Annotated in this window: 110 protein-coding genes and 1 riboswitch (2 of these 111 cut by a window edge); of the genes, 56 read left to right on the forward strand and 54 right to left on the reverse strand. The window is 69.0% G+C overall.

The features are described from left to right. On the forward strand, nt 1–345 hold the 3' portion of the coding sequence (locus D4739_RS09385; RefSeq protein WP_220699261.1) for a GAF domain-containing sensor histidine kinase. Its footprint begins 894 nt before the window's first position; only the last 345 of its 1,239 coding nucleotides appear in the window; its start codon lies beyond the left edge, outside the window; it ends in the stop codon at nt 343–345. Nucleotides 346–436: 91 nt separating this feature from the next. Here the strand turns inward: D4739_RS09385 and D4739_RS09390 are convergent, their stop codons facing one another. Together D4739_RS09390 and D4739_RS09395 are read right to left on the reverse strand one after the other, a co-directional pair. Further along, nucleotides 437–1,429, reverse strand: coding sequence for a class I fructose-bisphosphate aldolase (locus D4739_RS09390; protein ID WP_120060375.1), 993 nt, complete (start codon nt 1,427–1,429; stop codon nt 437–439). A gap of 35 nt (nt 1,430–1,464) precedes the next feature. Further along, nucleotides 1,465–2,376 (reverse strand): LysR family transcriptional regulator, encoded by a 912-nt coding sequence (locus tag D4739_RS09395; RefSeq protein ID WP_120060376.1) that lies wholly within the window; start codon nt 2,374–2,376, stop codon nt 1,465–1,467. Between the two features lie 120 nt (nt 2,377–2,496). Between D4739_RS09395 and D4739_RS09400 the strand changes: the two genes are divergently transcribed. Genes D4739_RS09400 through D4739_RS09410 form a run of 3 tightly spaced genes read left to right on the forward strand, consistent with a single transcriptional unit; the run spans nt 2,497 to nt 5,426 of the window. After that, the gene (locus D4739_RS09400) at nt 2,497–3,957 is read left to right on the forward strand and encodes a form I ribulose bisphosphate carboxylase large subunit (protein ID WP_120060377.1); all 1,461 of its coding nucleotides are present in this window, start codon (nt 2,497–2,499) and stop codon (nt 3,955–3,957) included. Nucleotides 3,958–3,983: 26 nt separating this feature from the next. Further along, the gene (locus tag D4739_RS09405) at nt 3,984–4,409 is read left to right on the forward strand and encodes a ribulose bisphosphate carboxylase small subunit (RefSeq protein ID WP_120060378.1); all 426 of its coding nucleotides are present in this window, start codon (nt 3,984–3,986) and stop codon (nt 4,407–4,409) included. A gap of 6 nt (nt 4,410–4,415) precedes the next feature. After that, on the forward strand, nt 4,416–5,426 hold the full coding sequence (locus tag D4739_RS09410; protein ID WP_120060379.1) for an AAA family ATPase: 1,011 nt from the start codon (nt 4,416–4,418) through the stop codon (nt 5,424–5,426). Between the two features lie 59 nt (nt 5,427–5,485). Here D4739_RS09410 and D4739_RS09415 read toward each other — a convergent pair whose 3' ends face one another. The 3 genes from D4739_RS09415 to moaA are packed head-to-tail and all read right to left on the reverse strand — an operon-like array spanning nt 5,486 to nt 7,301. Next, a complete protein-coding gene (locus tag D4739_RS09415; RefSeq protein ID WP_120060380.1) occupies nt 5,486–5,926 on the reverse strand; it encodes a molybdenum cofactor biosynthesis protein MoaE in 441 nt (146 codons plus the stop codon). A 39-nt stretch (nt 5,927–5,965) separates the two neighbouring features. Further along, nucleotides 5,966–6,283, reverse strand: coding sequence for a MoaD/ThiS family protein (locus tag D4739_RS09420; protein WP_120060381.1), 318 nt, complete (start codon nt 6,281–6,283; stop codon nt 5,966–5,968). A gap of 1 nt (nt 6,284) precedes the next feature. Then, nucleotides 6,285–7,301, reverse strand: a complete 1,017-nt coding sequence (gene moaA, locus D4739_RS09425; protein WP_238473594.1) for a GTP 3',8-cyclase MoaA — start codon at nt 7,299–7,301, stop codon at nt 6,285–6,287. A gap of 344 nt (nt 7,302–7,645) precedes the next feature. Between moaA and D4739_RS09430 the strand changes: the two genes are divergently transcribed. From D4739_RS09430 to fdhD, 3 genes are read left to right on the forward strand one after another with little or no spacing between them, the layout of a single operon-like run. Beyond that, a complete protein-coding gene (locus tag D4739_RS09430) occupies nt 7,646–9,952 on the forward strand; it encodes an FdhF/YdeP family oxidoreductase (RefSeq protein ID WP_120060383.1) in 2,307 nt (768 codons plus the stop codon). A gap of 1 nt (nt 9,953) precedes the next feature. Then, complete coding sequence (locus D4739_RS09435; protein ID WP_120060384.1) at nt 9,954–11,222, forward strand: MFS transporter; 1,269 nt, start codon at nt 9,954–9,956, stop codon at nt 11,220–11,222. Beyond that, nucleotides 11,210–12,037: a formate dehydrogenase accessory sulfurtransferase FdhD gene (fdhD, locus tag D4739_RS09440; RefSeq protein ID WP_120060385.1), complete on the forward strand. Its 828-nt coding sequence runs from the start codon at nt 11,210–11,212 to the stop codon at nt 12,035–12,037. The genes D4739_RS09435 and fdhD overlap by 13 nt, the downstream gene beginning before the upstream one ends. Nucleotides 12,038–12,105: 68 nt before the next feature. Here the strand turns inward: fdhD and D4739_RS09445 are convergent, their stop codons facing one another. From D4739_RS09445 to D4739_RS09470, 7 genes are all read right to left on the reverse strand, one after another. Continuing rightward, nucleotides 12,106–12,318 carry a formate dehydrogenase subunit delta gene (locus D4739_RS09445; RefSeq protein ID WP_120060386.1) on the reverse strand — a complete coding sequence of 71 codons (213 nt, stop codon included), beginning with the start codon at nt 12,316–12,318 and terminating at the stop codon, nt 12,106–12,108. Further along, nucleotides 12,315–15,143 carry a formate dehydrogenase subunit alpha gene (gene fdhF, locus D4739_RS09450; protein ID WP_120060387.1) on the reverse strand — a complete coding sequence of 943 codons (2,829 nt, stop codon included), beginning with the start codon at nt 15,141–15,143 and terminating at the stop codon, nt 12,315–12,317. The genes D4739_RS09445 and fdhF overlap by 4 nt, the downstream gene beginning before the upstream one ends. Beyond that, nucleotides 15,140–16,756: a formate dehydrogenase beta subunit gene (locus D4739_RS09455; RefSeq protein ID WP_120060388.1), complete on the reverse strand. Its 1,617-nt coding sequence runs from the start codon at nt 16,754–16,756 to the stop codon at nt 15,140–15,142. The genes fdhF and D4739_RS09455 overlap by 4 nt, the downstream gene beginning before the upstream one ends. After that, a complete protein-coding gene (locus D4739_RS09460) occupies nt 16,753–17,244 on the reverse strand; it encodes a formate dehydrogenase subunit gamma (protein WP_120060389.1) in 492 nt (163 codons plus the stop codon). The genes D4739_RS09455 and D4739_RS09460 overlap by 4 nt, the downstream gene beginning before the upstream one ends. A gap of 84 nt (nt 17,245–17,328) precedes the next feature. Beyond that, the gene (locus D4739_RS17350) at nt 17,329–17,457 is read right to left on the reverse strand and encodes an MFS transporter small subunit (RefSeq protein ID WP_274380484.1); all 129 of its coding nucleotides are present in this window, start codon (nt 17,455–17,457) and stop codon (nt 17,329–17,331) included. A gap of 52 nt (nt 17,458–17,509) precedes the next feature. Next, the gene (locus D4739_RS09465) at nt 17,510–18,883 is read right to left on the reverse strand and encodes an OFA family MFS transporter (protein WP_120060390.1); all 1,374 of its coding nucleotides are present in this window, start codon (nt 18,881–18,883) and stop codon (nt 17,510–17,512) included. Between the two features lie 244 nt (nt 18,884–19,127). Then, nucleotides 19,128–20,075 carry a LysR family transcriptional regulator gene (locus tag D4739_RS09470; protein WP_120060391.1) on the reverse strand — a complete coding sequence of 316 codons (948 nt, stop codon included), beginning with the start codon at nt 20,073–20,075 and terminating at the stop codon, nt 19,128–19,130. A gap of 84 nt (nt 20,076–20,159) precedes the next feature. On the opposite strand from D4739_RS09470, the gene D4739_RS09475 reads away from it, so the two are divergent. After that, nucleotides 20,160–20,675 (forward strand): hypothetical protein, encoded by a 516-nt coding sequence (locus D4739_RS09475; RefSeq protein WP_147384859.1) that lies wholly within the window; start codon nt 20,160–20,162, stop codon nt 20,673–20,675. A gap of 20 nt (nt 20,676–20,695) precedes the next feature. Here D4739_RS09475 and D4739_RS09480 read toward each other — a convergent pair whose 3' ends face one another. Next, nucleotides 20,696–21,415 carry a hypothetical protein gene (locus D4739_RS09480; RefSeq protein WP_120060393.1) on the reverse strand — a complete coding sequence of 240 codons (720 nt, stop codon included), beginning with the start codon at nt 21,413–21,415 and terminating at the stop codon, nt 20,696–20,698. 18 nt (nt 21,416–21,433) lie between these two features. Beyond that, entirely contained in the window at nt 21,434–23,116 is a 1,683-nt protein-coding gene (locus D4739_RS09485; protein ID WP_238473595.1) for a dolichyl-phosphate-mannose--protein mannosyltransferase, read from the reverse strand. A 78-nt stretch (nt 23,117–23,194) separates the two neighbouring features. Here D4739_RS09485 and rsmI point away from each other — a divergent pair, with 78 nt between their 5' ends. The 3 genes from rsmI to D4739_RS17355 all read left to right on the forward strand — a co-directional run bounded on the left by rsmI (nt 23,195) and on the right by D4739_RS17355 (nt 26,442). After that, a complete protein-coding gene (gene rsmI, locus D4739_RS09490; protein WP_120060394.1) occupies nt 23,195–24,037 on the forward strand; it encodes a 16S rRNA (cytidine(1402)-2'-O)-methyltransferase in 843 nt (280 codons plus the stop codon). Nucleotides 24,038–24,184: 147 nt separating this feature from the next. After that, complete coding sequence (locus D4739_RS09495; protein ID WP_120060395.1) at nt 24,185–25,081, forward strand: TatD family hydrolase; 897 nt, start codon at nt 24,185–24,187, stop codon at nt 25,079–25,081. 233 nt (nt 25,082–25,314) lie between these two features. Next, nucleotides 25,315–26,442: a resuscitation-promoting factor gene (locus tag D4739_RS17355; RefSeq protein WP_120060396.1), complete on the forward strand. Its 1,128-nt coding sequence runs from the start codon at nt 25,315–25,317 to the stop codon at nt 26,440–26,442. A gap of 48 nt (nt 26,443–26,490) precedes the next feature. On the opposite strand, the gene D4739_RS09505 is transcribed toward D4739_RS17355, so the two are convergent. Then, complete coding sequence (locus tag D4739_RS09505; protein ID WP_120060397.1) at nt 26,491–27,564, reverse strand: fatty acid desaturase family protein; 1,074 nt, start codon at nt 27,562–27,564, stop codon at nt 26,491–26,493. Between the two features lie 151 nt (nt 27,565–27,715). Between D4739_RS09505 and rsmA the strand changes: the two genes are divergently transcribed. The 3 genes from rsmA to D4739_RS09520 are packed head-to-tail and all read left to right on the forward strand — an operon-like array spanning nt 27,716 to nt 31,384. Continuing rightward, a complete protein-coding gene (rsmA, locus tag D4739_RS09510; RefSeq protein ID WP_220699262.1) occupies nt 27,716–28,624 on the forward strand; it encodes a 16S rRNA (adenine(1518)-N(6)/adenine(1519)-N(6))-dimethyltransferase RsmA in 909 nt (302 codons plus the stop codon). After that, nucleotides 28,617–29,555, forward strand: coding sequence for a 4-(cytidine 5'-diphospho)-2-C-methyl-D-erythritol kinase (locus tag D4739_RS09515; RefSeq protein ID WP_120060398.1), 939 nt, complete (start codon nt 28,617–28,619; stop codon nt 29,553–29,555). The genes rsmA and D4739_RS09515 overlap by 8 nt, the downstream gene beginning before the upstream one ends. A gap of 11 nt (nt 29,556–29,566) precedes the next feature. Continuing rightward, complete coding sequence (locus tag D4739_RS09520) at nt 29,567–31,384, forward strand: ABC-F family ATP-binding cassette domain-containing protein (protein ID WP_120060399.1); 1,818 nt, start codon at nt 29,567–29,569, stop codon at nt 31,382–31,384. Nucleotides 31,385–31,417: 33 nt separating this feature from the next. On the opposite strand, the gene D4739_RS09525 is transcribed toward D4739_RS09520, so the two are convergent. Together D4739_RS09525 and D4739_RS09530 are read right to left on the reverse strand one after the other, a co-directional pair. Continuing rightward, a complete protein-coding gene (locus D4739_RS09525) occupies nt 31,418–31,903 on the reverse strand; it encodes a MarR family winged helix-turn-helix transcriptional regulator (RefSeq protein WP_120060400.1) in 486 nt (161 codons plus the stop codon). Between the two features lie 58 nt (nt 31,904–31,961). After that, nucleotides 31,962–32,921: an acyl-CoA desaturase gene (locus tag D4739_RS09530; protein ID WP_238473596.1), complete on the reverse strand. Its 960-nt coding sequence runs from the start codon at nt 32,919–32,921 to the stop codon at nt 31,962–31,964. A gap of 117 nt (nt 32,922–33,038) precedes the next feature. Between D4739_RS09530 and D4739_RS09535 the strand changes: the two genes are divergently transcribed. After that, nucleotides 33,039–33,509, forward strand: coding sequence for a hotdog fold domain-containing protein (locus tag D4739_RS09535; protein WP_120060402.1), 471 nt, complete (start codon nt 33,039–33,041; stop codon nt 33,507–33,509). A 122-nt stretch (nt 33,510–33,631) separates the two neighbouring features. After that, nucleotides 33,632–33,856, forward strand: coding sequence for a hypothetical protein (locus D4739_RS09540; RefSeq protein ID WP_120060403.1), 225 nt, complete (start codon nt 33,632–33,634; stop codon nt 33,854–33,856). 81 nt (nt 33,857–33,937) lie between these two features. On the opposite strand, the gene D4739_RS09545 is transcribed toward D4739_RS09540, so the two are convergent. From D4739_RS09545 to D4739_RS09560, 4 genes are all read right to left on the reverse strand, one after another. Then, the gene (locus tag D4739_RS09545; protein ID WP_120060404.1) at nt 33,938–34,849 is read right to left on the reverse strand and encodes an amino acid ABC transporter permease; all 912 of its coding nucleotides are present in this window, start codon (nt 34,847–34,849) and stop codon (nt 33,938–33,940) included. Then, a complete protein-coding gene (locus D4739_RS09550) occupies nt 34,846–35,496 on the reverse strand; it encodes an amino acid ABC transporter permease (protein ID WP_120060405.1) in 651 nt (216 codons plus the stop codon). The genes D4739_RS09545 and D4739_RS09550 overlap by 4 nt, the downstream gene beginning before the upstream one ends. Before the next feature lie 96 nt (nt 35,497–35,592). Then, the gene (locus D4739_RS09555) at nt 35,593–36,471 is read right to left on the reverse strand and encodes a glutamate ABC transporter substrate-binding protein (RefSeq protein WP_120060406.1); all 879 of its coding nucleotides are present in this window, start codon (nt 36,469–36,471) and stop codon (nt 35,593–35,595) included. A 32-nt stretch (nt 36,472–36,503) separates the two neighbouring features. Beyond that, on the reverse strand, nt 36,504–37,280 hold the full coding sequence (locus D4739_RS09560) for an amino acid ABC transporter ATP-binding protein (protein WP_120060407.1): 777 nt from the start codon (nt 37,278–37,280) through the stop codon (nt 36,504–36,506). Nucleotides 37,281–37,441: 161 nt separating this feature from the next. On the opposite strand from D4739_RS09560, the gene miaB reads away from it, so the two are divergent. Next, complete coding sequence (gene miaB / locus D4739_RS09565) at nt 37,442–38,947, forward strand: tRNA (N6-isopentenyl adenosine(37)-C2)-methylthiotransferase MiaB (protein WP_120060408.1); 1,506 nt, start codon at nt 37,442–37,444, stop codon at nt 38,945–38,947. Nucleotides 38,948–38,962: 15 nt separating this feature from the next. Here miaB and D4739_RS09570 read toward each other — a convergent pair whose 3' ends face one another. The 5 genes from D4739_RS09570 to D4739_RS09585 all read right to left on the reverse strand — a co-directional run bounded on the left by D4739_RS09570 (nt 38,963) and on the right by D4739_RS09585 (nt 41,794). Next, nucleotides 38,963–40,015: a hypothetical protein gene (locus D4739_RS09570; RefSeq protein ID WP_182920361.1), complete on the reverse strand. Its 1,053-nt coding sequence runs from the start codon at nt 40,013–40,015 to the stop codon at nt 38,963–38,965. 140 nt (nt 40,016–40,155) lie between these two features. Then, a complete protein-coding gene (locus D4739_RS17360) occupies nt 40,156–40,281 on the reverse strand; it encodes a hypothetical protein (RefSeq protein WP_274380485.1) in 126 nt (41 codons plus the stop codon). Nucleotides 40,282–40,346: 65 nt separating this feature from the next. Continuing rightward, nucleotides 40,347–40,799: an NUDIX domain-containing protein gene (locus D4739_RS09575; RefSeq protein WP_120060409.1), complete on the reverse strand. Its 453-nt coding sequence runs from the start codon at nt 40,797–40,799 to the stop codon at nt 40,347–40,349. Between the two features lie 30 nt (nt 40,800–40,829). Continuing rightward, nucleotides 40,830–41,420, reverse strand: a complete 591-nt coding sequence (locus D4739_RS09580) for an antitoxin (protein ID WP_182920362.1) — start codon at nt 41,418–41,420, stop codon at nt 40,830–40,832. A 185-nt stretch (nt 41,421–41,605) separates the two neighbouring features. Next, nucleotides 41,606–41,794 (reverse strand): antitoxin, encoded by a 189-nt coding sequence (locus tag D4739_RS09585; protein ID WP_120060411.1) that lies wholly within the window; start codon nt 41,792–41,794, stop codon nt 41,606–41,608. A gap of 73 nt (nt 41,795–41,867) precedes the next feature. Here D4739_RS09585 and miaA point away from each other — a divergent pair, with 73 nt between their 5' ends. From miaA to D4739_RS09640, 11 genes are all read left to right on the forward strand, one after another. Further along, nucleotides 41,868–42,800 carry a tRNA (adenosine(37)-N6)-dimethylallyltransferase MiaA gene (gene miaA / locus D4739_RS09590; RefSeq protein ID WP_120060412.1) on the forward strand — a complete coding sequence of 311 codons (933 nt, stop codon included), beginning with the start codon at nt 41,868–41,870 and terminating at the stop codon, nt 42,798–42,800. Nucleotides 42,801–42,907: 107 nt separating this feature from the next. After that, on the forward strand, nt 42,908–43,438 hold the full coding sequence (locus D4739_RS09595) for a dihydrofolate reductase family protein (RefSeq protein ID WP_120060413.1): 531 nt from the start codon (nt 42,908–42,910) through the stop codon (nt 43,436–43,438). A gap of 41 nt (nt 43,439–43,479) precedes the next feature. Then, the gene (gene dapF, locus D4739_RS09600) at nt 43,480–44,346 is read left to right on the forward strand and encodes a diaminopimelate epimerase (RefSeq protein ID WP_120060414.1); all 867 of its coding nucleotides are present in this window, start codon (nt 43,480–43,482) and stop codon (nt 44,344–44,346) included. Between the two features lie 198 nt (nt 44,347–44,544). Next, nucleotides 44,545–46,107, forward strand: a complete 1,563-nt coding sequence (locus tag D4739_RS09605; protein WP_120060415.1) for an alkaline phosphatase D family protein — start codon at nt 44,545–44,547, stop codon at nt 46,105–46,107. A gap of 77 nt (nt 46,108–46,184) precedes the next feature. Beyond that, complete coding sequence (ppk2, locus tag D4739_RS09610) at nt 46,185–47,042, forward strand: polyphosphate kinase 2 (protein ID WP_120061833.1); 858 nt, start codon at nt 46,185–46,187, stop codon at nt 47,040–47,042. Between the two features lie 138 nt (nt 47,043–47,180). Continuing rightward, nucleotides 47,181–47,368, forward strand: a riboswitch (cyclic di-AMP (ydaO/yuaA leader). A gap of 2 nt (nt 47,369–47,370) precedes the next feature. Next, a complete protein-coding gene (locus D4739_RS09615; protein WP_120060416.1) occupies nt 47,371–47,715 on the forward strand; it encodes a transglycosylase family protein in 345 nt (114 codons plus the stop codon). 45 nt (nt 47,716–47,760) lie between these two features. Next, nucleotides 47,761–49,254, forward strand: coding sequence for a GTPase HflX (gene hflX / locus D4739_RS09620; protein ID WP_120060417.1), 1,494 nt, complete (start codon nt 47,761–47,763; stop codon nt 49,252–49,254). A gap of 85 nt (nt 49,255–49,339) precedes the next feature. Further along, a complete protein-coding gene (locus tag D4739_RS09625; RefSeq protein WP_182920363.1) occupies nt 49,340–50,041 on the forward strand; it encodes an SGNH/GDSL hydrolase family protein in 702 nt (233 codons plus the stop codon). A 46-nt stretch (nt 50,042–50,087) separates the two neighbouring features. Next, a complete protein-coding gene (locus tag D4739_RS09630) occupies nt 50,088–51,878 on the forward strand; it encodes a DUF2207 domain-containing protein (RefSeq protein WP_120060419.1) in 1,791 nt (596 codons plus the stop codon). Nucleotides 51,879–51,918: 40 nt separating this feature from the next. Beyond that, complete coding sequence (locus D4739_RS09635) at nt 51,919–52,482, forward strand: LemA family protein (protein ID WP_120060420.1); 564 nt, start codon at nt 51,919–51,921, stop codon at nt 52,480–52,482. A gap of 180 nt (nt 52,483–52,662) precedes the next feature. Beyond that, complete coding sequence (locus D4739_RS09640; protein WP_238473597.1) at nt 52,663–54,645, forward strand: ATP-dependent DNA helicase; 1,983 nt, start codon at nt 52,663–52,665, stop codon at nt 54,643–54,645. 133 nt (nt 54,646–54,778) lie between these two features. Here D4739_RS09640 and D4739_RS09645 read toward each other — a convergent pair whose 3' ends face one another. The 9 genes from D4739_RS09645 to D4739_RS09685 all read right to left on the reverse strand — a co-directional run bounded on the left by D4739_RS09645 (nt 54,779) and on the right by D4739_RS09685 (nt 63,024). Continuing rightward, entirely contained in the window at nt 54,779–56,074 is a 1,296-nt protein-coding gene (locus tag D4739_RS09645; RefSeq protein ID WP_238473598.1) for an alkaline phosphatase family protein, read from the reverse strand. Further along, a complete protein-coding gene (locus tag D4739_RS09650) occupies nt 56,074–57,789 on the reverse strand; it encodes an alkaline phosphatase D family protein (protein ID WP_182920364.1) in 1,716 nt (571 codons plus the stop codon). The genes D4739_RS09645 and D4739_RS09650 overlap by 1 nt, the downstream gene beginning before the upstream one ends. Before the next feature lie 139 nt (nt 57,790–57,928). Beyond that, the gene (locus D4739_RS09655) at nt 57,929–58,861 is read right to left on the reverse strand and encodes a M15 family metallopeptidase (RefSeq protein WP_220699263.1); all 933 of its coding nucleotides are present in this window, start codon (nt 58,859–58,861) and stop codon (nt 57,929–57,931) included. A gap of 53 nt (nt 58,862–58,914) precedes the next feature. Next, complete coding sequence (gene lexA / locus D4739_RS09660) at nt 58,915–59,634, reverse strand: transcriptional repressor LexA (protein ID WP_120060421.1); 720 nt, start codon at nt 59,632–59,634, stop codon at nt 58,915–58,917. A 458-nt stretch (nt 59,635–60,092) separates the two neighbouring features. Further along, the gene (locus D4739_RS09665; RefSeq protein WP_120060422.1) at nt 60,093–60,455 is read right to left on the reverse strand and encodes a LysM peptidoglycan-binding domain-containing protein; all 363 of its coding nucleotides are present in this window, start codon (nt 60,453–60,455) and stop codon (nt 60,093–60,095) included. A gap of 235 nt (nt 60,456–60,690) precedes the next feature. Beyond that, the gene (locus tag D4739_RS09670; protein WP_120060423.1) at nt 60,691–61,362 is read right to left on the reverse strand and encodes a lysoplasmalogenase; all 672 of its coding nucleotides are present in this window, start codon (nt 61,360–61,362) and stop codon (nt 60,691–60,693) included. A 29-nt stretch (nt 61,363–61,391) separates the two neighbouring features. Further along, nucleotides 61,392–62,000 (reverse strand): hypothetical protein, encoded by a 609-nt coding sequence (locus tag D4739_RS09675; protein WP_120060424.1) that lies wholly within the window; start codon nt 61,998–62,000, stop codon nt 61,392–61,394. Nucleotides 62,001–62,134: 134 nt separating this feature from the next. Beyond that, entirely contained in the window at nt 62,135–62,566 is a 432-nt protein-coding gene (locus tag D4739_RS09680) for a DoxX family protein (protein WP_120060425.1), read from the reverse strand. A 92-nt stretch (nt 62,567–62,658) separates the two neighbouring features. Beyond that, nucleotides 62,659–63,024, reverse strand: a complete 366-nt coding sequence (locus D4739_RS09685) for a hypothetical protein (protein WP_147384861.1) — start codon at nt 63,022–63,024, stop codon at nt 62,659–62,661. Between the two features lie 447 nt (nt 63,025–63,471). Here D4739_RS09685 and nrdR point away from each other — a divergent pair, with 447 nt between their 5' ends. The 3 genes from nrdR (at nt 63,472) to D4739_RS09700 (ending at nt 67,599) form a co-directional block, all read left to right on the forward strand. Next, entirely contained in the window at nt 63,472–63,984 is a 513-nt protein-coding gene (nrdR, locus tag D4739_RS09690; protein ID WP_120060427.1) for a transcriptional regulator NrdR, read from the forward strand. A 153-nt stretch (nt 63,985–64,137) separates the two neighbouring features. After that, nucleotides 64,138–67,026 (forward strand): vitamin B12-dependent ribonucleotide reductase, encoded by a 2,889-nt coding sequence (locus D4739_RS09695; protein WP_120060428.1) that lies wholly within the window; start codon nt 64,138–64,140, stop codon nt 67,024–67,026. Between the two features lie 141 nt (nt 67,027–67,167). Then, a complete protein-coding gene (locus D4739_RS09700) occupies nt 67,168–67,599 on the forward strand; it encodes an ATP-binding domain-containing protein (protein WP_120060429.1) in 432 nt (143 codons plus the stop codon). 57 nt (nt 67,600–67,656) lie between these two features. On the opposite strand, the gene ung is transcribed toward D4739_RS09700, so the two are convergent. Genes ung through D4739_RS09715 form a run of 3 tightly spaced genes read right to left on the reverse strand, consistent with a single transcriptional unit; the run spans nt 67,657 to nt 69,055 of the window. After that, complete coding sequence (gene ung / locus D4739_RS09705; protein WP_120060430.1) at nt 67,657–68,346, reverse strand: uracil-DNA glycosylase; 690 nt, start codon at nt 68,344–68,346, stop codon at nt 67,657–67,659. Continuing rightward, complete coding sequence (locus tag D4739_RS09710) at nt 68,347–68,652, reverse strand: hypothetical protein (protein WP_120060431.1); 306 nt, start codon at nt 68,650–68,652, stop codon at nt 68,347–68,349. Between the two features lie 34 nt (nt 68,653–68,686). After that, nucleotides 68,687–69,055, reverse strand: coding sequence for a PH domain-containing protein (locus D4739_RS09715; protein ID WP_120060432.1), 369 nt, complete (start codon nt 69,053–69,055; stop codon nt 68,687–68,689). A gap of 237 nt (nt 69,056–69,292) precedes the next feature. On the opposite strand from D4739_RS09715, the gene D4739_RS09720 reads away from it, so the two are divergent. Then, entirely contained in the window at nt 69,293–70,543 is a 1,251-nt protein-coding gene (locus D4739_RS09720) for an exonuclease domain-containing protein (protein WP_220699264.1), read from the forward strand. A 15-nt stretch (nt 70,544–70,558) separates the two neighbouring features. After that, on the forward strand, nt 70,559–71,140 hold the full coding sequence (locus D4739_RS09725) for a DUF7255 family protein (protein ID WP_120060433.1): 582 nt from the start codon (nt 70,559–70,561) through the stop codon (nt 71,138–71,140). Nucleotides 71,141–71,190: 50 nt separating this feature from the next. Here D4739_RS09725 and D4739_RS09730 read toward each other — a convergent pair whose 3' ends face one another. The 8 genes from D4739_RS09730 to D4739_RS09765 form a co-directional block, all read right to left on the reverse strand. Beyond that, nucleotides 71,191–72,174: a WYL domain-containing protein gene (locus D4739_RS09730; RefSeq protein WP_120060434.1), complete on the reverse strand. Its 984-nt coding sequence runs from the start codon at nt 72,172–72,174 to the stop codon at nt 71,191–71,193. Then, complete coding sequence (locus tag D4739_RS09735; protein WP_120060435.1) at nt 72,174–73,082, reverse strand: WYL domain-containing protein; 909 nt, start codon at nt 73,080–73,082, stop codon at nt 72,174–72,176. Before D4739_RS09735 ends, D4739_RS09730 begins: the two co-directional genes overlap by 1 nt. A 145-nt stretch (nt 73,083–73,227) precedes the next feature. Beyond that, nucleotides 73,228–73,896, reverse strand: a complete 669-nt coding sequence (locus D4739_RS09740; RefSeq protein WP_120060436.1) for a DUF4190 domain-containing protein — start codon at nt 73,894–73,896, stop codon at nt 73,228–73,230. 213 nt (nt 73,897–74,109) lie between these two features. Then, entirely contained in the window at nt 74,110–74,961 is an 852-nt protein-coding gene (locus D4739_RS16680; protein WP_147384862.1) for a hypothetical protein, read from the reverse strand. A gap of 2 nt (nt 74,962–74,963) precedes the next feature. Further along, on the reverse strand, nt 74,964–75,518 hold the full coding sequence (locus tag D4739_RS09750) for a DUF6318 family protein (protein ID WP_147384864.1): 555 nt from the start codon (nt 75,516–75,518) through the stop codon (nt 74,964–74,966). A gap of 135 nt (nt 75,519–75,653) precedes the next feature. After that, on the reverse strand, nt 75,654–76,112 hold the full coding sequence (locus D4739_RS09755) for a ScoMcrA-related endonuclease (RefSeq protein WP_120060439.1): 459 nt from the start codon (nt 76,110–76,112) through the stop codon (nt 75,654–75,656). Nucleotides 76,113–76,201: 89 nt separating this feature from the next. Further along, the gene (locus D4739_RS09760) at nt 76,202–77,050 is read right to left on the reverse strand and encodes a hypothetical protein (RefSeq protein ID WP_120060440.1); all 849 of its coding nucleotides are present in this window, start codon (nt 77,048–77,050) and stop codon (nt 76,202–76,204) included. A gap of 51 nt (nt 77,051–77,101) precedes the next feature. Then, on the reverse strand, nt 77,102–77,863 hold the full coding sequence (locus D4739_RS09765) for a hypothetical protein (RefSeq protein WP_120060441.1): 762 nt from the start codon (nt 77,861–77,863) through the stop codon (nt 77,102–77,104). A gap of 113 nt (nt 77,864–77,976) precedes the next feature. On the opposite strand from D4739_RS09765, the gene D4739_RS09770 reads away from it, so the two are divergent. The 7 genes from D4739_RS09770 to D4739_RS09800 all read left to right on the forward strand — a co-directional run bounded on the left by D4739_RS09770 (nt 77,977) and on the right by D4739_RS09800 (nt 83,294). Then, complete coding sequence (locus D4739_RS09770; protein WP_182920365.1) at nt 77,977–78,432, forward strand: MarR family winged helix-turn-helix transcriptional regulator; 456 nt, start codon at nt 77,977–77,979, stop codon at nt 78,430–78,432. Continuing rightward, nucleotides 78,429–78,971 carry a DUF2306 domain-containing protein gene (locus D4739_RS09775; RefSeq protein ID WP_120060443.1) on the forward strand — a complete coding sequence of 181 codons (543 nt, stop codon included), beginning with the start codon at nt 78,429–78,431 and terminating at the stop codon, nt 78,969–78,971. Before D4739_RS09770 ends, D4739_RS09775 begins: the two co-directional genes overlap by 4 nt. Nucleotides 78,972–78,992: 21 nt before the next feature. Then, nucleotides 78,993–80,492, forward strand: a complete 1,500-nt coding sequence (locus D4739_RS09780; protein WP_220699265.1) for an adenylate/guanylate cyclase domain-containing protein — start codon at nt 78,993–78,995, stop codon at nt 80,490–80,492. Between the two features lie 126 nt (nt 80,493–80,618). Beyond that, nucleotides 80,619–81,353 carry a hypothetical protein gene (locus D4739_RS09785; RefSeq protein WP_120060444.1) on the forward strand — a complete coding sequence of 245 codons (735 nt, stop codon included), beginning with the start codon at nt 80,619–80,621 and terminating at the stop codon, nt 81,351–81,353. A 116-nt stretch (nt 81,354–81,469) separates the two neighbouring features. Further along, nucleotides 81,470–82,159, forward strand: coding sequence for a nuclease-related domain-containing protein (locus D4739_RS09790; RefSeq protein WP_120060445.1), 690 nt, complete (start codon nt 81,470–81,472; stop codon nt 82,157–82,159). 146 nt (nt 82,160–82,305) lie between these two features. Beyond that, entirely contained in the window at nt 82,306–82,947 is a 642-nt protein-coding gene (locus D4739_RS09795) for a nuclease-related domain-containing protein (protein WP_120060446.1), read from the forward strand. Nucleotides 82,948–83,087: 140 nt separating this feature from the next. Then, nucleotides 83,088–83,294, forward strand: coding sequence for a hypothetical protein (locus D4739_RS09800; RefSeq protein WP_120060447.1), 207 nt, complete (start codon nt 83,088–83,090; stop codon nt 83,292–83,294). On the opposite strand, the gene D4739_RS09805 is transcribed toward D4739_RS09800, so the two are convergent. The 6 genes from D4739_RS09805 to D4739_RS09830 all read right to left on the reverse strand — a co-directional run bounded on the left by D4739_RS09805 (nt 83,287) and on the right by D4739_RS09830 (nt 91,598). Further along, complete coding sequence (locus tag D4739_RS09805; RefSeq protein ID WP_120060448.1) at nt 83,287–84,480, reverse strand: alpha-hydroxy-acid oxidizing protein; 1,194 nt, start codon at nt 84,478–84,480, stop codon at nt 83,287–83,289. The two genes, D4739_RS09800 and D4739_RS09805, sit on opposite strands and share 8 nt — an antisense overlap. Before the next feature lie 125 nt (nt 84,481–84,605). Further along, entirely contained in the window at nt 84,606–85,085 is a 480-nt protein-coding gene (locus D4739_RS09810; protein WP_120060449.1) for an SRPBCC family protein, read from the reverse strand. Nucleotides 85,086–85,157: 72 nt separating this feature from the next. Continuing rightward, entirely contained in the window at nt 85,158–86,177 is a 1,020-nt protein-coding gene (locus D4739_RS09815) for a GTP pyrophosphokinase (protein WP_120060450.1), read from the reverse strand. An 87-nt stretch (nt 86,178–86,264) separates the two neighbouring features. Beyond that, nucleotides 86,265–87,995, reverse strand: coding sequence for an acyl-CoA dehydrogenase family protein (locus D4739_RS09820; RefSeq protein ID WP_120060451.1), 1,731 nt, complete (start codon nt 87,993–87,995; stop codon nt 86,265–86,267). Nucleotides 87,996–88,265: 270 nt separating this feature from the next. Further along, nucleotides 88,266–90,581, reverse strand: a complete 2,316-nt coding sequence (locus D4739_RS09825) for a DEAD/DEAH box helicase (RefSeq protein WP_120060452.1) — start codon at nt 90,579–90,581, stop codon at nt 88,266–88,268. A gap of 315 nt (nt 90,582–90,896) precedes the next feature. Then, nucleotides 90,897–91,598, reverse strand: a complete 702-nt coding sequence (locus D4739_RS09830; protein ID WP_120060453.1) for a FadR/GntR family transcriptional regulator — start codon at nt 91,596–91,598, stop codon at nt 90,897–90,899. Between the two features lie 161 nt (nt 91,599–91,759). On the opposite strand from D4739_RS09830, the gene D4739_RS09835 reads away from it, so the two are divergent. Both D4739_RS09835 and D4739_RS09840 read left to right on the forward strand, forming a co-directional pair. After that, on the forward strand, nt 91,760–92,308 hold the full coding sequence (locus D4739_RS09835; protein WP_120060454.1) for a gluconokinase: 549 nt from the start codon (nt 91,760–91,762) through the stop codon (nt 92,306–92,308). Next, on the forward strand, nt 92,308–93,711 hold the full coding sequence (locus D4739_RS09840; RefSeq protein ID WP_120060455.1) for a GntP family permease: 1,404 nt from the start codon (nt 92,308–92,310) through the stop codon (nt 93,709–93,711). The genes D4739_RS09835 and D4739_RS09840 overlap by 1 nt, the downstream gene beginning before the upstream one ends. A 92-nt stretch (nt 93,712–93,803) precedes the next feature. On the opposite strand, the gene D4739_RS09845 is transcribed toward D4739_RS09840, so the two are convergent. After that, nucleotides 93,804–94,781, reverse strand: coding sequence for a TolB family protein (locus D4739_RS09845; protein ID WP_147384866.1), 978 nt, complete (start codon nt 94,779–94,781; stop codon nt 93,804–93,806). A 101-nt stretch (nt 94,782–94,882) separates the two neighbouring features. Between D4739_RS09845 and D4739_RS17040 the strand changes: the two genes are divergently transcribed. The 6 genes from D4739_RS17040 to groL all read left to right on the forward strand — a co-directional run bounded on the left by D4739_RS17040 (nt 94,883) and on the right by groL (nt 99,954). Further along, entirely contained in the window at nt 94,883–95,284 is a 402-nt protein-coding gene (locus tag D4739_RS17040; RefSeq protein WP_220699266.1) for a homing endonuclease associated repeat-containing protein, read from the forward strand. Then, nucleotides 95,274–96,479 carry a 23S rRNA (uracil(747)-C(5))-methyltransferase RlmC gene (rlmC, locus tag D4739_RS09850; protein WP_238473599.1) on the forward strand — a complete coding sequence of 402 codons (1,206 nt, stop codon included), beginning with the start codon at nt 95,274–95,276 and terminating at the stop codon, nt 96,477–96,479. The genes D4739_RS17040 and rlmC overlap by 11 nt, the downstream gene beginning before the upstream one ends. Nucleotides 96,480–96,570: 91 nt before the next feature. Further along, the gene (locus D4739_RS16870; protein ID WP_182920366.1) at nt 96,571–97,068 is read left to right on the forward strand and encodes a hypothetical protein; all 498 of its coding nucleotides are present in this window, start codon (nt 96,571–96,573) and stop codon (nt 97,066–97,068) included. A 29-nt stretch (nt 97,069–97,097) separates the two neighbouring features. Beyond that, nucleotides 97,098–97,688, forward strand: a complete 591-nt coding sequence (locus tag D4739_RS09860) for a thermonuclease family protein (RefSeq protein WP_147384868.1) — start codon at nt 97,098–97,100, stop codon at nt 97,686–97,688. Between the two features lie 241 nt (nt 97,689–97,929). Further along, nucleotides 97,930–98,223, forward strand: a complete 294-nt coding sequence (groES, locus tag D4739_RS09865) for a co-chaperone GroES (RefSeq protein ID WP_120060458.1) — start codon at nt 97,930–97,932, stop codon at nt 98,221–98,223. Between the two features lie 105 nt (nt 98,224–98,328). Then, nucleotides 98,329–99,954: a chaperonin GroEL gene (gene groL / locus D4739_RS09870; RefSeq protein ID WP_120060459.1), complete on the forward strand. Its 1,626-nt coding sequence runs from the start codon at nt 98,329–98,331 to the stop codon at nt 99,952–99,954. A gap of 242 nt (nt 99,955–100,196) precedes the next feature. Here the strand turns inward: groL and D4739_RS09875 are convergent, their stop codons facing one another. Beyond that, nucleotides 100,197–100,820: a TetR/AcrR family transcriptional regulator gene (locus tag D4739_RS09875; protein ID WP_120060460.1), complete on the reverse strand. Its 624-nt coding sequence runs from the start codon at nt 100,818–100,820 to the stop codon at nt 100,197–100,199. A 71-nt stretch (nt 100,821–100,891) separates the two neighbouring features. Here D4739_RS09875 and D4739_RS09880 point away from each other — a divergent pair, with 71 nt between their 5' ends. The 8 genes from D4739_RS09880 to guaA all read left to right on the forward strand — a co-directional run. Then, nucleotides 100,892–101,845, forward strand: a complete 954-nt coding sequence (locus D4739_RS09880) for a sterol desaturase family protein (protein WP_120060461.1) — start codon at nt 100,892–100,894, stop codon at nt 101,843–101,845. 86 nt (nt 101,846–101,931) lie between these two features. Then, complete coding sequence (locus D4739_RS09885; protein WP_120060462.1) at nt 101,932–102,837, forward strand: GNAT family N-acetyltransferase; 906 nt, start codon at nt 101,932–101,934, stop codon at nt 102,835–102,837. A gap of 78 nt (nt 102,838–102,915) precedes the next feature. Beyond that, nucleotides 102,916–104,418 carry an IMP dehydrogenase gene (gene guaB, locus D4739_RS09890; RefSeq protein WP_120060463.1) on the forward strand — a complete coding sequence of 501 codons (1,503 nt, stop codon included), beginning with the start codon at nt 102,916–102,918 and terminating at the stop codon, nt 104,416–104,418. A gap of 75 nt (nt 104,419–104,493) precedes the next feature. After that, complete coding sequence (locus D4739_RS09895; RefSeq protein WP_120060464.1) at nt 104,494–105,600, forward strand: GuaB3 family IMP dehydrogenase-related protein; 1,107 nt, start codon at nt 104,494–104,496, stop codon at nt 105,598–105,600. Between the two features lie 46 nt (nt 105,601–105,646). Further along, on the forward strand, nt 105,647–107,383 hold the full coding sequence (locus D4739_RS09900; RefSeq protein WP_120060465.1) for a glycerol-3-phosphate dehydrogenase/oxidase: 1,737 nt from the start codon (nt 105,647–105,649) through the stop codon (nt 107,381–107,383). A 171-nt stretch (nt 107,384–107,554) separates the two neighbouring features. Then, on the forward strand, nt 107,555–109,168 hold the full coding sequence (locus D4739_RS09905) for a succinic semialdehyde dehydrogenase (protein WP_120060466.1): 1,614 nt from the start codon (nt 107,555–107,557) through the stop codon (nt 109,166–109,168). Further along, a complete protein-coding gene (locus D4739_RS09910; protein WP_120060467.1) occupies nt 109,165–110,874 on the forward strand; it encodes a GMC oxidoreductase in 1,710 nt (569 codons plus the stop codon). Before D4739_RS09905 ends, D4739_RS09910 begins: the two co-directional genes overlap by 4 nt. Nucleotides 110,875–111,134: 260 nt before the next feature. Then, nucleotides 111,135–112,668, forward strand: the 5' portion of a protein-coding gene (gene guaA, locus D4739_RS09915; protein WP_120060468.1) for a glutamine-hydrolyzing GMP synthase. Its footprint extends 41 nt past the window's final position; the window shows 1,534 of its 1,575 coding nt (coding positions 1–1,534); its start codon is at nt 111,135–111,137; its stop codon lies beyond the right edge, outside the window.

The raw sequence follows: 112,668 nt of genomic DNA on the forward strand, positions 1-112,668 counted from the left end.
GTCGTCGATCCCGCGGTCGAGAGCGACGACGTGCCCGACCATGCGGCCGCGGCGTTCTACCGGATCGCGCAGGAGACGCTGGCCAATGCGGTCAAGCACGCCGATGCCACCCGGATCCGGCTCTCGCTCCGCCGCGACGGTGACTCGATCGTGCTCAACTGCAGCGACGACGGCCAGGGGTTCGACCTCGAGGCACAGCGGAGTGCGCGTGCAGCCGATGACGAGGGCGAGCAGCACTTCGGGCTCAGCTCCGTCGCCGAGCGCTGCGCCATGATCGAGGCGTCGCTGCGGGTCGAGTCACGCCCTGGTGGCGGCACGATCGTCATGGTCGAGCTGCCGCTCTAAGTCGGTCCGAAATGCGGAGAGCCAGCCTGGCCTCACCAAACGATTGGTGAGGCCAGGCTGGCATCCCCCATGGTCCGGAGGCCGCCGGAGCTCAGCTGGCGGCGTCGGAGGAGACCTTGCAGTTCGCCTTGAGCACGTCCTGCGCGGCCGTCACGTTGGCGGCGTCGCCGGCCCAGGTGTGCAGTGCGTCGCTGACCAGCGCGCGACCGAACGAGAACGTGACGTTCCACGGGCGGTCCGGCACGGCGCTCAGTGCGGAGAGGAAGGCACACACGTCGGCCGTCGGGTGACCGCCGGACAGGAACGCGATGCCGGGCACCGTCGAGGGGACCGTGTCGAGCAGCACCTCGTACGTCGCCGCCGCGACGTCGTGCGCTCCGACCGACGCCGCGTCGAGGCCGGGGGTCACGAAGTTCGGCTTCAGCACGATGCCGGTCATGTCGACACCGGCCCGCCCGAGCTCCTCGAAGAGTGCCGCGAGCGCCAGCCCGGTGGCCTGCGCGCAGGTCTCCAGGTCGTGGGCGCCGCTGCACAGCACCTCGGGCTCGACGATCGGGACGATGCCGTGCTCCTGGCAGAGTGCGGCATAGCGGGCGAGCGCGGCGGCGTTGGCGCGGGCGGCGTACTCGCTGACGTTGGTCACGTCGATGACCGCGCGCCACTTGGCGAAGGCGGCACCCCGCTCGGCGTACGACGCGAGGCGCGCGCCGAGGCCGTCGAGGCCCTCGGTGATGAACGCGCCGTCCTGGCCGGGGAGGACGGACGTGCCGGTGTCGACCTTGATGCCCGCGAGGATGCCGAGGTCACGGCAGGCCTCGGGGAAGGTGCGGCCGTCGCTCAGCGTCTGGCCGAAGGTCTCGTCGGCGAGGATGATGCCGCTGACCCACTCCGACAGCCCGGGGGCGGTCAGCAGCAGCTCGCGGTAGTCGCGACGCGCGGTCTCGCTGGCGGGGATGCCCTCGGCCTCGAGACGGGCGGACATGGTCTTGATGGACTCGTCGGCGGCGAGGATGCCACGACCGTTGCCGGTCATGGTCCGTGCGTTCTCCGCGAGCGTGGCAGTGGCGGTTGCAGTCGTGGTCATGACCCGACGATGCTCCGGGTGCGCACTGCGTGGCCTCACCCCTGCGGGCGAGACCGGGTGTGAAACGCCGCCGGCCCGACGAGCTCCGGGTCGCAGACATGTCCGAGGAAGAGCCGCGTGGCGGCGGTCGGCTGGTCCGCCGTCGTCAGGTGCCACGGCCGGTCGAGCGGCGTCCCCGTGACGGCGTACGTCGTGAGGTCGCCCGAGGCGAGCGCCTCGGCGGCGGAGGCCTCGTGCACGAGGGTGACACCCAGGCCTTCGCGGGCCGCCGCCACCGCGGCGCCGGCGGTGCCCATCGTCAGCAGCGGGGGTGCGGCCTGCAGACGCGTGAGGAGTGAGCGGGCTGTGTCGCGAGTGCCCGAGCCGACCGCGGTGAGCAGCCACGGCACGGTCAACGGCGAGGCGTCGATGCCGGGGCGGCCGACGACGACGAGGTGGTTGGCGTGGGTGGCCCGGGTGACCAGGCCCGACCCGCGCGGTGGACGCCCGGCGAGCACGACGTCGACGGCGTGGTCGGCGGCGAGGGAGAAGAGCTCGTCGCGGGGGAGCACCGAGACCGACAGCTCCACCTGGGGGTGGGCCTCGGCGAAGGATGCGATCAGGTGCGGGAGCACGTACTCCGCGGCGGTCGCCACCGCGCCGATCCGCACCCGGCCGCGGTCGGGGTCGTGGACCGCGCCGGCTGCCTCCTCGAGCAACCCGAGCAATCGGCGGGCGTAGCCGGCGAAGGTCTCCCCGGCATCCGTCGGCACGATGCCGCGGCCGGCCTTGCTGAACAGGGTGGTGCCGAGGGCGGTCTCCAGCGAGGAGATCGCGGCCGAGATGGCCGGCGGTGTGACGTGCAGGGACTCGGCTGCGGCGCGGACGCTCCCTGTCTCGTGGACGGCGAGGAAGGTCTGCAGCCGGCCCCAGGTGGCGGCTGCGGGCAGGTTCACGGCTCCGGTCATGGTTAAAGGATACCTAAACAATCAGCGGAAAAGAATCAATTGTGGTTGATCAGTCCCTCGGCCAGTGTTGTGACCGCTGCCACACCTCAACGGCATCACCCGTCAGAGAAAGGGAAAGCCATGACGATCATCGAAGACGGCCCGAAGACCAAGGAACGCTGGGATCCGGGCGTCCAGAGCTACGCGGGCATGGGCTACTGGGCCCCCGACTACGAGCCCAAGGAGACCGACATTCTTGCGGTCTTCCGCATGGCCCCGCAGGACGGCGTCGACGCGATCGAGGCCGCTGCCGCTGTCGCGGGCGAGTCCTCGACGGCCACCTGGACCGTCGTCTGGACCGACCGCCTCACCGCCAACTCCCACTACCAGGCCAAGGCCTACAAGGTGGAGGACGTCCCGGGCCGTCCCGGCGAGTACTTCGCCTACATCGCCTACGACATCGACCTCTTCGAAGAGGGCTCGATCGCCAACCTCACCTCCTCGATCATCGGCAACGTCTTCGGCTTCAAGCCGCTCAAGGCGCTGCGCCTCGAGGACATGCGGATCCCCGTCGCCTACAAGAAGACGTTCCAGGGTCCGGCGCACGGCATCGTCATGGAGCGCGAGTTCCTGAACAAGTACGGCCGCCCGCTGCTCGGCGCGACGATCAAGCCCAAGCTCGGCCTGTCCGCGCGCAACTACGGCCGCGTCGTCTACGAAGCCTGCAAGGGCGGGCTGGACTTCACCAAGGACGACGAGAACATCAACTCGCAGCCGTTCATGCGCTGGAGGGACCGCTTCCTCTTCGGCATGGAGGGCGTCAACAAGGCGATGGCCGAGACCGGCGAGGTCAAGGGTCACTACTTCAACGTCACCGCCGGCACCATGGAGGAGATGTACGAGCGGGCCCAGTTCGCCAAGGAGCTCGGCAGCGTCATCGTGATGATCGACCTGACGATCGGCTACACCGCGATCCAGTCGATGGCCAACTGGTGCCGTGCCAACGGCATGCTGCTCCACCTGCACCGCGCCGGCCACTCGACGTACACGCGCCAGAAGACGCACGGCGTCAGCTTCCGCGTGATCTCGCAGTGGTGCCGCCTCATGGGTGTCGACCACTTGCACGCCGGCACCGTCGTCGGAAAGCTCGAGGGCGACCCGGCCACGACGCGCGGCTTCTACGACACGCTGCGTGAGGACAAGGTCAGCCGCAACCTGGAGAACGGCATCTTCTTCGACCAGGAGTGGGCCTCGATGCCCGGCGTCATGCCGGTCGCCTCGGGCGGCATCCACGCCGGCCAGATGCACCAGCTGCTCGACCTCTTCCAGGACGACGTGATCCTCCAGTTCGGTGGCGGCACCATCGGCCACCCGCTGGGCATCTCGGCCGGTGCCGAGTCCAACCGTGTCGCGCTCGAGGCCATGGTCAAGGCGCGCAACGAGGGCAAGGACCTGCTGCGTGAGGGCCCGGGTGTCCTCCGCGACGCCGCGAAGGCCTGCAAGCCGCTCGAGGTGGCCCTGGCCACGTGGGGTGACGTCACCTTCGACTACACCAGCACCGACGCGCCCGACTTCGTCCCGACCGCCTCGCCGTCGGCCTGACCACCACCCTCGAAAGGAGCACTGTCATGAAGCTTCGCTACGGCACCTTCTCGTACCTGCCGGACCTGACCGACGACGAGATCGCGGCGCAGATCAAGTACGCCCTCATCAACGGCTGGCCGGTCTCGGTCGAGTACACCGACGACCCGCACCCCCGCAACATCTACTGGGAGATGTGGGGCCTGCCGCTCTTCGACCTCGAAGAGCCCGACGGCGTCCTCGCCCAGATCAACGAGTGCCGCCAGGCCTTCCCGCAGCACTACGTGCGCGTCCTCGCGTACGACGCGCGGCTGGGCAAGCAGACCACCGCCATGTCCTTCCTGGTGCAGAGCCCGGACAACGAGCCGGGCTTCATCCTCGAGCGCATCGAGGGTCCGGACCGGACCCAGCACTACTCGGTGCGGTCCTACGCGACGGCGAAGCCTGCCGGGGCGCGGTACACGGGCGAGTGACCTGACATGACCACGTCCCAGGGATTCGGGTTCCACCGGCCGGGTGCCGGTGCAGCTGCGGCCGTCACCGAGGAGGCGCCGGCTGAGCCGGTGATCCTCGGCGACGACGCTGAGCTCGACCTCTCGGCGGACGAGTCGGCGGCCAGGGTCGAGGAGACCCTGGCCGCTCTCGACGCCGAGCTGGTTGGCCTGGCGTCCGTCAAGCGGCGGGTGCGGGAGATCGCCTCGCTGCTCCAGGTCGACCGCGCCCGTGAACAGTTCGGGCTGCTGTCGTCGAAGCCGACCCTCCACATGAGCTTCACCGGAGGACCCGGCACCGGCAAGACCACCGTTGCGATGCGGATGGCGAGCATCCTCCACGCGCTCGGGTACATCCGGGCGCCGCGGGTGCACGTCGTCACACGCGACGACCTCGTCGGCCAGTTCATCGGCCACACCGCACCGAAGACCAAGGAGGCCATCGCGCGCGCAGCTGGTGGCGTGCTCTTCATCGATGAGGCCTACTACCTGTTCCGCCCCGAGAACGAGCGGGACTACGGCCAGGAGGTCATCGAGATCCTGCTGACCGAGATGGAGAACGAGCGTGGCGACCTGGTCGTCATCTTCGCCGGCTATCCCGACCGGATGGCCACGTTCTTCTCGGCCAACCCGGGGCTGAGCTCGCGGGTCCCGCACCACGTGGAGTTCGAGAACTACGACCACGGTGAGCTCGTGCAGATCGCAGACCTCATGGTCGAGGCGGAGAACTTCCGCTTCGACGACGAGGCCCGCGAGGCCTTCTCGGAGTACCTCACGCTGCGGTTGGAGCGGCCGAACTTCTCCAACGCGCGCAGTGTCCGCAACGCGATCGAGCGGTGTCGCCTGCGGCAGGCGCGCCGGCTGGTCGGTCTCAACCGTCCGCTCCGCAGGGAGGACCTCGTCACCCTCACGGCTGACGACATCCGCGGCAGCAGCATCTTCGCGGACGCTGACCTGGATGAGGAGCTGGTCGAGGACCCGGTGCCTGCGGCGGACTGAGTCCTCGCCCGGGGCGAGGCAGTGAGCGAGGCAGTGAGGAGGAGTGGGTGGGTGGCCTGTCAGCAGGCGCCGACCCACTCCTCCTCGCCGTCGGTGAAGATCTGGTGCTTCCAGATCGGCACCTCGTGCTTGAGGTCGTCGATCAGCTTGCGGCAAGCCTCGAAGGCCGGGCCGCGGTGCGCGCACGCGACTGCCACGATCACCGCGACGTCGCCGACCTCGAGGCCGCCGGTGCGGTGCACGGCTGCCAGCGCCAGCACCGGGTACGCCGCGATGACGCGCTCGGCGACCTTGCGCATCTCCTCCACGGCGCCGGGGTGGGCGCTGTAGTCGAGGGTGGTGACGCTCCTGCCGTGGTCGTGATCGCGGACCGTCCCGACGAAGAGTGCCGTGCCGCCCGCCGCGCGGCCGCTCACCGCGGCGTACACCTCGTCGAGGGAGAGGGGAGCGTCGCGCACCGCGAGCAGGCGTACGACGTCGGTGGCGGTCGCGGCGGTCATGGGCTTCTCCTGTGGCGAGGTGATCGTGCGGGGAGGGGCTCAGCCGCCAGCGAACGGCGGCAGGACCTCGACCGTCGAGCCGTTGGTCAGCGCGATGGCCGTGCGGTCGCGGCTTCCGACCTGGTGGCCGTCGACGAGGAGCGAGCAGACCCCGAGCACCCGTGCGTAACGCGGGTCCTGGCTGTGCCGGGCGTGGGCCTGTGCGAGTGCCTCGGCCAGTGAGCCCGCGACGTAGAGCTCCTCGTGCGTGCCGGCAGCCTCCTTCGCCGCGGCCCAGTAGCGGATGACCACCACGGGCTCGTCGTCGACGTGGTGCGGGGCCGCGCCGTCCGCCGCGACAGGCGAGCTGATCGTCATCTCAACCGCCGATCGCCGACATGGGCCGGTCGGGCTGCTGGAAGTCGGGGCTGTTGATCGCGTGGCCAGCACCCTTGCGGGCAACGGCTCCACGCCACGCTGCCTCGATGTCGGCATCGCCCGAGCCGCCGCGCAGCAGCGAGCGCAGGTCGGACTCGCGGGTGGCGAACAGGCAGGTGCGGAGCTGGCCGTCGGCGGTCAGCCGGACCCGGTCACAGGTGCCGCAGAACGCACGGGTGACGCTGGCGATCACGCCGATCAGGTGGTCGGTGCCGACGACGCGCCACTCCTCGGCGGGCGCGTTGTCCTCACGCTCGACCGGCTCGAGCGTGAAGCGCTTGCTGAGCCGCTCCACGATCTCGTCGGCCGTGATCATCTTGTCGCGCTCCCAGGCCGCCTGGGCGTCGAGCGGCATCGACTCGATGAAGCGCATGCGGTAGCCGTACTCCACCGCGAACTCGGCCAGGTCGACGATCTCGTCGTCGTTGACGCCGCGCACGGGGACCGCATTGATCTTGACCGGGCTCAGGCCGGCGTCCTGAGCGGCGCGCAGTCCGGCGAAGACGTCGTCGATGCGGTTGCGCCGGGTGATCTCCTGATAGCGGTCTCGGCGGAGGGTGTCGAGGCTGACGTTGACCCGGTGCAGCCCGGCGTCGGCGAGGGCGGGCGCCATGCGCTTGAGGCCGATGCCGTTGGTCGTCAGCGAGACCTTGAGTGCCGGGTCGATATCGACGATGCGGGACACCAGGCCGGGGAGCCCGTGACGCAGCAGCGGCTCGCCGCCGGTCAGGCGCACGGTGCGGATGCCGAGGCGATCGACACCGATCCCGATCAGCCGGACGATCTCGTCGTCGGAGAGCACCTCGGCGCGGGTCAGCCAGGAGAGGCCTTCCTCCGGCATGCAGTACGTGCAGCGCAGGTTGCACCGGTCGGTCACTGAGACCCGGAGGTCGGTGTGCACGCGGCCGAAGCCGTCAGCAAGCGGTTCGATGCGCGCATCGGCGTACGTCGTTGGCACCAGGACTCCGCTTCTCCCCACGTTTCGTGACTCTGCTCTGACCTGCACCATCCGCGATCCGCGGGGCGCGGTCAACGCGGAAGATTCGATGGGCCGATAACGTCCGGTGATGGGCGCGCGGGGGAGCGGTGTGCCGTGTGATCCGGGCCATGTGCACGGGGCTGCCGGGGACATGGGGACGCTGGCATAGGTGTCGGTTATCGGGTCATCGAACACCGTTCATTGACTTGCTCCAGGCAAGGGAAGAGGGTGGCAATCGGGCGCGCGCGACAAGCGCGGAGGGGCCCGGACACGGCGAGATCACCGGCTACAGCTCGGGGGTCAGATCATGAGGAGAAGCGCGGATGAAGAAGACCCCGATCGAGGATCCTGCCGATCATCTCGTCGTCACTCCGCCGAAGAAGTGGGCCGCCGGCGTGCCTGCCGTCCGTCACGCGATGGAGTACTCCTTCGAGCAGACCACCGTGAAGCGCACGATGCTCACCCTGCTGAACCTCAACCAGGTCAAGGGATTCGACTGCCCCGGTTGCGCGTGGCCGGAGCCTGACCACCGCCACAAGAACGAGTACTGCGAGAACGGCGCCAAGCACATCAACGACGAGGCGACCTCGCGGCGGGTGACGCGGGAGTTCTTCGCGAAGCACTCGATCGAGGAGCTCGACGGAATGTCGGACCTCTGGCTCAACCAGCAGGGCCGTCTCACGGAGCCCATGGTCAAGCGCCCCGGTGCCACGCACTACCAGCCGATCGCCTGGCAGGACGCGTTCTCGCTGATGGCCAGCGAGCTCAACGGGCTGGACTCTCCGGACGAGGCGATGTTCTACGTCTCCGGCCGGCTCAACAACGAGGCCGCCTTCCTGCTCCAGCTCTTCTCCCGGGCCTACGGCACCAACAACCTGCCGGACTGCTCGAACATGTGCCACGAGTCCAGCGGCTCGGCGCTCGCGGAGACGCTCGGCATCGGCAAGGGCAGCGTCCAGCTCGAGGACATCTACAACGCCGACCTGATCTTCGTCGTCGGCCAGAACCCCGGCACGAACCACCCGCGCATGCTCTCTGCCCTCGAGCACACCAAGAAGAACGGTGGCCAGGTGGTCGCGGTCAACACGTTGCCCGAGGCCGGCCTGTTCCGGTTCAAGAACCCGCAGAAGGCCAGCGGCGTCGTCGGCAAGGGCACCTTCATCGCCGACCAGTTCGTGCACATTCGCCCGGGTGGCGACCTGGCCCTCTTCAAGATGCTGAACCGCCTGATCCTCGAGTCCGACGCCGGCAGCCTCCAGGGCGGCGGCACGGGCGAGATCGACCGCGACTACATCGCGCAGCACACCGCCGGGTTCGAGGAGTTCGAGGCACAGGCCCGGGACATCACCTGGGAGCAGACGCTCGAGGCGACGGGCCTGACCCGCAACGACATCGAGGCCATCCACGAGAAGGTGCTGGCCAGCAAGTCCGTCATCGTCTGCTGGGCGATGGGCCTGACGCAGCAGAAGCACGGTGTCCCCACCATCCGTGAGGTCGTCAACTTCCTGATGCTGCGCGGCAACATCGGCAAGCCCAATGCCGGCGTCTGCCCGGTGCGCGGCCACTCCAACGTGCAGGGCGACCGCACGATGGGTGTCTGGGAGCAGATGTCGGACGAGTTCCTCGACGATCTCGGCAAGGAGTTCGGTTTCGATCCGCCGCGCAAGCACGGCCTCGACGCTGTTGCGGGCGTCCGGGCCATGCGCGACCGCAAGGCCAAGGTCTTCATCGGTGTCGCGGGCAACTTCGCCCGCGCCATGTCCGACAGTGACGTGACGGCGGCCGCGTTGCGCAACTGCAGCCTGACCGTCCAGGTCTCCACGAAGCTCAACCGGTCCCACACGATCACCGGTGAGACTGCCCTGATCCTGCCGACCCTGGGTCGCAGCGACCGCGACATCCAGGCCGCCGGCGAGCAGTACATCACCGTCGAGGACTCGATGAGCGCCGTGCACCGCTCGCACGGCAAGCTGCCGCCCGCCTCGGAGCACCTGCTCAGCGAGGTCGCGATCATCTCCCGCCTCGCCCAGCTCACCCTCGGTGACGAGCCAGCCATCCCGTGGGTCGACTTCGAGGCAAACTACGACACCATCCGGGACCGGATCTCGCGGGTCATCCCCGGCTTCGAGAACTTCAACGAGCGGATCAAGCACCCCGGTGGCTTCACCCTGCCCAACCCGGTCAACGAGGGCGTCTACCCGACGCCCAACGGCAAGGCCAACTTCAGCCTCAACGAGCTGGAGTGGCTGGAGACGCCGCCGGGTCACCTGATCCTGCAGTCGCTGCGCTCGCACGACCAGTGGAACACCATCCCCTACGCGATGGACGACCGCTATCGCGGCATCCACAACGCGCGCCACATCGTGATGGTCAGCCCGGAGGACATCGCCGAGCTCGGTTTCCAGGACGGCGAGCAGGTCGACATCGTCAGCGTCTGGAGCGACGGCGTCGAGCGTCGTGCCCCTGGGTTCACGCTGGTGGGCTACCCGGCGAGCCGGGGCTCCGCCGCGGCCTACTACCCGGAGACGAACGTCCTGGTGCCGCTCGACAGCGTCGCCGACATCAGCAACACCCCGACCTCCAAGGGCGTGCTGGTCCGCTTCGAGCGGGCAGCCGCCGCCGTGGGCTGAGGTGGCCAGCACCTCCCGCAGCTGGGTCCCGGTCGCTGGCGCCCTTGTCGTGGGCGGCTGGGGCGCCAACCAGTTCACCCCGCTCTCGGTGGTCTACCGGGTCGATGAGGGCTGGGGCCAGCTCCCGGTCATCACGATGTTCACGATCTACCTGCTCGGGCTGGTGCCCGCGCTCCTCGTGGGGTGCCGGCTGGCTGACCGCTTCGGGAGGCGTCGGGTGGTGCGCCTGGCTCTGGTGCTCCAGGTCGCTTCCAGTGTGGGCCTGGCCGGCGCCGCCTGGTCGGAGTACGCCGTCTACGGCAGCCGCATGGCGACCGGCGTCGCGACGGGCCTGATCGTCTCGGCCGCGGGTGCCTGGCTCCAGGAGCTGTCCTCGGACGTCACTCCCGGCCAGGGTGCCCGTCGTGCGGTGTATGCCACCGGCGCAGGCTTCGCGTTCGGACCAGTCGCTGCAGGAGCGATGGCGGAATGGCTTCCCCTCCCGCTGGTCCTGCCCTGCTTCGTGCATGCTGCCTGCGCTGCGCTGGCCCTGCTGGCCGCGGCACGTGTCCCCGAGACCGCGCCGGCCTGGACTGCACCGTCCTCGACCGGTCCGGCGGCTGCCGGCGCACCGGGGGTCCGGCGCACCGCACTCATGCACCCGCGTTTCCTCGGGCTCGTCCTGCCCGCGAGCCCCGCCATCTTCGCGGCCGTCACCGTCTCCTACGTCGTGCTCCCTCCGCTCGTCCACGACCAGGTGCGTGACATCGCGCCACTGTTCAGCGGTCTCATCGCCGCCGTCACGCTCAGCGTGGGCCTCGCGATCCAGCCCCTGGCCGCGCGCATCGATCGCCCCGGCAGCAGTCGCGCAACGCTGACCGCGATGGCGACCGTTGTCGTCGGGCTGCTCGCGGGTGCCCTGGCCGTGGACCAGAGGTCGCCCGCGCTCGTCGTCCTCGCCGCCGCCCTGCTCGGTGCGGGCTACGGCCTGACCCTCGAGTCCGGGCTGACCGAGATCAACCGGATCACGCCGCCGTCCGCGCTGCCCACTGTCTCCGCGCTCTTCCAGGGCGTCGCCCACAGCGGCTTCCTCGCGCCACTGCTGCTCGCGATCATGGCCGGCTCCGCGTCGTACCCGGAGCTGCTGGCGGGCCTCGCCCTCATCGGGCTGGTGCTGTTGATCGCCGCGGCACTGTGGGACCACCACCACGTCGAGGACCACACTGATCACCGTCTGCCCGGACTGACCGGCGCCGACGTCCCGAAGGGAGCCGAACCATGGGCCGAGTGACCGTACGACGTCGCGTGCTGCGTTATCGGGATGGCGTCGTCGACCACCGCCCCGATGCCCTCGCGGCGGAGGAGCCGATGGAGATCCGGGTCAACGGGCGGCCGCTGACCGTCACGATGCGCACCCCGGGCAGCGACTTCGACCTGGCGGTGGGCTTCCTCGTCAGCGAGGGTGTGGTGCACCGGGCGAGCGACGTCATCGCCGTGCGCTACTGCGCGGGTGCGACTGCTGACGGCAGCAACACCTACAACGTCGTGGACGTCCAGCTGGCCGGCAACGTGCCGCCGCCGGACGCCTCGCTGGAGCGCAACTTCTACACGACCTCGTCGTGCGGGCTGTGTGGCAAGGCATCTCTGGAGGCCGTCCGCACCGTGTCGGCCTGGTCCGTCGAGGACGACCCGCTGCGGGTGAGCCCCGACGTGGTCGTCTCGCTGCCCGATCGCCTGCGTGCTGCCCAGAAGGTCTTCGACAGCACCGGTGGCCTGCACGCGGCCGGGCTGTTCTCGTCCGCCGGGGAGCTGCTGACGCTGCGCGAGGACGTCGGCCGCCACAACGCGGTGGACAAGGTGGTCGGCGACGGCGTGCTCAACGGCCGTCTGCCCTTGCGCGACAGCATCCTGATGGTGAGCGGTCGCGCGTCGTTCGAGCTCGTGCAGAAGGCCGTCATGGCCGGCATCCCGATGCTGGCCGCGGTCTCCGCGCCGTCGTCGCTGGCCGTCGACCTGGCCGAGGACAACGGGTTGACCCTGGTCGGCTTCCTGCGGGGCAACTCGATGAACGTCTACACCGGAGCCGAGCGCCTCGACCTCGCCTGAGATCACCATCGGGGTGGGTTGTGACCCGGACGCCGCTGTGCGGTGGGAGGGAGCGGCGCCCGGGTGGCTCAGTGCGCGACCAGCAGCGCGTCCGCCCGGGCGACCACGGGGTCGCAGTCGGCACCCGCCGCGGTGACCAGGTCGTGCAGTTGCACGCGCATCCGCGGGTCCCAGAACGTCCGGATGTGACCAGCCACGGTCCGCGCCGCCACGTCCTCGGGGACGTGGCGGAACTGCGCGGCGATCTCGGTCGCCAGCCGCAGCGTCGGAGGAGTGCTCATCGGGCGCCCCCGGCAGTGCTGTCCACGGTGCGGCCTGCGCCGGCGAGCTGCTGCTCCTGGCCGTGGGCACCGACCGACACCTGCACCGCCGTGACCTTGTACTCCGGGCAGTTGGTCGCCCAGTCGGAGTTGTCGGTCGTGACCACGTTGGCACCGCTCAGCGGGTAGTGGAAAGTCGTGTAGACGACCCCCGCCGGCATGCGGTCGGACAGGACCGCGCGCAGCAGGGTCTCACCGGTGCGGCTGGTGATGGTCACCTCGTCGCCGTCGACGATGCCGCGGTCCTCGGCGTCGTGCGGGTGGATCTCGAGGGTGTCCTCGGCGTGCCACATGACGTTGGGAGTACGCCGCGTCTGGGCGCCCACGTTGTACTGGCTCAAGATGCGGCCCGTCGTGAGGATCAGCGGGTACTTCCGGGTGGAGCGCTCGGTCGTCGGCACGAACGTGGTCACCATGAACCGGCCCTTGCCGCGGGTGAACTCGTCGGTGTGCATGATCGGCGTGCCCGGGTCGGCCTCGTCGACGCACGGCCACTGGATGCTGCCGAGCCGGTCCAGCTTCTCGAACGAGACCCCGTGGAAGGTCGGCGTGAGCACCGCGATCTCGTCCATGATCTGGCTCGGGTCGTCGTAGCTCATGTCGTAGCCCATGGCCGTCGCGATCTCGCACGGGATCTGCCACTCGTGCTTGCCGGTCGCGGGCGCCATCACCGGACGCACGCGGTTGATCCGGCGCTCGGCGTTGGTGAACGTGCCGTCCTTCTCGAGGAACGACGTGCCGGGCAGGAACACGTGCGCGAGTGCTGCCGTCTCGTTCAGGAACAGGTCCTGGACGACGAGCAGGTCGAGCGACTTCAGCGACGCGTAGACGTGGCTGGTGTTGGGGTCGGACTGGGCGATGTCCTCGCCCTGCACGTAGAGGCCGCGGAAGGACCCGTCGAGTGCGGAGTCGAACATGTTGGGGATCCGCAGGCCGGGGGTCGGGGCGATCGGGCTGCGCCAGAGGTTCTCGAAGACCTCGCGGACCGCGTCGTCGGAGACGTGGCGGTAGCCGGGCAGCTCGTGCGGGAACGAGCCCATGTCGCAGGAGCCCTGCACATTGTTCTGACCACGCAGCGGGTTGACGCCCACGCCGTCACGACCGATGTTGCCGGTCGCCATGGCCAGGTTGGCCATGCCCATGACCATCGTGGAGCCCTGGCTGTGCTCGGTGACACCGAGGCCGTAGTAGATCGCGCCGTTGCCCGCGTTGGCGTAGAGCCGGGCCGCAGCGCGGACGTCGGCGGCAGGGACGCCCGTGATCGGCTCCGCTGCCTCCGGGCTCTGCTCGGGGCGGGCAACGAACGCCGCCCACTCGTCGTACTCCTCGCAGCGGTTGTCGATGAACTCCTGGTCCACCAGGCCCTCGGTGACGATGACGTGCGCCATCGCGTTGACCATGGCGACGTTGGAGCCGGGCGCGAGGGGCAGGTGGTAGTCCGCCTCCACGTGCGGGGAGCGGACCAGGTCGATGCGGCGGGGATCGATGACGATCAGGTTGGCGCCCTCGCGCAGCCGGCGCTTCATCCGGGAGGCGAAGACGGGGTGGCCGTCGGTCGGGTTGGCGCCGATCACGACGATCACGTCGGCCTTGGCCACCGAGCGGAAGTCCTGCGTGCCCGCGGACTCACCGAAGGTCTGCTTCAGGCCGTAGCCCGTCGGGGAGTGGCAGACGCGGGCGCAGGTGTCGACGTTGTTGTTGCCGAACGCGGCGCGCACCATCTTCTGGACCGTGTAGACCTCCTCGTTCGTGGTGCGCGAGGAGGTGATGCCGCCGATGGCGCCGACGCCGTACTTGTCCTGGATGGCGCGCATCTTCCTTGCCACGTAGGCGATCGCGGTCTCCCAGTCGACGACCTGCCAGTCGTCGGTGATGCTCTCGCGGATCATCGGGTTGAGCTGGCGGTCCTTGTGGGTGGCGTAGCCGAAGGCGAAGCGGCCCTTGACGCACGCGTGGCCCTCGTTGGCGCCGCCGTCCTCGTCCGGGACCATCCGGATCAGCTGGTCGCCACGGAGCTCTGCCTTGAAGGAGCAGCCGACGCCGCAGTAGGCGCAGGTGGTCTTGACCGAGCGGGTCGGCATGCCGAGCTCGACGACCGCCTTCTCCTGCAGGGTCGAGGTCGGGCAGGCCTGCACGCAGGCGCCACACGAGACGCACTCGGACTCGAGGAAGCTCTCGCCGGCACCGGCGGAGACCTGGGAGTCGAAGCCGCGGCCCTCGATGGTGAGCGCGAAGGTGCCCTGGATGTCGCTGCACGCACGCACGCAGCGCGAGCAGGAGATGCACTTCGAGGGATCGAAGTCGAAGTACGGGTTGCTGGTGTCCTTCTCCAGGTCGAGGTGGTTCGCGCCCTCGTAGCCGTAGCGGACCTGGCGCAGGCCCACGACACCGGCCATGTCCTGCAGCTCGCAGTCGCCGTTGGCCGGACAGGTCAGGCAGTCGAGCGGGTGGTCGGAGATGTAGAGCTCCATGACGCCCTGGCGGAGCTTCTCCAGCTTGGGGCTCTGGGTCTTCACCTGCATGCCTTCGGCACACGGCGTCGTACAGGAAGCAGGGGTGCCGCGACGGCCGTCGATCTCGACGACGCAGAGCCGGCACGAGCCGAACGCGTCGAGGCTGTCGGTCGCGCAGAGCTTGGGGATGTCGAGGCCGGCGAGCGCTGCCGCTCGCATGACCGAGGTGCCTTCAGGTACGTCGATGGGGACACCGTCGATCTGGACGGTGACGGCCGGTGCGCCCTCGGGCGGGGCAGGGGTGCCGAGGTCGTGGCTCTTGAGCAGTGTCATCGTGCCGCCTCCTTGCGGTCGTGGACGCCCGGGGTGAAGTCCTCGGGGAAGTGCAGGAGCGCGCTGCGCACGGGGTTGGGGGTGAGCCCGCCCATCGCGCACAGCGACCCGTCGGTCATGAGTTCGCAGAGATCGTTGAGCAGCGCGAGGTTGCCGTCGGGGTCAACGCCGCCGACGATCTTGTCGATGGTCTCGACGCCGCGGATCGAGCCGACGCGGCACGGCGTGCACTTGCCGCACGACTCCTCGGCGCAGAACTCCATCGCGAAGCGCGCCATGTGGGCCATGTCGACGGTGTCGTCGAAGACGGTGATGCCGCCGTGGCCGAGCATCGCGTCTGCTGCGGCGAACGCCTCGTAGTCGGTGGGGATGTCGAGCTTGTCGGCGGGGATGTACTGACCCAGCGGGCCGCCGACCTGGACGGCCCGGAGCGGGCGACCCGTGCGGGTGCCGCCTCCGTACTCGTGGACGAGCTTCTCCAGCGAGATGCCGAACGCCGTCTCGAAGGCACCGCCGCGGGCGATGTTGCCGGCGAGCTGGAAGACCTGGGTGCCGCGCGAGCGGTCGACACCGAGCTCGGCGTACTTCGTGCCGCCTTCGGCGAGGATCGTGGGCACGCTGACCAGCGTGAGCACGTTGTTGACGACCGTCGGCTTGCCGAACAGGCCGGTGATCGCGGGGATCGGCGGCTTGGCGCGCACCATGCCGCGCTTGCCCTCGAGGCTCTCGAGCATCGAGGTCTCCTCGCCGCAGATGTAGGCGCCCGCGCCGATGCGCAGGTGGATGTCGAAGGTGTATCCGGAGCCGAGCACGTCGGCGCCCAGCCAGCCGGCTGCCCGCGCAGCGTCGATCGCCTCCTTGAGGGCATGAGCCGCGTCGGGGTACTCCGAGCGCAGGTAGATGTAGCCCTCGCTGGCCCCGACCGCGTAGCCCGCGATCGTCATGCCCTCCAGCAGCGCGAACGGGTCGCCCTCCATGACCATGCGGTCGGCGAACGTGCCGCTGTCGCCCTCGTCGGCGTTGCAGCAGACGAACTTGAGCTCGCCCGGGGTGTCGGCAACCGTCTTCCACTTGATGCCGGCGGGGAAGCCGGCGCCACCGCGGCCGCGCAGGCCGGAGTCGGTGACCTCGGCGACGACCTGCTGCGGGTCGAGGGAGAGAGCGTGGCGGAGGCCGGCCAGGCCGCCGTGCGCCTCGTAGTCAGTCGTTGAAACCGGGTCGGTCACGCCGACGCGGGCCAGGCAGATGCGCTGCTGGTCGCGCATCCAGGGCAGGTCCTCGACCAGCCCCAGGTACGACGGGTGGTCCCGGGCGGTCGTGTGGCCGCCCGCGCCGTCGAGCACGCCGTCGAGCATGCCGGCTGCGACCAGGCCGTCGACGTCAGCGGGGGAGACCGGGCCGTAGCCGACCCGTCCGGCAGGGGTCTCGACCTCGACGAGCGGCTCGAGCCAGAGCATGCCGCGGGTGCCGGTGCGGACCACGTGCAGGTCGACTCCCGCGGCCGCGGCGGCCAGGACGAGGGCGTCGGCGACCTCGTTGGCGCCGACGGAGGTGGCGGCGGAGTCGCGGGAGACGTAGACCCGGGTGATCGGGCTGGTGCTTGAGGTGGTCATCGTGACTTCTCCTTGAGCAGCTCGGCGATGGTGTCGCGGTCGAGGCGACCGTGCACGCGACCGTCGATCCGGCCCGTGGGGCCCAGGGCGCAGTTGCCGAAGCAGAAGACCTGGTCGAGGGTGATCGCGCCGTTCGAGGTGGTCGATCCGGTCTTGCAGCCGAGCTCCTGCTCGAGCTCGGCGACCAGCGCCTCGGCACCGACCGCCTGGCAGGCCTCGGCCCGGCACAGCTCGATGGAGTGCCGGCCGACCGGCTCGGAGCGGAAGTCCTTGTAGAACGTGATGACTCCGTGCACGTCCGCGCGGGAGAGGTTCAGCTCCCGCGCGATGAGGGGGACCGCATCCGGGGGGACGAAGCCGATCCGTTCCTGGATCTCGTGAAGGATGACCAGGAGAGGTCCGCGCTCGGCGCGATGGGCATCGACAGCGCTGCGGACCAGGTCTGAGAGGTCGCCTGCGTTGCCGGCCGTGCCAGTGGTGATCGTCATCGGGTTTCTCCGCTCGTCGGAGGGGATGGTGGGTGTCCACACGGTTCAAGGGCCGTGGGGACACCCCGTTCAGCTGCTGGCAGGTCAGCCGGTGAAGAGCTGGGCCGCTGCCTTGACTGCGTTGTAGAGGCCGTAGGCCAGGGGGACCGATACGAGGGCCCACGAGGCGGCGATGCGCGGCGTGTGGTTGGTGGTGTGCGCCGGGTTGGTCATGGCTGCACTCCTCTCGGGTGGGAACGGATGTTGGTCGGCAGGGGCTCAGCGGTCAGTGGGCCGCTTCGACGGCGTCCTTGACCTGGCCCTTCTCGTGCCACTTCTCGGAGACCGGGCGGATCATCAGGTTGGCCACGAAGCCGACCGCGAGCACGCCCGCCATGATCAGCAGCGCCGGACGGTAGTCGGCGGCCACGAGGGAGCCCGGCTCGCCGCGGGTGTCGAGCACCCGGTTGACGATCAGCGGGCCGACGACCCCGGCAGTCGACCAGGCAGTCAACAGGCGGCCGTGAATGGCGCCGACCTGGTAGGTGCCGAAGAGGTCGCGGAGGTACGCCGGGACGGTGGCGAAGCCGCCGCCGTAGAAGGAGATGATCAGGAAGCAGAAGGCGACGAAGAGGGCAGTCGACTGCGACCCGAAGGAAGCCAGGCCGAGGTAGAGCAGGACGCCGACGCCGAGGTACATCATGTAGATCGGCTTGCGTCCGGTGAAGTCCGACGTCGAGGACCAGACGATGCGGCCGCCCATGTTGGCCAGGGAGAGCAGGCCCACGAAGCCCGCCGCGACGATCACGGTGACAGTCGAGACGTCGCCCTCGCGGAAGAAGTCCTGGATCATCGCGGCTGCCTGCTCGAGGATGCCGATGCCGGCGGTCACGTTGCAGAGCAGGACGGTCCAGAGCAGCCAGAACTGAGGGGTCTTGATGGCGTTGGCGGCAGACACGTGGCCGCTGCTGACCATCGACTTCTGCTTCACCGTGGTCGGGTCGAAGCCGGCCGGCGACCAGCCCGGTGCAGGGACCTTGACCGTGAAGACGCCGAACATCATGACCAGGAAGTAGACGACGCCGAGCGTGATGAACATCTGCATGACGGCGTGGCCGTCGGGGGTTGCGCCGCCGTAGCGGGCGAGCAGCTCACGCTCCAGCGGAGCTGCCACCATCGCGCCGCCGCCGAAGCCCATGATCGCCATGCCGGTGGCCAGGCCCGGCCGGTCCGGGAACCACTTCATCAGGGTCGAGACCGGGGAGATGTAGCCGATGCCGAGGCCGATGCCGCCGATGAATCCGTAGCCCAGGTAGAGCAGCCAGAGCTGCTCGGTCGCGATGCCGGCCGAGCCGATCATGAAGCCGGTGGACCAGCAGCAGGCGGCCGTGAACATCGCCTTGCGGGGACCGTTGCGGTCGACCCAGGTGCCGAAGAGTGCCGCGGATACGCCGAGCATGACGATGGCGATGGAGAAGATGATGCCGATCGAGGTCAGGCTCGCGTTGAAGTGCTCGACGAGTGTGGCCTTGTAGACGCTCGTGGCGTAGGCCTGCCCGATGCAGAGGTGGATCGCGAGCGCGGCGGGCGGGATCAGCCAGCGGCTGTAGCCGGGCGGGGCCACCGTGTGCTCACGATCCAGAAATGACAGCGCAGCCATTGCGCACCTCCTTGTGCGGCCGGACAGGTAAGGGGGCTCGTCCAGCGCCGCAGATCCGACCGGGCTCCGCGAGGACGTCAGCGCACCGGGCCAGCGGATCGGAAATCCCCCGGATCCCCGATCCGCTGGCCGAGTGTGACGGCGGTCACCCGCCGTCACCCAACTGTCGCGTCAGGCAGTGATCGAGGTCAAAGAGATCCCGTCTATGTCCTGATAACCGTGAGTGATCACCGCGTGCGGTGGCCTACGGGTGTCGGGCGGACCTCGCGCGGGCGAGGAGGTCCTTCAGGTCCTGGTCGACCTGGGTGCGGATGTCGGTCGACAGCGCGATCTCGACGAGTCGCTCGGCGAGCAGGGACTCCAGCCCCCGGCCGGCGAGGACCAGGCCGACGTGGAAGGAGCGCTGGGGCTGCGGGAGCGGGATGGCGTGCAGCCCGGGCGGAATGCCGAAGTCGTGCAACCAGGTGTGCGGGATGACGCTCGCGAGGCCCATCGCGGCCACGTGGGCGTAGACCGCCGAGACCGTGTCGGTCTCGACGACGGGGCGGACCTCGACGCCGGCATCGGTGAAGTAGCCGTCGAGGATCCGGCGGTTCTGCATCACGGGAAGCAGCAGGCACAGGCGTGCGCCGGCGGCTTCGGCCCAGCTGATCGAGTCGCGCTCGGCGTACGGCGAGTCCGCCGGCGTCAGGAAGAGGTAGCGCTCCCGGTAGAGCGGGATCACCCGAACGCCTCCGAGCGGTTCGCCATCGACGTACGTCATGCCGACATCGATGTCGAAGTCGTTGAGCCGGGCGACGATCTCGCGCGAGGACATCGACTCGAGCGAGAAGTTGACCATCGGGTGCTGCTCCTGCATCGGCCCGGTCAGGATGGACACGATGCTGAGCGCGGTCGGGATGGCGCCGATGCGCAGGGTGCCGGAGAGCGCTCCGCGCATGTTCGACAGCGTCTGCTCCAGGGACTGGCGCTCGGCCACGACCCGCTGCGCCCAGCGGAGGACCTGGTGGCCCTCGGGGGTGAAGCCCTCGAACCGCTGCCCGCGTTGGACCACCTGAACGCCGAGTGTGGTCTCGAGCTTGCGGATGCCCGCGGAGAGAGCCGGCTGCGAGACGTGGCAGGCGTCGGCGGCGCGACCGAAGTGGCCCTCTTGCGCGAGGGCCGTCAGGTACTCCAGCTGACGCAGCAACACAGGTCATGGATATCAGATCGTGGCCGTTCAGTCAGCGTTGGCTATCAACGCACGCGCTCGGCCATGCGGGTCTAGCCTCGGTCCATGGGACTCCAGGGAGTACGACGCGGCGCGGGTCCGGTTGCGCTGCCCGTGTCGATCGCGCTGCTGCTGCTCGCGTTCGTGGCTGGAGGTTGTGGCGGCCCCGATGAGAAGACCCAGCGTGTGATCGACGAGATCGACGACGCCAGGCTCACGCTCTACGAGGTCTCCTTGCGTGACGCCGAGCCGGTGTCGTCGAAGGTCCAGGATGACGGTTCGGTCTCGGTCCGCTACGACCGCGACAACGGCTACTACGGGTTCACGTTGGTGATCCGCAAGGCCGTCTACGACCCGCACGCGTGCAAGGCGCGGCGTGACGAGGGCGCCACCTGCTCCTGGCGCGACGGGATCCTGCGAAGCACCTTCGAGGAGATGAGCGAGGTCGCGCTGGACCGTGGTGGCGAGACGCTCGCCCTCAGCGGCCTGGTCACGGAGAAGGACCCGGAGCTGCTCGAGGATGCGGTCGAGGCCCTCCAGAAGGCGAAGAAGGTCGACGCGGAGACCGTCGCGTCCTACTGATGGTCCCCAACGGGGGACTCCTATCGGGCAGAGTTCGGGTCCCGGGGTTGGGGACCATCTCGATCGCGCGGGTCCGTGAGCTCACTGATCAGGTCCTGGTGCTCCTCGATCTCCGCCTCGAGCGCATCGGTCAGGTCGGCGATCAGCGACGGCTGCTCGTTCGACGGCCTGGGCGCGACCGAGCGCCAGGCTCCCTCGACGGCCTGGAGCACGTCGATCGTGCGGGCCGCCATGATCTCGGGCTTGGTCACCTCGCGCTTGACGTACTTCGCGACGAACCGCTGCAGCTCCGTGTCGACGCCGACCACCTTGTTCAGCAGGGACGCGCGCAGGCCCTCGGCCCGCAGGTGGACCTTCACCTGGTTGGGCAGGGGCGAGGCGATGTCGATGAAGATCTTCAGCTCCCCGATCGCCAGTGCCGTCAGGATCAGCGGCACCTCGAGGTCCGCGTGGAAGCGGTGCCTGTCGACCTGCAGGTGCACGTCGAAGGTGAGCTCGATCGGCAGCAGGACGCGGTAGCTCACCGCGTCACCGGCGATCGGTCGGGCCGTGGCGGAGCCGATGGTGCCCTTCGCGGTGACCTTGGCGATCTTGCCCGGCCCGACCCCGAGCGGTCCGACGTCGATGGGCTGTCCCGCGAGCGTGTTCACGCCGGCGAGGATGCGCTCCGGAGTGACTGCGAGCGCGAAGAAGCGACGGCCGAACTCGCCGTAGGAGAACTGGTCTGTGGCGTCACTCACAGTGGCGACAGTAGGGCGTCAGATCCACCTTTGGAACCAGATGCGGCTCTGCCACTCCGAGAGCGTGAGCAGTCCGTTGGTCCAGATCGGCCAGAACCAGGCGAAATTCAGCAGCACCAGGACCACGAAGGTCCCCGCCACGATCGTCCCCGTCGTACGCCGTGACGAGGGGCCGCGACCGGGCCCGAGCAACTGTCCGATCACCAGGGTGAGCGCGATGACGAGGAAGGGCAGGAAGGCCGATGCGTAGAACAGGAAGATCGGCCGGCTGTCGTTGAGCTGCCACGGCAACCAGGTCGACAGCACGCCGACGACGGCCAGGCCGTAGCGCCAGTCGCGGCGCCCGATCCAGGCGACGACGGCGTACAGGAAGGCCAGGGCGCCTGCCCACCACAGCACCGGGGTGCCGAGGATCAGCACCTCCCGGATGCAGTGGCTGCCGGTCGCGGCGAGGCAGCCCTGCTCGCCACGGGGGATGTCGTTCTCGACGCTGGCCGACACCGGGCGACCGAGCAGCGGCCAGCTGCCTGGATCGGAGGCGTAGGAGTGTGTGCTGCAGTTCAGGAACTTCGTGTGGAAGCGGTAGACGTCCTGGTGGTAGAGCCACAGCGAGTGCAGTGACTGGGTCACCTCGCCGAAGCCGTGCGCGTCCTTCTGCTTCGAGGTCGCCCACACCCGGTCGTCGTCGTACTTGACGTCCTTCATCTCCTCCTTGTCGCACGTCCCGGCCCAGGAGTCGTAGCGGTGGTACTGCGTGGAGGAGAGGTGATCTTCGTACGTGCTCGCGTGCGCCAGCCAGCCGCTCCAGCTCGCCAGGTAGACGATCAGCGCCACGACGACGAGGTGCAGGAAGGCCGGGATGCCGTCGACCAGTGCCGACTTGAGCACCGCGAGGCGTACGCCGCTGGCCCGTCGCGCGCCTGCCGACCAGAACCAGACCATGAGTCCGAAGGCTGCGAGTGGCCAGATCGCGGTCCACTTCGTGCCGCACGCCAGTCCGAAGGAGATGCCGGCGGCGAAGAGCCAGGGGCGCCACCAGAGCTTCGGGCCCCAGCTGCCTGCACCGCGCTGCGGACGGTCGATCGCCGGTGCCATCACGCGCAGGCGCATCCAGTCGCGGTCGGCCACGACGCAGTGCACGGCGAGGAGGATCCAGAAGGCGAGGAAGATGTCGAGCAGGCCCATGCGCGAGAGCACCAGCTGCATTCCGTCGAAGCAGAGCAGCAGGCCGGCGATCATGCCGAGCATCGTGGAGCCCGTGAGCCGCCGCACGAGCCTGCACATCACGAGGACCATCAACGCCCCGGTGACCGCGGCCGCGATGCGCCAGCCGAACGGGTCCATGCCGAAGGCCTTCTCGCCGAGCGCGATCATCCACTTGCCGACCTCGGGGTGGACCGTCATCGACGGCTGGTCGAGCCACTGGTCGGTGGTGTGCCCGGCGAGGATCTTGGCGTCCGCCCCCTCGGCGTACTGCTTGACGTAGCCGAAGTGCAGCAGCGACCACGCGTCCTTGGCGTAGTAGGTCTCGTCGAACGAGAAGCCCCGCGGGCTGCCCAGACGCCACAGTCGCAGGAAGAGGGCGAGCAGGAAGACCGCCAGGCAGCCGAGCCAGCCGAGGAGCGGGTCCTCCAGACGGGTCAGCGGCCGTGCGCGCTCCTGCGCGGGAGGCACCGCGGGAGGTGCAACGGCCAGACTCACGCGCACACCCTATGTGCCGAGAGGTCACGAATGGTCCGCCGAGAGGTCGGGAATGGCGTGGCTGCGATGATTCGGCTCATGACTTCCCTCGGCACGCTCGTCCTCGCGGCCACGCCGATCGGGCAGGTCGCGGACGCACCGCCGAGGCTCGCCTCCGAGCTCGCCACTGCTGACGTGATCGCCGCCGAGGACACCCGGCGGCTCCGTCGGCTCACCACTGACCTCGGCGTCGAGATCACCGGCCGGGTGCTGTCGTACTTCGAGGGCAATGAGGCGGGGCGCACCCCACAACTGCTCGAGGCACTGCTGGCGGGGGAGCGCGTGCTCCTCGTCACGGATGCCGGCATGCCGTCGGTCTCCGACCCGGGCTACCGCCTCGTGGTCGCCGCGGTCGCCGAAGGCGTGCGGGTCACCGCCGTCCCCGGTCCGTCCGCGGTCCTGACTGCGCTCGCTGTCTCGGGCCTCCCTGTCGACCGCTTCTGCTTCGAGGGCTTCCTGCCGCGCAAGGCCGGGGACCGCTCGAGGCGGTTGACGTCGCTGGTCAAGGAGGAGCGCACGATGGTCTTCTTCGAGGCGCCTCACCGCACGCACGCCGCACTCGCTGCGATGGCGGAGGTCCTGGGCGATGACCGGCCGGCCGCCGTGTGCCGCGAGCTCACCAAGACCCACGAAGAAGTACGCCGCGGCCCGCTCGCCGAGCTCGTGGCCTGGGCCGAGGACGGCATTCGTGGCGAGGTGACGATCGTCGTTCAGGGTGCCGATGGCGGCGCTGATGTCCCTGCCGATCCTGATGCATGGCGCGCGCTGGTGGCCGAGATCGAGGCTGAGGGCGCCACCCGCAAGGATGCGATCCTCGAAGTCGCCAGGCGCGCCGGTGTCCCCAAGCGCGAGGTCTACGACGCGGTCCACAAGCCGACCTGACGTCGACACGGCGCGACTTCCGTGCCGACACGGCGCAACCTCCGCGTCGACACGGCCCGACTTCTGCGCAAGTACTCAAACTTGCGCCGTGTCGACGTCAAGGTTGCGCCGTCTCGACGGTGGTGAGCGTCCAGATAGATTCCACCCATGACCGAGCCTCTCCGCGCCCGAGCCGAGTTCGAGGAGGCGTCCGGCGCCAGGCGTGATCGCAGCCGCCCGCCGGCGCCCGAGCCGCTGCCGCACCCGGTCGTCGACAACCACTGCCACATGGACATCGCTGATGGCACTGGTGAGGACGCCTGGATCCAGCCGGCGGAGGCGCTCGCGCGCGCAGCGGCAGCAGGCATCACCCGCATCGTCCAGGTCGGCTGCGACCTGGAGGGTTCTCGCTGGGCGGCCCAGCTCGCGAATCAGTACGACGCGGTGCTGGCCGCCGTCGCCCTCCACCCCAACGAGGCGCCCCGGCTCGCCATGACCGGCCAGCTCGACACAGCGCTCGACGAGATCGAGGCCCTCGCTGCCAGCAACGAGCGGGTGCGCGCAGTCGGCGAGACCGGCCTGGACTTCTTCCGCACGGGCCCTGACGGTCTGGCCGCACAGGAGGAGTCCTTCCGTCGTCACATCGACATCGCGAAGCGCCACGGCAAGAGCCTGATGATCCACGACCGCGAGGCTCATGAGGCCGTCCTCCGCGTCATCGACAGCGAGGGCGCACCGGAGCGCTGGGTGATGCACTGCTTCTCCGGCGACGCCGACTTCGCCCGGGAGTGCCTCGATCGCGGCGCCCACCTGAGCTTCGCCGGCACGGTCACCTTCAAGAATGCCGACCCGCTCCGGGATGCGCTCCGCATCACTCCGAGGGACCGGATCCTCGTGGAGACGGATGCCCCGTTCCTGACCCCGATGCCCTACCGCGGACGGCCCAACGCGTCGTACCTGATCCCGCTCACGATGCGGGTCATGGCGGAGACCCGGGGCGACGACCTGGGTGATCTCTGCGCCGCCGTCGACGCCAACAGCCAGGCGGCATACGGCTCCTGGTGAGGCCTCCGGAGTGCGAGGGATGTCCTATTTGCGCTGGTGAGAGCCCCGTCACACCCTTTGTGAGCCTGCTTGCAACAGTTAGCAAAACGGACATTGACCGGGTTAGGGTCTTCGAGATGGCCGGGATCGGCCGGGCGCCAGCTGCACTTCGGCAGGCCCCACCGCCCCATCACCACAGGCTCGGGCCGATGGTGTGGGAGCCGAGACCCGGGTAGTACGACGTCTGGAGAAACGTGCACCGCATCGCGCTGCTCAGCACCAGCAAGACCCTTCTCTTCGCCCTGGTCGCCGCCGTGTTCCTCACCGTGGCCGGCACGACCCTCGGATACGCCTCCCTCTCGCGTGAGGTGACCCTCTCTCTCGACGGTGAGACCACTTCGGTGCGCTCGCTGGGCGACACCGTGGGTGACGTCCTCGAGGACGAGGGCATCAAGGTCGACTCCCACGACATCGTGGCCCCCGCTGTGGGCGAGAAGGTCGACGACGGCGCGCGGATCACCGTGCGCTTCGGTCGCCCGCTGGAGCTCAACGTCGATGGTCAGACGAAGACCTACTGGGTGCACTCCACCAACGTCGACGACGCGCTCGCCGAGATCGGCCAGCGTTACGTCGGTGCGGATCTCTCCGCCAGCCGTGGCGCCTCCATCGACCGCACGGGCATGACCCTGTCGGTGGCCACGCCCAAGAAGCTCAACATCAAGATCGGCGACAACCCCCGCAAGGTGCAGGAAGTCGCCGGCCTGACCGTCAAGGACGTGCTCACCGCACTCGAGGTGAAGTACGACAAGGACGACATCATCAAGCCCGGTCTCGACAAGGTCGTGGACGAGGGCACCAAGATCACGCTGATCCGCGTTCGCGTCGTCACCAAGGACGTCGCCAACGAGGTCGTCAACTTCGAGACGATCGAGCGCGAGGACTCCTCGATGTACGAGGGCGACAGCGAGACCGTCACCGCCGGCATCAAGGGCCTGCGCGACGTGAGCTACCGCCTCGAGTACCGCAACGGCGTGCTGTTCGCGACCAAGGTGCTGAGCCAGGACGTGAAGAAGGAGCCGAAGAGCGCCGTTGTGCGCGTCGGCACCAAGGAGCAGCCGACGGCCAACTTCGCCGGCGGCAGCACCGTCTGGGACCGCCTCGCGCAGTGTGAGTCGGGCGGCAACTGGTCGATCAACACCGGCAACGGCTACTACGGCGGCCTGCAGTTCAGCGCCTCCACGTGGAGCGCATGGGGCGGCTCCGGCCTCCCGCACCAGAACAGCCGCGAGGAGCAGATCCGCGTCGCCACCAAGATGCGTGATGCCTCCGGTGGCTACGGCGCCTGGCCGCACTGCTCGTCGGTGCTCGGCCTCCCGCGCTGATCGCATCACGGCACGTCAAACGTGCAGAAGCACCGAAGGGCCCCGCATTCACGCGGGGCCCTTCGGCGTTGCTCGGCGTTCTGCACGCGCGACGCGCCGGGACTCGCCGCCGCGGAGCCCGGCGCCGACCGTGTGCAGGTGGCGCAGCGCGCGTGAGTACGACGCCCACGCCGAGCACTCGACGTACGGGATGGCGTGGGTGGCGCAGAAGCGCTTCACGATCGGCTGGGCCCGGCGCAGGTTGGACCGCGCCATGCTCGGGAACAGGTGGTGCTCGATCTGGAAGTTCAGGCCACCGAGGGCCGTGTCGACGAAGCGCCCACTGCGGATGTTGCGCGACGTGAGCACCTGCCGCAGCAGGGGATCGGCGGCCTGGGCGGCCGTCAGCACCGGCATGCCCTTGTGGCCGGGGGCGAAGGAGCAGCCGAGGTAGAGGCCCTGCAGTGACTTGTGGATCGCGAAGAAGCAGAGGACCTGGAGCCAGGTCAGCGACGTGACCAGCAGCGCGCCGTACGCCGCGAAGTGGGCGCTGAGCAGCACTCCCTCGGCCACCCGGTTGCGAAGCGGGGGATAGGCCAGCTCCTTGAAGCTCGCCACGTGCAGGTTGACCGCCTCCGCGAGCAGGAACGGGAAGAAGAACCACGCCTGGTGCCGGACCGTGAACGCCCCGAGCCCGCTCTTCCCCGTTGCTTGGGTCGCGTCGAAGACCAGCACCCCGTCGCGTACGTCGGGATCGGTGTCGAGGTCGTTCGGGTGCGCGTGGTGCGCGTTGTGCTTGCGGACCCACCAGCCGTAGCTCAGCCCGCCCATCAGGTTGCCGACGACGAGGCCGAGGAACCGGCTCCTTCCCGGGCTCGGGGTGACCTGCCGGTGGCAGACGTCGTGGCCGAGGAAGTTGATCTGCGTGGTGACCACGGCCATCGCGGGCGCGAGCCCCAGCAGCCACCAGGAGTCGCGCCACAACTCCATCGCCGTGACCACGGCAGCGAGCGCGCCGAAGACCAGCGCCGCGTGGACGGCGTACGAACCGGGGCGCGGGCGGAGCAGACCGGCGGCGCGGATCTCGCGGGTGAGCTCCGAGTAGCCGCTCCGGCGAGTCGTGGCAGCAGGGTGAGTGGCCATGGGCCACCGCCTTCAACTCGATGCCTTCGCCTGTGCCGATGGACCGAACGGGGTCTGGGGTCGGTGGCTGGCGAACCACACTCTCTCCCTCCACGGTAACCCCGGATCCGCATCATTTCGGGGCTGCGCCCGGACGCCTTAGGGTTTGGGGGTGCCGTCCTCCTCCGCTCCGCGCCTCCTGGGCCCCGCAGAGGTCCGCGCACTCGCTGCCGAGCTGGACCTGCGTCCCACCAAGCAGCGTGGGCAGAACTTCGTGATCGACGCCAACACCGTCCGTCGCATCGTGCGCGACTCCGGGATCGTGGCCGACGACGTGGTGGTGGAGATCGGTCCCGGCCTCGGTTCGCTGACCCTCGCGCTGCTCGAGGTGGCCGGCCGGGTGACCGCGATCGAGGTCGACCCGCTCCTCGCCGAGCGGCTGCCCGCGACCATCGCGGAGTACGCCCCCGACCAGGCCGCGAACTTCGAGGTCGTCCTGGCCGACGCCCTGCGCATCGCCGCGGTCCCGGGCCCGCCGCCGACCGCGCTGGTGGCCAACCTGCCCTACAACATCTCCGTGCCGGTCCTGCTGCACATGCTCGCGCTGCTGCCGTCGCTCCAGCGTGGCCTGGTGATGGTGCAGGCCGAGGTCGCCGACCGGCTGGCCGCGACCCCCGGATCGAAGACCTACGGCGTCCCGTCGCTGAAGGCCTCCTGGTACGCCGACGTACGCCGCGCCGGAGCGATCGGCCGCAACGTCTTCTGGCCAGCGCCCAACGTCGACTCGGGTCTGGTCGCCTGGACCCGCCGCGAGCCGCCCGTCACCACGGCCACCCGCGAGCAGGTGTTCGCGGTCATCGACGCCGCGTTCGCGCAGCGCCGCAAGGCCCTCCGAGGTGCCCTGCGCGCCATCGCGCCCGCGGAGCAGATCGACGCTGCGCTGGCCGCGTCCGGAGTGGACCCGATGGCCCGTGGCGAGCAGCTGCGGATCGCGGAGTTCATCCGGATCGCCGAGGGCCTGCCCGACCTCCGCCCCACCCGCAACGAACAGGTCCCCGCTGATCAGGTGTCGGATGCCTGAGTCCTTCCGCCGCGTGCCCGCCGGTCTCACCGTCCGCGCGCCCGCGAAGATCAACCTGCACCTGGGCGTCGGCGCCCCGCGGCCCGACGGCTTCCACCCGCTGGAGACCGTCTACACCTCCGTCGGCCTGTACGACGACGTGCTGGTGCGCCCTGCGGCTGCCTGGTCGCTCGGACTGACTGCTGCCGACCACGTTGATGCCGATGCGGTGCCGCTCGATGACACCAACATCGTCGCGGCGGCTGCGCGTGCGCTGGGGATCCTGCACGATCGCCCGGTCGTCGCCCACGTCGAGATCACCAAGGGCATCCCGGTCGCGGGCGGCCTGGCCGGCGGCTCTGCTGACGCGGCCGCTGCTCTGGTGGCGCTGGACCGGCTGCTCGACCTGGAGACCTCCGACGAGGACCTGCTGCACCTTGCGGCACAGCTCGGCAGCGACGTGCCCTTCGCCCTCTACGGCGGCCACGCGCTCGGCACCGGCCGGGGTGAGGTGGTGACCCCGCTCGACGTCAACGACGAGCCGCTGTGGTGGGTGATCGTCCCGTCGTCCGAGGGCCTGTCGACGCCAGCCGTCTACCGCCACTTCGACGCGCTGTCGCCGGACGCCCCGGCCGAGCCACGCTCGGCGGAGCACGTGCTGAAGGCGCTGGAGACCGGCTCGGCCCTCGCGCTCGCCAGAACCCTTTTCAACGACCTCCAGGCTCCAGCGATCGACCTGCGTCCGGAGCTCGGCACTCTCATCGCCCAGGGCGAGGAGGCGGGTGCCCTGCGGGGCATCGTCTCCGGCTCGGGCCCCACTGTTGTCTTCCTCTGCGGCTCCGCCGACGAGGCGCGAGGCGTCGCCGGCGCCCTGCAGGAAACCGGGCACACCGCCCTCGTCGCCAACGGCCCGGTCGCGGGTGCGCACGTCGTCGCGCCCCCAACCTTCTGAACGGATCCTTGATGTCCAACCTGATCAGCCTCGAGAAGGTCTCGAAGTCCTACGGCATCCGGCCGCTCCTCACCGAGGTGTCCCTCGGCATCGGTGTGGGGGAGCGGATCGGCATCGTCGGCCGCAACGGCGGCGGCAAGACCACGCTGCTCGAGGTCATGACCGGTCTCGAGGAGCCCGACACCGGCCGCGTCTCGATGAACCGCGGCCTGCTCATCGGCTACCTGCACCAGGGCGACGGGCTGCACGACGACCACACCGTCCGCGAGGCGGTGCTGCGCGGCAAGGCCGATCACGAGTGGGCTGCCGACTACCGCACCCGCGAGGTCGTGGAGGTGCTCCTCGCCGGTCTCGACCTGGACCGCATCGTCGACGGGCTCTCCGGTGGCGAGCGCCGTCGCTGCTCGCTGGCCGCGCTGCTGCTCGACGAGTGGGACCTGATGGTCCTCGACGAGCCCACCAACCACCTCGACGTCGAGGCCGTCGCGTGGCTCGCCGGCCACATGAAGACCCGCTCGTCCGCGCTCGTCGTGGTCACCCACGACCGCTGGTTCCTCGACGAGGTCGTCGAGACCACGTGGGAGGTCCACGACGGTGAGGTCGACTCCTTCGAGGGCGGCTACGCGGCGTACGTGCTGGCGAAGGCGGAGCGCTCGCGCCAGGCGTCGGCCTCGGAGTCGCGCCGGCAGAACCTGATGAAGAAGGAGCTGGCCTGGCTGCGACGCGGCGCTCCTGCGCGCACGTCGAAGCCGAAGTTCCGCATCGACGCCGCCAACCAGCTGATCGAGGACGTGCCGCCGCCGCGCGACCGCTTCGAGCTGCAGAAGTTCGCCACCCAGCGCCTCGGCAAGGACGTCGTCGACATCGAGGACGTCGACCTGACCCGAGGCGACAAGCAGCTGCTCTCGCACGCGACCTGGCGCCTGGGCCCCGGCGACCGCGTCGGCATCGTCGGTGTCAACGGTGCCGGCAAGTCCTCGGTGCTCAAGCTGATCTCCGGCGAGCTCGAGCCCGACAAGGGCCGGGTCAAGCGTGGCCGCACGATCGCGCTGCGCCAGCTCGCCCAGTCCGCCAAGGAGGACCTGCCGCCGGACGCCCGTGTGCTCGGCACGGTCGAGGGCATCCGCCGGGTCACCAAGACCGCCGACGGCGAGATCTCCGCGACCTCGATGCTGGAGCGGTTCGGCTTCACCGGCGACCGGCTCACGGCCCGCATCGCCGACCTCTCCGGTGGCGAGCGTCGCCGCTTCGAGCTGCTGCGGTCCCTGCTCGACGAGCCCAACGTGCTGCTCCTCGACGAGCCCACCAACGACCTCGACATCGAGACCCTCAACGTCCTCGAGGACTTCCTCGACGGCTGGCCCGGCACGCTGATCGTGGTCTCCCACGACCGCTACTTCCTCGAGCGGGTCACGGACACGGTCTGGGGCCTGATGGGCGACGGCCAGATCCGCATGCTCCCTCGTGGCGTCGACGAGTACCTCGAGCGCCGGGCGGCCGGTGTCAACGCGGCTCCCTACCAGGCCACCTCGGCCAGCAACACCTCGTCGGCCAAGCCTGCTGCGGCTGCCGCGTCGGTTGCCCCCGCGGCTCCCAAGGCGAAGGCTGGGGGCGCCGAGGAGCGCAACGCCCGCAAAGCCGTGGCGCGCATCGACAAGCAGCTCGCGAAGATCACCGCTGAGCAGGGCGAGATCGAGGCCGAGATGGCCGTCAGCGGCAACGACCACGTCAAGCTGGGCGCGCTCGCCGCGCGCCTCGGCGTACTCGGTGAGCAGAAGGACGCGCTCGAGCTGGAGTGGCTGGAGGCCTCGGCGATCCTCGAGGGCTGAGTCCTCGTCCGCCGAGATGTCGGTTGTGGCCGATCAGGTCAGGCGCTGCATCAGGGTGCGCAGGAGCGCTGCCAGCTGCTTGTGGTCCTTGGCCGGCAGGTCGCTGAGCAGCTCCCGCTCGGCATCGAGGAGCGCCTCGAACGCACCGTCGACGGCCGCGCGACCCTCGGGCGTGAGCCGGACGAGTACGCCGCGTCGGTCGTGCGGGTCGGGCAGCCGCTCCACGAAGCCACGTGCGGCCAGCCGGTCGACGCGGTTGGTCATCGTGCCGCTGGTGACCAGGGTTTCCTTGAGCAGGCGCCCGGGGGAGAGCTCGTAGTCGCCGCCCGCCCGTCGCAGCGCCGCCAGCACGTCGAACTCCCACGACTCGATCTCGTGGTCCGCGAAGGCAGTACGCCGCGCGAGGTCCAGGCGGCGGGCCAGCCGGCCGATGCGGCTGAACACCTCGACCGGGGTCAGGTCCAGGTCGGCGCGCTCGCGCCGCCATGCCTCGACCAGCTCGTCGACCTCATCCTGCATGAGCCTGAGTGTGCCAGAAGGCGGGACTGATCGAGAATCTTGACGTCGAGACTCTTGATCAGGCGGCGGCGGGCTGCTGGTTCTTGACCAGCTTGCCCTCGATGCGGTCCTTGACCGGCCAGCGGACGTCGGTGACCCAGCCGAGCTTCTCGAGCACCCAGATCGTGCGGGCGGAGGAGTCGATCTGCCCGCGAAGCACGCCGTGGCGAGCACTCGTCGGGTCGGCGTGGTGCAGGTTGTGCCAGCTCTCACCGCCCGACGGGATCGCCAGCCACCACACGTTGCCGGAGCGGTCGCGCGAGACGAACGGGCGGTCTCCGACCGCGTGGCAGATCGAGTTGATCGACCAGGTCAGGTGGTGCAGCAGCCCGACGCGGACGATCGTGCCCCAGAAGAACGCCGTCGCGGCACCCTGCCAGGACCAGGTGATCAGGCCACCGAGAACCGGCGGGATCGCGAGGGAGAGGAGCGTGAATGCCCAGAAGTTGCGCGAGATCCAGACCAGGTCGCGGTCCTTCATCAGGTCGGGGGCGTACTGCCGCTGGGGTGTCTGCTCGGCGTCGAAGAGCCAGCCGACGTGCGCGTGCCAGAGGCCGCGGACCAGGCCGCGCGTCGAGTTGCCGTACTTCCAGGGGGAGTGCGGGTCGCCGTCACGGTCGGAGAACTTGTGGTGCTTGCGGTGGTCGGCCACCCAGCGCACGACCGGACCCTCGATCGCCATCGAGCCGAGGACCGCGAGGCTGATCTTCACGGCGCGGTTGGGTTTGAAGGACTTGTGCGTGAAGAGCCGGTGGTAGCCGACGGTGATGCCGTGCAGGGTGAGGAAGTACATCGGCAGCGCGATGGCGATGTCGACCCAGCCGAGCCAACCGCCCCAGGCCACCGGGATGGCCACGACGAAGGCCAGCAGGGGCAGCCCGATGAAGAGGCCCAGCGCGATCCGCTCGGCCCAGCCCTGGGTCTCGCCGCCTCGCGTGGCGGTGTCGGGCAGGTCGTCGGTCTCGGTCGCAAGGGACACGGGTGGACTCCAGATGTCGAATGGGATCGGCATCGTCAGGGTAACCCGCGTGGAGTGTGGCCAAAACCCCACGGCGTACCCGTGGGCAAAAGGTTACCGGTGGGTAATACTCAGCGCATGAGCATGCTTGCGACCCTGTGGGAGAAGACCAACGGACTGCCCATGGGCAAGAAGATCTTCTCCACCCTCTACGCCCAGAAGGCGCCGTACTTCACCACGATCCACGGGACCGTGACGGAGCTGCGCCCCAACTACGCCGAGCTTCACCTCCCGAAGCGTCGCGCGGTCCAGAACCACATCGGCACCGTGCACGTCATCGCGCTGTGCAACGGCGCGGAGATGGCCATGGGCGCCCTCGCCGAGATGACGGTCCCGTCCGACAAGCGCTGGATCCCGAAGGGCATGGAGGTCGACTACGTCGGCCTGTCCAAGACCGACATGACAGTGACGGCGGAGACCGACCCGGAGGCGTGGACCTCCGACGACCCCAACGTGCACGTCCGGATCAAGGCTGTGACCACCGACGGCACCGAGTGCCTGCGCGGCGTCATCAAGCTGTGGGTCACGCCCAAGCCCCCCAAGAAGTAGTCCGCGCCAAGAAGTAGTCCCGCGGCCACGCAATCCCGACGGGACCGTAATACCGGTGTAACCGATCCGGTGGTTGACTGAAGACAACGAGCACGTCCCTCCAGACCTCCCAGGAGAAACTGATGAGCGAGACCCCCGAAACCCCCGAGACCGAGACCAGCCCGATCGACAAGGCCAAGGCGACTGCCGAGGACGCGTTCGCGAAGGCCAAGTCGGGTGCCGAGGACGCGCTGGCGAAGGCCAAGGACGCCGCTGGCCCCGCCAAGGCGAAGGCCGAGGAGGCCATCGACAAGGCCAAGGCCGCTGCCGAGGGCCTGCTCGAGAAGGTCAAGAACCTCAAGCCCTGATCAATCCCTGTACGTCGTGGGGCCGGTGCCGTGTGCACCGGCCCCACGACGCATTTCTGGACAGGTGGGCATGCTGGCGCGTCAGCCGCCGGTGATGGCTCCGGTCGCCTTCTCGGTCTTTGCGGCCGCCTTGCGGCCACCGGCTGCGTGGCTGACGCGGGACTCGGTCCAGACCGCCACGCGGGAGAGCGCGTAGTTGATGAGGATGTAGATGACGCCGGCCGTGGCAAGGGCCTGCAGCGGGTTGTCGTAGAGCTGGGCAAGCCGGTTGCTGCGCCAGAGCAGCTCGTGGAAGCCGATGAGCAGACCGAGCGACGTGTCCTTCAGCACCACCACGAGCTGGCTGATCAGGGCGGGCAGCATGATCCGGAATGCCTGCGGCAGCAGCACGAGGCGCATCGTGGCGCCTTCGCTGAGGCCGATCGCCCGCGCAGCCTCAGCCTGACCGCGGGGGAGAGATGCCACGCCCGCACGCAGGATCTCGGCGATGATCACCGAGTTGTAGAGGATCAGGCCCACCGCGACGTACCACATCAGCTCTTCGCCGGGCAGGAAGTCGAGGCGGAAGTCGATGTAGCGGAAGAAGGTGAACGTCAGCAGGATCGTGATGACCACCGGGAGGCCGCGCAGGAGCTCCATCACGACGACGAGCGGGATCCGCAGGAGCCGGCCGGTGCGGCTGGTCGACAGCAGGATGCGGGTCGAGCCGATCACGGTGCCGATCACGAGCGCGCCCGCGATGGCGATGCCCGCGGCGTACAGGGTCGACTGCAGTCCGAGCCAGATGAAGTTCCAGACGTCGGCGAAGTCCTCGTGCCCGGGGTTGAACAGCGGCGACCACAGCTCGCCGTCGAACTGACCACGGTCGGCCAGGCGGCGTACGGCGATGTAGACGAAGACGGCGGCGACGGCGATGACAAGAACTGCGCCGATCCGGTGCCTGCGGCGAGCCTTCGGGCCCGGCAGGTCGAAGAGGACGGAGGGGGCGCTCATCGTGCGATCGCCAGCTTGCGCTCGAGGACGGCGAGGGTGATGCCGGCCGGGATGGTGATGATCAGGAAGCCGACTGCGACGCCGATCAGGACTGGGAAGGCCTGCAGTCCGCCGGCACCGGTCAGGCCGCGGTAGACCGCGAAGAGGTCGCCGCTGACACCGAAGGCGCCGACGACAGCGGAGTTCTTCACCATGGCGATGAGCACGCTGCCCAGCGGCGGGATCGTCGACCGGAAGGCCTGCGGCAGGATCACCTGGCCCAGTGACTGGGTGAAGGTCAGCCCGATCGCACGCGCCGCCTCGGCCTGGCCGGCAGAGACGGAGTTGATGCCGGAGCGCAGCGCCTCGCAGACGAATGCGGCGGTGTAGACGATCAGCGAGCAGATGCCGAAGAAGTAGAACGAGCGGTTGATGCCGAGCTCGGGGATGCCGAACGCGAAGAAGAACAGCACGACGGTGAGGGGGACGTTGCGCACGAGCGTCACGTACGCCGCGCCGAACGCTCGTGCCGGGGCGACGGGGGAGACGCGGCAGGCGGCGATCAGGGTGCCGAGGATCAGGGAACCGACCGCAGCCCAGGCGATGAAGCCGAGCGTCTGGAGGAAACCGGACCAGAAGAGGTCGAGGTTGTCGAAGACCGGATCCACGTCACGTCCTTCCGTGCTCGATGTCGGACCGTCGGGGGTGTCGGAGCGGGTGGGCGGTGCCGGCCGCGATCGGCCGGGCACCGCCCACTCTCGGGCTCACGCGCAGGTGTCGGCCTCAGGGAGCTCGGGGGTCTGGGTGCCCTCGATCTCGCCTGCCGTGTCCTCCCACGCTTCGACGTAGTCGTCGGCGTGGTCCTTGAGCGTGTCGTTGATGAACTCGCAGAACTCGACATCGCCCTTCTTGATGCCGATGCCGTAGGGCTCCTCGGTGAACTGCTCGCCGACCAGCTTGAAGTCACCATCGGACTTCGAGGCGAAGCCGAGCAGGATCACGTTGTCGGTCGTGACGATGTCGACCTGGCCGTTGCCGAGGGCTGCTGCGCACTTGTCGTAGACATCGAAGGTGACCAGCTGCTTCGGATCGGCGAGGTACTGCTTGATGTTCTCCGCCGGGGTGGAGCCGTCGACAGAGCAGACCTTCATGTCCGGGTTGGCCTTGATGTCTTCCGGGCCGGTGATCGTGTCGTTGTCCGACTTCACCATCAGCTGCTGGCCGGCGACGTAGTAGGGACCGGCGAAGGTGATCCGCATCTTGCGCTCGTCGTTGATGGTGTACGTCGCGACGACCAGGTCGACGTCACCGGACTCGATCAGGTCCTCTCGGACTGCTGAGGGAGACTCGGTCCACTCGATCTGGTCCTCGTCGATGCCGAGCTCGGCGGCAATGATCTTGGCGACCTCGACGTCGAAGCCCTCGGGCTCGTCGCTCAGTCCGACGAGGCCGAAGCCAGGCTGGTCGAACTTCGTGCCGACCTTGAGCTTGCCGGCGTCCGCGATCTTGGCCATCGTCGTGCCCGCCGCGAAGTCGGTGTTCTTGGCGACGTCGTCGTCCTTGTCCCCGTCGCCTCCACAGGCGGCGAGGCTGAGCGCCAGGCCGAGTGTTGCGAGCGTGGCCTTGGTCCTGAGGAATCGCATCGTGAGTCTCCTTGTCGGGTGCTGCTGGAGGGTCAGTGCTTGAGGATCTTGCCGAGGAAGTCCTTGGCCCGTTCGCTCTTGGGATTGGTGAAGAACTCCTCGGGGGTGTTCTCCTCGACGATGGCGCCGTCGGCCATGAAGATCACGCGATCGGCTGCGGTGCGGGCGAAGCCCATCTCGTGGGTGACGACGATCATGGTCATGCCCTGATGGGCGAGGTCGACCATGACATCGAGGACCTCCTTGATCATCTCGGGGTCGAGCGCGGAGGTGGGCTCGTCGAAGAGCATCACCTTCGGCTCCATTGCGAGTGACCGGGCGATCGCCACGCGCTGCTGCTGTCCACCCGAGAGCTGGGCGGGGTACTTCGCGGCCTGCTGGCCCACGCCGACCCGGTCGAGCAGCTCGCGCGCCTTCTTCTCAGCGTCGGCCTTCTTGTGCTTGCGGACCTTGGTCGGTCCGAGCATGACGTTCTCGAGGATCGTCTTGTGTGCAAAGAGGTTGAAGCTCTGGAAGACCATGCCGACCTCCGCACGGAGCTGCGCGAGCGCCTTCCCCTCCTCGGGCAGCTTCTTGCCGTCGAGCGTGATCGACCCCTTGTTGATCGACTCCAGCCGGTTGATCGCGCGGCACAGCGTCGACTTGCCCGAGCCTGATGGCCCGATGACGACGACCACCTCGCCGCGCTTGATCGTCAGGTTGATGTCCTGGAGCACATGGAGGTCGCCAAACCACTTGTCGACGTGGTCGAGGACGACCAGCGGCTCGCCCTGGGCGAGCTCAGATGTCTCTGAGCTGAGCGCTGTCATGTTCGCAACGTAGACCCATGAGTGTGTGCTGGGCCACACCCAAGGCCTCCGGTGGCCGGACCGCTATCGAAACGTGACCCACCGGAGTCCGTTATGGGCCCGAGTCATGCGCGATGCCGGATTCCCGCGGGCGCCGCGCCCCGCCGTACTCTTGTCCGGTTATGACTGCAGAGCCGCGCACGTATGAGGTCCGCACCTACGGGTGCCAGATGAACGTCCACGACTCCGAGCGCCTCGGCGGCCTCCTGGAGGACGCCGGCTATGTCGCTGCTCCGGCAGGTGACGTCGCCGACGTGGTCGTGTTCAACACCTGCGCCGTGCGCGAGAACGCGGACAACAAGCTCTACGGCAACCTCGGTCACCTGGCGCCGGTGAAGGCGGCGAAGCCCGGCATGCAGATCGCCGTCGGTGGCTGCCTCGCGCAGAAGGACCGCTCGACCATCACCGCCAAGGCGCCGTGGGTGGACGTCGTCTTCGGCACCCACAACATCGGCTCGCTGCCGGCGCTGCTCGACCGTGCCCGCGCGCTGGAAGAGGCCCAGGTCGAGATCCTCGAGTCGCTCGAGGTCTTCCCCTCCACGTTGCCGACCAAGCGCGACTCGGCGTACGCCGCGTGGGTCTCGATCTCCGTCGGCTGCAACAACACCTGCACGTTCTGCATCGTCCCCGCGCTGCGCGGCAAGGAGAAGGACCGCCGTCCGGGCGAGATCCTGGCCGAGATCAACGCGCTGGTGGGCGAGGGTGTCACCGAGGTGACCCTGCTCGGCCAGAACGTCAACGCGTACGGCGTGGAGTTCGGCGACCGTGAGGCCTTCTCCAAGCTGCTGCGCGCGTGCGGCGAGATCGAGGGGCTGGAGCGGGTGCGGTTCACCTCGCCGCACCCGGCCGAGTTCACCGACGACGTCATTGCCGCGATGGCGGAGACACCCAACGTCATGCCGTCGCTGCACATGCCGCTGCAGTCGGGCTCGTCGCGCCTGCTCAAGGAGATGCGTCGGTCCTACCGTCAGTCGAAGTTCCTCGGGATCATCGATCGCGTCCGTGAGGCGATCCCGGATGCCGCGATCACCACCGACATCATCGTGGGCTTCCCCGGCGAGACCGAGGAGGACTTCCTCGAGACGCTGCACGTGGTCCGCGAAGCCCGCTTCTCGGGTGCCTTCACGTTCCAGTACTCCAAGCGGCCCGGCACCCCTGCTGCGGACTTGCCGGACCAGATCTCGCCCGAGGTGGTCAAGGACCGCTACGGCCGTCTGGTCGACTTGGTCAACGAGATCGCCTGGGACGAGAACAAGCAGCTCGTCGGTCGCACCGTCGAGCTGATGGTGGCCGAGGGTGAGGGCCGCAAGGACGCTGCGACGCACCGGCTCTCCGGTCGCGCACCTGACAACCGGCTGGTGCACTTCAGCGCGGTGTTGTCCGAGGCGGCTTCGGTTGAGGCCGCTGGCGAGGCGATCCGGCCCGGCGACATGGTCACCGTCACGATCACCCAGGCCGCTCCGCACCACCTGATCGCCGACGGCGAGATCGAGTCCGTACGCCGCACCCGCGCGGGTGACGCGTGGGACCTGCGCCAGGGCCGTGCTGCTGCGCCGGCTGGTGTGGGTCTCGGGATGCCGTCGATCGGCGTCCCCGCTCCGCTGCCCGAAGCCCCCGCCTGCGGCTGAGCTCGTCTCGCCAGATCAGGCTGAAGACTTTTCGTCACATACAGACGAAAAGTCTTCGCCCTGATTTGTGGGCACCTGCACCGCCAACTGGTCAGCGACGGCTGGGCAGGACGGGCAGCTCTGCATCTGTCCCTGCCAGCCGAGCTTTCGAAGCAGCACAGCCAGCTTGGCGGCTGTGCTGCATGGCCGTACATAGGCCTGGCCCCAACCCAGCCGGAGAGTGCTGCGATCCGTGAGGGCTGCGTCGAGATCGCGCTCAAGACCGGCATCGCGCTCTGCAGACGTCGAGTGGCCGATCCGGCCGTCGAGCTCGATGATCAGACCGAGCTCCGGCAGCTCAGCATCGCGATTGACAACTGCTCGTGACTGCCCGGTCCGCGCAGTCACGTCACGAATCTGGCGCTGCGCAGAGGGCAGTCCGTGTGCTCGCTCGACGCGGCGGAGGTACTCGATCTCGAGGACCGACGCCGCCCCGGCTGCTGTGTCGGCGAGGACACCGATGATGAGATGGCGCCGCCGGAGCCGCTTGCGGGACTCCGCCGCCTTCAGCATGCCCTGTGCGGTCGTGCGACGTGAGCGGATGGCGTCGCTGAGAACGCCGATCGACGCCATGTCGGTCGGTGCTGCGGCGGCCGCGTCGATGGCTGCATGCTCGATCCGGACCCGCGGAGGCGAGAGCTGCTGGTGGACGATCGAGGCGTAGGACTCGCGTCGCTCCACCTCCACGCCGGGCTGGCTGCGAACATCCCGGTCAGCGGCGACGATCACCCGGATCGGTCCATCGTCGGAGTAGTCGCGTCGCCCGGGGCCGTCAGCCGCCCGCAACGCCGACGTGCCCGCCAACGCCGACGGTGCGGCGTACAGCGTTGCTGCCCAGGCCCGCTGCCTCCACGTGGGGGTGCCGGTGTGGTTCAGATAGACGCCCGGCTGGATGATCACCCACTCGCGACGGCGCAGCCGCCGTCGGATCGTGGCATCGGATTCGCCGTGGAGGTCGATCACCTGACGGCGCGCGACCACGCCATCCTGCAGATCGAGGAGGTCTTCGAGCGGAGTCAACGTGCGCATGTGGCAACGGTGCGCGCGGAGCGACTCGGCCGCCACCACGCCTCAGACACCCTGTGGAGAACTCGCCGACGATTGGCGCGAAGACTCTTTGTCGCATGCTGACGAAGAGTCTTCGGCCTGATTCGTGGACCGGTGTGGGGCTACTCCAGGTCCATCATCGGAGCGCTGCCGGGACCGTGCTCGGGCTGCAGAGCAGGCTCGCTCTCCTCAGCCATCTGAAGCTCGGTGTCGTGGTGGACGTCGGGTAGGTGCTTGGGGTCGGACATGCTCATCAACTCCTTCATCTCCCAGTGAACTCCGCTCGGCGGCGCCGCACCAGAGGCGCGCGGGCTCAGAAGCCGAAGGTCAGGTACTTCTCGTGGGTGCCGAGTGATGCCAGCGCGTGACGCTCGTGCGGCACCACGGTTGACGGAAGCGCGGAGAGTGCACACCAACGCAGCTCGGCGCACTTGTCGGGCTCGACGATCCGCGGCGCGCCCACCCAGGAACGCGCGGTGAAGAAGAAGTCGATCCGTTCGTCGATCGGATCGGCGTGCGCGGTGCGCTGCATCGAGAACTCGAGGTGCAGGTCGAGGTCGGTCACGCCGAGCTCCTCGAGCGCCTCGCGCCGGGCCGCGTCGTACGCCGTTTCGCCGCGCTCGACGTGGCCGGCTGCGGCTGCCGCCCAGTGGTTGTCCATGTAGCCGGTGTTCTGTCGGTACTGCAGGAGTACCTCGGGCCCGGTCACCCCGTCGCGCAGGAGGAAGACGTAGGAGGCGGGCACGACCACGAAGCGTTCGGTCATGCCCGCCACCCTAGGGCGTCGACTGCGGGATCACTGCGGCCGGGTTGACCCGTGCTCGGTCGCGTAGCCCGGCTGCGTCTCGGGCTCGGCCGGCGCGTAGCCCGGCTCTCCACCGGGAGCGGGGTCGGTGGGTACGGCGCCGGGAGCGGGGTCGGTGGGTACGGCGCCGGGCTCGGTGGGCGCGGGAGCAGTGCCCGGGTCGGCCGGCGGATATGCCGGCTCGGTGCCCGGCTGACCTCCGCCCGGGACCGGCTCGGCCGGGCTGTCCGGGAACGCCGGCTCCGCCGGAGGAGCGGTGCCCTCGGGCTGCGCCGGTGCTTCCGCGGAGCCGGTCGGGTCCGGGGCAGGAGCCTCGGCCTGCGGCTCGGCGGGCGCTTCGCCAGTCGGCTCGGCCGGAGCCTCGCTTGTCGGCTCGGCGTGTGGGTCAGCGCCGATGTCGTCGTTCTGCCCGTCCAGCCCGTCGAGCGCGTCCTGGACCTTGCCTACCCCCGTCTGGATCTGCTCGGAGTACTTACCGTCGGTCTTGTCGTCGATGAACTCGCCGACCTTCTCGACTGCTTCGCCGATCTGGTTGCCGAACTTGTCGACGGCGCCAGCTGCCGTCCCCTGAATGTCAGTCATGAACTCTCCCGAGATGGAGGGTGCGGCCGGGCTGGTCCCAGCCGTCGCGTCCATTCAACCCATTTGGCCGAACGAACTCTCAACCGGCGATCTCCAGTTCTTCAGGGTTTCTCAGGACGCAGAACGGCCCCCGGACCACGAGGGTCTGGGGGCCGTCCTGCAGATTCGTGTGGATCAGGCGTAGGTCACGCCTGGTCGTTGATGCCGAGGGCGTCCTTGGCCTTGTCGGCGATCAGGTCGCCCTTGTCGCCGAGCTTGCCGCCGGTCTTTTCGTCCACGAAGTCGACCGCCTTGTCGATGGCGTCGCCGACCTTGTCGCCGTGCTCGCCGACCGCGTTCTCAGCCTGGCCCTTGATGTCGTCGAGGAAACCCATGATTGCCCGTCCTGTGGTTGGAGAAGTCGCTGCACCGAATTGCAGTGACCTGTTCGTTTGGAACACTAACCCCATGCCGGCAGATCTGACCCCAACCGAACTGCCGGATCTGCCTCCCGTCATTGCCGTCGTCGGACCGACCGCCGCGGGCAAGACCGCACTCTCGCTCGACCTTGCGGAGCGGCTCGGCGGCGAGATCGTCAACACCGACGCGATGCAGGTCTACCGGGGCATGGACATCGGCACAGCCAAGCTGCCGTTCGACGAGCGCAGGGGCATCCCGCACCATCTCCTCGACTTCCTCGAGATCGACCAGGTCGCCAGCGTCGCTGAGTTCCAGCGGCTCGCACGCCTCACGATCGACGAGCTCCGGGCTGCCGGGAAGGTGCCGGTCCTGGTCGGCGGGTCCGCGCTCTACACCCGCGCCGTGCTCGACAGGTTCGAGTTCCCCGGCACGGATCCCGCCGTACGACGCCGGCTCGAGGACGAGCTCGCGGCAGCCGGTTCCGGCGTACTCCATGCACGGCTGGAGGCTGCAGATCCGAAGGCGGCCGCCGGCATCCTGGCCTCCAACGGCAGGCGGATCGTCCGCGCGCTCGAGGTGATCGAGCTGACGGGGCGGCCCTACAGCGCGAGCCTGCCGGTGCTGGAGTACGCGGTCGAGGGCGCGCACCAGATCGGCGTACGGATCGATCGCCCGACCCTCGACGCGCGCATCGCGCAGCGCGTGGAGCTGATGTTCGAGGCGGGCTTCGTCGCGGAGGTCGAGGCACTCGTGGCGCGAGGCCTGAAGGACACCGTGACCGCCCGTCGTGCGATCGGCTACCCCGAGGTCATGGCGCTGCTCGCGGGCGAGCTGACCGAGGCCGAGGCGCGCGAGAAGATCGCGACCGCTACTCGTAGGTTTGCGCGCAGGCAGGACGGCTGGTTCGTCAAGGATCCGCGGGTGACCTGGCTCGAGTGGGACGCCCCCGACCTCGTCGACCAGGCCGTCGCCCTGCTCTGACGTTCCCCTCACTCTCCCCGCCGAGAGGTCAGGTTTGGTGCGCCGAAAGGTCAATTCTGGTCCGCCGAACCGTCGGTTTTGGCCCGCCGAGATGGCAGGTTTGGACCATGGCGACGCAGTTCTACACCGGCTCCAGCCTCGACGGCTTCATCGCGACCCCGGAGCACGATCTCGGCTGGCTGACCTCACGTGACATCGACCCGGCGGGGCCGATGCATTACGAAGCGTTCGCGGAGGACGTGGGGGCGCTGGTGATGGGCGCCTCCACCTACCAGTGGATGCTCGACCACCTCGGCGAGATGGGCGACCGCTGGCCCTACGAGCAGCCGACCTGGGTCTTCACGCACCGTAAGTTCCCGGAGCCGCCCGGTGACATCCGTTTCGCGAGCGGCTCGGTCGCCGCGGTGCACGCCGACGCAGTGGCCGCAGCGGGGGAGAAGCACGTCTGGCTCGTCGGCGGCGGCGACCTCGTCGGCCAGTTCGCCGATGCCGGGCTGCTCGACGAGATCTGGGTGCAGTTCGCCCCGGTCACCCTGGGTGCCGGCGCTCCGCTGCTGCCGAGGCACCTCGAGCTGGAGCTGAAGGAGGTCGCGCGCAACCGCGACTTCGTCTGCGCGAGGTACGACGTCGTGCGCTGAGAAGATCTACCGCGCGTGATCGGTGGTGGGACAATGAACTCGTGAGCGCTTACCCCTTCCTCAAGGGACACGGCACGGAGAACGATTTCGTGCTGCTGCCCGACCACGACGGTTCGATCCACGGTGATCTGACCGAAGAGCGGGTGCGCGCCCTCTGCGACCGGCGGGCCGGGATCGGTGGTGACGGTGTGATGCGGGTGATCCGCACCCAGGCGCTCGCCGAGTTCGACCAGGCGGTCCTCGAGCTGCACGAGCCTGACCCCGAGTGGTTCATGGACTACCGCAACTCCGACGGCTCGCTGTCGGAGATGTGCGGCAACGGGATCCGCGTCTTCGCGCGCCACCTGGCCGAGTCCGGCCTGATCGACACCAGCGGCCCGGTTGCGATCGGCACGCGCGCCGGCATCCGCACCGTCACCTTCTCCGACGCGGGCGAGATCACCGTCGACATGGGCCGTCCCGTCCTGGGGCGCGATTCCGAGGTCGCGGTCCCGCCGCTGGCCTGGAAGGCAACCAACATCGACATGGGCAACCCCCACGCGGTCGCGTTCGTGGAGAGCCTCGACCAGGCCGGCACGCTCCTGGAGGAGCCGGACTACGACCACGCGGTCTACCCCGAGGGCGTCAACGTCGAGTTCGTCGTACGCCGCGGGTCCCAGCACGTCGCGATGCGGGTGCACGAGCGCGGCTCCGGCGAGACCCGCTCCTGCGGCACGGGCGCCTGCGCCGTGATGGTGGCCAGCGCGATCAAGGACCGGTATGCCCCGGCCGGGTCCACGCCGGCCGGAGACGTGACCTACCGCGTCGACGTACCCGGTGGCGAGCTGTCGATCACCTGGACCCGCACCGACCGCGTGCTGCTCACCGGCCCGGCCGTGATGGTCGCCGAAGGCATCACGGACCTCTGACGGCTCGGCGCGCCAAACCTGACCTCTCGCGCCACCAAACCTGACCTCTCGGCGGTCAGTGGAGGTGCTGTGTCGACGGCTGGACATCCGCTGGCCACGTCCTGAACGCACGAGTTTGTGCGAGCCGTCGACTGCGGTTGGGCGACACGACACCTCGGCACGGGCTGTTGGTCACACCCGCTCAGCAGTGTCCGGGGCATGGTGCAGATCAGCCGCCGCACCGCCCTCTTCGCGGGCGTCGGTGGAGGAGTCGTCCCGGGGGCACTCGGGGTCAGCGGGTTCGTTCGACCGCAGGCGCCTCGTCGCATCGAGCTGCCGGTCGGCGTCCGCTCCGGCGACGTCACCACCGACTCGGCAGTGCTCTGGAGCGCGGCATCCAGCGCTGGTGAGCTACGGGTCCGACTCACCAGCAACGGCCGGCGGCTCCGCTCCGTCCGCGGTGCGTACGCCGATGAGCAGACCGACTTCACCGCGCGCCACACGTTGCGCGGGCTGGCGCCTGGCCGGGAGTACGAAGCCACGATGTGGTTCGAGGACTCTGCGGGCAAGCGCGGCGAGGAGCAGACGCTGCGGTTCTCCACCGCTCCGATCCATCCCGCCCCGACGAGCCTGGTCTGGTCGGGAGACGTCTGTGGCCAGGGCTGGGGGATCAACGACGAGCTCGGCGGGATGACGTCGTACCAGGCGATGCTCGACGTCGAGCCCGACCTGTTCCTGCACTGCGGCGACACGATCTATGCCGACGAGCCGATCGAGAAGCGCGCCCTGGAGCCGGACTTCAAGCACCTGTGGCGCAGCCGGGTCGCGTTCGGTGTGGACCACGTTGCCGAGACGCTGGCCGACTTCCGCGGGCGGCACCGCTACAACCTGCTCGACGACAACGTACGCCGCTTCCACCAGGCAGTGCCGATGGTGGCGCAGTGGGACGACCACGAGACGACCAACAACTGGTGGCCCGGGCACACGGTCGAGGACCCGGCGTACGAGCTGGAGAAGAGCTGCGATGTCCTGGCTGCGCGGGCCCGGCGGGCGTGGCAGGAGTACCAGCCGATCGCGCTCGACCACCTCAACGGGCGGGGGACGACCGGTTTCGCCGAGGCCCTGATCTACCGGAAGGTGTCGCGCGGCGCGCACCTCGACGTGTTCTGCCTGGACCAGCGCAGCTACCGGGGGCCGAACAACGTCCCGGAGGGCGAGCCGGAGCAGGGGCTGATGGGGGAGGCGCAGACCGACTGGCTGATTCGCGAGGTCTCTCGGTCGAAGGCCACGTGGAAGGTGATCAGCGCCGACCAGCCGCTCTCCATCAACGCCCGTCTCCACGACGACCGGGACAGCTACGCCAACCACCTCGATCGTGAGCCCCGTGGGCGCGAGGCAGAGCTGGCCCGGGTGCTGTCTGCGTTCAAGGCCAACGGGGTGAAGAACGTCGTGTGGGTGACGGCGGACGTCCACTACACGGCCGCGCACCACTACGACCCCTCCCGCGCGGCGTACACCGACTTCGATCCGTTCTGGGAGTTCGTCTCCGGCCCGCTCCACGGGAGCACGTTCCCGGTGAAGGAGGTCGACAAGACGTTCGGCGCCAAGATCCACTACGCGCTCGGCGCGGAGACGAGGAACCCGAAGGGCGAGTCGCCGCGCGCCGGGAAGCAGTTCTTCGGGCAGATGCTGATCTCGCGCGAGGGAGCACTGACCGTCAACCTGCGCAAGGTCTCGGGCGAGGTCTTGTGGACGAAGGTGCTCGAGCCCGACAGATTGTGATGCTTGCCACATTCGCCCGAATTGGCGAGTATCACTTCCGTGGAGCGCGTGGGGTGCTCCCGACGAGCGGAGTCGGCATGAGCACGATCATCCTTCCCGAGGGCGCGAACGACACCGGTTTTGTCGCCCACCGCGGCAACCCCGACGACTACACGAACAAGGGGAAGCTGAAGAAGGAGGTCTACGAGGCCGAGATCGAGCACCTCCAGCAGCAGCTGGTCCAGCTGCAGTACTGGATCCAGAAGCAGGGGCTCAAGGTCCTGGTGATCTTCGAAGGCCGCGGCTCTGCGGGCAAGGGCGGCGTCATCAAGACGATCTCCGAGCGCACGTCGCCGCGCACCGTCCGCACCGTCGCGTTGCCGAAGCCGACCGAACGCGAGCGCACTCAGTGGTACTACCAGCGCTACATCGCGCACCTGCCGGCCGCCGGCGAGATGTGCCTGTTCGACCGGTCCTGGTACAACCGCTCGAACGTCGAGTGGGTGATGGACTTCTGCACTCCCGAGGAGCACCAGGAGTTCCTTCGGGCGACTCCGGAGTTCGAGCGGATGCTCGTGCGCAGCGGGATCATCGTGATCAAGTACTGGTTCTCGGTCTCCTACGAGGAGCAGCGCAAGCGGTTCGAGGCACGCAACGCCGAGCCGCTCAAGCGCTGGAAGCTGAGCGACATGGACCTCGCCGAGCACGAGCTCTACGTGCGCTACTCGATGGCGAAGGACACCACCTTCCAGTACACCGACACCAAGCAGGCGCCCTGGAACGTCGTACCTTCCGACGACAAGAAGACCGCCCGGCTCAACTGCATCAGCCACCTGCTCTCGCAGTTCGACTACGAGGACGCCGCGCCCGAAGAGGTGGTCCTGCCGACCATGCGCGACGAGACCTACATCCGTCCGCCGATGCACGAGCAGACCTTCGTCCCCCAGCTCTTCTGATCCCGAATGCGTTGACACGGCGCAACGTCGACGGGTAGGCCGTGTGACCGGGGTCGCGGCGAGGGTGTGACCGCGGTCGCGGCGAGGGGTGCTTGCTGGCAGCTAGCGTTCTACCTGTTCCGGCACACCGGAACGGCTCTTCGCGACACGCCTAATCCCGTCCGCGCGAAGAGGAAGCCAACCCGACGGACGGGAGCGGGGGACCCAGGTCTCCACCGGACGCGGCCAGCACCGCCGGCCACCTCCTGGGGTTGAGCCGGAGCAATCCGGCCGGGCACCTACCAGCCCGAACCCGACAGCTAACTTCGTCGGCGCGTGGAGGATCACCATGCGTATCCGCATGCTCACTGCTGCCATCGCCCTGACCGTCGCCCCCGTTGCCGCTGGTGTTGCGACCGCTGCCCCGTCCGACGCCGCCAGTGGCGCGACCTGGGACCGCCTTGCCCAGTGCGAGTCCGGCCAGCGCTGGCACATCAACACCGGCAACGGCTACTACGGGGGCCTGCAGATCAGCCGGCCCACGTGGAAGGCCTTCGGTGGCCCGCGCATCTCCGGCAACTACTGGCCGCACCGCGCCACGCGGCTCGAGCAGATCCGCGTCGCGGAGCGCATCAAGGAAGGCCAGGGCTGGGGCGCCTGGGGCTCCTGCTCCTACCGCATCGGCGTTCGCTGAAACTCGTTCGCCGAGTGCGGTCACGCGGCCTACTCTTGAAGGCGTATGAGTACTCCAGAGCGTTTTGACCTTGATGACGAGCTCGCCGCCACCCGTGGGTGGGACCCCGACGACGCCGACGACTCCGACGTGAGTTTCACGGAGTACGACGACGCGGACCCCGAGTTCGACGACTCCGTCGGTGCCGCCGACCTGGCGGCCCGCCACGCGTTGCGCCGTGTGGTCGGCCTGCGCACCGAGCTCGAGGACATCACCGAGGTCGAGTACCGCCAGCTCCGGCTGGAGCGGGTCGTCCTGGTCGGCGTCTGGACCGAGGGCACCGAGCGTGACGCCGAGAACGCGATGGCCGAGCTGGCGCTGCTCGCCGAGACGGCCGGCTCCGAGGTGCTCGACAACGTCTTCCAGCGGCGGCAGAAGCCCGACCCCGCGACGTACATCGGCCGCGGCAAGGTCGAGGCGGTCCACGAGATCGTGGACGCCACCGGCGCCGACACCGTGATCATGGACGGCGAGCTCGCGCCGTCACAGCTGAGGAACCTCGAGGACAAGATCGGGGTCAAGGTCGTCGACCGGACCGCGCTGATCCTCGACATCTTCGCCCAGCACGCGAAGTCGAAGGAGGGCCAGGCGCAGGTCGAGCTGGCCCAGCTGCAGTACATGAAGCAGCGCCTTCGTGGTTGGGGTGGCAACCTCTCGCGCCAGGCCGGTGGCCGGGTCGCGGGCGGTGAGGGCATCGGTGGCCGTGGCCCCGGTGAGACCAAGATCGAGACCGACCGCCGCCGCATCAACGACCGGATCGCCAAGCTCCGTCGCGAGCTGAAGGCCATGGTCGGCACCCGTGAGACCAAGCGGGCGACCCGCAAGCGCAACGCGATCCCCTCGGTCGCGATCGCCGGCTACACCAACGCCGGCAAGTCGAGCCTGATCAACCGGCTCACCAATGCCGGCGTGCTGGTCGAGGACTCGCTCTTCGCGACGCTCGACCCGACCACCCGGCGTACGACGACCAGTGACGGCCGCGAGTACACGATGTCCGACACCGTCGGCTTCGTCCGCCACCTGCCGCACCAGCTGGTCGAGGCGTTCCGCTCGACGCTGGAGGAGGTCGCCGACTCGGACCTGATCCTGCACGTCGTCGACGGTTCGCACCCCGACCCCGAGGGCCAGATCGCTGCTGTGCGCGAGGTGTTCGCCGAGATCGGCGCGACCGGTGTGCCCGAGCTGATCGTGATCAACAAGGCCGACATCGCCGACCCCATGGTGATCGCGCGGCTGCTGGCCCGTGAGCCGCACAGCGTGGTCGTGTCGGCGCAGACCGGCGAGGGCATCGAGGCCGCGCTCAAGATCATCGAGTCCGAGCTGCCGCGCCCCGGTGTGGAGTTCAACGTGCTGCTGCCCTACGAGCGGGGTGACCTGGTCGACCGCATCCACCGCGCGGGCGAGATCGCCTCGCTCGAGCACACGGGTGACGGCACGCTGGTCCGCGGACGGGCGCACGCCGACCTTGCGGATGAGCTCGCGCGCTACACCGTCATCTGACCCGGTGCCGCTGCGCTCGTGACAGCGGGGGATCAGTTCGGCCAAACGCCTGCGGGGACGCGGGCCTGACCGGACCATTGTCCGCGTGGGGAAGCTCGGCTCAGGTGGACACCGATGGCGTGCGTTCGTCGTGGCGCTGGTCGTCACCGGACTGCTCGTCGGCTTCCGCGTGTCCATCGCGTCCGGCTCCGCCGCCGAGGCACAGGACCGCTGCGCCCGCTTTGCCGCCGTGTCGAACGCGCGCGAGGCCGGCGTTGACGGCGCCTCGGGCCGGGCGGTGCTCGTGATCGGCGACTCCTGGTCGGTCGGTCTCGGTCTGGCCGACCCCTCCCGCTCGTGGCCCGCTCAGCTGAGCGGCGACCAGGTCCGCGTCGACGGCTTCTCAGGCTCCGGGTACGCCGCCACGGCAAGCCGCTGCGCGGGCGCGTCGTTCGCGCAGCGCGCCCGCCAGGCCGCCCGCCGCGACTACGACCTGGTGGTCGTCGAGGGCGGGCTCAACGACTTCGACCGGCCGTCCGCCGAGGTGCGCTCCGGCGTCCGGGCGGTGCTGGCCGCGTTCGAGGGGACCCCGGTCGTCCTGGTCGGGCCAGCCTCCGCGCCGGCCCGTCGCCGCGGCGTACCGAGGATTGATGCGCTGCTCGCCGCCGAGGCCGCGCGTGCGGGCGCGCGCTACGTGTCCACGAAGGACCTCGCGCTGGCCTACCTGCCCGACCGGCTGCACCTGACGCCCGAGGGTCATCAACAGTTCGGCGAGTTCGTCGCGACAGCGATCGCGCGCCGCCCATGACGTCGGTCGCTGCCGCTCCCCGTCTGCTCCGCATAGGCTCACGGCCATGAAGCTCAAGCAGGCGGCGTCCTGGCACGCGGGGGTGCTGGCGGTCCTTGCGATCCTGGCGACGGTGGCGGGCATCCTGTGGCCTGTCGGGGAGTACGCCACCTACGGTTTCGACGACGGCGGTGCCGATCCGGTCCGCATCACCGCGTATGACGTCGACCTGACCGTTCACGAGGACGGGTCGCTCGATGCGGTCGAGACGATCACGACGCAGTTCCCTGAGGGGCGCCACGGCATCTTCCGGTTCTTCGACGTTGCGGATGCGGGCACCGACGGGCGCATCGTTCCGAAGGACATGCAGATCACGCTCGACGGCTCTGACGTGCCGGTCGACATGTCGTGGGAGCGGGGAAAGCGCTATCGCGTCGCCAAGATCGGTGATCCGTCCGACTTCGTCGCGGCGGGCGCCCACACCTATCGGATCGCGTGGTCCGTCGACGGCGTCCTGACGTCGGCGGGCACCTCGGGTCAGGGCAGCTGGGCCGGCGACGACGACCGGTCGGTGTTCAGCTGGGACGTCGTGCCCGGCGGCTGGCAGATGGCGATCGACGGCGCGACCGCTCAGGTCCATCTCCCGGCGCGGCCCGAGCTGCCGCAGTGTGTCGGTGGGACCAGCTGTGCGGTGTCCGTCGACGGCAGGACGGTCAACCTGACGATCGGCGCGCTGGCACCGCACACTCCGGTCAGCGTGCGCGCTGCCCTCGACATCCCCACCCCGGACCGGGCTTCGGTGCCCTGGCCCGTCGCCCTGGACGCGGTCCTCGGGCGCAACGTCTTCGTGGTCGCCGGGCTGGGCGTGCTCGGTGTCTTCGCGCTGCTGCTCGGCTGGTGGGCCGCCGGGCGCACCCGCGAGAAGACGCCTGGCTTCCCGGTGATGTACGAGCCGCCGGCAGGCCTGGGCCCGGTCCAGGTCGCCTACATCTCGAAGGAGACCGTGCCGTCCAACGCGGTCAGCGCGACCCTGCTGGACCTCGCCGAGCGCGGCCTGGTCAAGCTCGCGCCGCTGGACGTGTCCGACCCGTCGGCCGGATGGACCGTGACCGGTGCTGCGGAGCGTGAGGCATGGTCGGGGCTGGACCCCGTGGCCCGCGCCGTCGGCTCCTCGCTCGGGCTGGACGTCGTCGGCGGCCAGTTCGTCTCGGCGAAGTCCAAGGACGTGGGCAAGACCCTCGTCGACCTCAACAGCTCCGTCGCCAGGGCCGCGAAGTCCTGGGGCCTCGAGAGCGGGCTGCTCACGAACACTCCCGGCGTCATGATCCTGCGGGTGCTGATGGGGCTGTGCGTGCTCGTGGCCGGTCTGCTGATCTGGTTCAACCCGTTCGGCCTGACCCTGCTGGCGCTGCCGGCCGCGGCGTTCGTGATCGGTGCCGTCGGCGTCGCGCAACCCGCATCGACGACGCACCGCACTCCGGCCGGACGCGAGATGTGGTCGCGCGCGGGTGGCTTCCGCCGCCTGCTCGCGACGCAGAGCGCCGAGACCCGGTTCGACTTCAGCGCCCGCAAGGAGCTCTACACCGCCTTCATCCCGTACGCCGTCGCGCTGGGCTGCGCGGAGCAGTGGGCCCGGAAGTACGAAGCGGAGACCGGCACGCCGGCGCCCGTTCCGGGGTGGTACCCGATCCCGATCGGCACCTCGTCGTACTCGTCCGTGGGGAACCCGCTCGCCAGCTTCGAGTCCTCGCTGAGCTCCGCGATCGGCGCCTACCAGGCAACGCAGACCAGCAGCAGCGGAGGTGGCGGCTTCAGTGGAGGCGGCGGCTTCGGCGGCGGTGGTGGCGGCTCCTGGTGAGCCTCTCCATACTGAATCCAACCACCCGAGGGGGAAACGCATGTTGATCGTCCTGATCGTCCTGGCCGTCGTCGTCGTCCTGCTGGTCGCGTTCTTCGTGATCGGCTTCAACAAGCTCCGCACGCAGAACGTCGGTGTCGACGAGGCGCTCGGCGGCATCGACGTCCAGCTGACCCGTCGTGCCGACCTGATCCCCAACCTGGTGAACACGGTCAAGGGCTACGCGCAGCACGAGAAGGGCGTCTTCGAGGAGGTCACCGCGGCGCGCGCCGGCGTGACCGCCGCGGCGAAGGACGGCTCCGTCACCGAGAAGGCGGCCGCTGAGGCGCGCCTCGACAAGGCGATCGTCAACGTGCTCGCCGTGGCCGAGGCCTACCCGGACCTGAAGGCATCGGCCAACTTCATGGAGCTGCAGAAGCAGCTCGCCGACACCGAGAACCAGGTCTCGTTCGCGCGCCAGTTCTACAACGACGCTGCCGCGCAGCTGAACACCTCGATCGCGACGATCCCGTGGATGTTCTTCGCGGGTGTCACCGGTGTCTCGAAGCGTGACTTCTACGACGCGCCCGAGGGCCAGGAGACCGCGCCGACCGTCGAGTTCTGACGCATGGTTGCGGTGTTGGTGGGTACCTCGCTCGCATGACCACCAACACGTCCTGACGGAGTGCGTCGAACGCGGCTGATCCGCGCGCGACTGCGTGCGTGGGGCATCCCTCCTGTCCGTGTGCCCGCTCCTGTGCATGGGCGGTCGGGGGTGCTGCCGTGGCGGCAGTAGGGTTTGCGGGTGCCAGATCCGACTCCCTCCCGTGTGCGTGAGGTCCTTGCGCAGGCGGTCGAGGCGCTCGGCGGCCAGGAGCGCTCCGGACAGGTCGAGATGGCCGAGGCCGTCGCCAACGCGATGGAGTCCGAGACCCACCTGCTCGTGCAGGCCGGCACCGGCACCGGAAAGTCGCTGGCCTACCTCGTCCCGTCGCTGCTGCACCGCAACCGGGTTGTCATCGCCACCGCCACGCTCGCCCTGCAGCACCAGCTGGTCGAGCGTGACATCCCGCGCCTGATGACGGCCATCGGCGGTCAGAAGGGGATCGACGCGTCGTACGCCGTGTTGAAGGGCCGCTCCAACTACGCCTGCCTCCACCGCATCCGTGAGGGGGTGCCGGACGACCAGGGTGCTCTGGTCGAGATGCCGCTCGGGTCGCTCGGCGAGCAGGTGCTCGAGCTCCGGGAGTGGGCCGAGTCCGAGGCAACGAGCGGCGCGACCGGCGAGCGCGACAACGCGCCGCGGCACACCGAGCGCGTCTGGCGGCAGGTCTCGGTCAGTGCCCGCGAGTGCCTCGGCAAGACCAAGTGCGCGTTCGGCGAGGAGTGCTTCGCGGAGCGGGCGAAGGAGAAGGCGGCCAAGTCGTCTCTCGTGATCACCAACCACTCGCTGCTCGCCATCGACGCCATCGAGGGCATCCCGATGATCCCGGAGTACGACGCGGTGGTCATCGATGAGGCGCACGAGCTCGTCGCCCGGGTCACCCAGGCAGCCACGGACGAGCTCTCTGCCACCGACATCGAGCGCGCGGGGCGCCGCGCGCTGCGCCAGGTCTCCGAGGACAACTCGGCCGAGGACCTGATGGATGCCGGCGAGGCCCTGTCAGATGCGCTGGCCGAGCTCGAGCCGGGGCGGATCGACCGCATGCCGCAGGAGCTGTCGGATGCCCTCGTGCTCGTGCGCGACGCGGCTCGGGCGTGTGTGGCCGCCTTCCCCAAGGAGAAGGAGTCCGAGGCTGACGCGGCACGCACCCAGGCCAAGGCGATGGTCTCCGATGTCTTCGCGGTGGCCGAGCGCATGGCTGCTTCGCTGGAGTCAGACGTGCTGTGGCGCAACGACCGCGATGCCCAGCGCGGCGGCCCCCAGCTGTGTGTCGCGCCGCTCCAGGTGTGGGGGCAGATGCGCGACAAGCTGCTTGCGGACAAGACCGTCGTCTTCACCAGCGCGACGCTGATGCTGGGTGGCGACTTCGGTGTCGTGGCGTCCTCGGTCGGGCTCAAGCCGACCGAGCGGCTGGTCCCTGATGGTCCGTCGATCGCGCGGACCGAGACGGTGCTCCCGTGGCGCGGCATCGACGTCGGATCACCGTTCGACTATGCCAAGCAGGGCATCCTCTACGTCGCGAAGCACCTGCCGCCGCCGGGTCGTGACGGACTCGGCCCGGCCCAGCTCGACGAGATCGTCTCCCTGGTCGACGCGGCCGACGGGCGCACCCTGGGGCTGTTCTCCTCGCGTCGCGCCGCCGATGCTGCGGCGGAGGCGGTCCGCGAGCGGCTTCCCCACCTGACCACGCTGGCCCAGGGTGACGCGCAGCTGCCCGAGCTCGCGAAGCAGTTCGTCGAGGATCCGCACACGGTCCTGTTCGGCACCCTGTCGCTGTGGCAGGGCCTCGACGTCCCGGGCGACACCTGCACGCTGGTGATGATCGACCGGATCCCGTTCCCACGCCCCGACGACCCGCTGATGAGCGCGCGCCAGCGGGCTGCCGACAAGGCTGGCGTCAACGGTTTCATGTCGGTGGCCGCCACCCACGCCGCGCTGCTGCTGGCCCAGGGCGCCGGCCGCCTGATCCGCACCTCCACCGACCGCGGCATCGTGGCCGTCCTGGATCCGCGCCTCGCCACCGCCCGCTACGGCGGCTTCCTGCGGGCATCGCTCCCACCCATGTGGCCGACCTCCGACGGGGAGATGGTCCGCGGCGCCCTCAAGCGCCTCTCCGGCCGCTGACCCGTCGAGACGGCGCAAGGTGGGCGTCGAGACGGCGCAAGGTGGGCGTCGAGACGTCTCGACTTCGAGGTGGGGGCCCAAGTTGCGCCGTGTCGACCTCGAAGTCGGGCCGTGTCGACGGGGAGGAGTGGGGTCAGAGGCGGGCGGCGCCGTCCCAGCCGCCGGTCGGCGAGGCGACGCCGAAGAACTTCGCCACCGTCGGCGCGACGTCGATCGTGCTCACCAGCGTCGACCTGGTCGTCGACTTCGGCACCATCGGGCTACCTCCGGAGAGGAAGAACGGGATCGGGTACGTCGCCGGGTGGCCGTGGTTGCCGGGGATCGGGTTGGACAGGACGTTCGGATCGCTGAAGCGCCAGCCCGCCTTGCACCAGACCAGCACGTCCCCAGCCTCCGCGCCGAGCTTGAGCGACGGCGTACCTGCGACGTCGTGGGCCTCGAGCACGCCCGGCTGGGCGAGGGCGATGGCGCGCATCTTCGCGATCGCGGTGGTGCGGTCGCCGGCGGCACCGGTCCAGTAGAGGAGGTCCGCGCCACCGTTGCCGGCGATCTGGACGTTGCCCTTGAGCAGCGGGTCCGCGTCCAGCTTTCCCTGAAGCGAGATGAGCTGGGTCGGCAGCGACCAGTCCATCGAGTGGTCCGCGATGAAGAGGACCAGCGAGTCGGCCCACCGGCCGGTGTCCTGCAGGTGGGTGATGAACCGCTTCACCTGGGCGTCGGTGTCCAGCAGCGCCAGGGTTCGTGCCGCGTGGAGCGTGGTGCCGGTGATGTCGACGTGCCCGAAGCGGTCGATGTCGCCGAGGTTGACGAACATGAAGTCCGGGTCGAACGAGTCCACCATCGTGATGGCCGCGTCGATCGTCGCGACATCGGGAGCGTGGCCGGACACCGGGATGATGGGGCCGGGCTTCCACTGGTACGACGCACGGGTGCCGAAGATTCCGTAGAGGTACTCCTTCGACAGCACCGTGCCGGTCTTCCTGCCGGCCGCGTTGAGCTGCTCGATGACCGTCGTCGCGCGCAGGTCCGCCGGCTGGTCCATCGTCCGCACGGCACCGGCCGCGCGGTCGAAGAACGTGTTGGCCGGGACGCCGGAGCGGCTCGGGCGGACGCCGGTCATCATCATGCAGTGGTTGGGGATCGTCTCCATGACCGGATTCGACGTGGCACGCGGGTAGTGCGTGCCCGCGGCGCGCAGGCTCGCGACGTACGGCATGCTGCCGCCGCCGATCTCTTCTGGCCGGCACCCGTCGAGTACGACGACGTAGGCCCGCTTCTTGGCGGCGGCTGCTGCGGAGGCCGGTGCGGCACCGAGGGCCGCGAGTGCGCCGGTGAAGGTGACGACGGCACCGCCGACACCCATGACCTCACGCACGGTGTGCGATGCGGGGAGCGCACGCTCGAAGGCGTTGCTGGGCAGGTTGCACATCAGGCGTTCACCGGCTTCGCGACGGGGCGGACCTTGTTCTCGCCCGCCCGGGTCTCGTACGACGCGGTCCACGCGATGCCGGTGGCCTTGTCGGCGCGGTCACCGATGACGAACCAGTCCATCTGTGCCCGCGCGGGGGTCAGGTCGAGCACGGAGAACCCGTGGTCGTCGAAGTTGAGGTACTTGATGTGCAGGTTGTTGGCCTTGATGGCCTCCTCGACGACGATGCTCGCGCTGCGCGAGGGCGCCCCGGTGATGTCCTTGAGGTTGTTCGACGTCACCGAGGTGCACACGAACTCGACCGCGGCGCTGTCGCCGGTGACGGGGTAGAGCGCCGGGTCGTGGGGCACATCCGCCGCCCAACCCGAGTGGATGTCGCCGGTGAGGAACAGCGTGTCGCGGACGCCCTGGTCGCGGATGTGCGAGATGAGCTCGCGCCGGTCGTCGGTGTACCCGTCCCACTGATCGGTGTTGTAGGGCATGCCGTCGCGCGGCAGGATCCCGGTGATGTCGGCGACCGGGTCGGTCAGGTCGTTCGGCAGCGCACCGAGGTCGACGGGCGCGATCATCACCGGGTTCCCGACGAGCTTCCACTGCGCACGCCCGGTCTCCAGCGAGCCCTTCAGCCAGTCGAGCTGTGCGCGGCCGGTGATGGTGCGCGCAGGGTCGCTGACCTCGCCCGTGGCGAGCAGACCGGTCGGGTCACTGGTGACACCGAGCAGGCCGGTGACCTGCCGGTCGCGGTACGTCCGCAGGTCGAGCATGCTCAGCTCGGCGAGCTGGCCGAAGGCGAGCCGACGGTAGATCTGCGTGCCGTCACCGAGAGCGGCGGTGCCGGAGAGGCGGATCGGCATCCACTCGTCGTACGCCTTCTGGGCGCTGGCGCGACGCGTCGCCCACGAGCCCTCGACGAGAGGCGTGTGGTTCTCCGCGCCGTCGCGCCAGGCGTCGTTGGTGACCTCGTGGTCGTCCCAGGTCGTGATGAACGCGTACTTCGCGTGCAGCGTCGCCAGATCGGCGTCCTGCTTGTACTGAGCGTGGCGCTGGCGGTAGTCGGCGAGCGTGACCATCTCGCGCGCCGGCGAGTGAGGCCGGATGTCGACCTCGTCCTTGCCGTAGCCGTACTGGCCGGGGCCGTACTCGTAGAGGTAGTCACCCAGGTGCAGGATCGCGTGCAGGTCCTCGCGCGCTGCGAGGTGGCGGTATGCCGAGAACCAGCCAGCCTGCAGGTTGGCGCAGCTCACGACACCGAGCCGCAGGTTCTCCACGCTGCTGCCAGCCGCGGGCGCCGTACGCGTGCGACCGACCGGGCTGCGCACGCCGCTGTAGCTGAACCGGAAGTAGTACGTCGTCGCGGCGGCGAGGCCGGTCGCGTCCACCTTGACCGTGTGGTCGCGGGCCGGGCTGGTCGACTGGTTGCCCGAGGCGACGATGGTCGTGAACGCGGCGTCGCGCGCGACCTGCCAGGTCACCGTGATCGACGGACCCACGCCGGAGCCGGGAAGGCTCGTCGCGGTCGGGGTGACGCGGGTCCAGAGGACGACCGCGCCGGGCAGCGGGTCACCGGAGGCGACGCCGTGCTGAAAGTAGGCGGACGTGGCGGCCGAGGCTGCACCAGTCGTGATGGCCGTGGTGGCGGCGACAGCAGCGGCTGTGGCCGCGGTGCCCTTGATCAGTGCGCGACGGCCGAGCTGGCCCGAGTTCGTGGGATTCACATCAGTTTGAACGGCGTCGCGGGGGATCGGTGACGGGTGCAGGTGTGTGAGCACGCCCCGTTCACCGAAGGTTCGCCCCGGCGTTGTCCGTCGACACGGCGCAAGTTCGGCGTCGACACGGCGCAAGTTCGGCGATGGCTCAGCGGTTGTTGAGGCTGAAGTGGTGCCGGTCCTTGAGCGAGTTCCAGTAGCCGCCCCACTCCCAGCCGACCGACGCGAACGCGCGGATCACCGGGCCGCCGGTCAGGATCATGCCGGGGCGGACATTCGTCCGGTCGATGTACGCCGATGCGAGCTCTGGCAGGACCAGGTCGCCCTTCGTGTACGGGTTCTGGAACTGGTTGACGTCCACCGCCAGCCCGTAGGCGTGCTGGCTGAAGTGGGTTGATCCGACGGAGGGCCGGCACACGAAGGCGCTGGTGTTGTTGCCGTCTCCGGTGGGGGCGGCGTCGAGCTCGTCGCGCCGGGTCACCCGCATCTCCTCGAGCGGGAACTTGGCGCGCCAGAGCTGCCGAAAGACCTTGACCATGTCCTGTGCCACGTCGGCGTTGACCAGCAGCTCGCCGGTGTGGCGTGCGCCGTCGAACCCGCGGAAGGCGAGCTGCACCCAGGCCAGGTCGCTCGCCGAGACGGGGCAGCCCTCCACCCAGGTCGAGCGTGCGATCACGTCGGCGGGGGCCGGACTGACGACGTGCGAGGCGAACCCGTCCCCGGGGAGCATCGGCAACGTGTCGGGCAGTGTGAAGCGGCGATTGCGCAGGACCCGTGGCGTTGCCTGGATCTCCCCGAAGCCGTCGGCGGTCTCCGGCAGGGGCCGCTTCCCGAGCCAGGCGGGCGCGACAGTGCCCGGCGCAGGCGGTGCGGGTGCCGATGGCGCTGCCGGTCCGGTCGGTGACGGAGTCGGAGCAGCAGGTGCGCTCGGCGTACCTCCCGTAGCGGGTGCTCCCGGAGATGCGGGCGCGGGCGGCGGCCCGTCCTCGCGGAGCAGCGGCTCGCACGCGGACAGCGCGGCGCTCAAGGCCAGCGCCGCACACGTGAGGCGGACGGCTCCGAAATGCGAACGACGGGTCACGTCGGCCAGCGTAGGCCTCCGTGACCCGTCGTCCTCCCGACGGTGGGGGAAAATCAGACCCGGCGAAGCACCGCGGTCACGATGCCCAGGATCGAGGCGTGGGTGCCGTCGATGGGGTCGTAGGCCTCGTTGTGGGGGAGCAGCCACACGTGGCCGTCCTTCTTCTGGAACGTCTTCACCGTCGCCTCGCCGTCGAGCAGCGCCGCGACCATGTCGCCGTTGTTGGCGGTCGGCTGCTGGCGGATCACGACGTAGTCACCGCTGCAGATCGCCGCGTCGATCATCGAGTCACCCGAGACCTCGAGCAGGAAGAGCGTGCCGTCGCCGACCAGGCTCCGCGGCAGCGGGAAGACCTCCTCGATGCGCTCCTCGGCGAGGATCGGGCCGCCCGCCGCGATCCGCCCCACGATCGGCACGTAGGTCGCTGCAGGCATCGAGTCGCCGATGCCGGTCTCGTCGTACGACGTCTCGTCGGCCGCGCCGATCGAGCGCCGCGCCGCGAGCACCTCGGGCAGGAACACCTCGAGCGCGCGCGGACGGTTGGGGTCACGCTTGATGAAGCCCTTCTGCTCGAGCACCTTCAGCTGGTGGGACACCGAGCTGGAGCTGGTCAGCCCGACCAGGTCGCCGATCTCGCGCATGCTCGGCGGGTAGCCACGGTCCTCGAGGGAGTCGCGGATGACGTTGAGGATGCGCTGCTGACGCGGAGTCAGCCCGGTCGCATCCGGTGGGCCGTCGGGGAACTCGGAGACCTTGTGCGGAGGAGTCGCCATCGTCGTGTGCCTTACGTCGTGGGCTGGGCGGGTGTCTCCAACGTATCCGGATTCACGCGGGTGTTCAAACACCTGTTCGAACGGCGTGTCGGGGCGGGGTGGGGATCTTGGGCTGCGTTGGGTGTGGCTGGGGCGGCTCCTGCGCGGCAACGCCGTCGCTGTCGGCGCGGCAGACTCAGCCGCCCACTCGCGCGCTCTGGCCGCAGCCGACTTTTACGCTCCGTGCGCCGTCGCGCATCCGCCGCGCGCCGGCGACCCAGCCCGCCCGCGTCCCCGCCACCGTGTGCCGCAGCCGCCCCGGCCATCCAACGAAGCGCCGTGTCGACGGAAAATGCGAAACGGGGGCGGAGCCCAAGTGGACTCCGCCCCCGTGTCTTCCCCATCTCACGCACCGGGGTCGAAGCGGCGCGCAAGAACTTGCCGCGGCGGAGTCACCAGCGCCCCGCCGCGCGTCTGTGTCAGCCGACCGGAACGAAGAGCTCCTGGCCGGCGTAGAGCATCGGCTCGTCGAGGGCGTTGAGCTTCTCGATGGAGTCGATCATGGCGCGGACCTCGCCGTCGTCGGCGCGGTCGGCCGCGATCTGCCAGAGCGTCTGGCCGGGGGTGACCACGATGCGCTCGGTGGCGAGCGGGGCGCCGCCCTGCTCGGAGTTGGCGCTGGACCCACTGGCCAGCACGAAGGCGACGGTGGCGGCGAACAGCAGCGCCAGCACGAAGACCGTCAGGCGACCGCGTCGGGTGAGCCGCAGCTGCGGGGCAGCGGGGCGGGCGACGCGGACGGGACGGGCGGCGTACGTGGGGGAGAAGCTGATCGTGCTCATCGTGGACCTCCGGGGAAGAGTCGGTCGGGGTGACGAGCGAATGTCTACAGACGACCACCGACAACCTTCGCCGGAGCTGGCCCTCGATCAGACGTTCGATCGAACACATGTACGAAGTTAGATCATGTGTTCGAACGATGCAAGCACTTGTTCGAAAAAAGATTCGACCGTGTCGAAGGCCACTCGAGCGACACGAGCCCGACACCCCCGGAGGGCCAAAGCGGAACGGCAGGCCTCAGGCGCGGGTGGCGGCCTCTGCCAGCAGGAACTGCGCGCCGGTGTAGGTCGCCATGACCGCTCCTTCGAGCGCGGGCGGCGGGTCGCTGAGCACGAACTTCCGCAGGCCGAGCAACGAGTCCGACGTCAGGAAGGCCAGGCCGCCGAGCCCGGCCAGCGCCCGGGCGGAGGGGCGGATCGAGGGGGAGAGGTGGCCGGACGCGATCGCCATCGACGTCAGCGACAACGAGTACGCCGCGACCGCAGCGCCCTGCGCCGGGTCACGCCGACCTGCGCGCACCGCATTGACCGGCGCCGCCACTGCCCACAGCACAGCGAGCGCGCGGGTCCTCCGCGACGCGAAGAGCGGCGAGGTGGAGCGCTGCGCCATGAACCCGGCCACGTAGGAGGCGTGGCCGACCGCGAACGCCGCCGACCCCACGAAGAACGGCCGGCGCGCTTCGGAGAGCAGCGCGACGTCGCCGACGAACCCACAGGCCTCGGCGATCACCACCGGCGCGGTGAGCCCGGTTCGACCAGAAGCGAGAACCGACGAAGCCAGCACCGGCATCAGCAGGGGCTTCGTGACGAAGCGGGCGCGGTGCGCCAGCGGACTGGCCGACGCCGACAATCCCGTGTCGAGGGCGGCCAGTCCGAGGTAGGCGAGCTTGCGTCGGGTCGAGGTGCGCACCCACGCAATCTAGGGCAGCGCCGACAGGCTCACGAGTGCTTTGCGAACCAGGGCCGGTGCAGGTCGGAGTACTGCGCGTCGCCGACCGCCGACTGCCAGTCCGCGGCGACGTCCGCCGGCATCTCGAGCTGCTCGCCACGACGTGCCGCAGCCTCGTCGGTGAACGCGATCGTCTCGGTGTAGCTGCCGTCGTCCTCGATGAGCAGCGTCGCGCCGACGATCTCGGGCCGCGCCTGGTGCAGCATCGCGGTCATCTCCTGGTCGGCCACCATGTTGCGCAGCCGGTCGGGGTTGCTCGCGCGCCCGCGGATCACCTGCACGAACTGGGCGTCGCCAGATGCGTCGAACGCGCCGTCGAGCATGATCGTCACGTCTTCGGACTGGTGGATCTCCGGGGTGGCGTCGAAGCACAGAAGTGCTCCGGCCCAGTGCGCCCCGGCGTCCGCGGACGCGCAGCACGCGTCGTACGCCTTCTGTGAGCTGAATCGGACGATGCCCACGAACTGGTCGTCGTCGGTGAACCCGTAGGTCCCGCCGAGCCAGCCGTCGCGCATCGCCATGTCGGCGCACCAGTCGTCGACGACCGCGCGCATCTCGTCCTGCCGGGCACAAGCTCCGGTCACCATCTGCATGAACACCGCTGGCCTCCCAAGGTCATTGAGCAGGCCGCTTCGGCCCTGATGCCGAAGTGGTCTGGGGTCCGGCTCTCGACGCTATGCCTGCGGTCGCCGACACGCCAGACCCGGCAGCACGAGTACGCCGCGTACTGGGGTCAGCGGGCAGGTGCCGCGATGAGCCGGTCGACCGAGAGCCGACCTGCTCCGAGCAGGGCGAGCGGGGCGAGGGCGGCGATCAGCAGCAGCACGAGCTCCACGCCACCGGCGGCGACGAAGAGGCCGTTGCCCGCGTGCACGAAGGCGATCGCGCCGATCATGTTGGCGATGCCGATGAGCGCGACGACCGGGGTGAGTACGCCAAAGAGCAGGGCGATGCCGCCGCCGATCTCGGTGATGATCAGCCACCAGGCAGCGATGCCGGCGAGCGGGACGCCCGCGTCGCCGAGGAATGCCTCGGTGCCGGCCGGCGTGAACTCGTCGAGCTTCTGCCAGCCGTGGGCGATGAGCACGATGCCGGCGATCACGCGGAGTGCGAGCAGCGCCAGATCGGTGCCGCCGGGGATGGTGGGGTGGAGCAGGGTACGCATTGGAGGAACCTCCCGAGTTGGTTGAACTGTCAACCAACTGTGGCAGGGCAACCCAAGACGAACCTGAGAGCCCGGCTGCTTCTCGGAGCTGCTCAGCGCAGGGCGCGACGCCCGCCCGGCACGCGCTCCGCCGGGGGAGTGGAGGCGGCGGGCTGCTCGTCGGCGGGAGGCGTGACCAAGCCGAGCGAGATGAGGGCGCGCATGCCCAGCATCAGCCCGGCGAAGAGGCAGCAGGCCGCGCCGATGCAGGCGACGAACAGGAAGAGCCAGGCGATGCCACGCCCCTCGCGGGCGGTGCCGCCGAAGTCGATCGCGGCGAAGACGAGGTAGCCCCAGGCCACGACGCAGAACGTGACGCCGACGGCGTACACGCCCACGCGGGGGTCGATCCGCTTGCGGGAACGAGCGGGCCGCGGTGCCTTCCGGCTGCCCGCGTGCTTCCGATCCCCGTGACTCACCCGCACATTCTGCCAGCCGGATTCCAGTCCCGTGACCAGACCGGAGAATGTGGTGTCTGCACAGTTTCCCGGATCGTGCGACACGCCCGGAAAACCTGCGACACGCGGGCGTCGGAAAGTCGACATTGCTGGTTGTCGCGGTGCTCGACTCGGCCCTGACCTGCGGGTTTACATCGCTGCCATGAACTGCGGGGTGACCCCCGGCGAAATCGGATGTGACGGGGGTTGCACGCCTCGTGGCGGCGACGTACGGTTACCACTACATCTAGTAGTTACACCGTTGTGGTTTTCCACATCTAGTTCACAGAACTGGCCTGGATCTCCCCACAACACCGCTGGTTATCCACAGAAACAGCGCCGGAGTCCACAGCCAGGCAAGGCCCGCCAAGGGTCTCATCGGCGACCCCGGGCAACGGCCCCACACGCACGACCTGGAAGGAGAGCACCGTGCACTGTCCCTACTGCCGCAACACCGACACCCGCGTGCTCGACTCCCGCGTCGCCGACGACGGTGGAGCGATCCGCCGCCGGCGCACGTGCCCGTCCTGCGACCGCCGTTTCTCCACCGTGGAGCAGATGCAGCTGACCGTGCTCAAGCGCTCCGGCGCGACCGAGCCGTTCAACCGCGACAAGGCCGTGAGCGGTGCGCGCAAGGCGTGCAAGGGCCGCCCGGTCACCGAGGACCAGCTGGCCTGCCTGGGCCAGGCGGTCGAGGACACGCTGCGCAGCTCGGGTTCGCCCGAGTTCCCGGCCAACGAGGTCGGCCTGGCCATCCTCGGGCCGCTGCGCGAGCTCGACGAGGTGGCCTACCTCCGCTTCGCCAGCGTCTACCGCGCCTTCGAGTCCGCTGAGGACTTCGAGGCCGAGATCGCCGTTCTGCGCGCTGAGCGCATCGCCCGCACCGAGCTGAACGGCGGGCTCGACGAGCTCGCCCGCGGCGCACTCACCCCCACGGGGTGACCTGAGACAGCCCGGCCACGGAGTGGGGAAGCTTCGCGGTCGGGCCCATGCATAGCAACACCCGCACCACCAGCACCACGACGTACGACGAAGCACGACCAGCCAGCAGCGGACAGAACTGTGCCGATTCAGATACAGCCGGAAAGAGGAGACATGACCGAGACGGTGAGCGGGTCCACGGGCCAGCAGCAGGGCCAGAAGCAGGGCCTGAAGCTCGAGCGCGTGTTCAGCACCGAGGGGCTCCACCCCTACGACGCCATCACCTGGGAGCGTCGCGACGTCGTCCAGCAGAACTGGAAGACCGGCGAGACCGTCTTCGAGCAGCGCGGTGTCGAGTTCCCCGACTTCTGGTCGGTCAACGCCTCCACCATCGTCACCACGAAGTACTTCCGCGGCGCTGTCGGCGCGGAGAACCGTGAGTGGAGCCTGAAGCAGCTCATCGACCGGGTCGTCGGCAAGTACGTCGCGGCGGGTCGCGACAACGGCTACTTCGCCACCGAGGCCGACGTGCAGGTCTTCGAGCACGAGCTCACGTGGCTGCTGGTCAACCAGTACTTCTCCTTCAACTCCCCGGTCTGGTTCAACGTCGGCACGACCGCTCCGCAGCAGGTCTCCGCGTGCTTCATCCTCTCCGTCGACGACTCGATGGACTCGATCCTCAACTGGTACAAGGAAGAGGGCTTCATCTTCAAGGGCGGCTCCGGCGCCGGCCTCAACCTCTCCCGCATCCGCTCCTCCAAGGAGCTGCTGAAGTCCGGCGGCACCGCATCTGGCCCGGTCTCCTTCATGCGCGGCGCTGACGCGTCCGCCGGCACCATCAAGTCGGGCGGCGCCACGCGTCGTGCGGCCAAGATGGTCGTCCTCGACGTCGACCACCCCGACATCGAGGAGTTCGTCGAGACGAAGAAGAACGAAGAGAACAAGATCCGCGCCCTGCGCGACGCCGGCTTCGACATGGACCTCGGCGGCAAGGACATCACCTCCGTCCAGTACCAGAACGCCAACAACTCGGTCCGCGTCTCCGACGAGTTCATGCGCGCGGTCGAGGACGGCACGTCCTTCGGTCTGAAGGCCCGCTCCACCGGCGAGGTCATCGAGACCGTCGACGCCCGCGAGCTCTTCCACAAGATCTCCGAGGCCGCGTGGGCCTGCGCCGACCCGGGTCTGCAGTACGACGACACCATCAACGACTGGCACACCAACCCCGAGACGGGCCGCATCACCGCGTCCAACCCCTGCTCGGAGTACATGTCGCTCGACAACTCGTCGTGCAACCTGGCCTCGCTGAACCTGCTCAAGTTCCTGCGCGACGACGACACCTTCGACGCCAAGCGCTTCGCCCAGGCCGTCGAGTTCATCATCACCGCGATGGACATCTCGATCTGCTTCGCCGACTTCCCGACGGAGCCCATCGGCAAGACCACCCGCGACTACCGCCAGCTGGGCATCGGCTACGCCAACCTCGGCGCGCTGCTCATGGCCATGGGTCTCGGCTACGACTCCGACGGCGGTCGCGCGATGGCTGCGACCATCACGTCGCTGATGACCGGCACGTCGTACCGTCGCTCGGCGGAGCTCGCCGGCATCGTCGGCCCGTACGTCGGCTACGCCCGCAACGCGGACGCCCACAAGCGGGTCATGCGCAAGCACCAGGCCGCCAACGACACCGTGCGCACGCTGCACATCTCCGACGCCGAGGTCCACAAGCTGGCCACGCAGGAGTGGGCGGCTGTGCAGTCGATCGGCGCCGAGAACGGCTTCCGCAACGCGCAGGCCTCCGTGCTCGCGCCGACCGGCACCATCGGCTTCATGATGGACTGCGACACCACCGGCATCGAGCCGGACTTCTCGCTGGTCAAGTTCAAGAAGCTCGTCGGTGGCGGCTCGATGCAGATCGTCAACCAGACGATCCCGCGCGCGCTGGTCAAGCTCGGCTACCAGCCGGAGCAGGTCGAGGCGATCGTCGCCTACATCGGCGAGCACGGTCACGTCATCGACGCCCCGGGCCTCAAGCTCGAGCACTACGAGATCTTCGACACCGCGATGGGTGCCCGCGCGCTCAAGCCGATGGGCCACGTGCGGATGATGGCGGCCTGCCAGCCGTTCCTCTCGGGCGCCATCTCCAAGACCGTCAACCTGCCGGAGTCGGCGACGGTTGAGGAGATCGAGGACATCTACTTCCAGTCCTGGAAGCTCGGTCTCAAAGCGACCGCGTGCTACCGCGACAACTGCAAAGTTGGCCAGCCGCTGGCCGACGGTGGCGGCAAGGCGAAGAAGGACGCGGCTGACGCTGCCGACGCCGCTGCGGCCGCCGACGTGGTCGAGAAGATCGTCGAGAAGATCGTCTACGCCCCGACCCGCAAGCGCCTCCCGAAGTCGCGAGTCTCGCGCACCACCTCCTTCACCGTGGGTGGGGCCGAGGGCTACATGACCTCCGGTGCGCACGAGGACGGCTCGCTCGGCGAGGTCTTCCTCAAGCTCGGCAAGCAGGGCTCGACCCTGGCCGGCGTGATGGACGCCTTCTCGATCGCCACCTCGATCGGCCTGCAGTACGGCGTCCCGCTCGAGACCTACGTCTCGAAGTTCACCAACCTGCGCTTCGAGCCCGCTGGCCTCACCGACGACCCGGACGTCCGGATGGCGCAGTCGATCATGGACTACATCTTCCGCCGCCTGGCGCTGGACTACATGACCTTCGACGAGCGCTCGATGCTCGGCATCTACACCGCCGAAGAGCGTCAGCGTCACCTCGAGACCGGCTCCTACGAGCCCCTCGAGATCTCCGAGGCCGAGTCCCTGAAGACCGAGCACGTCGAGGCCGCCAAGGCCGAGGCTGCCCCGGTCGAGGCCGAGATCGTGTCGGAGGCGCCGGCTGCGGCCGAGCCCGCCGGACGCGCCGCCAAGACCTCCGCCGAGCTCCTGGAGATCATCACCGGCACCGCTGTCGACTCGCCCTTGTGCTTCACGTGTGGCACGAAGATGCGTCCCGCTGGTAGCTGCTACGTCTGCGAAGGTTGCGGCAGCACCTCCGGCTGCAGCTGACAAGTCAGTACGACGAGGCCCCGACGCGATTCGCTCGCGTCGGGGCCTCGTGCTGTCGGTGGACGGTGATAGGACTGAGGTAGTTGCCTCAGGAACACTCGCCAGATCCACGAAGCGTTCGGCCCGCTGGCCCCGTCGCGGATGTATTCGCGGGGTGGTGTCGGGCCTGAGGTCCGGTTCGTCGCAGCGTCGACCGACGAGGCGTTGTCTGCCGCTGACGACATCGTTGACGCGATGATCGACGAGGGCTGGGGCCCGGGCTCGATCGCGCTCATCACCACTGGCCACAAGCACCCCGTGCATGACGACGTCGCTGCGCGCCACGGCCAGGAGGGCTACTGGAAGCAGTTCTGGGAAGGCGGCGACGTCTTCTACGGCCACGTCCTCGGCTGCAAGGGCCTCGAGCGCAAGGCGGTCGTGCTCTGCGTCAACGAGTCGTCGAAGCGGGACCGCTTCCGCGAGCGGTTGTACGTCGGGATGTCGCGTGCGACCGATGAGCTCGTGGTCGTTGGTCATCCGGAGCTGATTCGGGAGATGGGTGGTGCCGAGGTGGCGAAGAGGCTGGGGATCTAGTTTCCAGATGGAAACTGCTCGCAGCCGGTGCCCGGCTGAGTCAGGCTCCGATCCGACCTAGATGCCGGGCGTCCAGTCGATCGGTCCACGGTCGCCGAGCAGGCGGTCGATCTCCGCGAACGGGCGCGATCCAACGAACGGAGTCTTCGCGTTCGCCCGGGCCGCCGGGTGGGCGGACTCGACGACAGCGTGAATTGGGTTGGTGATCAACTTGCGCTTCGCCCTTGCCGTGTCGCCCCAGAGGACGAACACAACGCGCTCGCTCTTGGCATTGACCGCTCGGATGACGGCGTCGGTGAACGTCTCCCATCCTCGGTCTTCATGCGACTTTGGGGCTCCGGAAGCAACGGTCAGTGTCGCGTTGAGGAGGAGGACACCTTGAGTTGCCCAGCTCGTTAGGTTGCCGCCCGTCGGAGCCGGTCCTGCATCGTCAGCCCGGATTTCGCTGAGGATCTTGCGTAGTGACGGTGGGATCGTCACACCCTCACGGACCGAGAAGCACAACCCGTGTGCCTGATTGCGTCCGTGGTACGGGTCTTGACCGAGGATGACGACTCGAACGTCCCCCAGCGGTGTCAGCGCGAGAGCGTTGAACACGTCGGACGGTGGCGGGTACACATCCCCTCGCCTTCGCTCTGAATCCACGAAGTCGGTCAGAGAAGCCCAGTACGGCTGCTCGAGTTCGTTTTGGAGAGCCGCGGTCCAGCTCTCGGGGATTGCCCACACGCTTTCAGCCACCTTTGTCATTCAGTCTCCGTGTTCTTTGTGGACCTGCGACTCCTCAGTGGCGTCATTCCCGGAGGAAAAGAGGAGGTTCTGCAGCGCTGGATCGCCTGGCGCCGAGCCTATGGTGTGGACCTTGCCGTCCTCGGTGACGGCCAGCGCGCCGCCAGTGAGCATCGCGTCAGGCTCGGCCGGGTCCACGTAGGCGACGACCCAGACCCGCCGCCCCTCGGGAGCCCCTCCCGCCTTCCTTGCGCTCTTCGCGACCAGGTGGCTGCCGTCTTCGCGGAGGAAAGCGTTGGCCCGCTTCTTCGCCTCTGCTGCATTCATGATTGACCCGTCTGTTCGTGGCGCCAGCGGTCGGCTACTTCAGCACCGCCCACGCAATCAGCTGGTCCAGGCGTCGTACGTCGATCTTCTTGTTCAGCTTGATCTTGATGTGGCCGGCGCGGGTCCACATCTCCATCTCGCCGTCGCGGTCCAGCATGCCGCCGGCGTTCTCGGAAGACCACATGTTGATGCTGCTGTAGGGCAGCGAGTAGATCTCGACCTTCTTGCCGGTCAGCCCCTGCGCATCGCGCACGATCAGGCGCTTCGTGGTGAAGACCGCGCTGTCGCGGAAGGTCTTGTACGCCGCGACCGCCTGCTCGCCCTCGATGAGGAGGCCGGTGACGTCGCCGGGGATAGGGATCTCCTGGATGAGGGTCCAGGCTGTGATCGCTGCGGTTTCCATTCGGTGCTCCTAGTCGTGGGCGGTGTTCGTCGAGTGTGTCGCTCCGGACGAGGGTCGCCCGGAGGTCCGACAGAACCCGCTCTCTGGTCTAGATAGTCCGTCTGGGCTGCGGGAAGAGCACGTCTGGGTCAGATCTCCGAGAACGCGACATTTGTGCCGGGGGCTGCTGCCAAAGTGCAACCGGGACTCAAGGTTGCCCGCATCTTCCGCGGGCCGTTGATGGGTTCAAGGCTGGAGATGACGATGTCTGGATTCGCGGTGGTCGACTTTGAGACCACGGGACTGTTCCCCAACGCGCATGATCGAGTGGTTGAGGTCGGGCTCGTTCTCGTTGGCGAGGACGGTCGGATCGAGGGGGAGTGGAGCACGATCGTGGACCCGGGCCGTGATGTCGGCCCGACGCATATCCACGGGATCACCGCGCGTGACGTGCTGGGCGCGCCGACTTTCAGCCAGGTTCTTCCGCGCCTGCTGGCTGACCTCCGTGGACGGGTCATCACGACCCACAACCTATCGTTCGACCTGCGGTTCCTCGGCGCAGAGCTACGCCGGGCCGGCGTCGTACTCGCGAATCCGTGGGTCGGCGGTCTGTGCACGATGAAGTGGGCGGGGCATCTCCTGCGCGCTTCCTCGCGGAAGCTCGGTGACTGCTGTGATGCCGCAGGGATTGAGCTGGCCAATGCGCATTCGGCGCTCCACGACGCACGGGCGGCCGCCGGGCTGTTGGGACACCTCCTGAGGATCGGGGGATCGCCAGCGCCGTGGAACGACGAACTCGTGGGCGCTGCTGATGTGGACTGGCCGCAGCTGCCGATGGACGAGTGCCTGCTGGTTGAGCGAGGCACGCAGACGGTTCGCCGTCCCTCCGAATGGCTGGATCGGGTCGTCGCCAGGCTGCCGCGTGGCGACGACCCTGGGTTGGAGGCTTACCTGGAGGTGCTCGAGTCGGCGCTCCTTGACGGATACATCGCTCAGTACGAGGAGGAGGCGCTCGTCGAGACCGCCGTGGAACTCGGCCTGAGCCGGTCCACCCTCGATGACGTCCACCGCGACTACCTTCGATCGCTGGCACGGGTCGCTCTTGCTGACGGTGTCGTGACCGACGACGAGCGGGCCGACCTTGACCGGGTTGCCGAGCTGGTTGGGCTTCCCACGGTCGAGGTCGACGCGGCTCTCGCCATGGCACCGGCCCGGTCGGCAAGTGCGGAGTTCCGCCTCGAGAGCGGCGACGTCATTTGTCTGACTGGGACCATGAGTCGACCTCGGTCAGAGGTGGAGCGCGACCTCGTCGATGCTGGCCTGGTCTCCGGTCCGTTGACGAAGCGAACCCGGCTGCTCGTCGCTGCGGATCCGGACTCCGCAAGCGGCAAGGCCAAGAAGGCGCGCGACTACGGAGTGCCGATCGTGCACGAGGCGGCGCTGATGAAGCTCGTCCGTGCGATGGAGCCGGAGCAGTCGCCGGAACACCGCTCGCTCCGGCTGGTCTGATTGAGGGGGTCGAACGTGGCCAAGGATGATTGCCAGAATGACTTCCGCGCTGCGGCCGCTGCTGATGGCGTCGTGCTCACTCGCGCGAAGGTGCCCTGGATCAACCAGCGGGGCCATCTCGGCCTTCCTGTTGAGGCCACGGCAGCGCTCGAGCCGCTGACCGCGATCTTCAATGCTCTGTCGGGCGTTGAGCAGGAGCAGGCGGCGAAGCGGCTCACAGCCCTTCCCGGTGACTTCTTTCATGAGGAGTCAGGAGTGTTCGTGGAGGTCGACGAACACCAACACTTCACGAGTCATCGACTGACCACTCTGAGCCTTTATCCGTCCGGGGTAGAGCTCGGTTTCGACCTCGACGAGTACAAGGCGCTGTGTCATGAATGGGCGGCGCGTGCCGACCGCTTCAGAGCATCCAAGGCGGCTATCGGTTTCGGCCCCGGTGGCAGGGTCCGGCAACGTGCGTACAACGATGCGCTTCGCGATCTGGCAACCTCGGCCATGGGGCACCCGCCCGTGATTCGGGTGGCCGCCCCGGAGCGCGGTGGTGTGGCTGCGTATCTGCGCGTACGGGATCGGCTTGCAACTGCTGTCAGGCAGTGACGCAGGATGGTGTCGCAGGTTCGACTGCTGCACCCGACTGCTGAGTCGGGTCAGGACTCCAGGTGGTGCGTCAACAACTCGCCCGCCAGGATCGGACCGGCGGTAGCGAGGTGCGCCGGGTTCAGCACCCATGACTCGTCGCCCGCGATCAGCAGCAACAACCCGACGCGGGTGTCGACTGGCTGCAACAACTCGAGGTCCAGAGTCGCCGTCGACTCATCGTCATCGACGATCGCCACATCCTCGGCATAGAAGTCGGCGGCCCACCGTGCGTGATGCGGGATGCGCACGCGGACGGTCTCGGTCTTCCGCTGGGCGGCGAGCATCCGTGCAAGATCGGCCGGCGGCTTGAACGTTGCCTCGGACACGACGTAATCACGGATGTTGGACAGCAGGTAGGTGCGGATCCGGCCATGCGCGTCGGCCGGCCCGGCGTCGACCTCCCACCCGCGCTGCGTCTGGACGAGCAGGTACGGCTCGATGGTCCTGGTGAAGACGCCCTCGTCCCAGCTGCGTGAGTAGCTGATCTCGACCAGGTGACTGCCGGCGACGGCTTCTTGGAGTGCCTCGAGGGCGCGGTTCCAGGAGCGCGTGCCGCTCGGCTCGACCGGGGTGCCGAAGGCGGTCTCGGTGAGTACCTCGACTGCACCGAGCAGATCTGCGTCGCTCGGGTCGATGTCGAGCAGCGCCTGCGCGGCGGTGAAGATGAGTGCCAGTTCGGCCGGGTCGACGTACTCCACGCCGAGCTCCTCGCTCGGTCGCTCGTCGATGATGCAGACGTACTCCGCGGTCGTCGGCTCATCCTCGGCGCCGTCGGCGTTGCGGAAGTCGAGCACGGCGGGCCGGGTCAGGCCGAGCAGGAGCGGCGCGACGTCGGCGGTGTAGAACGCCAGGATGTCCTCGCGCAGCTCGGCCGTGGGTACGCCGGTCTGGGCGGCGAGGTCCGCCAGCGGCAGGCCGCCCGGGTGGGAAGCGAGCTGCTCAAAGACCGCGGGCAGCCGGGCAAACCGCTGCGTGTACTTCGGTGTCGCCATCAGAGCCCCGCCATCATCTGCAGTTCGTCGATCAGCTCGTCGCGCACATCCGCTGGCCCGACGATCCGGACGCGGGTGCCGAGCTGGTAGATCCGGGCCCGGAGTGCGGACCGGTTGGTGACGCGGTAGACGAGCTCGGTGGTTGTGCCGTCGCTGGTTTCCTTGGTCGGCGCGGAGAGCCAGCGACGCACGTCCGCGACGTACTCGTCGGGGGAGCTGAGTGTGACCTCGACGGGTGGGTCCACCTCCCAGCTCATCGGGTGAAGGCCCGTGCGCCTCGGGTCGGGATGGCGCTGGGCGGTGCCCGGAGGGTCGGTGTGAACGTCGCTCATGCGGGAGATGACGAACGCCTTGACCTTCTCCCCGTCGCCTTCGCGGCCGAAGAGGTACCACCGCGTCTGCTGCGTCCGCACCGAGTCGGGGTGGACGACGCGCACGGAGCCGTTGTAGCGGAACCGAATGATGGCCTGGTTGCGGAGGCCCCCGATCACGGTGGCCAGTGAGTGGTCGTGCCCGGCATCGTCGATCACTGCCGTGATGGAGGAGGGGCGGCTGTCGCCCTTCAGGTCGAGTCGCTGCGCCAGGTCCTCGCGATCGACGAGGAGTACGGCGCGGCGCAGCGCTGTCTGCTGCTCGGGGGTGAGGCGAATCTTGAGCCGGTTGTCGACGGTTGTCATGCGATAGATCGCGCCCTCGCCGACCGGCCCGATGTTCTCGATCCGCCAGCCGAGCGAGTTCAGGTGGCGGAACTCGCGCTGCAACTGCGAGATACCGTCCTTGGCGTCGTGCCAGCCGGCCCACGCGAGCAGGTTCGCGGCTGGCTCGCCCGCCGGTCCTGCATGGCGAAGCAGCGCGGCCAGGCCGACGAGCCGCTCCATGGGTCCGCGCTGGTCACGTCCTCCGGTCATGACGGTCAGTCTGGTCAGGTGTCCGGTCCTTTGCAGGGGAATCGATGAAGACGGATTGCCGAATGGCCGTGGCCGGAGCGCCGTCCCCCGAACGGTGCCCCGACCACGCCCTGCCTCCCGGATCTCGGACCCAGGAGGAGTCCGGTCAGAACGTGTCGTTGATCGTCAGCTTGTCGTAGGCGGCTGGCATCTTGTCCATGCTCGAGCAGTCCGCCCCAGCCGTGGTGCCGACGTCGATCTGGTCGCTGGAACAGTCGACGCTGGCGAGCACCTCGGTGCCCTTCCAGAACTTGATCTCCACGAAGGCACCGTCCTTCTCGTCGCGGTTATTGGTGATCTTCAGGCCAGACACATCGATGTCGCCGAGGACGTCCCTGCCGAGGGTCCAGCCGGCCGCATAGGAAAAGCCCGACACCTCGAAGGCCTTGCCAGGCGTGATCGTGAGCGGGTTGTCTGGGCCGCCCGGTTCCTTGTCCTTCGCGTCCGACTTCTCGATGGAGTCGTCGATCGAGTCGGCGACTGAGTTGAAGAACGCGGCGTACAGAGCCTGCGTGGCGAAGACGCCCACCAGCGCGACCACGCTGATCCACAGACCTGCGCGGCCTAGGCTCGTGCCGGTGGCCTTGCCCTTCTTGGCGCGACGCACTGCGAGGAAGCCGAGGACGATGCCAACGATCGCGGTGACCGCGAACAGGTTGTTGATGATCGGGACCCAGCAGAACAGCAGGGACACGATGCCGATGACCAGCGCGGTGATCGCCAGTCCAGAGCCGCCCTTGGGCGGAGCGCCAACAGGCGCGATGGTTTCAGTCATTTCTCGACCCATCCGTGAAGAGTTTGTGTGGATGAGAGGAGGGTGTCGGCAGCCCCCGACAGAACACAGGCTCGAGTTGCGGGCGCGGTTTCCAACCCGGTCAGTCGAGTGGCCCGCGAGCTCGGCGATGTTGATTGCTGGCGTCAGCCGCAACAGCGCGACCGGGGAGGCTTCTCCCTCCCGCGGCAGGGCTACAAAGTCAGCTTTCGGCTTCTACGGCGCGACGAGCTTGGGTTCGGCTTCGAGCACCTGGAGGTTGGCCGGAGGGCTCGTGCGGACGACGGTGCCGTTGACCGGTTGCCAGGGCCCGTTACCGACGCGGTAATCGGCGGACCAGGTCACCCGGACCTGGGGCTGGACGTTGCCGGTGTCTTCGTAGATGTGGGTGATGTAGCTGTCTATGCTCGTCCCGCGCTGCCACGGTTTGCCGGGCCAGTCGGTGGTCTGGGTCGTCGTGTCGCCGTGGATCCATTCGTACGACGATGCGTGGATACGCAGATCCACCGACCGGCCGAGTAGGCGGAGGTTGCGGATGAAGGGCTCTGCTTCTGTGGAGAAGATCGCCTCAAGCCCGATGAGGGTCTTGCCGTTGGGTGGCTGAATATCGAGCCTGGGCTCGGGGAGCGGGATGCGTTGGAACGCGCGGAGAACTGCTGTGGGCATCGATTGAGCAGCGGCGGGGTTATCGGGGCGGCAGGGCGGACCGACCAAGAAGTCGCTGTTGACTACCGAGTAGCCCAGCGCAATGACCGTGAAATAGCCGGTAGGTGACCCCGGGTCAGCCTCGCACGTGGTGGTCGGCGTGCAGTCGCCGACCGATGCGCCGTTGCCGCACGGTGGCAGGGGCGGCGTTTGCGAAGCCGGGCTGATGCTCCCGTACGAACTGGCGTTAGTGGGCGAACCTGGCGGCTCCAGGCCGACGTGATCGGAAGCTCCCGCATCGAAACTGAGCTTTCCGGGAGTGACTGAGGTCTGGTCCGGAGGCGTGGTCGGATCTGCTGACGCGGTAGGGGCGACGATTGCGAGCAGGCTCGTGAGCGCAAGTCCAGTGAGGGGGCGAGACATGTCTATGCCAGCTTCTCGAGCCCGTAGACGACAAAGTGGTCGTCTTCCCAGATTACTCCCGCAATGAAGACGAACTGCATCGCCTTGGTTCGTTCGACGGTTTGGCCTGAGTTGCTCATCAACTTCTGGGCGGCTTGGTCGACCTCCACAGCAAAGCGATAACTCGGTGCCTTCGATCGCGGATCGAGAGTGATGGTGGAAATCCTCCAGCCGCCTCCCTCGACGTGCTGTTTGGCGCCGTAGATGGCATCCACGGAACTACGTAGGTTCCGACATGCTCCGCAGGCTTTATGCGCGACCGAGTCGATCTGAGCGGTGTCGCCGGTCTTCATTGCGTAACTGACCGCCTCGAACCAGTACCGCACAAAGGCCTTCGCGCCGACGCTCGTATTCGCCTTTGCAGCGCTCGGTAGCGCCGGCGCGACGGGCCTGGTCGGTGACGGCGAGGCAGTCGCCGGCGTCGTACTGGCCGAGGGCTTCGGGCTAGGAGAGGAGTCGTCAGAGCATCCAGGGAGCGCGAGCAGCAGTGCGGCCGCGATGACAAGGCGATAGCGCATGGTTTCCGTCCTCAGTCCCGAGAGCGCCCGGAACGGAGGCGCCAGCAGAACGGTAAGCCGAGCGCGCGGAACCTGTGAAGTCTCTATCCACAGCCGCCATACGCCGCCACAGTCGAGCAGCGGCAGCGGCGGTGATCAGTCGCAGTAGTCGCAGCGACCGGTGGACGGCACCTGGGTGAAGCACTTCGGGCAGAGAACAACGACCGGCTCAGGCTTGGCAGGGACCGCAGGAGCCTTTGCGCGGGAGACGCGCGGAGCCGCAGTTTTCGGCGCGGGTGCCCGGGTGCCAGGCACGCGCTTGTTCGGCGCAGGCTTGGCGAGCTCGATCACGGAGGCGACGTTGAAGCCGAGGTCGGTGAGGACCTTCGCGACCTCGAGTGGGATCTCGTCGGCGGTCAGGGGAGTGCCCGTCGCCTTGCCGTGGGCGAACGCGAGCAGCGCGCCGGCGTCGTACCTCTTGCCGCGCTCGACGAGGACCTCGTCACCGGGGGCCTCAATGCCGTGGTCGGCGAGGAACGTCGCCGCGCCGCGCTGGTCGTGCTCCCGGATTGCGGTGAGTACGTGGATCCGGGTAACCAGCTCAAAGTTCGACACAACCCAAGGGTAGGCGGACCCAGGTGGATGTGCCGCCGCCCCGGTGCGCGCTGGACCTGGGTGAGATCCAGATCTCGGCACAGATGCGCTCAGCGGCAGGGGACGTTGCCGAGTCGGGCGAAGCCCTCGAGGTCCCCGGGCCCGTACGACGTCTGGCCGACGTTGTCGGCATTCATCAGCTCGCCGGCGTCCTTCACGTGCCCGAGGCCGACCAGGTGTCCGAACTCGTGGTCGATGATCGCCTGGGCGTGTGGGCGGTTGTGGTTCGACGCCAGACGCGCGTAGACATCCCGGTCGAGGATCACCGCGCCGGTGACGAACTGGCGGAAGTTCGGCCGGACCTCCAGGTGGGAGCTCCCGCCGACACCTGCGACGTCGCCCTTGAGCTCCGGCACCTCGTCGGCATCGGCCCAGGCCACCAGGACGGGCGGGGCGGTGGCGGCGCCGAACACCCTCTGCTCGAACCGGCGCGAGTCCGTCTCGCCGACGATCTCGAACTCGAACCCGGTCGCGGTGGCCGTGTGCTCGATGGCGTCCTCGACGAGGTTGCGGTAGTCGGGCGGGGCTCCCTCCGGGTTGATCTCGAGCCTGATGGTCCGGCACGGGTCGTAGGTCACCGGGGTCCGGCCGTCCCGCTGCGTGGCCATGAAGGCGTGCGGGCCGTCGCCGTCCGGGATGGGCGGCGTCGGGTGCAGCCGGTCGTGGCTGCGGGTGAACGGGTTGCGCCAGTCGCCTGTGGCGAACTGACCGCCCACCCACACTGCGATGAACACGATGAGGATCCCGGCCACGAACACGGGCGTTCGCGATCGTCGTGCGGGAGGCAGCTGCCAGGGCATCGTGCCCAGCCCGTGCTGCGCGTCGACGCGGTCGAGCTCGCGCAGGCGACGCTCGAGCCGGCGGGCGCGCTTGCGCCGTTGGCGTCCCTCCCAAGACATGCAGCGAGTGTCCCTCGTCGAGCCACCGCTGTCCGGCGAATGCCCGGGGAATCAGTGGCAGGCGACGTTGCCGAGCCGCGCCAGTCCCTCGCGATCCCCGGGCCCGTACGACGTCTGGCCGACGTTCTCCTCATGCATGAGCTCGCCGGAGTCCTTGACGTGCGACAGGCCGACGAGGTGCCCGAACTCGTGATCGACGATGGCCTGGGCGGGCTCATCGGCGTGGAGCTCGGCCATCTGGTCGAAGTTCACGCGATCGAGGACCACGAAGCCGGTGATGTAGCGGCTGAAGCTTGGTGACACCGTCAGCTTCGTGCTTCCCGCGACACCTGCCGTGCCGCCTGCCAGCGCGCCGAACTCGTGCTCGTCGGCCCACATGACCAGCACTGGAGGTGGGGCCGCGTCCTGGTCGAGCGGCTGGCCGACCTTGCGTGAGTCGGTCGTCCCGAGGATGTCGAACTCGAAGCCTGTTGCCTCGCTCGTGTGGACGACGGCCCGCTCGACGAGCTTGCGATGGTCGGGCGGGGCGTTCTCGGGATTGATCTGCAGCCGGATCGGCTGGCACGGGTCGTAGGTCACCGGCGTGCGGCCGTCGGCCTGCAGAGCCGAGAAGGCAAAGGAGCCGCCGCCATCCTCGATCTCTGGCGTGGGGTAGTCGCGGTCAGCGTCGTAGCCGGTCCGGCTGCCCAGGTAGACGACGACCAGGCGGCCGATGATCACGAGCAGGAGCAGCGTCATGACGACGGCCAGCCCGGCGGTGAATGGCGTCCACGGACGCTTGGCCCGCGGCGTCCGGTGCCCGTCCGACCACATGGAGCGAGTCTCCCTCCTCGCGCCGCAGTTGTCCGGGGATCCATGACGCGGGCTCGACCCGCGTCACCCCAGGAACCTTGCGTAGATTAACTTAATGCGTGCAAGATGGTCCCGTGATCGACCGTACCCGCCAGCCCGCCTACGCCCTCCATGCACTCGTCCACGTGCTCGACCGGGCGGCGGAGGGCGTGCTCGCGGAGGGCATCGGCATCTCCTACCGCCGCTACCTGACGCTCCTCACGCTCCAGCGCCTCGCTGACGAAGGCACCGTCACGCAGCGCGAGCTCGCCACCGAGCTCGGGGTGAGCGAGCCGGCCGCGAGCCGCACTGTCGGCGTACTCCGCGAAGCCGGGTGGGTGACCTCGCTGGCGGCGCCGGGGGAGGGCAACCGCCGTCGGCTCGCGCTGACCGCCGAGGGTGAGCGACTGGTCAACGATGCGGCGCTCAGGCTCGAGACCGCGTTCGCGAGCCTGATGGACGCGGCCGGGGTGGAGGCTGATGACGTCCTCGCGATCACCGACCCGCTGCTCGGCACTCTCGCGACCCTCTCGGAGGTGAGCCAGTCATGACTCCGCTGCTCGTCAGCCACATCTTCGCGGCGTCGACCGCGCTGCTGCTCGGCGGCTGGCAGATCTTCCTCTCGCGCAAGGGAAGTCCGACGCACCGGCTGGTCGGTCGGACCTGGGTCCTGCTCGCGGTGTACGTCTCGGTGACCGGCTTCTTCATCAAGGACCTGAACCCCGGGCACTTCAGCTTCTTCCACATCTTCTCGGTGGTCACGTTGACCACCACGACCATGGGTGTCGTCGCGGCGATGCGGCACGACATCAAGCGCCACCGCGGCAACATGATCGGCACCTGGATCGGCATGTGTGTGGCGTTCACGCTGGCGGTCGCCGTGCCGGAGCGGGCGATCCCGACGTTCGTGCTCGCCAGGCCCGGCGACGCAGTGCTCGCGATCCTCGGCATCGTGATGACGACAGCCGCCGTGCTGGCAGCGGTATCGTTCGTGGCTGCTCGCACGACGGCGGTCGCCAGGTCTCGTGAGTCAGTCTCGGTAGCCGTGCGAAACCCCCGGGAAGTAGGGGTTTCGACTGACGGTGATTGACGTCACCGACAGAATCTCCCCATGGAACGACTGGCACCGTGGCTGTGGCGGCGCTACCGGACCCACTACGCGGGCCTGCTGGTCGCGCAGATTCTGTTCTGGCCGTTCTTCGTGGTCTTCGCCGGCATGGCGTCGTGGGCCCTCTCGCTGCATCGGTCGCTGGGCGACTTCCTCTTCGTGGGCGGTGTGTTCCTGGTCGTCGCGGAGGCCTGCGGCGCGATGGCGGTCCTCGGTGCCACCCGCGAGGTTCGGCCGCTGCTGAACGCCTGGGGCCGCGGCGACCGCAGCAACCCGCGCCTGACCAGCGAGGCGCTCAGCCGCCTGGACCGCGTGCCGGTGGTCTACGGACTTGCAGGAGGCGTGCCGATGCTCGTCATCGCACCCCTGCTGGGCGACGCGGTCGGGCTGCCGTGGTCGGTCAACGCCGCGATGGGCCTCGCTGCCGCGCTGCTGGTCGTCGGCAGCGGCCTGTTGGGCTGGGCGATTGTCGACGCCTTCCTGTGGCCTGTGCAGGCCGAGCTCGACGCCGTGCTCCGCGAGGACCAGCCCGTCGTCGTACGCCGCGGCGTGGGCGGCCGTCTGGTGATGATCGTCTTCCTGGCGACCCTGATGGGTTCGTGGGTGGCGGCGCTGGTCACCTCGATGGCGCGGACCGACGCCGGGCAGTACGTTCTCGCCCCGATCGTCGCGATCCCGTTCGCGCTCGGCATCGCGATCGTCCTCTCGCCCTTCGGCGTGACCCCCGTGGTGCGACCGGTCGAGGACCTGGCCGCCGGCACCGAACGCGTCACCGCAGGCATCTTCGACCAGCGTGTGCCGGTGACCTCCGACGACGAGTTCGGCCAGCTCGCCCGCTCGTTCAACCGCATGCAGGCGGGGCTGCACGAGCGCGAACGGCTGCAGGCCGCCTTCGGGTCGTACGTCGACCCGGTGCTCGCCCAGCGCCTCCTCGAGCGGGGCAGTGAGCTCTTCGAGGGCGAGGAAGCCGAGGTCACGGTGGCCTTCGTCGACGTGCGCGGCTTCACGGCGTACTCCCAGGGGCGCACGCCGGGTGAGACCGTCGCCCGCCTCAACGAGCTCTTCTCGCTCGTCGTGCCGATCCTGCGCGCGCACGGTGGGCACGCCAACAAGTTCCTCGGCGACGGGATGCTCGCGGTCTTCGGTGTCCCCGAGGAGCTCGCCGACCACGCCGACTGCGCCGTTGCTGCTGCGATGGCGATCCAGGACGCCGTGCACGAGCGGTTCGGTGACGACCTGCGGGTCGGCATCGGCCTGTGCACCGGCCCGGTCATCGCCGGCACGGTGGGAGGCGGCGGCAAGCTCGAGTTCACGCTGGTGGGTGACACCGTCAACGTCGCGGCCCGGATCGAGGAGATGACCCGGTCCACCGGAGACCTCGTCCTGCTCGCCGACTCGACGCTGGAGGCGCTCTCGCGGCCGGTCGGGACGGTGTCACGCGGCGAGCACGAGCTGCGCGGCCGGGTGGGTAGGACGGAGCTCCACGCCCTCACCGCCTGGTGAGTGAAAGTGGCGCTCGCCACACGTTTGCAGACTGCATTATCGCAGGTCAGAGCCTACGTTCGCGCCAATCCGCAGGTGAGCGAGCACACGTAGAAGTTGCTGCGACTTCGTGTCTAGCGTGGGGTCATGAAGAAGTTGACTACTGCTGTTGTCACGGCCCTCGTCGCGACCGCGGGCCTGGTCGCCACGACCGCGCCGGCCTCTGCCTCGTCGACCGGCTTCGACGTCTCCCGCGGCGCGGACGCCGTGACCTACGCCGGCTGCCACGAGCACGCCGCGGCGTACTCCGTGCCGGCGAACATCGACTCGAACTACGAGTGGGTGATGGAGGTCGTGACCTACGACCCGAGCGGTGCCGAGGTCGACCGCAAGTCGCTCACCGCCGTCAACGGACCGCTGTACGTCGACAACGCCCCGGCCAGCGGCAACGTCGGGATCCTCATCTGCTCGACCGGGCCCAAGGGCAGCTACCGGGTCGAGTCGAAGCTCGACTACTACAACTCGCTCGGCTTCCACTACTACGACTACGACACCGACACGTTCGAGGTGCGTAGCCCGACGTCCCGCACCGGCCTGAAGGTCAACGACGCCACCGCGGCGTACGGCCAGACCCTGCACTTCACCGCCTCCTCTGCCAAGGAGCGCCCGTCTGGCCTCGTCGCCAACGCTGGGGCGAAGGTCCGCCTCGAGAAGTACGTCGGTGGTGCCTGGCGCGTCATCGCCACGAAGTCGACCGACCGCTACGGCAAGGCGCGTTTCGCCGTCACCTGGAAGCACCGCGCCACCGTGAAGACGCGTGCGGTCACCGTCGCGACGTCCGGTTACGGCAAGTCGGCCTCCGCGCAGCGCGCGATTTACTGAGCAGCCCTCCTGGTCCAGACCGGAGTGTCGGCAGAGCAGGTCGATTCCATGGCCCGAACGGGTCATCCGGCCGGTCTCGGCGCCAACGAGCCAGAAAGTGGCCCTACCTTCAGGGCATGGGAGAGGGATTGCAGGACCTTGCCCTGCGTCGCGCCGGGGAGGGCGCGTTGCAGGTGGCAAACGAGATGAGGGCCGCGGCACGCACGCGGTCGTGGCTGAGGCGCCTGTTTGCGCTGACCAGCATCGAGGAGAAGTCGTGGCGCGCAGGTGCGGAGGGGGAGCGCCTGGTCGGCGCCCAGCTGGCGCACCTGGTCCGGCTCTACCCGGGTTGGCGCGTGCTCCACGGGATCCCGGTCGGGTCGGCCGGCGCCGACATCGACCACCTGGTGATCGGGCCGGGCGGCGTCTTCTCGATCACCACCAGGCACCACCCGCAAGGGAGGGTCCAGGTGAAGGGCGACGTCGTGCTGGTCAACGGCCAGCGGGTGTCGTACGTCCGCAACAGCCGGTTCGAAGCGGCGTACGCGTCGCGGCTGCTGTCGGCGGCTGTCGGGTTCCCGGTGCAGGCTCGCGCACTCGCGGTCACCGTCGGGGCCGACCTGGTCGTGGCCGGGCAGCCCGAGGGGCTCACCTTCTGCGATCGGCGACGGGTCGTCGACCTTCTCCGCAAAGCACCGACCATTCTCTCGCCGAGCCAGATCATGCAGTTGTACGCCGTTGCTCGGCACCCAGACACCTGGTCTGCGGACGTGCGGATCCCCTCCCCGCGCCCGCCCGTGGACCAGGCCCGATCACCGCTCTCCTGATGGCGCAACGGACCGGCGATCCGGTGCCCGACTTCCGGGACGGTCGGCCAGACTTCCGGGACGGTCGGCCAGACTTCCTAGTCACAACGGGTGGTGTCCGGTTTGCCCCTCTACCGCTCGGGGCCGGCAAGGTCTAGCGTCGAGACATGGGAGAGGGCGAAAACCTTGCCCTGCCGCGGGCTTGGGAGGGCTCGCCGCAGGATGCTGCAGGACTGCGTGTTCCTGCACCGCGACGCACGTGGATGGAGCGGACCTTCGGGTTCGACGGCCACCACGATGCGCCCCGGCGCGGGACGCGCGGCGGAAGGCTGGCCGCCGAGCAGATCGAGCGTCTGGTCCACGGATCCGCGGGATGGCATGCGCTCCACGGGCTGCCGGCCAACACGCTCGCAGGGATCGACCACGTGATCATCGGACCGTGCGGCGTGGTCGTCGTGCGCGTCGAGGACCACCCGCGAGGGCGCGTGTGGGTCAGTGGCGACACGATGATCATCAACGGCGAGCACGCCGAGAGCCTCACGATCAGCCGCGCGGCCGCCTGCCGGATCGCGGGTGCGCTGAGCGCAGCGGTCGGCTACGACGTCTCCGTCACGGCCTACGTCGTCACGGTCGGCGCCGAGCTCCGGGTCCGGCAGCAACCTGCCAGTGTCGGCATCTGCACGAGGCTCGAGCTGGCCGACCGGCTCCGCCAGCGTCCGTCACTGCTCGGTCCGGGCCATGTCGAGGAGCTCTACTCCGCCGCCTGCCGGCACGAGACCTGGCAGGCGTCCCGGTCATCGCTGGCCTGACCGGCCGCTCCCGGTCGGTGACTGTCCGCACGCACAATCCCGCGGACCAACGTTGGCATGGAGCCACGAGATCCGGATCCGCCCCACTGGTGACACTCGAATCACGCCGGCAGACGTCCGGCGTGGAAACGGAGTGAGTCATGGGTCAGGCTGTCGGAATCTTCCTCCCGATGCTGGTCTTCATGCTGATCCCGGTCTTGATCCCGGTGGTCACCAGCATGATCGGCCGCGTGGTCGATGCGCTGAGCGCCCAGCGCGAGGTGTCGCCCGCCATGCGGGCCACCGAGGCTGCCCGCCACGCCGCCTCGACCCGCGAGAGCCGGCCCGAGGTCGCGACGGTCAGCTGACGCGGACCAGCACCTCCGGGCCCAGGTCCGCGATGGTGCGGTAGCCGTTGAGTCCCATCGTCAGGTCCGCCTCGGCCAGCAGGCACTGGAGCACGTGCGCCGCACCGGCGGCGCCACCGAGTGCGATGCCCCAGCCGTAGGGCCGTCCGATGCCGACCGCGGTCGCACCGAGCGCCAGCGCCTTCACGACGTCCGCGCCGGACCGCACGCCGGAGTCGAAGAGCACCGGCATGCCCTCGGCAGCGTCCACCACCCCGGGCAGGAACGAGAGCGCCGGCGCACTCGCCGCCTGCCGGCCGCCATGGTTGGAGCAGTAGATGCCGTCGACGCCGGCGTCCCGTGCGCGGCGTACGTCGTCGGGGTGGCAGATGCCCTTGAGCAGCAGCGGGAGATCGGTCAGCCCGCGCAGCCACGCCAGGTCGTCCCACGACAGCCCCGGGTTGCCGAACGTCATCGCCCACGTGATCGTCGCGGTGCCCGGATCCTCCTCGGGCGTCTTCTCCAGCCGCGAGCGGAAGACCGGGTCGGTGAAGTAGTTGGCCAGGCACTGCCCGCGCAGCTGAGGGAACGTCGCGTGGCCCAGGTCGCGCGGGCGCCAGCCCAGGGTCCAGGTGTCGAGCGTGACCACGATGCCGGCGTAGCCCGCCGCTTCCGCGCGGCGTACGAACGACTCCGCGAGCTCGCGGTCGTTGGGGGTGTAGAGCTGGAAGAAGCCCGGCGTCTCGCCGAGCTCGGCCGCCACGTCCTCCAGGGGGTCCTGCATGAGCGTCGAGATCACCGCAGGTACGCCGGTCGCGGCAGCCGTGCGCGCAGCCTCCAGATCGCCGGTCTCGTGCATCGCGCCGAGCACGCCGATCGGGGCCATGAACAGCGGCGTCGGGTAGGTCCTGCCGAAGAGCGAGATCGAGAGGTCGCGCTCGGCCGCGCCGGACAGCATCCGCGGCACGATGCCCCAGCGCTGGAACGCAACCTGGTTGGCGGTCTGGGTGAACTCGTCACCCGCGCCACCGGCGACGTAGTCGAAGAGAGCCTGGTCGAGCTTGTCGCGGGCTGCGGCCTCGAGGCCGGGGTAGGTGACCGGATACGCGGGCAACTGGCCGGCCAGACCTGCGAAGTAGATGCCCAGCTGGAAGTCGGAGAAGTTCGCCACGACCCGATAGTGGCAGATCTGAGCACTCCTGCTCATGCGCTGAGGGCGCCTGATCGCGAGGATTGCTCATGACGCGCCTGGTTCGGGGGTGCGCGTCAATCTCCAGTGGGCAGGGTCGGGCGACGACCCTGCCCACTGGCCAGATCAGACGGGACCAGCTCTCAGGCGAAGTGCTTCTCGGTGTCCGAGGCGAGCTTCCTGAGATCGTGCTCGAGCACCTTCGCGAACAGCTTCTTGCCCGGCAGCCGCGGCTCCGCGACGAACTCCCAGGTCAGCTCCGACCCGATCGCCTTCGGCACAACGGTGTAGCGCTCGCCGAAGCGGCGGAACAGCGGGAGGTTGGACGACTCGACCGAGAACGCGTTCACGTACAGCGCGTCCGACTCCTCCCACCGGAAGTAGCGCTCGTGGACCTTCAGGCCGTTGGCCAGCGTGACGGTGCGGGTCGCGCCCGTGCCGTGCGGACGGGCCGAGGTCCAGACCGCGCGCTTGATGCCACGGCACCAGAACAGCGGTGAGTCGCCGTGCAGAGCGGCCCAGACGTCAGCGGCCGGACGGTTCGCCGGGATGACGATCCGGTGGTAGCCCGGGGTGGACGGGTCGAAGTCCGCGTCGGTGACGGGGGAGAGGTCGAATGCCATGTCCGGATCCTCGCACCTGGGCGAGCGACGCAGAAGGTGACGTCGGGCACGCGCGACGGCCCCGGCGCGGTGTCAGGAGCTGAGCTTGCCCAGCCGGGTGCGCAACAGCTCGACCCGGTGCGCGTTGCCCGTCAGCGCGGCGTACCGCTCACCGAAGATGGCGAGCAGCGCGTCGTCGAGCCGGCGTACGCCGCCGGTCGGGTACTTGTAGCCCATGCGGTCGTGGATGGCCGTGCTGTCGACGGACGCCAGGAGCGCGCCCAGCTCCTCGAGCGAGGTGATGCCGAGCTCGAGCAGCAGCCCGGCGATCCAGCCGTAGTGGTCGGTGCGCGACCAGCCCGCGTCCGGGTAGGTGCCGGACAGGAACGTCGCCAGCTCCTGCGCCACGATGCGCGGGTCGCCCGAGTCGTCCGTCGTGCGGTGGCCGGGGGAGCCCTCGAGTCGCGCGCGGATCGAGGAGAACTCGCGGTCGGCGAGCTCGAGCAGACCTGCGGCCAGGGTGAACCGGCGGTCGAGATCGGGCGCATCCGCCTCGGGGATCGAGCCCTTGTAGCGGATGTCGTGCTCGAACTCTGCCCACGCGTGCTGCAGCACCGTGCGCACCTGGAGCGAGGCCTGGTGCCCCGTCGCCACGTCGTACGCCGCGGGGAGGGGTCGCGCCGGATCGGGCTCGACCAGCATGTGCCGGCTCGCGTAGCCGAAGCCGCCCTCGCGGGCTGTCTCCTCGCCGAGATCACGGTCGGCGAGGATGGTGAGCTCTTCGGCGAGCACGTCGGCGACCGCGGCCACATCGCTGTGCACGTAGGTGATCACGCGGACGCCGATGGTGTCGGTGATCTCGTGCAGCGGGTCGGTGTAGAGGTCGGCCCCGTCCGGTCCGGTGCGCATCGCCTTGCCGGCGAAGCTGGCCACCGTCTTCGTGCGGCTGGTCACCGAGAGGTAGTTGATGCCCGCGTCATCGAGAAGCTCCGTCACGAGCGTGGCGAACGCGGCCGTGACCGGGACCAGCGACGGCTGGGTCGCGGCGTACGCCCGGACGGCGTGGGCAACAGGCTCGGGACCGGGCCTGGCCGGGGGAGTGCGCGACGACATGCCCCCAGCCTGACAGGCTCCACGGCGACACGGCGCGACCTTGACGTCGACACGGCGCAAGTTGCGCCGTGTCGACGTCGGGGCGGGTCAGTCGTTCATCACGTAGGCGCCGGAGAGGCCGGCGACCTCGGTCCAGACCTTCTCGAAGCGCTCGGGCGAGGTGATCGGCGCACGCACGGCGGCCACGGCCCACGCGCGCTGCGCGTCGTTGGCGCCGGCCTTGCCGTGCATCGTGACCGCACCGGCCGCGAAGTCCCGGACCAGCACCTCGAAGATCGTGTCGACGATGTCGGTGTCCAGGTCGAGGATCTCGGCCTGCTCGAGGATCAGCTGGCCGTAGACGATCAGCGTGAAGATGTCACCGAGCGAGAGCAGGAAGTCCAGGTCCTTCTGCTGCTCGGCGTCCGGGGCGGCGGTGATGAGCAGGTTGCAGAAGGCCTGCGCCAGCTCGTAGAACCGCCCGACGTTGGGGATCCCGGCGGCCGCCTGGTAGGGCTTCTTCCAGTCCTGGAACCGCACCTTTCCGAGGCCCCGCGCGGGTCCCTGGTTGAAGAGGAACGGGTCGTCGGCGGCGTCGGTGCGGGTCGGGACGTCGGGCAGGTCCTCCGGCATGAAGAGGTAGGCCGGCATGAACTTCAGCACCAGGCCGAGGTTGACCGCGACGGTGCCCTCGAGGCGCGGCAGGCCCGTCGAGTCGTACTTCGCGATCATCATGAAGTTGTCCTTCTCGAACCCCTTCGCCGCGACGATGTCGCCCAGTGCGGTGACGACGCGCTCGCCCTCGGTGGTCACCTTCATCTTGGTGACCGGGTTGAAGAGCAGGTAGCGACGATCGTCGGCCGACGCGCAGCGGAAGTAGTCCACGGCGCGATAGCTGAACAGCTTCATCGCGGTGATCCGGGCGAAGTTCTCCACGAAGGAGCTGCGGATGTGCGGCATCGCGGTGACGGGCTTGCCGTAGAGCACGCGGGTGTGCGCATGGGTGATCGCGGTGTAGAGGGCGTGCGTCGCGCCGCCGATCGAGCCGAAGCAGAGGTTGAACTTGCCGACGTTCACCGTGTTGAGCGCAGCGCTGAAAGCGGCCTCGCCGGTGTGCAGGATGTCTTCCTCGGTCACCGGGTAGCCCTCGAGGCGGAACTCGGAGACGTAGTTCTGGTGGTGGACCACGTTCTTCACGACGTGGTACGCCGGGTGGTCCGAGTCGGCGTAGAAGAAGACGTACTGGTCGGGTCCTTCGATGCCGTCGATCCGGCCGAAGACCGACACCGTGTTCGCGGCGTTGCCGTTGCCGATGTAGTACTTGCTGCCCGTCGCGGTCCAGGTGCCGTCGCCGTTCGGGGTGAGCACCATGTCGCTGGAGTAGATGTCGGCGCCGTGCTCCTTCTCGGAGAGGCCGAACGCGCCGATGCCACCGGCGTCGATCGCCGCGGCAGCTCGGGCCCGCGCGATGTCGTTGTCGGACTGCCAGACCGGGCCGAGGCCCAGGCAGGTGACCTGCCACGGGTACCAGTAGGAGAGGCCGTAGAACCCGAGGACCTCGGACATCGCGGCGACACGGGCGGTGTCCCAGCGCTTGTTGTCGTCGCCGGCGGCGTCGCGCGCCGGGGTCATGAAGGTCGCAAAGACCTTCTCCTTGGCGACGAAGTCCAGGAATTCAGCCGGCCACTGGGCGGCGTGGAAGTCGCCGGTCAGCTTCGCCATGCCGTATCCGTCGAGGTGATCGATGGTGGCGGCGAGGACCCTGCGGGACTCGGCGTCGAGGTGTTCCGGGTCGTAGGTGCCCGGGTTCAGCAGCAGGGAAGCAGCGGTGATTGACATGCCGCAAAGGGTGCCAGATCAGGAGCCGGCGCGCCTGTGCTCCCAGCCCACGCGCCTGTGCGCGGCGCGACGTCACGTCGACACGGCGCAACCTAGGCCTCGACACGGCGCAACCTAGGCCTCGACACGGCGCTTCATTCGACCGCTGTTCAAACAATGCGCCGTGTCGACCCGGAAGTTGCGCCGTGTCGACCCGGAGGTTGCGCCGGGTCGATCCGGAAGTTGCGCCGTGTCGACCCGGAGGTTGCGCCGTGTCGACGTGGGGGTGGGTCAGAAGCCCTCGGCGACGTCGCTGAGCTCCTCGGACTGGGCCAGCTCACCCAGGTCGATGTCGATCTCTGCGGACTCGATCGACGCCGTGAACTCTTGGCGGAGCGCATCGGTCAGCAGCGAGACCAGCGTCTCGACCTGGATGTCGATCGACGAGCCGACCTCTTCGTCGGAGCCGTCGAGAGCACGGGCGGCGAGGCCGGCCTTGCTGTCGATCAGCTCGGCGATGCGGGTGTCGACGGTCTGCGCGGCGATGATCCGCCACGCGGTGACCGGCTCGGTCTGGCCGATGCGGTGCACGCGGTCGATCGCCTGCGTCTGCTCGGCGTTGGTCCACGAGAGCTCGGAGAGCACGACGTTGGAGGCGACCTGCAGGTTGATGCCGACGCCGGCCGCGGTCAGCGAGCACACGATGACCTGCACGGACGGGTCCTCGACGAAGCCGTCGATCGCCTTCTGGCGTGCGGTGGCGGTCTGGTCGCCACGGATCTGGGTGTACTTGATCCCGCGGCGATCGAAGACCTCACCGGCGGTGTCCATGACGTCGAGGTGCTTGGCGAAGAAGACCACCTTGCCGGCGCTGTGGGCCAGCTGGGCGGCGTAGTCGGCGGCGAGCTCGGCCTTGGCCTGGCCGATGCGGCGCACCATCGCAAACACGTTCTCGCCGGTGCTCGAGTCGGCACCCTCGGCGACCTCGCGCTCGGCCACGCGGCGTACGAGGTCGTGGTCGATCCCGTCGAAGCCGACGCTGCTGGCGATCGCGACGGGGGAGTTGCGGCGGTGCTCGATCGCGGCCTTGTAGCGACCCATGAGGCGCTCGGCGAGCTCGCGCTCGGCCTTCTGGATGGAACGACCGACGGCACCTTCGAGCTCGACCGGGAGGTCGGCGACGCGACGGGCGGGGATGTCAGCGGCGACGTCGACCTTGCGGCGGCGCACGATGCCCATGTCCACGACCGCCTGGCGCGCGGCCGGGTAGAAGGCGTGGTCGGCCGGGGTCAGGTTGGTCTGCTCGAGCTCGGCCATGAGCGCGTTGCCCGGCTTGCGCTCCTCGACCCAGCCGAGGAACTGCCAGATCGCGCGGAAGTCCTCGATGTCGTTGATCAGCGGGGTGCCGGTCAGCGCCATCAGCAGCGGACGGGTGACGCGGCGGCGGATCCGCTCGGAGATCTCCACGACGTACTGCGAGCGCTGCGACTTGCGGTTCTTGATGTAGTGCGCCTCGTCGACGACCATGCCGCGGAAGCCGTGGTCACCGATCCAGTCGACGTGCCGGTCCAGCACCTCGTAGTTGACGATGATGATGTCGGCGAAGCCGTCGACCGTGTCGCCGTCACCGTGGACGACCGTGACCGAGCGGCCCGGGGTCCAGCGGGCGGCCTCGCGGGCCCAGTTGGTCTTGACGACGTTGGGTACGACGCACAGCAGCGGGTAGGCGTTGGCGGCTTCCGCCGCGATCAGTGCCTGTGCGGTCTTGCCGAGACCCGGCTCGTCCGCGAGGAGGAACGTGCGGTGACCGCCGGACACGGCGGAGATCAGCTTGGCCTGGTGCTGCATCAGCTCGACACCCGGCGGGAGCAGGATCGGCCGCGGCTCGGGCAGTGCCATGCAGGCGGCGGCACCGGGGACGGGGTTCTCGAAGGAGTTGAGCAGCGGGCCGATCAGCTCCCAGCCGACCAGTCGGCCGTGCACCTTGGGCGCGGCCTGGCTGAAGTCGGGGGCGAGGAACGGGTTGGCCAGCTGGGCTGCGATGACGGAGGGCGGCACGGCCTTGCGGTCGCTGCGCGGCGCGGTCTCGGTGCCCGCGACCGGTGCTTCGGCGATCGCGGTCGGTGCCATGCCGGCTGCCTCGAGCATCTCGCGCATCCGGCTACGGGTGGTGTCGGTGATCTCGGCGTTCTCGTCGAGCAGCGCGAAGAGCGCGGGCTCACGCGCAGCGCACTGGGCGAGGATCGTGGCGACGCCGTCGAGCCGCTTGAGCTCGATGTCGCGCTGCGGCTCGGTGATCTCCTTGTCGGCACGGACCCGGGTGCGCTCCTGGCGCGCGAGCAGAGCGATCGCCTGGTAGCGCGAGCGGTGCTGGATGCCCTGGCCCTTCTGGACCGCGACCTCGACCTCGCGCACGGCCTTGGCGAGGACGGGGAGGATTCCCTCGTTGTCACGGCGGCGCTTCTGCGCGTTGCCGCGCCCCGACTGCCCGCCCTGCTGGTTGCCGGACTGGCCTGACTGGTTGGCGCGCTGCCCTGACTGATTGCCGCGTCCGCCTCGGCGGTTGCGGTTGGACGAACGCTGACCCTGGGCTGGCTGGGTGGCCAAGCACTGACTCCTTCACGCAGGCACACGCTCCGGGCGGAACGGGCCGGACGGGGCGGTGCACCGCGAACGATCTCGCGGCGCCGCCGTCTCGCCGGCGGTGGGAAAGTCGGTGAGTCTCCTCAGCCGACCGGAGCTGCGTGCGTTGCTGCACGGTCCGAGGCGGCGGGCCGCCTGGGTGGGGGCCCGGTTGTCGCATCGGTCGTCCGGACTGTGTGGCCGGACTGCGTCCAGTGTAGGCCCGATGGCGGCCGTGCGGAAAAGAACGTCCGGTACGGCGTGGGGCGGCGCGGTGCCTGCCCGGCGGAGCGACTGGGGTCAGTCGTCCTTCAGGGCCTCGCGCTGCGCCTCGGTGGCCTCGTCGATGATCGCCTGCATGGCCGTGCGGGCTGCGCTGGCGTCGCCGTTGCGCACGGCCCGCGAGACCGCCTCGTGCAGGTCGATCGCCTCCGCCTTCGGCTCGGTCGGCATGAGGTGGTGGTGGGTGCGTCCGGCCAGTACCTCGGCGACCACGTCACCGAGTGAGCGCAGCATCTCGTTGCCGCTCGCCTCGAGCAGCGTGCGGTGGAAGAGCACGTCGGCTTCGAGGAACGCCTCAAGGTCACCGGCGTGACCGAGCACCGCCATGTCGGTCGCTGCCCTGGCGAGGACCGCGATCTGCTCCGGCGTCGCGCGCTCGGCCGCAAGGGCGGCGGCCACCGGTTCGAAGCCGCTGCGCAGCTCGGAGAGGGAGAGCAGCTGCGCCGCCCGGTCGTCGGAGTCCAGCCGCCAGCGGATCAGCCGCGGGTCGAAGACGTTCCACCCTTCGCGGGGGAGCACGGTGACGCCGACGCGGCGACGCGACGCGAGCATGCCCATGGACTCCAGCACCCGCACCGCTTCGCGGGAGACGGAGCGCGACACGTCGTACTCGGTGTCGACGGAGTCGAGGGTCAGCACCTGGCCGGCGGCGAGGTCGCCGGAGACGATCCGGGACCCGAGCGCGTCGAGGACATTCGTGTGCAGGGCACTCGCGCTCATGCCGCTCCTCTGGATCAGTTCCGATCTAAAGATCAGATTATTTGGCTCGAAGGTCTTGTAAACATCTGGTTAATCGTCGCACACTGTGACGGGCCACACATCCCGTGGTCGTCAGTTCAACACACCAACCAACACAGATCTGACCAGATTCTGGAGGAACGATGGCTGCACCACTCCCGCCATTACTCGTGGTCATGGGCGTTTCCGGCTCGGGCAAGTCGACCGTGGGCGCCGCACTGGCCCAGCGCCTCGGCGTACCGTTCGCAGACGCCGACGACTTCCACCCGCCCGCCAACATCGCGAAGATGACCGCCGGCTACGCGCTCGACGACGACGACCGGCACCCCTGGCTCGAGGCGATCGGGGAGTGGCTCGAGGAGCACGCCCCTCGCGGCGGCGTCATCTCGTGCTCTGCGTTGAAGCGGAGCTACCGCGACCAGCTCCGTGACCACGCACCGTCGATCTCGCTGGTCCACCTGCACGGCTCGCGTGAGGTGATCGCGCGTCGTCAGTCCAGCCGCCCGGGCCACTTCATGCCCACCTCGCTCCTCGACTCGCAGTTCGCGACCCTCGAGCCGCTCGGTGCCGACGAGCACGGGCTGGTCATCGACGTCGACCAGGAGGTCGACGCGATCGTCGACGAGTACGTCGCGCGCACCACCGTACGGCTCTCCATCGTTCCCCCGCTCAACACCGCCCAGGAGTCCTGATGTCCCTCGCTGTCCTCGCACTTCCGCCGCTGGCGGATGCGGCACCGTTGATCGAGCCCGTCGCCTCCGACGGCCGGCTGCTCACCGCGGCCCTCCTCGGCATCGTTGCGATCATCGCGCTGATCACCTGGGCGAAGCTGCACCCGTTCCTCGCGCTCAGCATCGGCGCACTCACCGTCGGAGTCGTCGCCGGCGTCGACCTCGCGGTCGCGATCACCAGCTTCACCACCGGCTTCGGCAGCACCGCGGCGGGCGTCGGCACGCTGATCGCGCTCGGCGCGATGTTCGGCAAGCTGCTCGCCGACTCCGGCGGCGCGGACGAGATCGTCGACACGATCGTCGGCAACGCCTCGCCCCGGGCCCTTCCGTGGGCCATGGCGGGCGTCGGCGCGATCATCGGCCTGCCGATGTTCTTCGAGATTGGCCTCGTGCTGCTCATGCCGGTGATCTACCTGGTCGCGCGTCGGGCCCAGCTCTCGCTGATCGCCGTGGGGATCCCTGCCCTCGCCGGCCTCTCCGCCATGCACGGGCTGGTGCCGCCGCACCCGGGTCCGCTCACCGCGATCGGTGCCCTCGGCGCCGACCTCGGCATCACCCTCGCGCTCGGTGTCGCGGTGGCCGTCCCCACGGTCGTCCTCGCCGGTCCCGTCTTCGCGAAGTACGCCGACCGCTGGGTCGGCGCGGTCTCCGTCCCGGAGCGCTTCGAGGCCGTCGACGCGGACACGCTGGCGAAGCGTCCGTCGTTCGCGGTCACGCTCTTCTCGGTGCTGCTGCCGGTCGTGCTGATGATGGGCAAGGCGCTCGCCGACATCTTCATCGAGGACCCGACCAACATGTCGCGCCGGGTGCTCGACACGCTCGGCACCCCGCTGGTCGCGCTCCTGATCGCGGTCCTGGTCGGCATGTTCACGCTCGGCCGCGGTGCCGGCATGGACCGGAAGGCCGTCGCGAAGTCGGTCGAGACCTCGCTGCCTGCGATCGCCGGCATCCTGCTGATCGTGGCCGCCGGTGGCGGCTTCAAGCAGTCGCTGGTCGACACCGGGATCGGCACGCTCGTTGCCGAGTGGGTCGCCGACAGCAACGTCTCCGTGCTGGCGCTGGCCTGGTTCGTCGCCGTCCTGATCCGCCTTGCCACCGGCTCGGCGACCGTCGCCACCGTGACGGCCTCCGGGCTGCTCGTCCCGCTCACCGAGCAGCTCTCCTCGGGCGAGGTCTCGCTGATGGTGCTCGCCATCGGTGCCGGCTCGGTCTTCTTCTCCCACGTGAACGACGCCGGCTTCTGGCTGGTCAAGGAGTACTTCGGCCTGAGCGTCGGCCAGACCCTGAAGAGCTGGTCGGTGATGGAGACGCTGCTCTCGGTCAGCGGCCTCGTCTTCGTGCTCGCGCTCGGAGTCGTGATCTAGCAGTCCAGATCACGCAGCCAGATCACGCAGCCAGATCACGCACGTCAGGTCTGATCGTCACGCGGATCCCCGGTGGTGCGGTGGGCGCAAGCTCAGAGGACTGCCGGGGATTCTGCGTTGTCGCGCAGGAGGGAGGGCCGGCCGCCTCCGTTGGCCGGCACGGTCCAGATCGAGGGGGACCCGTTGTCGCTGCGGGCGGTGTAGGCCAGGGTGCGGTCGTCCAGCCAGATCGCCTGGTCCTCGATGCTGCGCGAGTCCGCCATCGCGATCACCCGGCGGTTGTCGAGACGCAGGACGCACAGGCGCCAGCCCTTGCCCGGGTCGTCGTCGGTGGCCCGCAGGAACGCGATCCGGGTGCCGTCGGGGGACAGGGACGGCAGGGCGACGTTGCGGGCGATCGCGCGCAGGGTCCGCTGGCCGATGTCGCCGGCAACGAGCCAGCGCTCGCCGTCCACGAGCAGGGTGGCGTAGAAGCGGTTGTCGTCCGCGAAGGTGACGCCCCAGACCTGGCGCTCGGAGGGCTTGGCCTTCACCGGCCTGCCCTCGATGGTCGCGGCGTACTCGACCGGGTAGCTCACCGCCCCGCCCTTCGTGTCGAGCACGGTGGTCTGGGTGGCGGGGTTCCTGGCGTAGGAGGTGCCGGTGACGAAGGAGGTCCAGGCCGCCATCCGTCCGCTCGGCGAGAGCTGGGCCAGGCTCGGCGTGCCGTCGACCGGGTAGGCGCCCTGAGGCCCGAGGTTGCGGTCGAGGAGCGTCGCGGACCAGGCCACCGCGCTGGCCTTGCGAAGGCACAGCCCGGTGCCGGCAGCGGCGTACACGCGGTCGCACTCGAGCTCGGCGACCGTCGCCATCCCGTTGCTGTCCAGGGGCATGGTCGCGACGTGCCGCGCGGTGAGGAAGAGGAGTCGGTGGCCGCTCGTGAGCGTCACGGTCCCGGTCGTCGCGACCTCTTCGGGATCGTCGCCGATCAGCTTCAGGCCAATGATCGGGAGCAGCACGACGACGACCGCAAGCGCAGCGATCACGCCGCGCGACCACACCGATGGTGTGGTGGAAGTCCTGTTGCCCACGGTCGAAGAGTACGAGTCTCCAGCGTCTCCGCGCAGTGATGTTGGCACGCTGCTTTGTGGGCGGACCGCCGGCGGTGCCTCGCACGCGGGATGATGGGGGCGTGCGCGCCCCGACCTTCACCGACGACCAGCTCCTCGAGGCCGTCCGGACGGCGGCTGCCGAGGTGGGCGCTCCGCTCCCCGTCACGGCGTACGACGCGTGGCGCAAGGCGGGCGATCGCGACTGTGCCTCGGGCACCCTCGTCATCCGTCGGCTCGGGTCCTGGAACGCTGCTTGCGAAGCCGCTGGGGTCGCCACGAACAAGACGCGTTCGACGTCGCGCCGCTGGACCGACGAGGAGGTCGTCGCGATCGTTGCGCGCTATCTCACCGCGGACGGGAGCCCCGGGAGCTACGCCGGCTACGTCGACTGGGCGCGCGAGACCGAGGGCGTGCCGAGCGGTCCCACGCTGCGCCAGCGGTTCGCGTGGAACGAGGTCAAGGAGCGAGCGCGTGTCCTCTGATCCCGGTCTGGCCGCGTCTGGTCTGGCCACGGGCCTGCTCCAGTGCGACCACTTCGACGCCTGGCGTTGCCGGTCCTGCTCGCTCCTCCAGACGCCGTACGCCGCGCAGCTGGCCGGCAAGCAGGCTGCCGTCGAGGCGCTGCTCCCGCCGTTGCCCTGGCTGCCTCCTGTCGCCAGCACCCAGTCCGGGTTCCGCAACAAGGCCAAGATGGTCGTCGCCGGGGCCGTCGGCTCGCCGACGCTGGGGATCCTCGGTCCCTCGGGTGAGGGCGTCGACCTCCGCGACTGCGCACTCCACACCCCGGGCATCGTGGCCGCGCTCCCGGTGCTCGCCGGGTTCGTCACCCGCGCCGGCCTCACGCCGTACGACGTCGAGCAGCGTCGTGGCGAGCTCAAGCACCTGCTGGTGACCGAGTCCCCGGACGGCGGGCTCATGGTCCGGTTCGTGCTGCGTTCGCAGGAGCCGGTCGCGCGCATCCGCAAGCACCTGCCGTCGTTGCTCTCTGCGCTGGGGGAGGTGCGGGTGGTCAGCGTCAACCTCCAGCCCGAGCACAAGGCGATCCTCGAGGGGGAGCAGGAGATCCTGCTCGCCGGCGACCCGACCCTGACGATGGGGGTCAACGGGTTTGCGCTGCACCTGCGTCCGCAGGGGTTCTTCCAGACCAACACGGCCATGGCGGCTGCCCTCTATGCGCAGGCGCAGGAGTGGATCGACGAGGTCGATCCCGATGCGGTGCTCGATCTCTACTGCGGGGTGGGTGGCTTCGCGCTGCACGCTGCTGGACCACCCGCGCGCGCACGGCGCGTGCTCGGGGTCGAGATCAGCGCTGAGGCGATCGCGGGGGCTCGGCTGACGGCGGCAGAGGCCGGCCTCGACGTGCGCTTCGAGGCGGGCGACGCCGGCGACGCGGCATCCTGGCTCGCCTCCCTCGGCGCATCGGGTGCCGGTGTGGATGCGGGCAAGGCCCTCGTGGTCGTGAACCCGCCGCGTCGCGGGATCGGACCGGAGCTGGCCACCTGGCTCGAGTCCGCGCCGGTGGACCATGTCGTCTACTCGAGCTGCAACGCGACCACGCTGGCGCGCGACCTGGCCGCGATGCCGTCGCTGCGGCCGGTGGCCGGGCGACTGCTCGACATGTTCCCGAACACGGACCACTACGAGGTCGTCCTGCGCCTGGAGAGGGCGCCTGGCTAGCTCGCCGGGCTGGGCGTGTGGCTACGTGGCGTTGCTCGCAATTGGGGACATTGATTCCCCGTGCGGCGCGAATGGCGGCATGATGGACTCCATGTCCAAGCCGTGGGGTTCTGCATGGAGGCTGCTCGCAGCCCTCCCGTTCGTGCTGCTCCTGGTGATCATCGGCATCAAGGTGACGATGTCCCAGGGTGATCCTGCGTCGGGTCCGCAGAAGCCGGGCGAGCACACGATCTACGAGCTCGGTGACGAAGCGCCGTCGGCGACGGTCACTCTCCCCAACGGCAAGGTCACCACGATCCCCACGTCGAAGATCAGCGAGCTGCCGACGGCCCTGCAGTCGCAGCTGATCAACGGCATCAGTTTCGCTCCGACGCCGACCCTGCAGGCACCCAAGCCGACGAAGACCGCCACCCCCAAGCCGGTGCAGACCAGCGCGGCCGGTGGCGGTTCGACCGGCGGCTCGACCGGCGGTGCCGGTGGTGGCGGTGGTGGCGGGTCCACGCCGACCCCGACCTCGCAGGCGCCTACCCCGTCCCAGTCGCCCACGCCGACGAAGACCCAGACCTGCATCCTGTTCATCTGCGGCTGACCCGAGCACCTCGCCCCGTGCACGACGCCATGCGCCGGGGTCCCTCGTCGCTGATCGGTGCGCTGCTTGCCGGCGCGCTCCTGGTGACCGGATGCGGAGCCACGACCGACGTCGTCCCACCGCGTCAGTCAGCGGCACCCGCTTCGGTGGTGGCAACTCCGGCGACCGTTCGACCGCCCGCGATTCCCCGTGGTGCGCAACGGGTCGAGGTGGCGTGGGTCAGCGACGGTGACACGGTGGCCGTGCGGGCGCTGCGCCGCGGCGTACTCGCTGTCGGTGCGCTCGAGAGCGTCCGCCTGCTCGAGATCGACACCCCGGAGTCGAAGGACCCGGACCTGCCCGTCGAGTGCTTCGCGCTGCGGGCCACGCAGGCGACCGAGCGGCTGCTGCCGCGGGGGAGCGTGGCGTGGGTCGTCGCCGACCGCGAGTTGCGTGATCGCTACGACCGGGCGCTGCTCTACGTGTGGAATGCCGACGGCGTCTTCGTGAACCTCCGTCTGGTACGCCGCGGCTACGCGCGCGCCGTGCTGTTCCGTCCCAACGACCGCTACATCGACCTTATGCGCTCGGCCGAGGCCGCCGCCCGAAGGGCCGGCAAGGGACTCTGGTCCGCCTGCTGACCGTCGACACGGCGCAAGGTTGGTGTCGACACGGCGCAAGGTTGGCGTCGACACGGCGCAAGGTTGCACTTCTGGCACTCACTTGAGGTGAGTGCTAACGTCTGCTCTGGCACTCTCCCCGTGAGTGTGCCAGCGCTTGCGACGCGGTGCGACCCCCGCGACGGCGTACTGATCGCAGGCGAAGACTTCCGTGAGGACGACCGTCCTCCGAACCCGCCAACGTGGAAAGTGGAGGTTGATCGTGTCGATCAACATCAAGCCCCTCGAGGACCGCATCATCATCAAGCAGGTCGAGGCCGAGCAGACCACGGCCTCCGGCCTGGTCATCCCCGACACCGCCAAGGAGAAGCCCCAGGAGGGCGAGGTCCTGGCTGTCGGCCCGGGTCGCATCGACGACAACGGCAACCGCGTCCCCCTCGACGTCGCTGTCGGTGACAAGGTCATCTACAGCAAGTACGGCGGCACCGAGGTCAAGTACGCCGGTGGCGACTACCTCATCCTGTCGGCGCGCGACGTGCTCGCCGTCATCGGCTGATCGTCCGTTCTGCTTCGTGATGCCGGGCCCGCACCTGCGTGTGCGGGCTCGGCATTGCGCTTTTCCTTGTTCTTCACTGAATAGCCCTGAGTAGTAGGAGCAGCAATGCCCAAGATCCTGGAGTTCGACGAGAACGCCCGCCGCAGCCTTGAGCGCGGTGTCGACAAGCTCGCCAACGCCGTCAAGGTGACGCTCGGCCCGAAGGGTCGCTACGTCGTCCTCGACAAGAAGTGGGGCGCGCCGACCATCACGAACGACGGTGTGACCGTTGCCCGTGAGATCGAGCTGGACGACCCGTTCGAGAACCTCGGTGCGCAGCTCACCAAGGAGGTCGCGACCAAGACCAACGACGTCGCCGGTGACGGCACGACGACCGCGACCGTCCTCGCCCAGGCGATGGTGCACGAGGGCCTGCGCGCTGTCGCGGCCGGTGCCAACCCGATGGGCCTCAAGCGCGGCATGGACGCTGCGGCGACCGCCGTCGGCGAGGCGCTGCGCGAGGCTGCTCGTCCCGTCGCGTCCCGCGAGGACATGGCGTCGGTTGCGACGATCTCGTCGCGCGACAGCCTGATCGGCGACCTGCTGGCCGAGGCCTTCGACAAGGTCGGCAAGGACGGCGTGATCACGGTCGAGGAGTCCAACACCATGGGCACCGAGCTGGAGTTCACCGAGGGCATGCAGTGGGACAAGGGCTACACCTCGCCGTACTTCGTCACGGACGCCGAGCGCATGGAGGCCGTCCTCGACGACCCCTACATCCTGATCAACCAGGGCAAGGTCTCGGCGCTCGCCGACCTGCTCCCGGTGCTCGAGAAGGTCATGCAGACCGGCAAGCCGCTCGTGATCATCGCCGAGGACGTCGAGGGCGAGGCCCTGTCGACGCTGGTGGTCAACAAGATCCGCGGCACGTTCAACACCCTCGTGGTGAAGGCCGCTGGCTTCGGTGACCGTCGCAAGCAGGTCATGCAGGACATCGCGATCCTGACCGGCGGCACCGTGATCTCTCCCGAGGTCGGCCTCAAGCTCGACCAGGTCGGCCTCGAGTCGCTCGGTCGCGCCCGTCGTGTCGTTGCCACCAAGGACAACACCACGATCGTGGACGGTGCCGGCGACGACGAGGCCGTGGCCGGTCGTGTGAACCAGATCAAGCAGGAGATCGAGAAGTCGGACTCCGACTGGGACACCGAGAAGCTGCAGGAGCGCCTGGCCAAGCTGGCCGGTGGCGTCTGCGTGATCAAGGTCGGCGCTGCCACCGAGGTCGAGCTCAAGGAGAAGAAGCACCGCATCGAGGACGCCGTCTCCGCGACGCGCGCCGCCATCGAAGAGGGCATCGTCGCCGGCGGTGGCTCTGCCCTGATCCACGCGGTCTCCGTGCTCTCCGACGACCTCGGGCTCGAGGGTGACGAGGCGATCGGTGTCCGCATCGTCCGCAAGTCCGCCGACGAGCCGCTGCGCTGGATCGCCGAGAACGGTGGCGAGAACGGCTACGTCGTCACCACCAAGGTCCGCGACCTCGGTGTCGGCAACGGCTACAACGCCGCCACCGGCCAGTACGGCGACCTGGTCGCCCAGGGCGTCCTGGACCCGGTCAAGGTCACCCGCTCCGCCCTGGTCAACGCCACCTCGATCGCGGCCATGCTGCTGACGACCGAGACGCTGATCGTGGAGAAGCCCGTCGACGAGGATGACGTGCCTGCTGCTGGCGGTCACGGTCACGGACACGGTCACTGATCCACTCGTGACTCGTTGACACGGCGCTAGGTTCACGTCGACACGGCGCGACCTCAGCGTCGACACGGCGCTGGATTCACCGCTGACCCGGCGCAACCTTCGTGGTTGCGCCGGGTTTGCGTATTTCCGGCACGAAGCGCCGTCTCGACCTCGAAGTCGCGACGTCTCGACGTCGAGGTCGAGACGTGTCGACGTCGAGGTTGCGACGTGTCGACGTCGAGGTTGCGACGTGTCGACGTGGGTCAGCCGCCGGTGGCGCTGGTGCTCGCCGCTGCGATCAGCCGGAGGCACCGGTGCGTCATCTGCTCCGGGGTCTCACCGGGGTGGTCGACCCACCAGCTCACCAGCGTGCGGAACACGCTCTCCCAGACCGCGAGCATGAGGTCCACGTCGACCGGATCGGTGTCGCCGCTGCCGACCATCAGCTCGGTGACGGCCTCGCGGGCGAAGGCGAGGACCCGGCGCTCGTCGGTCTCGATCTCCTGACGCATCGCGGAGTCCGGCGCGGTGGGGTCCTGGACCACCTGCCACAGCCACGGTTCATCAGCCAGTCTGCGGAACATCCCGTCGAGGGTGATCACGGCGCGCGCGAGGCCGGTTGTCTCGGTGTGGGCGGTCCGCTCGATCTCGGCGGTCAGCTCCGCACTCGCGTGCCGGACGCACGCAACGTGCAGGCCGTCCTTCGAGCCGAAGTAGTTGTAGATCAGGGGCTTGGAGATGCCGGCCGCCTCGGCGACGTCGGCGACCGAGGTCGCGGCGTACCCGCGCTCGCCGAAGGCGCGGCAGGCTGCGGCGAGGATCTGGGCCTCGCGCTCGGGGCGTGCGACGCCCTTGGTGCCGGCGTTGGGTCGCTTCGAGGAGGTCACGGGAATGCACTCTAGCGAGGGATATGAACCTGAGGTAACTTACTCATAAGTCATATACCCGGAGGAGCACGATGTACGACCTCGCCCCACTGCTCGACCCGGCGAAGAACCCGATCACCTACGCGATCCCGTTCTTCCTGCTGTCACTGATCCTCGAAGCCATCGCGCTGACCCGCCCCGAGGAGGGGATCGCGGCGGGGGAGCGACCGCGCACCGGCTACATGATGCGCGACTTCTGGACCTCGATCTCGATGGGCCTGGGCTCGCTGGTGTGGCTGACGGTCTTCAAGATCGCGACGTTCTTCGTCTACCAGTGGGTCTTCCTGAACGTTGCGCCGTTCCACCTCGACACGAGCGCGTGGTGGTACTGGCCGGCCGTCCTGATCGCGCTCGACCTTGCCTTCTACTGCACGCACCGCTTCGTGCACCGCGCCAACATCGGCTGGGCGGCCCACCAGTCGCACCACTCCAGCGTCTACATGAACTTCGGCACCGCGCTGCGTCAGAAGTGGAACCCGTGGTTCGACTTCGTCTTCTTCCTGCCGATCCCGCTGCTCGGCTTCGCGCCCTGGACGGCGTACGCCGCGTTCTCGATCAGCCTGATCTACCAGTTCTGCACGCACACCGAGCTCATCGACAAGCTGCCGCGGCCCATCGAGCTCGTCTTCAACACGCCCTCGCACCACCGCGTGCACCACGGCTCCGACCCGGAGTACCTCGACAAGAACTACGCCGGCATGTTGATCATCTGGGACCGCATGTTCGGCACGTTCCAGGCGGAGATCCGCCGCCCGACGTACGGCCTGACCGTGCCGGTCGAGACCTACAACCCGATCAAGCTCGAGTACGGCGCGTTCGCGCGCATCGCGGGCCAGGTGCGGCACGCGCGCACCTGGCGCGAGCGGTGGGGCTATGTCTTCGGCCCACCCGGCTGGACGCCGGAGGTCAGTCCCGGCCGCGGGGCAACGACGCCCGCATCTGTCGACACCGAAGTCGCGCCGTGGCGACGTGGCTTTGAGCGTTGACCTGGGTGAAACACGACTGAACCCATCGGGAAATGTTGGCTTGTCACAGTGTTCCCAGGTCACAAGCCATCTCGAGGGAGCACGTCATGCTGTGGAGAGTTCGCACCACCCTTCCCGATCGCCCGGGAGCACTCGCTGTTCTTGCGCAGAACTGTGGTGCGTCAGGTGTGAACATCCTCGGCCTGCAGATCTTCCCCGGAGTGGAGTCCGTGACTGACGAGCTCGTCCTGCGCACGCCGTCAGGATGGGGCCTCGCGGAGATCGCGGAGCTGATCGAGGGTTCCGGTGGTGAGAACGTCTCGGGTGCCCAGTGCACCGAGCACGCGCTCGTCGACCAGCCGGCACGCTACGTGCAGGCAGCACGAAACATCCTCGCCCAGCCCGCGTCCTTCCCTGAGGTTGTCGCAAGGCTGTTCGATGCGGAGTCGGACCCGGTGGCGGGTGGTCTCGCTGCCGTCCAGGACGTCATGGAGATGACAGTCGGTGACGTCCACGTCCAGGTCCGGCGCACCGCACCGTTCACAGCCACCGAGCACGCCCGTGGTGCGGCCATGGCCGACCTCGTGAGCGACGTGCTCGCCCGGGTCAAGGCAGCGGCCCCGTTCCAGGTGCCGTCACCCGGCCGCCGGCTCGGCGCCGGGGCATCGCCGGACTACCTCGTGGACGGCGACGCGGTCGTCGCTGTCGTCGAAGGCACGACGGTCGGCCTCGCACGCCTGCGCGCCGAGACCGTCGAGCCCGGACTGCGCCAGGTCGACCTCAGCGTCGACCCGGCCTGGCAGCGCCGTGGCATCGGCACCCGGCTGCTGACCGACGTCGCGCGGCTCGCCGCGAGCCAGAGCTCGGGCGAGATCGTGCTGACCACGCGCGCTGACAACCAGGCGGTGCTGCCCATGGTGCTGGCCGCCGGTCTGCGTGGACGGATCCGCATGGCGGCGGACGAGCTCACGGTCCGGATCCCCGTGCGTGACCTGAAGCCGCTCAGCGTCTGATCCTGCAAGTGCCGGGCGCGTGTCCATGTGACCCGATCCACGTTCGGAGCGCTGGGATCGCGCCCCTAGAATGGGCGAATGGAGCTCCCCGACAAGTTTGCCGCCCTGGGTCTGACCTACGACGACGTACTCCTGCTGCCGGGGGAGTCGGGCCTCAATCCGGCCGACATCGACACCACGTCGCGGCTCACTCGTGAGATCTCCATCAAGGTCCCGCTGATCTCTGCGGCCATGGACACCGTGACCGAGTCGCGCATGGCCATCGCCATGGCCCGCGAGGGCGGCATCGGCATCCTGCACCGCAACCTGTCGACCGAGGAGCAGGCCTACCAGGTCGACCTGGTCAAGCGGACCCAGACCGGCATCATCTCCAACCCGGTCACCATCACGCCCGACCGCACGCTCGAGGAGCTCGACGCGATCTGCGGCGAGTACCGCGTCTCCGGTCTCCCGGTCATCGACGTCGACAACCGGCTCCTGGGCATCATCACCAACCGCGACCTGCGGTTCACCCCGGTCGCGGAGTGGGCCACCACCAAGGTCGACGAGGTGATGACCCACATGCCGCTGGTCACCGCCCCGGTCGGGATCTCCCGGGACGACGCCACCGCACTGCTGCGTCAGCACAAGCTCGAGCGCCTTCCGCTCGTCGACCCGGCGGGCAAGCTCGCCGGCCTGATCACGGTCAAGGACTTCGTCAAGGGCGAGCAGTTCCCCGACGCCTCGCGCGATGCGGCCGGCCGCCTGCTGGTCGGTGCCGCCGTCGGCTACTTCGGCGACGCCTGGGAGCGCGCCACCACGCTGATCGACGCCGGTGTCGACGTGCTCGTCGCCGACACCGCCCACGGTCACGTCCACCTGCTGCTCGACATGGTCAGGCGCCTCAAGACCGACCCCGCCACCCGCCACGTCCAGGTCATCGGCGGCAACGTCGCGACCCGCGCGGGCGCCCAGGCCTTCGTCGACGCCGGTGCCGACGCGGTCAAGGTCGGGTTCGGCCCCGGCTCGATCTGCACCACCCGCATCGTCACCGGTTGCGGTGTCCCGCAGGTCACCGCCGTCTACGAGGCGACGCTCGCGGCAGCCCCGGCCGGCGTACCCGTCATCGCCGACGGCGGCCTCCAGCAGTCCGGCGACATCGCCAAGGCACTCGTCGCCGGGGCGTCCACCGTGATGATCGGCTCGATGCTCGCCGGTTGCGAGGAGTCGCCCGGCGAGGTCGTCTTCCACAACGGCAAGCAGTACAAGGCCTACCGCGGCATGGGCTCGCTCGGCGCGATGTCGAGCCGCGGCAAGAAGTCCTACTCCAAGGACCGCTACTTCCAGGCCGAGGTCGCCAGCGACGACAAGATCGTCCCCGAGGGCGTCGAGGGCCGGGTGGCCTACCGCGGTCCGCTCGGTGCCGTCACCCACCAGCTCGTCGGTGGCCTCCAGCAGTCGATGTTCTACGTCGGCGCGCGCACCGTCCCGGACCTGCAGGAGAAGGGCAAGTTCATCCGGATCACGTCGGCGTCGCTCAAGGAGAGCCACCCGCACCACATCGAGATGACCGTCGAGGCGCCCAACTACTCAGCTCGCTGAGGCACGCGTCGCGCGACGCCCCTGCTGCCCGCGACGGGCACCAGGGGCGTCGTCGTTTCCCGGTAGGCTTCGCCCGTGACTGAGATCGAGATCGGCAAGGCGAAGCGGGCCCGGCGGGCGTACTCCTTCGATGACATCGCGATCGTGCCCTCGCGGCGCACGCGCGATCCGGAGGAAGTCAGCGTCGCCTGGCAGATCGACGCCTACCGCTTCGACATCCCCGTTGTCGCCGCGCCGATGGACTCGGTGATGTCCCCGGCCACCGCCATCGCGTTCGGCAAGCTCGGCGGTCTCGGCGTGCTGAACCTCGAGGGCCTCTGGACGCGGTACGACGACCCGACGCCGCTGCTCGAGGAGGTCGCCGGTCTTCGTGGCCTCCAGGCGACCCGGCGCATGCAGGAGATCTACGCCGAGCCGATCCAGCCCGAGCTGATCACCGCCCGTCTGCGCGAGATGCGCGCAGCCGGCGTGACCGTCGCGGGCAGCCTGAGCCCGCAGCGGACCAAGGAGTTCGCCAAGTGCGTCGTCGACGCGGGCGTCGACATGTTCGTCATCCGCGGCACCACGGTGTCGGCGGAGCACGTCAGCAGCCAGGCGGAGCCGCTGAACCTCAAGGAGTTCATCTACGAGCTCGACGTCCCGGTCATCGTGGGCGGCTGCGCGACGTACACCGCTGCGCTGCACCTGATGCGCACCGGTGCCGCCGGAGTGCTCGTCGGCTTCGGTGGCGGTGCTGCGCACACCACCCGCACCGTTCTCGGTGTCGCGGTGCCGATGGCCTCCGCGGTTGCCGACGTCGCCGCGGCTCGTCGCGACTACCTTGACGAGTCCGGTGGCCGCTACGTCCACGTCATCGCCGACGGCTCGATCGGCCGCTCGGGTGACATCGCGAAGGCGATCGCCTGCGGCGCCGACGCGGTCATGGTCGGCTCTCCGTTCGCGCGGGCCTCGGACGCGCCGGGTGGCGGCTTCCACTGGGGCACCGAGGCGCACCACGCGGAGCTGCCGCGTGGCGAGCGCGTCGAGTTCGGCACGGTCGGCACGATCGAGGAGATCCTGCTCGGCCCGTCCCGCGTCGCCGACGGCACGATGAACCTGATCGGCGCCCTCAAGCGCTCGATGGCGACCACGGGCTACACCGACGTCAAGGAATTCCAGCGGGTCGAGATCGTCGTCGAGTAATCGCTCAATGTGCCCAATCTCTTGCCAGGTTGGGCATAGTGGGCGCATGACGGCCTCCGCGCTCAGTCCCGACGCCCGCGATGTGGCGCTCCAGCAGCTCGATGCAGCCTCCGGTTACGAGCTCGACGTCCTGGTCGTCGGCGGCGGCATCGTCGGCGCTGGCGTCGCTCTCGACGCGGTCACCCGCGGGCTGACGACCGGGCTGATCGAGCAGCGCGACCTCGCGTCCGGCACCTCGAGCCGCAGCTCCAAGCTGATCCACGGCGGTCTGCGCTACCTGGAGATGATGGACTTCGCGCTGGTCAAGGAGGCTCTGCACGAGCGCGGCCTGCTGCTGACGCGGCTCGCCCCGCACCTGGTGCGCCCCGTGCCGTTCCTCTACCCGCTGACGCGCCGGGTGTGGGAGCGGCCCTACGTCGGCGCCGGCCTCGCGCTCTACGACGCGATGGCGAAGTTCGGAGCCCTCGCCGAGAACGGTGGCGACATGGGTCTGCCGCGGCACCGGCACCTGAGCCGCAAGGCGGTCGCGCGGATCGCCCCGGACTTCAAGGCCTCCAAGCTGGCCGGCGCCATCCAGTACTACGACGCACAGGTCGACGACGCGCGTCTGGTCATGACCGTCGCCCGCACGGCAGCCGCTCACGGCGCACAGATCGCCACCCGCACCGCGTGCATCGGGTTCATCCGCGAGGGGGAGCGGGTCGTCGGCGTGCGCGCCTTCGACCTCGAGAAGGACGTCGCGTTCGAGATCCGGGCCCGCGTCGTCGTCAACGCCGCGGGCGTGTGGACCGACGAGATCCAGGAGCTCGTCGGCGGCCGTGGCTCGCTGCACGTCAAGGCGAGCAAGGGCATCCACCTGGTCGTGCCCCGTGACCGGATCCGGTCGGAGTCCGGCTTCATCGTGCGCACCGAGAAGTCGGTGCTCTTCGTGATCCCGTGGGGCCGCCACTGGATCATCGGCACCACCGACACCCCGTGGGACCTCGACCGCGCGCACCCGGCGGCCAGTCGCGCCGACATCGACTACATCCTCGACCATGTCAACGAGATCCTGCGCGAGCCGCTGGACCACGACGACGTCGAAGGCGTGTACGCCGGGTTGCGGCCGCTGCTGTCGGGCGAGTCCGAGCCGACCAGCCGGATCAGCCGCGAGCACACGGTGGTCACGCCGGTGCCGGGCCTGGTCATGATCGCGGGCGGCAAGCTCACGACGTACCGGGTGATGGCCAAGGATGCCGTCGACGCGGCGAGCCACTCGCTGCGCAGCGGCGGGTCGGCCGTCATCCGCGACTCGATCACGGACCGGGTGCCCCTGCTCGGCGCGGAGGGCTACGAGACGCGGGCCAACCAGCGCGTGATGCTTGCGCGGCGTGCTGGCCTGCACGTGGCGCGGATCGACCACCTGCTCAACCGCTACGGCGGCCGGATCGACGACGTGCTCGAGCTGATCGCGAAGCACCGTCTGCTCGCCCAGCCGGTCCCGGGTGCCGAGGACTACCTCGACGCCGAGGTGGTCTACGCCGTGACCCATGAGGGAGCGCGCCACCTCGACGACGTACTCGTGCGGAGGACTCGGATCTCGATCGAGATGTTTGACCGGGGTGTGGCTGCCGCGCCGCACGTGGCGCGGCTCATGGGCGAGCGGCTGGGGTGGGATGCGGAGCGGCTTGCGACCGAGGTGGACCACTACTTGCGGCGGGTCGAGGCCGAGCGCGAGAGCCAGCGGATGCCCACCGATCAGGAGGCCGACGAAGCGCGCGTGCGGCTGCCCGACCTGTACTGATCGCGGCGCCGCCCGAATTGACGTCTCGGCCCGCCAAGGTTGACCTTTCGGCACACCAAACCTGACTTCTCGGCGGGCAGAAGGCGGTGTACAGCGCAACCGGGTGTGTAAACAGTCTCATTTCATTATGGAGTCCTACCGGTTACTGACCAGTTGGCCTAGCCTCGATCCATGAGCGCACAGAACCCTGAGCCCGGTCTCGTTGAAGGTCCCCACGACCCGGAGCACAACCCCGCTGCGTCGTACGCACTCGAGCCGGAGTACGTCGCCGAGCTGACCTCGCAGATCCTCTCCACGAGCGGCACCGTCGCTCAGGGCCTCTCGCCCATCAACGGCCAGCCTCTGGGCGCCATCCCGCAGTCCTCCATCGAGGACGTCGAGGAGGCATTCGTCCGCGCCCGCAAGGCCCAGGAGGCCTGGGCCCGCACGTCGCTCGACCACCGCGCCGAGGTGCTGCTGCGCTTCCACGACCTGGTCCTCGAGCACCGCGACGAGATCATGGACATCGCGGTCTGGGAGTCGGCCAAGGCCCGCCGTGACGCCTACATGGAGGTCTACCACGTCGCGCTGACCGCCCGTTACTACGCGCGCACGATCCACCGCCACCTCGACACCGAGCGCCGTCCGGGTGTCGTGCCCGGCGCGACCCGCATCGACGTGAACCGCGTCCCCAAGGGCGTCGTCGGCATCATCTCGCCGTGGAACTACCCCTTCACGATGGCCATGTCCGACGGTCTCCCGGCGCTCGCCGCGGGCAACGCGGTGGTCGCCAAGGCTGACAGCCAGACCATGCTCACCTCGCTCATCGGCGTGAAGCTGCTCCGCGAGGCCGGCTTCCCCGAGGACCTGTGGATCCCGGTCGCTGGCCCCGGCTCCAAGGTCGGCACCGCGATCATCGAGCGCGCCAACTACGTGTGCTTCACCGGCTCCACCGCGACCGGCAAGCGCGTCGCCGCCGGTTGTGCCGAGCGCCTGATCAGCTGCTCGCTCGAGCTCGGTGGCAAGAACCCGATCCTCGTCCTCAAGGACGCCAACATCGAGCGTGCCGCCGAAGGCGCGGTCCGCGCGACCTTCTCCAACGCCGGCCAGCTCTGTGTCTCGACCGAGCGCATGCTCGTCGCCGACGAGGTCTACGACCGCTTCGTGGGCCGCTTCGTCGCCCGCACCGAGGCGATGACGCTGGGCGCCGGCCAGGACTGGGCCATCGACATGGGCTCGCTCATCTCGCAGGACCAGCTCGACACCGTCCAGGCCCACGTCGCCGACGCGGTCGCCAAGGGCGCCACCGTCCTGACCGGTGGCAAGCACCGCCCCGACATCGCGCCGTACTTCTTCGAGCCGACGATCCTCGAGGGCGTCACCGAAGACATGGACGTCTGCGGCAAGGAGACGTTCGGCCCGCTGATCTCGCTCTACCGCTTCCACGACGAGACCGAGGCGATCGCCAAGGCCAACGAGGGCAACTACGGCCTCAACGCGTCGATCTGGACCCGCGACGCGAAGCGCGGCCGGGCCATCGCCCGCGAGATCAAGGCTGGCACGGTCAACGTCAACGAGGCCTACGCCGCGACGTTCGCCAGCCTGGACGCCCCCATGGGCGGCATGCGCGAGTCGGGTGTCGGCCGTCGCCAGGGCGCCGAGGGCATCCACCGCTACACCGAGGTGCAGTCGGTCGGCACGCAGCGGGTCTACCCGATCACCGCCCCGGGCTTCGTCAGCAACGAGCTGTTCGCCAAGGGCATGGCCATCACCGCCAAGCTCATGAAGGGCATCGGCAAGGCATGAGCGACGCCCACTACGACGTCCTCGTCATCGGCTCGGGCTTCGGTGGATCGGTCACGGCTCTTCGTCTGACGGAGAAGGGCTACAAGGTCGGTGTCCTCGAGGCCGGAGCACGCTTCCGTGACGAGGACTTCGCGAAGAACTCGTGGGACCTGAAGAAGTTCCTCTTCAACCCTGCGATCGGTGCCTACGGGATCCAGCGCATCGACATGGTCAAGGACTGCCTGATCCTTGCCGGTGCCGGCGTGGGTGGCGGCTCGCTCGTCTACGCCAACACGCTCTACGAACCGCTCGACCCGTTCTACAAGGACAAGTCGTGGGCGCACATCACGGACTGGAAGTCCGAGCTCGCGCCCTACTACGACCAGGCCAAGCGCATGCTCGGCGTCGTCACCAACCCGGTCGTCACCGCCTCTGACGAGGAGATGATCAAGCTCGCCGACCAGATGGGCAAGGGCGACACGTACCACCCGACTCCGGTCGGCGTCTTCTTCGGGGGGCCTGACGGCCGCTCCGGCGGCGAGGAGCACGACGACCCGTACTTCGGTGGAGTCGGCCCGTCGCGCACCACCTGCCGCAACTGCGGCGAGTGCATGACCGGCTGCCGTCACAACGCCAAGAACACCCTGGTCAAGAACTACCTCTACCTGGCCGAGCAGGCCGGCGCGAAGGTGCACCCCCTGACGACGGTGACCGACGTCCGGCCCAAGGTCGGCGGCGGCTACACGGTCACTGCCCGCTGGACCAAGGCCAAGCTGTCGAAGAAGACCGCGGTCAAGACCTTCACGGCCGACCACGTGGTCTTCGCTGCAGCAGCGCTGGGCACCCAGAAGCTGCTGCACCAGCTGAAGAACGAGGGCTCGCTGCCGCGCATCTCCGACCGCCTGGGTGTGCTCACGCGCACCAACTCGGAGTCGATCCTCGGCGCGATCTCGCCCAAGGGTGCAGGCAAGGACTACACCGACGGCGTCGCGATCACCTCGTCGTGGCACCCCGACGAGGTCACCCACATCGAGCCGGTGCGCTACGGCAAGGGCTCCAACGCCATGTCGCTCATGCAGACCGTCCTCACCGACGGTGGCGACGGCCGCCTGAAGCGCTGGGTCGGCGAGATGGGTCGCCAGACCCGCAACCTCGTCAACCTGTACGACGTGAAGCACTGGTCCGAGCGCACGGTGATCCTGCTGGTCATGCAGACACTCGACAACTCGATCACCACGTCGATGAAGACGAAGTTCGGTCGCTCCTACCTGACCTCGAAGCAGGGCCACGGTGGCGAGAACCCGTCGTGGATCCCGGTCGCCAACGAGGCAGTGCGGCAGCTCGCCGAGAACATCAACGGCTTCCCCGGCGGCACGATCGGCGAGCCGTTCAACATGCCGTTGACGGCCCACTTCATCGGGGGCTGCACGATCGGTGACTCGCCCGCGAGCGGCGTCGTCGACCCGTTCCACCGCGTGTGGGGCTACGAGGGCCTGCACATCATGGATGGCTCGACCATCTCGGCAAACCTCGGCGTGAACCCGTCGCTGACCATCACCGCCCAGGCCGAGCGCGCTGCGTCGTACTGGCCAAACAAGGGCGAGGCCGACACCCGCCCGGCGATGGGCACGACGTACTCCAAGATCCAGCCGGTCGCCCCGAAGAACCCGGTCGTCCCGGATGCTGCTCCGGGCGCCCTGCGGCTGCCGATCGTCGGCATCAGCTGAGGCTGATCCACCGCTGAACCACAGGGTTACGGCGCGTCCCGGAAATGCTCGGGGACGCGCCGTAACTCCGTCCTGAGGCTGTCGTTGCACCCTGTGGGTCCGACAGTCATGCTCCCTCCCAGGTCGGGCCCCATGTCCAGGCGCTGTCCAACAGAAGCGTGGACGATCAGGGCCCGACCACCCTCCCTCCCCGGTCGGGCCCTGATGCTTTTCCTCGGTAGACTGCGGCTCCGCCGTAACGCCCTGCTGAAAGGCTTCCAGTGTCGGAGCAGCACGATCACGACCTCGTCCTCGTTGTTGATTTCGGGGCGCAGTACGCCCAGCTCATCGCCCGCCGCGTCCGCGAGGCCCGGGTCTACTCCGAGATCGTGCCCCACACGCTGCCGGTCGCCGAGATGATGGCGATGAAGCCGAAGGCGATCATCCTGTCCGGCGGTCCGTCCTCGGTCTACGAGGACGGCGCCCCCACCATCTCCGCGGACCTGTTCAGCGGCGAGGTTCCGGTCTTCGGCATGTGCTACGGCTTCCAGACCATGGCGCAGGCGCTCGGCGGCGAGGTTGCCGCGACCGGTCTGCGCGAGTACGGCCGCACGCCGGTGACGGTGATCGAGTCCGGCACGCTGCTGGCCGACATGCCCGTCGCGCACAACGTGTGGATGTCGCACGGCGACCAGGTGGTCGCTGCGCCCGCCGGCTTCACCGTCCTCGCGTCGACCGAGGTCACCCCGGTCGCGGCGTTCGAGGACGTGGCCCGCGGATTCGCCGGCGTCCAGTGGCACCCCGAGGTGCTGCACTCGGAGCACGGCCAGAAGGTGCTCGAGCACTTCCTGTGGAACATCGCCGGTTGTGACCAGTCCTGGACCATCGGCAACATCGCCGAGGAGCAGATCGCCCGCATCCGCGAGCAGGTCGGCCCCGAGGGACGCGCGATCTGCGGCCTCTCCGGTGGCGTCGACTCCGCCGTCGCGGCTGCGATCGTGCAGAAGGCGATCGGCGACCGCCTCACCTGCGTCTACGTCGACCACGGCCTGATGCGCAAGGGCGAGAGCGAGCAGGTCGAGCGCGACTTCGTCGCCGCCACCGGCGCTCGCCTGATCGTCGTCGACGCCGAGAAGCAGTTCCTCGACGCGCTCGCCGGCACCTCCGAGCCGGAGGCCAAGCGCAAGATCATCGGCCGCGAGTTCATCCGCTCCTTCGAGGGCGCCGAGGTCGAGGTCATCAAGAGTGCCCCTGAGGGCTCCAAGGTCGGCTTCCTCGTCCAGGGCACGCTCTACCCGGACGTCGTCGAGTCCGGCCACGGTGCCGGCACCTCGACGATCAAGTCCCACCACAACGTCGGCGGCCTCCCGGAGGACCTCGAGTTCGAGCTGGTCGAGCCGCTGCGCACTCTCTTCAAGGACGAGGTCCGCCTGGTCGGCGAGCAGCTCGGCCTGCCTGCCGAGATCGTCTGGCGCCAGCCGTTCCCGGGCCCTGGCCTGGGCATCCGGATCATCGGTGAGGTCACCCGCGAGCGCCTCGACATCCTGCGCGAGGCCGACGCGATCGCCCGCGAGGAGATGACCAAGGCCGGTCTCGACCGGTCGATCTGGCAGATGCCGGTCGTGCTGCTCGCCGACGTCCGCTCCGTCGGCGTACAGGGCGACGGCCGGACCTACGGTCACCCGGTCGTGCTGCGCCCCGTCACCTCCGAGGACGCCATGACGGCCGACTGGGCGCGCCTGCCCTACGAGGTGCTGGAGAAGATCTCCACCCGCATCACCAACGAGGTCGCGGAGATCAACCGCGTCACCGTCG

It is taken from the genome of Nocardioides cavernaquae (assembly GCF_003600895.1).
Lineage (GTDB): Bacteria > Actinomycetota > Actinomycetes > Propionibacteriales > Nocardioidaceae > Nocardioides > Nocardioides cavernaquae.

Excerpts from the sequence above, each read along its gene's own strand:
- D4739_RS09390 (WP_120060375.1), bottom strand. The coding sequence starts at position 1,429 with ATGACCACGACTGCAACCGCCACTGCCACGCTCGCGGAGAACGCACGG.
- D4739_RS09395 (WP_120060376.1), bottom strand. The coding sequence starts at position 2,376 with ATGACCGGAGCCGTGAACCTGCCCGCAGCCGCCACCTGGGGCCGGCTG.
- D4739_RS09400 (WP_120060377.1), top strand. The coding sequence starts at position 2,497 with ATGACGATCATCGAAGACGGCCCGAAGACCAAGGAACGCTGGGATCCG.
- D4739_RS09405 (WP_120060378.1), top strand. The coding sequence starts at position 3,984 with ATGAAGCTTCGCTACGGCACCTTCTCGTACCTGCCGGACCTGACCGAC.
- D4739_RS09410 (WP_120060379.1), top strand. The coding sequence starts at position 4,416 with ATGACCACGTCCCAGGGATTCGGGTTCCACCGGCCGGGTGCCGGTGCA.
- D4739_RS09415 (WP_120060380.1), bottom strand. The coding sequence starts at position 5,926 with ATGACCGCCGCGACCGCCACCGACGTCGTACGCCTGCTCGCGGTGCGC.
- D4739_RS09420 (WP_120060381.1), bottom strand. The coding sequence starts at position 6,283 with ATGACGATCAGCTCGCCTGTCGCGGCGGACGGCGCGGCCCCGCACCAC.
- D4739_RS09430 (WP_120060383.1), top strand. The coding sequence starts at position 7,646 with ATGAAGAAGACCCCGATCGAGGATCCTGCCGATCATCTCGTCGTCACT.
- fdhD (WP_120060385.1), top strand. The coding sequence starts at position 11,210 with ATGGGCCGAGTGACCGTACGACGTCGCGTGCTGCGTTATCGGGATGGC.
- D4739_RS09445 (WP_120060386.1), bottom strand. The coding sequence starts at position 12,318 with ATGAGCACTCCTCCGACGCTGCGGCTGGCGACCGAGATCGCCGCGCAG.
- fdhF (WP_120060387.1), bottom strand. The coding sequence starts at position 15,143 with ATGACACTGCTCAAGAGCCACGACCTCGGCACCCCTGCCCCGCCCGAG.
- D4739_RS09455 (WP_120060388.1), bottom strand. The coding sequence starts at position 16,756 with ATGACCACCTCAAGCACCAGCCCGATCACCCGGGTCTACGTCTCCCGC.
- D4739_RS09460 (WP_120060389.1), bottom strand. The coding sequence starts at position 17,244 with ATGACGATCACCACTGGCACGGCCGGCAACGCAGGCGACCTCTCAGAC.
- D4739_RS17350 (WP_274380484.1), bottom strand. The coding sequence starts at position 17,457 with ATGACCAACCCGGCGCACACCACCAACCACACGCCGCGCATCGCCGCC.
- D4739_RS09465 (WP_120060390.1), bottom strand. The coding sequence starts at position 18,883 with ATGGCTGCGCTGTCATTTCTGGATCGTGAGCACACGGTGGCCCCGCCC.
- D4739_RS09475 (WP_147384859.1), top strand. The coding sequence starts at position 20,160 with ATGGGACTCCAGGGAGTACGACGCGGCGCGGGTCCGGTTGCGCTGCCC.
- rsmI (WP_120060394.1), top strand. The coding sequence starts at position 23,195 with ATGACTTCCCTCGGCACGCTCGTCCTCGCGGCCACGCCGATCGGGCAG.
- D4739_RS09495 (WP_120060395.1), top strand. The coding sequence starts at position 24,185 with ATGACCGAGCCTCTCCGCGCCCGAGCCGAGTTCGAGGAGGCGTCCGGC.
- D4739_RS09505 (WP_120060397.1), bottom strand. The coding sequence starts at position 27,564 with ATGGCCACTCACCCTGCTGCCACGACTCGCCGGAGCGGCTACTCGGAG.
- D4739_RS09515 (WP_120060398.1), top strand. The coding sequence starts at position 28,617 with ATGCCTGAGTCCTTCCGCCGCGTGCCCGCCGGTCTCACCGTCCGCGCG.
- D4739_RS09520 (WP_120060399.1), top strand. The coding sequence starts at position 29,567 with ATGTCCAACCTGATCAGCCTCGAGAAGGTCTCGAAGTCCTACGGCATC.
- D4739_RS09525 (WP_120060400.1), bottom strand. The coding sequence starts at position 31,903 with ATGCAGGATGAGGTCGACGAGCTGGTCGAGGCATGGCGGCGCGAGCGC.
- D4739_RS09535 (WP_120060402.1), top strand. The coding sequence starts at position 33,039 with ATGAGCATGCTTGCGACCCTGTGGGAGAAGACCAACGGACTGCCCATG.
- D4739_RS09540 (WP_120060403.1), top strand. The coding sequence starts at position 33,632 with ATGAGCGAGACCCCCGAAACCCCCGAGACCGAGACCAGCCCGATCGAC.
- D4739_RS09545 (WP_120060404.1), bottom strand. The coding sequence starts at position 34,849 with ATGAGCGCCCCCTCCGTCCTCTTCGACCTGCCGGGCCCGAAGGCTCGC.
- D4739_RS09555 (WP_120060406.1), bottom strand. The coding sequence starts at position 36,471 with ATGCGATTCCTCAGGACCAAGGCCACGCTCGCAACACTCGGCCTGGCG.
- D4739_RS09560 (WP_120060407.1), bottom strand. The coding sequence starts at position 37,280 with ATGACAGCGCTCAGCTCAGAGACATCTGAGCTCGCCCAGGGCGAGCCG.
- miaB (WP_120060408.1), top strand. The coding sequence starts at position 37,442 with ATGACTGCAGAGCCGCGCACGTATGAGGTCCGCACCTACGGGTGCCAG.
- D4739_RS09570 (WP_182920361.1), bottom strand. The coding sequence starts at position 40,015 with ATGCGCACGTTGACTCCGCTCGAAGACCTCCTCGATCTGCAGGATGGC.
- D4739_RS17360 (WP_274380485.1), bottom strand. The coding sequence starts at position 40,281 with ATGTCCGACCCCAAGCACCTACCCGACGTCCACCACGACACCGAGCTT.
- D4739_RS09575 (WP_120060409.1), bottom strand. The coding sequence starts at position 40,799 with ATGACCGAACGCTTCGTGGTCGTGCCCGCCTCCTACGTCTTCCTCCTG.
- D4739_RS09580 (WP_182920362.1), bottom strand. The coding sequence starts at position 41,420 with ATGACTGACATTCAGGGGACGGCAGCTGGCGCCGTCGACAAGTTCGGC.
- D4739_RS09585 (WP_120060411.1), bottom strand. The coding sequence starts at position 41,794 with ATGGGTTTCCTCGACGACATCAAGGGCCAGGCTGAGAACGCGGTCGGC.
- miaA (WP_120060412.1), top strand. The coding sequence starts at position 41,868 with ATGCCGGCAGATCTGACCCCAACCGAACTGCCGGATCTGCCTCCCGTC.
- D4739_RS09595 (WP_120060413.1), top strand. The coding sequence starts at position 42,908 with ATGGCGACGCAGTTCTACACCGGCTCCAGCCTCGACGGCTTCATCGCG.
- D4739_RS09605 (WP_120060415.1), top strand. The coding sequence starts at position 44,545 with ATGGTGCAGATCAGCCGCCGCACCGCCCTCTTCGCGGGCGTCGGTGGA.
- ppk2 (WP_120061833.1), top strand. The coding sequence starts at position 46,185 with ATGAGCACGATCATCCTTCCCGAGGGCGCGAACGACACCGGTTTTGTC.
- D4739_RS09615 (WP_120060416.1), top strand. The coding sequence starts at position 47,371 with ATGCGTATCCGCATGCTCACTGCTGCCATCGCCCTGACCGTCGCCCCC.
- hflX (WP_120060417.1), top strand. The coding sequence starts at position 47,761 with ATGAGTACTCCAGAGCGTTTTGACCTTGATGACGAGCTCGCCGCCACC.
- D4739_RS09630 (WP_120060419.1), top strand. The coding sequence starts at position 50,088 with ATGAAGCTCAAGCAGGCGGCGTCCTGGCACGCGGGGGTGCTGGCGGTC.
- D4739_RS09635 (WP_120060420.1), top strand. The coding sequence starts at position 51,919 with ATGTTGATCGTCCTGATCGTCCTGGCCGTCGTCGTCGTCCTGCTGGTC.
- D4739_RS09645 (WP_238473598.1), bottom strand. The coding sequence starts at position 56,074 with ATGTGCAACCTGCCCAGCAACGCCTTCGAGCGTGCGCTCCCCGCATCG.
- lexA (WP_120060421.1), bottom strand. The coding sequence starts at position 59,634 with ATGGCGACTCCTCCGCACAAGGTCTCCGAGTTCCCCGACGGCCCACCG.
- D4739_RS09665 (WP_120060422.1), bottom strand. The coding sequence starts at position 60,455 with ATGAGCACGATCAGCTTCTCCCCCACGTACGCCGCCCGTCCCGTCCGC.
- D4739_RS09680 (WP_120060425.1), bottom strand. The coding sequence starts at position 62,566 with ATGCGTACCCTGCTCCACCCCACCATCCCCGGCGGCACCGATCTGGCG.
- D4739_RS09695 (WP_120060428.1), top strand. The coding sequence starts at position 64,138 with ATGACCGAGACGGTGAGCGGGTCCACGGGCCAGCAGCAGGGCCAGAAG.
- D4739_RS09700 (WP_120060429.1), top strand. The coding sequence starts at position 67,168 with ATGTATTCGCGGGGTGGTGTCGGGCCTGAGGTCCGGTTCGTCGCAGCG.
- ung (WP_120060430.1), bottom strand. The coding sequence starts at position 68,346 with ATGACAAAGGTGGCTGAAAGCGTGTGGGCAATCCCCGAGAGCTGGACC.
- D4739_RS09710 (WP_120060431.1), bottom strand. The coding sequence starts at position 68,652 with ATGAATGCAGCAGAGGCGAAGAAGCGGGCCAACGCTTTCCTCCGCGAA.
- D4739_RS09715 (WP_120060432.1), bottom strand. The coding sequence starts at position 69,055 with ATGGAAACCGCAGCGATCACAGCCTGGACCCTCATCCAGGAGATCCCT.
- D4739_RS09720 (WP_220699264.1), top strand. The coding sequence starts at position 69,293 with ATGACGATGTCTGGATTCGCGGTGGTCGACTTTGAGACCACGGGACTG.
- D4739_RS09730 (WP_120060434.1), bottom strand. The coding sequence starts at position 72,174 with ATGGCGACACCGAAGTACACGCAGCGGTTTGCCCGGCTGCCCGCGGTC.
- D4739_RS09735 (WP_120060435.1), bottom strand. The coding sequence starts at position 73,082 with ATGACCGGAGGACGTGACCAGCGCGGACCCATGGAGCGGCTCGTCGGC.
- D4739_RS09740 (WP_120060436.1), bottom strand. The coding sequence starts at position 73,896 with ATGACTGAAACCATCGCGCCTGTTGGCGCTCCGCCCAAGGGCGGCTCT.
- D4739_RS16680 (WP_147384862.1), bottom strand. The coding sequence starts at position 74,961 with ATGTCTCGCCCCCTCACTGGACTTGCGCTCACGAGCCTGCTCGCAATC.
- D4739_RS09750 (WP_147384864.1), bottom strand. The coding sequence starts at position 75,518 with ATGCGCTATCGCCTTGTCATCGCGGCCGCACTGCTGCTCGCGCTCCCT.
- D4739_RS09760 (WP_120060440.1), bottom strand. The coding sequence starts at position 77,050 with ATGTCTTGGGAGGGACGCCAACGGCGCAAGCGCGCCCGCCGGCTCGAG.
- D4739_RS09765 (WP_120060441.1), bottom strand. The coding sequence starts at position 77,863 with ATGTGGTCGGACGGGCACCGGACGCCGCGGGCCAAGCGTCCGTGGACG.
- D4739_RS09775 (WP_120060443.1), top strand. The coding sequence starts at position 78,429 with ATGACTCCGCTGCTCGTCAGCCACATCTTCGCGGCGTCGACCGCGCTG.
- D4739_RS09780 (WP_220699265.1), top strand. The coding sequence starts at position 78,993 with ATGGAACGACTGGCACCGTGGCTGTGGCGGCGCTACCGGACCCACTAC.
- D4739_RS09785 (WP_120060444.1), top strand. The coding sequence starts at position 80,619 with ATGAAGAAGTTGACTACTGCTGTTGTCACGGCCCTCGTCGCGACCGCG.
- D4739_RS09790 (WP_120060445.1), top strand. The coding sequence starts at position 81,470 with ATGGGAGAGGGATTGCAGGACCTTGCCCTGCGTCGCGCCGGGGAGGGC.
- D4739_RS09795 (WP_120060446.1), top strand. The coding sequence starts at position 82,306 with ATGGGAGAGGGCGAAAACCTTGCCCTGCCGCGGGCTTGGGAGGGCTCG.
- D4739_RS09800 (WP_120060447.1), top strand. The coding sequence starts at position 83,088 with ATGGGTCAGGCTGTCGGAATCTTCCTCCCGATGCTGGTCTTCATGCTG.
- D4739_RS09805 (WP_120060448.1), bottom strand. The coding sequence starts at position 84,480 with ATGAGCAGGAGTGCTCAGATCTGCCACTATCGGGTCGTGGCGAACTTC.
- D4739_RS09810 (WP_120060449.1), bottom strand. The coding sequence starts at position 85,085 with ATGGCATTCGACCTCTCCCCCGTCACCGACGCGGACTTCGACCCGTCC.
- D4739_RS09815 (WP_120060450.1), bottom strand. The coding sequence starts at position 86,177 with ATGTCGTCGCGCACTCCCCCGGCCAGGCCCGGTCCCGAGCCTGTTGCC.
- D4739_RS09820 (WP_120060451.1), bottom strand. The coding sequence starts at position 87,995 with ATGTCAATCACCGCTGCTTCCCTGCTGCTGAACCCGGGCACCTACGAC.
- D4739_RS09830 (WP_120060453.1), bottom strand. The coding sequence starts at position 91,598 with ATGAGCGCGAGTGCCCTGCACACGAATGTCCTCGACGCGCTCGGGTCC.
- D4739_RS09835 (WP_120060454.1), top strand. The coding sequence starts at position 91,760 with ATGGCTGCACCACTCCCGCCATTACTCGTGGTCATGGGCGTTTCCGGC.
- D4739_RS09840 (WP_120060455.1), top strand. The coding sequence starts at position 92,308 with ATGTCCCTCGCTGTCCTCGCACTTCCGCCGCTGGCGGATGCGGCACCG.
- D4739_RS16870 (WP_182920366.1), top strand. The coding sequence starts at position 96,571 with ATGTCCAAGCCGTGGGGTTCTGCATGGAGGCTGCTCGCAGCCCTCCCG.
- D4739_RS09860 (WP_147384868.1), top strand. The coding sequence starts at position 97,098 with ATGCGCCGGGGTCCCTCGTCGCTGATCGGTGCGCTGCTTGCCGGCGCG.
- groL (WP_120060459.1), top strand. The coding sequence starts at position 98,329 with ATGCCCAAGATCCTGGAGTTCGACGAGAACGCCCGCCGCAGCCTTGAG.
- D4739_RS09880 (WP_120060461.1), top strand. The coding sequence starts at position 100,892 with ATGTACGACCTCGCCCCACTGCTCGACCCGGCGAAGAACCCGATCACC.
- D4739_RS09885 (WP_120060462.1), top strand. The coding sequence starts at position 101,932 with ATGCTGTGGAGAGTTCGCACCACCCTTCCCGATCGCCCGGGAGCACTC.
- guaB (WP_120060463.1), top strand. The coding sequence starts at position 102,916 with ATGGAGCTCCCCGACAAGTTTGCCGCCCTGGGTCTGACCTACGACGAC.
- D4739_RS09900 (WP_120060465.1), top strand. The coding sequence starts at position 105,647 with ATGACGGCCTCCGCGCTCAGTCCCGACGCCCGCGATGTGGCGCTCCAG.
- D4739_RS09905 (WP_120060466.1), top strand. The coding sequence starts at position 107,555 with ATGAGCGCACAGAACCCTGAGCCCGGTCTCGTTGAAGGTCCCCACGAC.
- D4739_RS09910 (WP_120060467.1), top strand. The coding sequence starts at position 109,165 with ATGAGCGACGCCCACTACGACGTCCTCGTCATCGGCTCGGGCTTCGGT.